A 112,552-nucleotide genomic window follows, 5' to 3' on the forward strand; every position below is an offset into this window, starting at 1 on the left:
AAAGTGCCGCTGAGCGAGGTAGACGGCGAGATGCGGCGCAAGGCCAAAACAGTCAATTTCGGCATCATCTACGGCATTTCGGCCTTCGGACTGGCCCAGCGCATCGGCATCGGCCGCAAGGAAGCCGTGGACATCATTGAGACCTATTTCGAGGAGTTTCCATCGGTGAAGCAGTACATGGATGAGAGCATCAACCGGGCCCGCGAGCTGGAGTATGCCGAAACCCTGCTCGGCCGCCGCCGTTACCTGCGCGACATCAATTCGCGCAACGCCACGCTCCGCGGCTACACTGAGCGCAACGCCATCAACGCGCCCATCCAGGGTACCGCGGCCGACATCATCAAGAAGGCCATGATCAACATCCACGAGTGGCTGGTGCAGGAGAAGCTCGGCACCCGCATGATTCTGCAGGTGCACGACGAACTCGTGTTCGATGCCCCACTGGAGGAAATAGACCTTATCACTCCTAAAATCAAGGAGCTGATGGCCACCGCTTTGCTTTTACCCCACGGCGTACCGTTGGAAGTGGAAGTGGGCGTGGGTGAGAACTGGCTGCAGGCGCACTAAAATCGCGAGAATGGCAAGCAAAAGCGCCCGCTTCTGTAGCTACAGAAGCGGGCGCTTTTGCTTGCCATTCTCGCAACTATTCGCCTACATAAGTCGTGCGGGTGGTAGTAGTTACTCCGCCGTCAGTATCCTCGCTAGTTAGCACAAGCTTATTCTCGCTCAACTCGCTGACATTAAACTCAATAGCCGCAATAAATACGGTAATGAGCAATTTTGAGTCATTAGAAGTCAATGCCCAATTACCAGCGAATTGCTGAGAGTCCGAAGGATCACACTTTGTCTTCCCTTCGTCGGCAATAAAGATACCATTAGCCATGAACTTGGCTAGATCATCTTTTGTGCAAGCCTCTTCACTGCTGAACACATCTGTTGTCTTGGAACCTACGGTTTCTGTCGAAGCTGTTATGCGCCAGCTTTTCGCCATGAGCAGTTCGCTCTTAGACTTGGGAGCTGGTTCGTCGTCCTTACTACAACCTGCGAATGCGAAACCGGCAGCTAATGCCAGCGTCAAAAGGGAAATGCGTTTCATGGGAAAATAAAAAAGGGTGATTGAGAACACAAATGATGGAAGGTTCAATTAGTTAACCCAGTAGGCGAATAATTATAGCCTTGTGTAGTTTACTGGAAGGCAACCGTACCAATTGCAAAAATAGTACAAGTATATCCGAACTGCAATTGCAGAAAGTGTATTCGCCAGAAAACTTTTTTTAGGGAAGACTAGCTTAATTTAATGTAGTAAAAAATGAGTATATCATTAACACCTCATCAATACACAGTAAACAATATTAAATTTTAACTATATCAACAATCATCTGCATCTACGTTCCCGATTATGCAATTTCACACCACCACCCTGCAAAACGTAGCTCGCGGGCTTCTTGGCACCTTTATGGTCGTGGCCGGCACTGGCCACCTCACGTTCCAGCGCCAGGCGTTTCAGGCCCAGGTACCCGATTTTGTACCGCTCGACAAAGACACGACCGTGCTGGCCTCGGGCATGGTGGAAATCGGGATGGGCCTGGGGCTGCTGCTGCTGAAGGGCCGTAACCGGGTACGCATGGGCCTGGGGCTGGGGCTATTCTACGCGGCCGTTTTTCCGGGCAACATCCACCAGTATACCCACCACCTGTCGGCTTTCGGCCTCGATACCGATGCCAAGCGCTTGGGCCGGCTGTTTTTTCAACCCGTACTGATTGGCTGGGCGCTTTGGAGTACGGGGGCGCTGAAGGTCCTGATGGAGCGATGGCCGCTCTAAACAGAACCTCGCCGCCAACCGTTTACGCTGCATGAATCCTTCTGAAACTGAATCTTCCTCCTTTGACGTGGCCATAATTGGGGCGGGGCCCGTGGGGCTGGCCTGCGCCCTGGAAGTGCAGCGCCGGGGCCTTTCGGCTGTGGTGCTCGATAAGGGCGCGCTGGTGAACTCGCTGGTGGGCTATCCGACCAACATGGAGTTCTTCTCGACGCCCGAGCTGCTCGAAATCGGGGGCCACCCCATGGCCACGCTGCACTACAAACCCCTGCGCGAAGACGCCCTCGACTACTACCGCCGCGTGGCCCAGACCGAAAACCTTACCCTGCGCCTCTACGAGCGGGTAACCGGGCTGGAAGGCGCGGAGGGCAACTTCACTGTGGTTACCGATAAGGCCCGGCTGCAGGCCCGGTTCGTTGTCGTCGCCACCGGCTTCTACGACCTGCCCAACTACCTCGATGTACCGGGCGAAGACTTACCCCATGTGTCGCACTACTACAAGGAGCCCTATGCCCATGTAGGCCAGGAAGTGGTCATTATCGGGGCCAAAAACTCGGCGGCCAAAGCGGCGCTGCAGCTGCTGCGGGCCGGCGCCCGCCCTACCCTGCTGGTGCGCGGCCCCGATATTCCCGAGTCCGTGAAATACTGGATTCGGCCCGACCTCGTCAACCGCATCAAAGAAGGTCGCATCGGGGCCCTGTTCAACAGCACCGCCACGCGCATCGTGCCCGGCGCCGTAGAGCTGGCCACGCCCGAAGGGCCGCGCACCTTGCCGGCCCAGTTCGTGTATGCTCTCACCGGCTACCATCCCGACTTCTCGTTTCTGGCGGCCCTGGGCATTACCTGCGGCACCGACGCGGCCCAGACGCCCGCGCACAACGCCGAAACGCTCGAAACCAACCGCCCGGGCCTATACCTGGCCGGTACCGTGTGCGGCGGCCGCAACACCAGCCGTTGGTTTATCGAAAACGGCCGCTACCATGCTCAGCTTATTGCTGCCCGTCTGGCTGGCGAGCCGGCCCCCGCCCTGCCCGCAGTGGTGCAGCCGGTAGTACTTTCCTAAGGCAGCAGCCCATCCGGCCACGCACAAAAAAGCCCGCCTCCCCGGTGCAGGGATGCGGGCTTTTGGCTGAAGCAGGAGCCTTAGGGCAGCAACAGCGCGTTGTACTCGTTGGGGTTCACCTGCGGAATAGTTGCGCCGTAGGTAGTGTTAATTACTCTGATGAACTCGTTGGCAATGAGGGCGTAGCCCCGCGAGGTAGGATGCACCCCGTCCAGCGAGAACAGGTTGCCGCGAATGAAGCCGGCGTTGTTGGCCGTAGCATTGATGGCAATACCACCCAAAGCCACCGAGCTGAAGAAGCCGTTCATATCAGCCAGGCCCAGCTTGTACTGGCGGGCTGTTTTGGCGATGATGGCGTTGAGTTGGTTCGTGCGGGTCTGGATGGCGGTAATTTCAGCCGCGTCGAGCACAAACTTGCTGGGCAATGGGTTGGCCGCTGTGGCGGAGTAGCCGATGCCTACGGGCAGCGGGCTGCCGGCGGAAGGGGTGCCAATCACCGCTGAAGCCGGCAGAATTAGTAGGTCGGTAGCAGTGGCTTCGCGCACGGTGCCGGTGCCGGTAACAATGTACAGGCTGGCGGCCGCAGCATTCGGGATATTAGGATTAGCCTTGATTCCGGCAATAATCGTGGGCACGGTAACGGCCGTGAAATAAGGCACGTTCGTTACGTTCGGAATATTGGCCACCACGCCCTGCACCGTCCCCGTTTTGCTCATGGTCCGCACAATGTTGCGGTAGCCCCGGCCGAAGCTGGTCGTATCGCTCAGCCCGCTGAAGGGATTGGTAGGCTCCACTACGGCCCCGTTGGTGGCGTACGTCAGCACATCGTTGTTGCCCAGCCAGCAGGTAAAGAACGTGGCGTTTTTACGGCCGATGAACGTAGTGTAGTCGGTTACGCCCCGGTCGGCGGCGGGCAGCAGACGCTGGTAGTAGTTGTTGATGGCACCGTAGGCCTGCGCCGCGCCGGCAATCTGCGGGATGGCGGATGCGGTGCGGTCGGCGCTCAGCACCGAAATGCCGGGTACACCCAGGTTGTTGGGCTGCGTGGTGTTGAAGGGCGTCAACTCGGAAGTGCCGGAAGGCAGCTTCTGACCCGTGAAGGCAAATTTGTAGTCGGCCGGGTTGTTGGTAATGGTGCGCGGGGCCGACTCGCCGGCCACCGTAGTAGTAACGCTCTGGCCAGGCGACAGAATGATGGGCGAGCCCAGCGTGTTAATACCGTAAAATTTCAGGTAGCCCGAGCCGTCCCGCTGCTCCGGGCCGAAAGTCGGAACCACAAACTCGCCGCCGCCGACCTTGGCGAACTGCTGCGCCAGAATAGCCGGATAGGAGGTTTCAATACCAAAGTTGGCCAAACCCCCACTCTGGAAGCCTGCCGTCAGCGAGTTGCCCACCGCTACGTAGCTGCTGAAGTCGGCAGTTCCTTTGTCGGCCCGCGGGGCCTCCAGGTCGGGCTGACAGGCGGCCAAACCCAGGAGAGCTGCTGCCGGCCAGTTCTTTTTGAGAAAAGTATTCATGAGAAGGATAGGTCGAAGGATTAGAAAGAGTAGTTCAGGCCAATGCCAGGTACCACAACGCTGGTTTTAAAGGTGCCGGCAACGCGGTCCGTAGTTCCGTTGTTGAGCAGTTCATTCTGCGTCTGAGTACGCTTTTTCAGGTTTACGAACTGGGTGCTCAAATCAACGCTGAACTTCTCCCCAAACTTGTAGGAAGCCCCCAACGTGCCGGTGATGCGGTCGGAGTCGGGAGTTTCAGGTGTCACAAAGCCGTCTTTTACCGGCGTGTTGTCGTAGGCGCCACCGGCCCGCACGGTCAGGCCACTGGTCAGCTGGTACTGGCCGCCCAGACGGAAAGTCAGGGCATCTTCATAATTGCGGATTGAAGAACTCGTCCGCGACCCATTGACGGGTTCGTTGAATTCAAAGGTCAGATTGCGGTAGTCGCTCCATTCCACAAAGTTCACGTCAAGGCCAATCGTCAGCTTCTCGTTTGGCATTACGCCGATACCGATGGTAGTAGTGGCGGGCAACGGCAGCGTGGCGGCGAATTTGGTGGCCTGGAAACCAGGCGCGGCCGTGGCCGAAAGGTTGCGGAACGTAACGTCGCCGGACTTCACCTGCGCGTCAATTTTAGAGCGGTAGCTGATGCCCAAGCTCAGCTTTTCGGAAGGCTTGAACAGCACGCCGGCGTTGAAACCAAATTTCCGCTCCGCTTTGCCGTCAAGTTCGATGCTGGCAAACTCGCCCGCAGCGTTCTGGCTCGGCACATCACGCTGCAGGTTCACCGAGCCGAGGGCCAGGTACATCAGGCCCGCACCAACGCTGAGCTTATCCGTAATGGCATAGCTGAAGGTTGGCTGCACGTAAATGGCCTTCAGGTCAATCTGCGTCAGGGCAAACCGGCCTTCCCAGCCCTGGGCGTACTCCAGCTTGTTGCCGAAGGGCGTGTATACGGCAATGCCCGCCCGGAACTTGCCTTCCTGGGGACCGAAACTGGCAAACAGGCTGAAGGGCGTAGTTGTATTGTTCTGCAATTCCCGCTGCATGCTGCCGTTCTCGGCCCGGAAGGCCTGGCGGGCAATAGTGGCGTTTGCGCCCAAATGCACGCCTCGCTCGCGCACCATGGCCAGGGCGCCGGGGTTGTAGAACATAGCAGCCTGATCAAGCGACAGGCCGACGCCGACGCCGCCCATGCCGTTGTTTTTGATGCCAGCCAGGGTTACCTGGTAGCCACCCGCCGAAACCGCGGTAGCCGAAAGCAGCGCACTTCCTGTCAGAAGTAGAGACTTAAATTTCATACAGATAATGAAAGGGTGAGAATTTGGGGCTTAGCGCTCCTAAATGTAAGCAAAAAGCCAACTTATAGTAGGCAAGCCGAACAAACTTGCACAAGACGCAAGTGCACTCCCAGGCCCGGAGGCCTAGTGTAAAGCGGAATCCCCGATTTCGCGGGAAACCAAATCGAGCTGCTGGCCGGCTACTAGCAGGTGCAGGCGCAGGTTTTGGCCGCTCACGGGCTCGCCCCGCCCGATGCGGCCCACGTTGGTGCCGTGCACCCCGCTGGCATCCATTACCGTCGCCACACCGTCGCCAAACACGGTGGCGTGGCGGCCACCACGCACGATGATGCCGGTTTCCTCGGCCAGGCCCAGGCCCAGGCAGGCGGGGTGGGCCAGCAGGGCGTGGGCCAGCCGCCCGAAGCGGCCGCGCTCGGCAAAGTGCTGGTCGATGAACAGGCGGGGCAGCAGGTTAAGGCCCGGCCCGGTTTTTATACCGCCCTTGCGCAAGGAGCGCCAGCCGTAGCCGTCGATAATCATCTGTTCGGGCAGGGCCGCAGCCCCGGCGCTGGTACCAGCCACCATAAAGTTTTCATCATCATAGAAGCGCTGGCGCAACTGGCGGGCGAATTCGGTGCCAGCTAGCAGCTCTAGTAGCCGCTCCTGGTCGCCGCCCGAGAAAAACACGAGGCCGGCCCGGGCCAGGCGGCGCAGCGTGGCGGGGGCGTCGGCGGGCTGGTGCTCACTGATGGGCAGGTGGCGGGCAGCGGGGCAGCCCAGCTCCCGAAACGACCGCTCGTAGGCCGCGCCGGTCATGGCCGCGTTGGTCCAGGAGGCGGCGGTTACAATTTCAACCGACGTTTCGGGCGTAGGCAGCAGCTCGCCGAGCAGGGCCAGCATGGCATCGTCGTCGCCGCCGCCAAGGGCGACGAGCGTGCCGAGAGGAAGAACGGCGGGCGGTTGGGGCATGGCAGAGCAGCAGGAGCGAGTTCAAAAGTACACCCCCTATTGGTTTCAGCAAGCTCAGCGGCTATTGCGTGGGGCATTCGGCAAGGCCAGTAAGTAGTACGGGGCAGGGCAGCAGGCAGTAGCACTACTGATTTGCCTGGCTTAGCGGGTATCGGTCAGCCGTAAAAAACACCATTTAGCGCAGCTTGCGGTAGTAAACTGCCAGTATGCTGTAGGGGCGGGGCTTAGCTGCGCTGTCCTGCGGGTGTCCCCGCCCGCCGTGCACACCGGTTCAACAATTCGTTCAACGGCACGGATGGCGGGCAGGGACACCCGCAGGACAGCGCAGCTAAGCCCCGCCCCTACAGCGCCCTCCGCAACCTGGATTATCTGTGCTATACTAAGCTTACCGGAGTATGCATGCTCTCTAACACCCTTTTATGGCGGGTTCGGCCTTGTGCACAAGCAGCCCCTGCAGCAGCCGGCCAGGCGACAGAAAGTTAGCCCTGGCAGAACCTATTGGCCCCGGAAAGCCGTACTTTTGCGCGCCGGTTCGGCCCAGTCACCAATAGCTTCTGCCTAGCGAAAAACTGCTTCTTCCCCATCAGTCCATGAATCAGCACCCGACCCTCGAACACATTACGTCCCTGATTCAGGAAGGCGAGTTTTTTAAACTCAAGGAAGCACTTAAGAACTTCGAGCCCGCCGAGGTGGTGGAGCTGCTGGAGGAAGAAGAAGAGCGGGAACAGCTCATTATCTTCCGGCTACTGCCGCTGCAGCTGGCCACCGAGGTGTTCGAATACCTCAGCCTCGACATTCAGAAGCACTTTCTGGCCAATCTCAGCCAGGACAAGATGTCCGACATCCTCAACGAGATGTCACCCGACGACCGGACTACGCTGCTCGAATATCTGCCCGATGATCTGGTGCGGGAGTTGATTCAGCGCCTCTCGGAGCCCGAGCGCAAGATTACGCTGGAGCTGCTGGGGTATCCGGAGTCGTCGGTGGGCCGATTGATGACGCCCGATTACATTGCTATCCGGGAGCACTGGACCGTGCAGCAGGTACTCGCTTACATTCGCCGCCACGGCGGGCAGTCGGAAACGCTCAACGTGCTGTACATAACCGACGAGCGGGGCCGGCTCATCGACGACGTGATTATCCGGGACCTGCTGCTGGCCGACCCTGAAACGCCGGTCAGCAAGCTGCTCGACCGTCGTTTCGTGTCGCTGAGCACCATGCAGGACCAGGAAGAGGCCATCGACGAGTTCCGGCGCAACGACCGGGTGGCGCTGCCGGTTATCAACAGCGAGGGTATCCTGTTCGGTATTGTAACGATTGACGACATCCTCAATATCCGCGAAGAAGAGGACACCGAAGACATTCAGAAGCTGGGGGGCTCGGAGGCCCTGGACGAACCGTACCTCGATATTTCCATCTTCCGGATGGTAAAAAAGCGCGGGGGCTGGCTCGTGATTCTGCTGCTGGGCGAGATGCTGACGACCTCGGCCATGCACCACTTCGAGGACGATTTGCAGAAGGCCGCCGTGCTGGCGCTGTTCATTCCGCTCATTATTTCGGCGGGCGGCAACGCCGGCTCGCAGGCTACTACGCTCATCATCCGGGCCCTGAGCCTGGGCGAGTTCCGGCTCTCCGACTGGTGGCTGATTATGCGGCGCGAGCTGCTGGCAGGTTTGATGCTGGGCGCCCTGCTGGGGGTAGTAGGTTCGTTGCGCATCATCCTGTGGGCCAAGTATATCAACCCCGGCTACTTTGGCCCCTACTGGTCGCTGATTGCCGTTACGGTGGGTGTGTCGCTGCTGTTTATTGTGTTGTGGGGGGCGCTGTCGGGGGCCATGCTGCCGCTGCTGCTCAAGCGCCTGGGCCTCGACCCCGCCACCTCTTCGGCCCCGTTCGTGGCCACGCTGGTCGACGTAACGGGCCTCATTATTTACTTCACGGTAGCAACTATGGTGCTGCGGGGCACGCTGCTGTAGGTTTTTTAAGCTGCTGGCTAACCTAAATTACTGGAACGCTGTAGGGGCGGGGCTTGTCCCCGCCCGCCGTTAAACGAGGCATTGCCGGGCCTTATGCACTCGTTCAGGGTGCTGTCCTAACGGCGGGCGGGGACAAGCCCCGCCCCTACAGCGTGCCGAAAGACCATTCCGCAACTTAGATTAATTAGCGGCTACCAGCTAATAACTCAAACCTCACTCTGCTATAAATTTTAGCCAACTTTCTTCTGCCTATTTTCGTTAGCAACGCTGAATCTCACTTAGCGTTACTATCATGAAAATTCCAGTTGAAAAAGGCCAGGAGAAAGGCTTCCTGTCCGACGGCCGCCACACGGTTGAAATCACCAATATCGAAGAAGGCAAAAGCGAAAACCAGGGTATCCCGTTCTTCGCCGCCCGCATGGAAAACGACGAGGGCTTCGTGCTTCAGCGCTTCTACCTCTCCGACGCTGGCCGCCCCGTCATCATGGGCCTGTATGATGTGGTCGGCATCGAGCCAAAAGCGGGTCAGGACCTTGACACCAAGCAGCTCATCGGCAAAAAGCTGTCGGTAGAAGTGGGCGACTACACCTACAACGACCCCAACTCGGGTAGTGAGCGGACGCTCCGCCAGGCCTCGCACTTCCAGCGGGTGTAGCTTTATAAGTATTGAGTATTGGGTAGTTGGTATCGAGTAAGCGGACGATTTCTTGTCTAACTACTCAGTACTAACTACCCGATACTCGTTTAAAAATCCACCCGGCCGCGGTTGGTCTTTTTGTCGCCGTGCTTTTTCTTGGACTCCAGGCGTTTGCGCACGGCCCCTTTGCCGGGCTTGGTGGGGCGGCGGGTTTTGGGGCGGTGCAGGGTTTTGACGAGCAACTGATGAAACTTAAGCAGCGCGGTTTCGCGGTTACGCAGCTGGCTGCGGTCTTCCTGGGCCGTTACCAACAGCTCACCCTCCTGGGTGAGGCGCGAGGCCAGTTTTTCGAGCAGCGTCTGCTTCTGCTCGTCGCTCAGCAGCTGCGAGTCGGCAATGCGGAAGCGCAGCTCCACGCGGCTCTCCACCTTGTTCACATTCTGCCCGCCCGGCCCGCTGCTACGGCTGGTCTGGAACTGGAGTTCGGGCAGGAAATCGGCGGCGGCAGGAAGCATGGGGGTGATTTGCGAGAACGTGAAGGTAAAGATACTGCCGACTCCAAGGCGGCACTTCGCCGCTTACCACAGCAGCCAGCCCAGTAACCCCAGGCGGACGGTCCAGGCCAGCGTGCGGGGCCAGTTGGTGCGCACCAGCCCATCGATGGCAATGTAGCTGTAGCCGTCGCGGGCCAGACGGTTGTGGAAGGGCACACTGAGCAGAAACGTACTGGCCCAAGCCACCAACACCAGGGCCAGCTGGCCCCAGCGGGCGGCCGTACCCAGGGCCGCGCCCTGCCAGGCCAGCCAGCCGGCCGCACCCAGCTCCAGCAGCATCGGTGCCATCACCACCCAGCTCATGCGGGCTGAATGCTCGCGGTGAAACCGGGCAAACTGTGCGGGCTCTACGCGCGCAAAACCGGGGTAATGCACAAGCTGCACCGTCCAGATAAGGCCGGTGAGGTAGGCGGTTAGGCCGAAGTTGAGCAGGAGCAGGTGGTTCACGTGTCGGGGTTTGTTGGTTGCTGGCTGTCTTTTCGCGCTCCAGGATTTATTGTTTTATTATCTGATCAGCTGATCGATACGCTCGTCTTTCCACCGGAAGCGCACAATGCACTACAATACGCCAACTGTCATACCGAGTGGCCTGGCCACAGGTTCTACCGGCCGGCTGCAGTTGGCTGGCCATAGTAGGAGTAAAAGCCTGATAGCTATGCTATGGCAGCTCTGGAATGCGTATTTTCCGGCCCTAGGCAACTGTAGGCGGCGGCCCCGCATCTGCCCCGTACGTCTCTCACCTTTCAAGCCCCACGCCATGAAACGCCTCCGTTTCCTGCTACCCGGTTTGCTGCTCGCGCTGCTACTGACTGCTTTCCACTCCTTCGCCGCCGACACCCGCGAAACCCGCACCGTTGCGCCCTTTACGGCCGTTAGCCTGGGCGGCTCCATGCAGGTGGTTTTCCGCCAGGGCAGCCCTCAGAAAGTGGAAGTGCAGGGCGACGCCGACGATTTGCCACGCCTGGAAACCGTAGTTGAAGACGGAAAGCTGCGCATCAATACTAAGCGTGAAAACGGGTTGTTCAGCTCCTACAACTTCAAAAGCAACGTCACAGTCTACGTCACTGCGCCCACCGTCACGGCCCTGAGCGTGGGTGGCTCGGGCAGCCTGCGGGCCGCCGAGCCCATCCGGGCCGGCAAGCTGCGGCTGGCCGTATCGGGTTCGGGCAGTTTGCAGCTGGCCAGCCTCACGGCAGAAACGCTCGACTCATCCGTATCGGGCTCGGGCAGTCTTAAAATAGGCGGCGGCAACGTAGCAAGTCAGCAAATTAGCATTAGTGGGTCAGGCGGCGTGCAGGCCGAGCTGCTGGCTACCAAAAGCTGTAATGCCCGCATTGCCGGGTCGGGCAGCTGCCGCGTGCAAACTTCTGAAACGCTCGATGCCCGCATTGCCGGCTCGGGCAGCGTGTACGTGCGCGGCAACCCTCGCGTAAACAGTTCGGTGGCTGGCAGCGGCCGGGTGCGCAAGCTGTAAGCAACCAAGAGCCACTGGTTGTGGAGGTCGGTGTAGGGGCGGGGCTTGTCCCCGCCCGCCGTTGGATTCGTGCGCACCGTCCGGTTGCCGAATCGTTGAACGGCGGGCGGGGGCAAGCCCCGCCCCTACACCGTGCCGATAACCACACCCCCTCAAAAGTCGAACAGCCCGCCGCCCTTGTTCTTCTCCTTCTTTCTGCTTCTGGATTTCTTCTGGTCTTTGCCGTCGAAGATGCCGCCCATAAAGCTGGTTTTTTCCTTGATGATAATGTAGCGCACCGAGAAAGCCGTAGGGAAGCGGGCCCAGTCGGCAGAGTTGATTTCGACAGTGGGCTTGAAGTCGACGCTGACGACGAGCGGCACGAAGGCTATTTTGTATTCGGCCCCGACAATAACGTCGAAGCCGCCGAACGTGCCGTCGTCTTTGTGGTGGCCGAGGTGGCCGCCCGCGCCCAGGTAGTAGTTGAGGCTGGGGCCCAGAATGCCGAAGTGCCGCTCGGCCAGCAGCGTGGCGCTGATTTCGCGCGAGCTGGCCAGCGCCAGTCCTTCGATGGTGGCTTTGGGCGCAAATTTCTGCTGCACCGTGAGGCCGTACTGGCCACCACCGATGCGCAGGCCGGCGGCGGTAATATATTTCTGGGCGTGGGCGGCCGATGGGGTCAGAAAAGCGGCGGCCGTGGTTAGCAGCAGGCCGGCCAGCAGCCCGGCGCGGGGCGCGGCCGGGCGGGCAAAAAGCGGAAAGGTCATAATCTTATAAAGCGGTAGTTGAACCCGGCGCAGGGCTGCGCGTTGAGGCAACCAAAGAGGTACAAAGTACGTCGGTAGGGCGCAATAACGTCGCGCTCTGTGCAAACCGCGTAACTTGCGGCCTTTATTTTTCGCCCGCCCCTACCGCTCCACTCACCCGTGTATATTCATCAGGTCGCGTCCTACCTGCCCGCCGACATCATCGATAATGCCCATTTCACTCGTCTCAACGGCCTTTCGAGCGAGTGGATAACCGAGCGAACCGGTATCCGGACGCGCCGTAAAGCGGCTCCGGGCGAAAACACCAACACGATGGCCGTGGAGGCCACCCGCCGGGTACTGGCCCAGACTCCCGATTTCGCGGCCACCGACGTTGACCTGATTGTGGCCGGCACCTACACGCCCCACGACACGATTTACACCGTGGCCCACGCCGTGCAGCGCGAAATCAACGTGTCGGATATTCCGGTGGTCAGCATTTCCTCGGCCTGCTCGTCGTTGCTGAATGCGCTGGAAATTGTGGAGGGCTACTTTGCCATGGGCAAGGCCCGCCGGGCGCTGGTTATCGTGAGTGAGCACAACACGGCCTACAACAACGAAGACGACACCGTAGCCGGCCACCTGTGGGGTGATGGCGCGGCGGCGCTGCTGGTTTCGCTGGACCGCCTTGCCCCCGCCGACCTGCGGGTGCGCGACATCCGCACCGGCGGGGCCGGCAATATCGGTAAGGCCGACGAGTCGGTGACGCTCAAGCCCGTGGAGCGCGGCATCGTAATGCCCTACGGCAAAGACGTGTTCATCCATGCCTGCACCTACATGACGCGGGTAACCCAGGAAATACTGGTTCGCAACAACGTGCCGGTAGAAGAGCTAACCTACCTGATTCCGCACCAGGCCAACCTGCGCATTACCAAAAACGTGCTGCAGCAGCTGGGCCTGCCCGATGAGCGCGCCGTGTCGAACATCCAGGACCTGGGCAATACCGGCTGCGCGGGCGCGGCCATTGCCCTGGGCAGCACCTGGCCCGATTTGCAGCCCGGCAATCAGGTAGTAGTTACCGTTTTCGGCGGCGGCTACTCCTACGGGGCCATGCTGCTGGAACGGTAAAGCTCGGCAGCCTTTCAAACCAGAACCCACCAGCGCCCCTGCCCCTACAGTGGCGTCAGGGGCGCTGGTGGGTTCTGGTGCGTTGGATTGGACCGCAGTCCGGCATCGTCGGCTTTTTTACCATAGGACTTACGCAAAGCGGCTGCAGCGCGAAGCTCCAGCTTTGCGCGTCGTTGCTGACGGCCAACCGACTCCGCTTAAAGATGGGCGAAGCTGGAGCTTTGCGCTACACGCTCACGACCGGCTTTTGCGTAAGTTCTATACCACTCACATGCCTCAACGCACTAGCAGGCGCGTGGTACCGCTTGGACCGTTCGAATCGGTCCAGCGAAGCAGGTAGAGGCCGGGGCGCAGGTCGGGGAGTGTGGCGGGCAGCAGGCTCAAGCCGGGGGCGTAATCGAGGCGGCGGCCGCCGTAGTAGCGTCCTAATGCATCATAGAAGCGTAGCGTAAGGGAGCCGGCGGCAGCTCCGGCGCCGTACTGCAGGCGCAGCGCCGGCCCGTTTCGGTCGAAAGGGTTGGGGAAAACGCTCAGTCCGGTTTGCGCGGTGGCGTCAGGGCTTGCCAACAACGGGCGGGCCGTATCGAGCGAGCCGTCGGGCCGCTTCAGCCGCAGGCGGTAGTAGCTCAGGCCGGGTAGCGGCTGCGGGTCGAGGGCGCGGTACGGTCCGGGGCCGGCGGCCACTTCGGCTACTAGCTGCCAACCAGCCGTGGTGTCGAGCGGGGCGCGTTCCAGCACGAAGCCGCTCAGGTAGCACTCGCCGCGAGTGGCCCACTGCACCTCAACACCGGTGGGGACGGGCATGGCCAACTGGCTTGCCAGCGGGGCAGGCAGCATGGCAGCGGGGCCACACACATCGGGCCGGAAGCTGCGGGTACGCAGCACATAACGGCCCCCGGCTATGTCGCTGGCCGGGGCCAGCGTGCGGCTGCGCTGCCCCCGCGCAATGGCGTAGTGCATCACGGCGCTGGGCATAATCAGGTGAGAAAGCTGCTGGGCGTGGCCCAGCTCGTGCACAGCCACCGACTCGAAGTCGAGCTGCGTGCCGGCCGGGTTGGCCGGGCCGAACTGCCAGGCAGCCGCATCGTCGTACTGCATATCAATCTCCTTCACGAAAAACGCCACGGTGCCATCGGGGCGGTAGCAGCCCTCGTAGTAGCTGGTGGTGCGGCCCAGCACGCCGGCCGGCAGCGGGCTATCGGTATCGAAGCCCACGGTATTTTCGCCGTCGGCGACTACTCCTGTGCCGGTGCGCGGCGGGCCCAGCTCCCAGTTGATACCGGTTTGGCAGCGCCAGCCAGCAAGCGCCCGTTGCCAGGCCGCCGCAGCCGCCGCGTTGGCAGCAAAGCCTGGTTCGAAGCGAAACGTGAGCCCGCCGGCCCCATTCTGGTCGCGGTGGGCGGGCACGGCGCGCTGGTCCGTGTTGGTATCGCGCACGTTGGTGGCGGCAAACTCGATGAGCACCGTTTGCCCACTCAGCACCGGCAGCTGGCCCGTTCCGGCGGGCGTTACGCGCACCGGGCCGGTACCGGCCGGGTGGCCGGTAGCACTCAGGGCCGGCACCCGCACCTGAATCCGGGTGTCGGCCCAGCTCACATAGTCGTCGTCGTTTACGCGGGTGAACGTGCCGCCACCATCATCGGCGTTGCGGAATTCCACGGTGCCCGCACCCCGGCTGCTACCGAACCCGCTGCCCGTAACAGTCAGCACCGCGCCCGTACCAGCCGACAGGCGCAGCGGTGCCACCCCACTGATAACCACCGCCTGCGGCCGGGCCGCGGCCGTTTGGCGGCGTTGCAGGCGGGCCGCCGCCAAGGTGGGGTTGGGCTGCACTTCGCGCGGTGCGGCGGCCACCGTAGCCACAGCCGCGGCCAAGCTGGCGTAGCTTCTAAACGGCTCGGCGGCCGTCAGGTCAATCAGATTGTAGCGGATGAAGCCCTGCTGGCTGCCGAACACCTGCCAACCCGCCTGCCCCGGCACAGCGGTGGGCTCCAGAAAGAAGACGCCCTGCTCGCCGGGCATCAGCTGCAGCGTGTTGGTAAGTACTTCGCGCCTCAGGCCCAACGCACCGCCTTCCGTAAACACCACCAGTACCGAGTCGGGCGCGCCCTTAAGCTGGCGGAATACCCGTAGTTGGTGACGGGTGTAGAGGCGGCCGTTAGCAGCCTGCAGGCCCTCACTGCTGACAACGGCCGCCTCCACAATGCGGCTGGCGCGAGCGGCCCGCAGTGCGGGGTCGAGGGGTTCGAGCAGGCAGTGCGTGGCAGAAACCGGAGTGCCGGGCGCTACAGTTTGAGCGGCCACCGGCAGCGGCAGAATTGGCAGGAGCAGCAGCAGGGATAGAGCAGAGTACTTCATGCAGCAATAAACGCGAAAAAGGGTCAGCTGGCTTGCAGCTAACGTACTGTATTTCGGCTGGTTTATGCCGGCTTTTCAGGCAGCCAGACCACTGCCCGCTGCTTATGTCTCTATCTTAACCCATGCAAACACTATACAAAAGTCAACCGTGCCCGGCTGCGCGAAGCCAAGCTGTTTTGATAGCGCCAAAGCGTGCCGGACCAGGCGCCGATACGCGCTAAAACAGGCTGCCCTGCACCGGCTGCGGAATTACCCGGGGCGGGTGCACGGCCATACCCGTCAGCTCGTGCAGGCGGCGCAGGAAGTGTTCGGCCCAGAGCGGGGAGTGTAGGATGTCTTTCTGGTGAATGAAGATGTAGGCCGTGTGCAGGCCCGCTTCGAGCCAGCTGGCTATGCGGGCGGCCCAGTCGTCGGCGCGACGGAAGTCGGAGTCGATGAGGCCGTGGCCGTTGAGGCGCACAAAGGCTGTGGGCGTAGTCAGGCGCTGATGCAGCGCGTCGCGGCGGCCGGCCACGTCGCTTATCACCAGCGGCTTACCCAGCGCTTCGAGCATGGCCGTTACGGTGGCCAGCAGGCCGGCATCGGAAAACCAGCCGGGGTGGCGCAGCTCTACGGCCAGGGGCACGAAGGCCGGAAAATCGAGCAGGTAGCGCTCCAGCCGCCGCAGATGCTCGGGCCCGAAAGTGGGCGGCAGCTGCAGAAACGCGTGGCCCAGCGTGGGCCCCAGCCCCTCCAGAGCGCGGCAGAAACTCGTCGTTAAGTCGTCGGCGTTGTACAGGGCCCGGTCGTGGCTGATGACTTGCGGAATTTTGGGGCAGAACCGGAACGACTCCGGCACCGCCTCGCGCCACTTGCGCACAGTGGGGGCATCGGGGATGCGGTAGTGGGTAGTGTTGAGCTCGATGCTGTTGAACTGCCGGGCGTAGTGGTGCAGGTAGTCGGCGTCTTTGATGCCCTGCGGGAAGTAGGAGCCCAGCCAGGCCTTATTGGTCCAGATGGGGCAGCCCACATACACGGCCGGTGGGGCGGGCTGCGCGGGCAGGGCCCGGGCCAGCACGGCGGCCGTTTCGGGGTGGTCGGCGGGCAGCCGGAAATCAACGTAGCGCAGGTCGGAAAGGCGGCCAAAATCCATTCCCGAAGGTAAGCACGAGTTGGCGGTTGTCGGTGCTAGTCGCCGGTTGCCAGTGAGGATGTGTCATGCAAAACGACCGGCTGCTACCCTTCTCCTCTTACCACAATTACCGGACATTTGCAACCACCCCGCCGGTTACTTTAGCTGCCGGAAGCCCAAATTTTCTCACCGGCGGATAGTCGCATTTTTAAGGGGGCTGTTACATCGTCTGAAAAGAGTACAAAAAGTGTATCAACTAAACACAAACGCTCATTTGGGCGCCACTATTCAAGTTACTTAAATACAACGTTTATAAAAATAGGTCAATTACAGACAAACGCGTGTACAGACACGTTTTAGCCTGCGAGTGGCACTTTGGCAGACGCTTCTAGATTTGTCGCACTCACCAACCGACTCCCGGATGAAAGTGCTCTACCGACGGTATGTATCAAGCTTGCTGCTAGTTGGCCTGATGGCCCTGTTGACGCTGCAACCGGCCACGGCCGGCACCGCCCGCCCAACGGACGACGAAAAAGCCGCCACTACCGCCAAAAAGAGCACCGTTCTGCGGGGCCGCGCCTCCTGGTACGGCCGCGAGTTCCAGGGCCGCCGCACCAGCAGCGGCGAGCGGTTCGACCGCAACCAGTACACCTGCGCCCACAAAACCCTGCCCTTCGGCACCCGTCTGCGCGTATCGAATCCTAAAACCGGTGAGGCAGTCGTGGTGCGCGTGTCCGACCGGGGCCCGTTCCGGCATCAGCGCATCCTCGATCTGGCCGAAGTAGCTGCCCGGCCGCTGGGCATCATCACGCACGGCGCCGTGTCGGTGGTGGCCGAAGTAGTGCCCGAAACTACGCCCCTGGGCCCCACCAACGCCCCCGACGACCTGCAGGCCCTGGCCGCCGACCCTATTGAAACGGCCGAGCTGCACACCAACATTGCCGCCGGCCACACCGAAGCCACCGACCTGGCCCTGAAGGCCGAGCCAACTGCTTCGTTCGTGGTGCAGGCCGGCACCTTTGGCGACGTACGCAATGCCCGCGCCGTCATGGATAAGATTCAGGGCCTGGAGCCGGCCATGTATATTACTACTATCACCGGCACTTCGGCCCAGGGTAAAACGCTTAACCGGGTAGTGGTGGGCCGCTTTGCCACGGCCGCCGAGGCCAACGCCCTGCGCCTGCGCCTGGCCCGCGCCGGCGTATCCGGCCTAGTGCGCCAAGCCGAAAATCTGTAGAAGCAGCCCTCTAACTGGTACCACCTACCAAAGCCCGTTGCGCCACTCTCCTACCCCAGGAAAGTGGCGCAACGGGCTTTCAGGCCTCTGAATAGGGCAATTTATGGTTTGTAGTGCCGTTATTCGCGCATCCATTCACTTCCTATCCTATAAAGCGTCGATGCGTAAATTTCTTTCCCTCCCACTCTTGCTGGGGGGACTCCTGGCCGGCAATGCCGCCCAGGCCCAAACCACCCAGGGCACCCGTGTACTCGGTTTGAGCGGGGGCGACTTCACGTTCCAGAGCAACGACTTTAGCAAGCGCTTCTCCGGAACAGTCATTCCGTCGGTGGGCGTGTTTGTGGCCGATAACCTGGCCGTAGGGGCCGCCCTGCAACTTGGCTACTCGAGTTTCCAGTTAAAATCCCTCTCAAATTTCCGGAACAACTCACTGGCTATTGGGCTGTTACCTTGGCTTCGCTATTACCTGCCTTCGGAAAGCCGGCACCGGTTATTTGGCGAGCTGAGCGCGGGTGGGGTGTACAACCGCAGTCGTGCTAGGGAAGATTCCTTTCCGAATGAGCGCATTAGTTCCGACATAAACTTTCTGGCCAAAGCCGGCCTGGGCTACTCCTACTTCATCACCCCGGCCGTGGGCCTGGAGGGCCTGCTCTCCTACCAACGCACCGGCGGTGACAGAAATACCTTCGGCGGCGGCGCGCTGGGCCTCAACCTGGGCTTCCGCATTTACTTGCCCACGAACTAACGGCAACAGTAGGCAGCAACGGCCCGTTGCAGCCCGCAACTTTCTGTAGCGGCCGTACCAAAGCCCCGGCAGGCCGGCACCGACCATAAACAGTTGGTGCCGGCCTACTGGGGCTTTGTGGCTTTTGGTGCACCAGGTTTGCTGCCGACAGGCCGGGCCTCTGGGGCAGTGGGCCACCGCGCAGCTCGTTCTGCCAACCGCAGGAGTACCCGGCATTTACTACCTTCCAGCTCCTCACAATCCGGATACTTTATGCTGCGTTGGCTGAAACCTACCCTGGCCCTGCTTGTGGCCGTTGTGCTGGCCTGGGTGCTGAACACCCCACAGGGCCAGGTGCCGCCGCTGGGCCGGTTGCTGAGTCCCTACAGCGGCTTCTGGCAGAACGGCGAAACCGCCGCCGATTTTCCCGCCCAGCAAACGCTACGCCTGCCCGGCCTGCACCAAACCGTGCGCGTGCGCTTCGATGACCGGCGCGTGCCCCACATCTTCGCCGACAACGACCACGACCTGTACTACGCCCAGGGCTACCTCACGGCCCGCGACCGGCTCTGGCAGATGGAGTTTATGACCCGCGTGGCGGCCGGCCGCATCTCGGAGGTTGTGGGCGAGCGGGCCCTGGAGTACGACCGGTTTCAGCGCCGCATGGGCCTGCCGTTTGGGGCCGAAAATTCGTTGCGCGAGATGCTAAAAAACGACACGACGCGGCTGGTGCTGGAGTCGTACGCGGCGGGCGTGAATGCCTACATCAGCCAGCTGACGCCTAAAACGTATCCGTTTGAATACAAACTGCTCGACTATGCGCCTGAGCCGTGGGCGCCAATCAAGTCGGCGCTGCTGCTCAAGCTGATGGCCTGGGACTTGAGCGGCCGCTCTGACGATTTGCGGCTGAGCAACATTTTGGGCAAATACGGCCCCGAGGTTACGCGCGACCTGTTTCCCAACTTCCCCTTCCGGGCCGACCCGGTGGTGCCCGATGGTGCGCCGCTCGATTTCCAGCCCCTGCCGGTGCCGCCCGCCTCGCCCGTACCGTTTGCCGCCGCCGTGTCGGGCCTGGTGCCCAGCCGCGAGCCCGACGCCGAGCTGGGCTCCAACAACTTTGCCTTGGCGGGCAGCCGCACCGCCTCGGGCCGGCCGCTGTTGGCCAACGACCCGCATCTGCAACTCAATCTGCCCAGCATCTGGTACCAGGTGCAGCTGCACGGGCCAACGCAGAATGTATACGGCGTGACCATTCCGGGCGCGCCGGCCGTCATCATCGGCTTCAATCAGGATGTGGCCTGGGGTGTCACCAACGTGGGCGGCGACGTGCTCGACTGGTATCAGCTGAAATTCAAGGACGCCAGTCGGCGCGAGTACTGGCACGCCGGGCGCTGGAAGCCAGTGCGCCGGGTGGTGGAACGAATAGCCGTGCGTGGCCGCCCCGACCGCCTCGACACCGTGCTCTACACCCACCACGGCCCGGTGGTGTACGACCAGAACGAGCCCGTTTTCAACCAGCAGACACCCGTGCGGCACGCCCTGCGCTGGACGGCCCACGAGGCTGCCGGGGCCAACGAGGTGCTGGCCTTCGTGAAGCTCAACCACGCCCGCAACTACCAGGACTACAACCGGGCCCTGCGCACGTACGCCTCGCCGGCCCAGAACTTCATCTTCGCCAGCCGCACCGGCGACGTAGCCATCCGGCCCAACGGCCGCTTCCCACTCAAGTATGCCGAGCAGGGCAAGTTCATCCTCGACGGCTCGGACCCGAAGCAAGACTGGCAGGGCTGGATTCCGATGAGCCAAACGCCACGCGTCCTCAACCCGGCCCGCGGTTACGTGTCGTCGGCCAACCAGCACTCGGCCGGCCCCGGCTACCCCTATTATCTGGGCTGGGATTATGCCCCCTGGGACCGGGCCCACCGCATCAACGAGCAATTGGCCCACATGCGCCGCGCCACCGCCGACACCTTGCGGGTGCTGCAGAACGACGATTTGGGATTGAATGCGCAACTGATGTTGCCCTGGATGCTTTTTACGCTAGAAGGCACCAAAGAAAGCAGTGACTGCTACAGCTACCCGCCCCCGCACTCGCCCGTATCTGCTGCCATGCGCGTGCTGGCCCGCTGGAAATTTCACTACACCGCCGACGCCGTAGGAGCTACCATTTTCGAGCTTTGGTACCAGCAGTTGACTAAAGCACTCTGGGAGGACAACTTCGGCAAGCAAGCCACCGGCCTGGAAATGCGCTACCCTTCCCGCGACCGGACCAACCAATTGCTGCTGTACCAATCGGGCGACTATTCGGACTGCTTCAAAAAGGCCAGCTTTTGGGTTGACGACCGCCGCACGGCGCAACGCGAAACCGTCCACGACCTGCTCACCACTTCGTTGCAATTTGCCATGGATTCACTGACCCGCAAGTTTGGTCCTCTGGGGCCCAAGTGGGCCTGGGCCCACCAGAAAAGCACCGACATCAACCACTTGGCCCAGCTACCCGGCTTCGGCCACCAAGACGTGTGGAGCGGCGGCAGCCCCGGCTCCGTGAATGCCACCGGCGCGCGTAACGGCCCCTCCTGGCGCATGGTCGTGGACCTGAGCACGCCGGTGCGGGCCTATGGCATCTTCCCGGGGGGCCAGAGCGGTAACCCCGCCTCCCGCTACTACGACGACATGCTGGAAAGCTGGCGCACCGGCCAACTCGATGAGCTGGTGTTTCTGCAAGCAGCCGACGAAAACCACCCCCGCCTGCAAGCCGCCTGGCGGCTGGAAAAGTAAGCCCGCCCGATTCTTATGAAATCATTTTTTATCCTCTTCCTGCTGATTTTTGTGCTCACCAGCCTGGCCCAGTTCTTCCTACCGTGGTGGGTGGTGCTGCCGCTGTGTCTGGGGCTGGCCGCGTGGCGCGGCGGTTCGGCCGGGGCCGCCTTTGGAGCCGGGCTGCTGGGCGTGGCGTGCAGCTGGTGGCTGCCCGCGGCTTGGCTCTCCCTCAACGGCGCAGGTTTGCTGGCCAGCCGGGTGGCTGCGCTGCTGCCGCTGGGTGGCAACTCCTGGCTGTTGGTGCTGCTATCGGGCCTGCTGGCCGGGCTGGTGGGCGGTCTGGCGGCGCTGGCCGGCGCGTGGCTCAAGGTGAGATAGTGAGGTAGTGAAATGGTGAGTGATGTTCGGGAGTACTGGCACAGGAGCCAGCCCCGGCGGGGCGGCATGTCGGTAGCGGCCACGCATCGATAAATAGAAAAAGCCCCAGCGGGGCGACACCAATCGTTGAGCCGGTGGTGTCGCCCCGCTGGGGCTTTGCTTATCTGCTTGGTTGATTTGCTACCGACATGCCGCCCCGCCGGGGCTGGCCCCTGTGCCAGGGACCCAAAACATCAACTCACCATTTCACTATCTCACTATCTCACCTTAGGTCATTTTACCTTTAAAACTGCGAGATGAAGGCGTAGGCCTGTAACGTGTAAATAGGCGCGGCCGTGAAGTGGGTGCCGCCCTGAATGGGGCGCAGCTCGACCTGGGTAGCGCCGCGGGCGCGCATGGCGTTGTAGGCGTCCTGCGAGTTGAAGAAGGGCACGTAGTCGTCGGCCGTGCCGTGGAACAGGGCCAGCGGGGCGCGGGGCTGCCAATCGTACACGTCGTTGGCGGTGAGCGTGGCCGTCAGGGCCGCATCGGAGCCTGTGAGTACGGCCTGGCGGAAGGCGGGCGCGAACAGCTCGGCGGCCTGCTCGGGCACGGCGCTGAACGGGTCGGTTTGCAGGCGGGTGGCGTAGGGCTGCTGGTAGTAGTAGCTGAGCGGACGGTTGAGCTGGTACACCCGGTCGTAGGTGCGTAGCACCCACACGTAGGTGCTCAGGAAATTCAGTGGCTCCGTCGAGTTCAAAATGTATTTGGCAAAGGCCGATTTGTGGTAGGCCCCGGCCCCCGGCGCGCTGGCCGTAACGGGCAGCGTGGTGGCGTACTTTTCCTCCAGCAGCTTGTGCAGCGCCATCGTGGCGTAGCCGCCCTCCGAGTAGCCCAGCAAAAAGTTTTTCTGGTTGACGCTGATTCTTTGCTGCTCGCAGAACTCGCGGGTGGCGCGGAGCATATCGGCCGAGGCCGAGGCCAGCGACGCGCCGTGCTCGTAGGGGTGCGGCAGGGCCTTGGATGCGCCGTAGCCGATGTAATCGGGGGCTGATACCACGTAGCCCGTAGCCGCCAGCACCGACACGGCCGACCATATTTCGCTGCGGGAGCTATAGTACGAGGGGGCCCGGTTTTCCTCATCGGGCTGCAGCGTGCCGTGCTGGTAGCTGATAACCGGCACCGCCGCCGGGGCCACCGGCACCAGCACCGCGCCCGAGGCCGTTACCGGCTGGCCGTCGGTGTTGCGGGTGGTGTAAGTGAGGCGATACACTTTGATGGGAAAACGGGCCAGTGCGCCTACCAATGGAATATCGGAAACCCGGGCCGCCAGCTGAGCGGTGGTAAACTCGCCAACCAGGGTGCTGCCCACCAGCACCGGCGCGGGCGGCGCTACCGGCGGCGGAGAAGTAGGCGGAGCTACAATGGTAGGTTCAGGCGAGTTGCTCTTGCAGCCGGCGGCGGCCCCAAGCGTCGTCAGCCACAGCAGCGCCACGGCCCAGCCGGATACAGGGAAACGGGGAAACAGCGTATTCAGCACAAAGAAGCGGTTTGGTTGTCAGTCGAAACCACCCAACGCAGTCTGTTCTCTGCCTGTTCCGGTGAAGGCTGGAGAAGCTGAGTTTATATTTCAGCCAAAATTTTAGTTTTACAACTAATCAATTAGTTGTATATTTGATTCTGTCGTACCACCGCCTAAATTCATCCCTCAAAAGCCCGCCCATGCCCGAACCTACCTTCCCCGAGTTAACCCGCGCTGAAGAGCAGGTGATGCAGGTGCTCTGGCAGCACGGCCCCGCCTTTGTGAAGGATGTGGTGCCAGCGCTGCCTGCACCGCGCCCGGCCGTTACCACGGTGTCTACCATCATCCGCATTCTGGAGCAGAAGGGCTTTGTGGGTCACGAGGCCTTCGGGCGCACCCACCGCTACCATGCCCTGGTGGCCCGCGACGAGTACCGACGCTTTTCGTTGGGCAAGCTACTGGGCGGCTACTTCGGCGGCTCGTTCAGCCGGCTGGTATCGTTTTTCGCTCAGGAAGAAAACCTTGATGCGGCCCAGTTGGAAGAGCTGCTGCGCCACGCCCAATCTGCCCCCGCCAACAACCCCGCCGATGCCTCCGACCCTGCTTCCGACGACGACGGCCGCCCTGCTTAGCTGGGGCCTGCAAAGCACGCTGCTGCTGGGTGCGGGTTGGCTGCTATACCGCTATGCGCTGCGGCAGGAGCGGTTTTTTGATTTCAACCGGCGCTTTTTGCTGCTGCTGCCCTGGGTGGCGCTACTGGTCCCGCCGCTGCTGGCGGCCACCGAGCCGGGCCGGTGGCTGAGCGGCTGGCTACCGGTGCCGGCGCCTGACAGCCTGCACCTGCTAAGTGGCGGCGTGCTACCGGCCATTACGGTGCGCGAGCCGAGCGGCGGGCCGCTGGTCGGACCACTGCCCTGGCTGCTGGGGCTGTACGGGGCCGGGGTGGCGCTGCTGCTGCTGCGCCTGGCGGGCCAACTGCTGCACCTGCACCGCAGCACCCGCCATTTTGCCCGCGAAGTCCGGCCCGATTGTGTGCTGGTTTGCACCGGTGGGCAGCGGCCCGTCAGCTCGTTTGGCCGCTTGATTTTTTGGGATGAAACCGCCCCGCTGACGCCCGCCGAGGCCCGGGCAGTGCTGGCGCACGAGTTGGCCCACGTGCGCGGCCGCCACACCCACGAGCGGCTGCTGCTGGAGGTGGCCCGGGCGCTACTCTGGCCGGTGCCGTTCGTGCACCTGCTACCCCCGGCGCTGGCTCAGCTGCACGAGTTTCTGGCCGATGCCGCCGCCGTGCAGGCCGCCGCTGATACGCCGGCCGCCGGCCACTTCACTGCCACACCGGCCGCCTATCCGGCCCTGCTGGCCCGGCTGGCGCTGGCGCAGTTCCGGCCCGATTTGCCCCTGGCGCACTCCTTCAATTCCTCTTTCACCTTAACCCGTATTCGTATGCTGACTACCTCTGCCCCTTTGCGCCGTTGGAAACGCTGGCTGCCGTTGCCCGTAGCAACCTTGGCGCTGGCGTTGGCAACATCATTCAGCGCGCTGGCTCAAGCCACTACGCAACCAGCGCCCCCTGCTCCGCCGGCCGTTTACACATTCGTAGACCAAATGCCCCAGTATGCGGGCGGCCAGGTTCAGTTGCTAACGGATATCGGCCAGCTCGTAAAATATCCGGCCGCAGCAACGGAGGCGAAGCTGGAAGGCCGCGTCATGATAAAATTCATCATCACTGCTGCCGGTAAAATTGAGGCGGCAGAGGTTTCCAAAGGCGTTGCGGCTACCCCTGCGCAGGCGCGGGCTGCGCGGCTGTTAAATGAGGTGGCGCTGAACGCCGTACGTAGTTTACCCGGAAAGTGGACGCCGGGTCGGCAGAATGGGGTACCGGTAGCCGTGCAGTACAACGTTCCCATCTCGTTTGCGCTGAACTGATTCCTGCCTGGTATTCAACATCTCCAAAACGCCGCCTGCACTGCTGTGGGCGGCGTTTCGGCTATAGGCTTGCCAATGCAAAGTTGGAATGAAGTTGAAAGTCAGCCGCAAAAGCCGCACCTTCGTGGTTCCATTCGCCTTCAATCCCCGTTGTTTTAGTGGCTTACCTCTCGACGCTTACCCGCCTCACGGCCCCTGCTCTGGCTGCCCTGGGCCTTGCCTTCTCACTTGCTGCGCTACCCGGCTGCGGCTCGCGCTCGGCCACCGACTCCGAAGCCGCTACCCTGGCCGCCGACTCGGTGCAGCAGCCCGCCGTGGTTGACTCGGCTGCCCTGCAGCGCCTGGCCATGCGCCGCGACTCGCTCAAGGCCGACTCGATTGTGAAAGTGAGCGGCCAGCTGCCGGGCGCCATTCTGCCGGGCAAGCGCATTGTGGCCTTCTATGGCAACATCCGGGCGAAGGGCATGGGCATTCTGGGCCGCGAGCCCAAGGAGCAGATGTTCCGCAAGCTGAAAAAGGTGCTGGGCGAGTGGCAGGCCGCCGACCCCAGCCGCCCCGTGCAAGGCGCGATTCACAACGTGACCATTACAACCCAGGGCACGCCCGGCAAAGACGGCAAGTGGCGCCTGATGAACTCCAAGGCTACCATTGAGGAGGTTATCAGCTGGGGCAAGGAGCACAACGTAATCGTGTTCCTCGATGTGCAGCCGGGCCACAGCACGCTGCAAGCCGAGCTGCCCAAGCTGGAGCAGTACCTCAAAGACCCCATGGTGCATTTGGGCATCGACCCCGAATTCTCGCTGGCCACCATGCCCGGCGTGCGCCCCAACCAGAAAATCGGCACCCTCGACGCCAAGGACATCAACTTCACCATCAATTTCCTGGCGCGCATCGTGAGCGAAAACAAGCTCCCGCCCAAGGTGCTGACGGTGCACCGCTTCACCCGGAAAATGGTGACCAATTACAAAAACATCAAGCTCGACCCGCGCGTGCAGGTGGTGATGCACATGGACGGCCACGGCAACCCCACGCTCAAAAAGGACTCCTACCAGCACTACATCGTGAACGAGCCTGTGCAGTACACCGGCTTCAAAATCTTCTACGAGTACGACGCCCGCCCCAAGCCCCACCACATCATGACGCCTTCGGAGGTTATTGCCCTCAAGCCTTCGCCGCTCTACATTCAGTACCAGTAAGCGGTAGATAAGCGAACCGGCGCGACGAAAGCCACCACGCAGCAGTGGTGCTCATCAGGCCCTCAACCACGATTCAAAGCAAACGCCCCTGACGTTGTTACGTTGGGGGCGTTTGCTTTCAGGAGCGGATCAGGTAGCGGTAGGGTTTCAGCACGGCAGCTCATCCGGGCGCGAGCTGGCAAATTCGCGCAATAGGTTTAGCAGCTCGTCGTCACCGGCCTCGGCGGGGGCGGCGGGCAGGAAGGTGGGCTCGTCGGGGTTGGCGTAGCCTATCAGCGAATGGAAAGCGGCCGAATCCAGCATTCGGAAACCCATAAACCACTCGCCGAACAGCCGCTGCCCGATGGGGCCGGCGGCCAGCTTGATTACGTTGCGGTGCCGCGAATCCTGCTCGATGACGGCGAATAGCGCTTCCACTTGCGGCTGCTCGCCTTCCAGCACTTGGATGATGTCGCCCTCGTTGCTGTGGAGCAGGATTCCGGTCAGGCCCAGCCGCTCATTATTGGCCCGCCACCACACCAGAAACTGCTGCAAATCGGCAGGACTGAAAGCTATGGTTGCAGTACTCGTATAAACCAGATGATACATGAGCGGGGTGCTAACTGCTTCTTCCAGTGCAGAAAGCAGGAAAATCCGTGGCCATTATCAAAGCGAAAGGTTACCTGGCGGCTGGAACGGGTGCAAATATATGTTTTTGCTGATGTTGATTCCATTCGGGCTTGCTCTGCGCCGCAAAAACTACCTCCAGCCCGGCAACAACTACCAGGGCCTGAACGCGGCCGGTAGTATGCACGTGCTTGCTGAAGTAGCGGAATACGGACCGGGGCCGAGGCAGAGGCCTGAATCAGGGCAATGGCAGAGGCATGTATGACGTACTACTTACCGGTAATGGTGCAGTACTGGGGGCGCCGGCAGCACACAACGCGTTTTGCCCGTACATTTAACCGCATGGCCACTCCCCCTTCCTCCACCCTCCTGTTAACCCGCGACCAGGTGCTTCGGGCCCTGCGCCAGCTGGACCAGAACGGCCCGCAGATGCCCCTGAGCACCGTATATGACCTCGTGTACCAGGGCCGGCGCTACGCTCCGCGGCAGGTGGCACAGCTGGCTTACCAGCTCGCCACCGGGCAACCCCAGGCAAAGTGGCCACTACGGGCGGGGGCACCCACCAACCAGGTGCTGGAGGCGCTGGATTTTACTATTGCTACCAAGCGCCCCAGCCTCGAAAACTCGCCACTGCTCGACGGCGACGTAACGGCCCAGCAGCAGGCGGAAGGCCTCTACACTGGCTCGCCCCGCGAAACTGCACCAGCCAAAAAAGCCCGCACCAAAACCGCTTCTGCAGACGCTGCCGCCGCTGCAGGAACCGGCGAAATGGTAGCCATCGAGCTGGCCGAAGCCCAGGAGCCCGCCACCGCCTATGAGCGGCCGACGCCGACGCCCTACACCCCGGAAATGGCGCGGGCTGAGCTATTTTTGACCGATGAGGAGCTGACGGCGGCGCAGGCAGCCTTGGCGCGGCGGCGCAACCTGCTGCTGCAGGGCCCGCCGGGTACGGGCAAAACGTATCTGGCGCGGCGGCTGGCCTGGCTGGCGCAGGGCAGCACCGATACGGCCCGCGTCGAGCTGGTGCAGTTCCACCCCAGCTACAGCTACGAGGATTTTGTGCAGGGTTTCCGGCCCGACAGCCAGGGCGGGTTCCGGCTGCGCGACGGGCTACTGGTGGAGTTTTGCCGCCGGGCTTCGCGGGAGCCGGAGCAGCCGTATTTTTTGCTGATTGACGAGTTGAACCGGGGCAACGTGGCCCGCATTTTCGGGGAGTTGCTGCTGCTGCTGGAGGCCGACAAGCGCGGCCCCGCCCACGCCGTGCGTCTGCCCTACGCCCCGGTCGGCAGCCCGCCCTTTTTCGTGCCCGAAAACGTGTTCGTTATTGGCACTATGAACTTGGCCGACCGCAGCCTGGCCCCGCTCGACTATGCGCTGCGCCGCCGCTTCGCCTTCGTGCAGTTGCGGCCCGAATTCGGCGAGCCGTTGCGGGCGCTGCTGGCGGCCCACGGCGTACCGGGTGCCCTCACCCAGCTGCTCACTACCCGCCTGCTCGACCTCAACCAAACCATTGCCGACGACCCCGAGCTGGGCCCTGATTTCTGCGTGGGCCACAGTTACTTCTGCCAGCCCCCCACCAACCCCGCCGAAGCCCCCGAGTGGCTGCGCCTGATTCTGGCGCAGGAAATCGGGCCGCTCCTGGATGACTACTGGCTCGACCAGCCGGCCAAGGCCACGCAGCAGAAAAAGAAGCTACTAGCCGGGCTGTAGTCAGTCTACGCTGTGGAGGTCGATGTAGGGGCGGGGCTTGCCCCCGCCCGCCTTTCGCGCCGCTTCAACGGTAATCGTGCAACGGTGGTCGTTCAACGGCGGGCGGGGGCAAGCCCCGCCCCTACATCGACCTCCGTACCTTGGGGTGGCTTTTCAGCTAAGCCCTGACTAATGATTCCCATTCAAAACCTGTACTACCTGCTGTGCTATGCCTGGAACCGGCTGCCCGAGCAGGCCGAGGTGCGGGCGGTGAGTGGGCAGGCGTTCGGGCGGCCGCTGCCGCTGCTGGCCCAAGTGCTGCTGAGCGGCACGCGCCGGCTGCTGGCCCGGGGCCTGCCGATGGCGTATACCGAGCGCGTGGCCGAATTGCCGGAACTGCGCGGCCGGGTGCTGCTCACGCCCACCCTGAGCCAGGATTTGCCGCGCCGGGGCCGGGCCGTGTGCGCGTTGGATGAGCTGAGCCCCGATGCGCCGCTGGCCGGGCTGCTGCGGGGCACGCTGCAGCAACTAAGCCGCAGCCGGGCACTGCACACCGAGCAGCGCCAGCAGATTCGGCTGGTGCTGCGGCGGTTTCCGGCGGCGGTAGTGGCCCGGCCGCTGGGGGCGGCCAGTTTGCGGGCCGCGCGGCGGCTGCGGCCGAGTGGGCTGGGCGGGTTTCTGCTGAATGTGTGTGAGCTGCTGCACCTGAGCGCGCTGCCCACACCCGACGCCGCCGGCCCGACCCGCTTTCGCGACTTCCGGCGTGATGAGGCGCTGATGGCCCGGCTGTTCGAGCAGTTCGTGCGCAACTTCTACCGGCTGGAGCAGCGGCAGTTTCGGGTAAGCTCGGAAACTATTGCCTGGCAGGCGGCGGCCGAAACGCCCGAGGCGCTGGCGCTGCTGCCAGCCATGATTACGGACACGAGCCTGGAAAGCCCGGCCCGCAAAATCATCCTCGACACCAAATACTACGCCGCCGCCCTCAAGCGCCACCACGACCAGGCCCGGCTGATTTCGCCCCACCTTTACCAGCTCTACGCCTACCTTCAAAACCAGCCCGCCCAGCCCGGCCAGGCCCTCGAAGGCATCCTGCTCTACCCCGCCGCCGCCCAGGCCGTGGATTTGCGCTACACGCTCGGCGGCCACCCCGTGCGCGTGGTCACCCTCGACCTGAACCAGCCCTGGGAGGGCATTGCGGCCGATTTACTGGCGCTGGTGGCGTAGGCGCGCGTTGTACGCGCCCTTCGGAGCAGTCAGCCAAAACGATGTGGCGGCCGTGACTTATCCCCGCCGGCGCATTGTTTTATCAAACCAAATGCAGCCCCGCTACGGGTTTTTTGTCTGTGGGTTGCAACAAATACAAGGAAGGCTGTACCTTCTTGCCGAATTCCTTTCTTTACTCACCCAAACCCGTACCGATTTGAAACGACGTGACTTTGTGGGCCTGACCGGCCTGGCTGCCGGCGCCCTGTGGCTGCCGGCCGTGCCGGGCTTCGGCGGCTCGCTCGTAGACCCCGCCCGCCTGCTGGAGCCGGGCCTCGATGTGGCCGTGAAAAAACGCCTGGCCGATGTGGCCCTGAACACGGCCAAATCGGCCGGCGCTACCTATGCCGATGTGCGCATTGGGCGCTACCTCAACCAAAGTGTGTTTACCCGCGAAAAGCAGGTGCAGAACATTGCCAGCGGCGAGAGTTTCGGGGCGGGCGTACGGGTGCTGGCCAACGGCACCTGGGGCTTTGCGGCCACCAACACGGTAACTGAGGCCGGCATTGCCAAGGCCGCCCAACTGGCCGTACAAATTGCCAAGGCCAACAGCAAAGTGCAGAAAGAGCCCGTGCAGCTGGCCGCCCAGAAAGGCCAAGGCGTGGTAAGCTGGAAGACGCCGATTCTGGTAAACGCCTTCGAGGTGCCGGTGAAAGACAAGGTGGACCTGCTGCTGGCCGCCAACGCTGCGGCCCTGAGCAACGGCGCTTCGTTCGTGAACTCGGTGCTGTTTCAGGTGAACGAGCAGAAATATTTTGCCTCCACCGACGGCTCCTACATCGACCAGGACATCCACCGCATCTGGCCCAACTTCTCGGTGACGGCCATCGACCGGGCCAGCGGCAAGTTCCGTTCGCGCGATGCGCTCAGCTCGCCCATGGGCCTGGGCTATGAATATTTGCAGCCCAAGGCAGCCGACAAGATTGCCGGCCCCGCCGGCACCGGCCTCATCGGCTACAAAAACAGCTTCGATATGCTGGCCGATGCTGCGCTGGCCGCCAAGCAGGCCAAGGAAAAACTCACGGCTAAATCGGTGACGGCCGGCAAGTACGACCTCGTGCTCGACCCCAACCACCTAGGCCTGACGATTCACGAAAGCGTGGGCCACCCCACCGAGCTCGACCGCGTGTTGGGCTACGAGGCCAACTACGCCGGCACCTCGTTTGCCACACTGGAATGGCGGGCTAAGGGCCAGCCCTACGGCTCGAAGCTGGTAAACATTGTGGCCGACAAGCTACAGCCCGGCTCGCTGGGCGCGGTAGGCTACGACGACGAAGGCGTACCGACCAAAGAGTGGAACATCATCGATCAGGGCAAGCTGGTGGACTACCAGAAAATCCGCGACCAGGCCCACATCGTCAACCAGAAGCAGTCGGACGGCTGCTGCTACGCCGACTCGTGGAGCACGGTGCAGTTCCAGCGCATGCCCAACATCAGCCTGAAGCCCGGCACCGGCAAGCTGAGCGTGGACGAGATGATCAGCAAAGTGGACAAGGGCATTTACATTGCCGGCCGCGGCTCGTTCTCCATCGACCAGCAGCGTTACAACTCGCAGTTCGGCGGCCAGGTATTCTACGCCATCGACAAGGGCAAGATATCGGGCATGCTCGAAGATGTGGCTTACCAGACCAATACGCTCGAGTTCTGGAATTCCTGCTCGGCCATCTGCGACGAGTCGGACTACCGCATGTTCGGCTCGTTCTTCGACGGCAAAGGCCAGCCCAGCCAGGTGTCGGCCGTGAGCCACGGCTCGGCCACCACGCGCTTCGACAACGTGAACGTGATTAACACCGCCCGGAAAATTTAAGCTGTTAGCTGTTAGCTGCTGGCTGTTAGCTTCCGTGCAGGAGGCTTGGTCAAAAGCTAATAGCTAATAGCCATCAGCTAACAGCTTAAAAAATCAACCAAATGGCCATCCTTTCTCAGACCGAAGCCCAGGCAATTCTTACCAAAGTACTCGGCTTCAGCAAAGCCGACGAGTGCGAAGCGACCCTTAGTGGGCAGTCGGGCGGCAACGTACGCTCGGCCCGCAACGCCATCAGCACCAGCGGCGGCATCGACAACGTGAGCCTGGCGGTGGAAGCCCGCTTCGGCAAACGCTCGGGCGTAGCCACCTGCAACCAGTTCGACGATGCCACGCTGCGCACCTGCGTAACACGGGCCGAAGAAATTGCCCGCCTCGCGCCCGAAAGCCCCGAGTCCATGCCCCTGCTTGGAGCCCAGAAATATCTGCCGGCTACCAACAGCTTCGCCAAAGCCACCGCCGCTATTACGCCCGACTATCGCGCCGAGCAGGTGGGTAACAGCATGGCCGTCAGCGCTGAGCGCAAGCTCAGCTCGGCCGCTTTCCTCAACGATTCGGCCGGCTTTATTGCCAAGCGCAACAGCAAGGGCCTGGAGGCCTACCAGCAGCAGTCGGGCCTGGAGTTTAGCGTAACTGTGCGCACGCCCGACGGCACCGGCTCGGGCTACGCCACGGCCGATTACAACGACGCGGCCAAGTTCGACGCCAAAACCCTTACCCGCATTGCCGCCGATAAAGCGGCCGGCTCGCGCAATGCCAAGGCCTTGGAGCCCGGCAAGTACACCGTGATTCTGGAGCCCGCCGCGCTGGTAGCCAACACCGATGCTTCGCTGCTGCAGGCCCTGATGAGCGCCCTCGATGCCCGTAACGCCGACGAAGGCCGCTCGTTCCTCAGCAAGAAGGGCGGCGGTAACCGCAAGGGCGAAAAGCTATTCGATGAGCGCGTTACCATCTACTCCGACCCCACCAACGCCGAGGTTCCCGACCTGCTTTTTTCGGGCGACGGCCGGCCGCAGCAGAAAACCACCTGGATTGAGAAAGGGGTGGTGAAGAACCTGTACACTTCGCGCTATTGGGCCCAGAAAGCCGGTATTCCTGATATTCCGCGCCCCGGCGGCTGGATTATGGAAGGCGGCACTCAGAGCGTGCAGGACCTGATCAAGAGCACGGCCAAGGGCATTTTGGTCACGCGCCTGTGGTATATCCGCCCCGTCGACCCACAGACGCTGCTGTATACCGGCCTGACCCGCGACGGTACGTTCTACATCGAAAACGGCCAGATCAAGTTTCCGGTGAAAAACTTCCGCTTCAACGAGAGCCCGATTATCATGCTCAATAACCTTGAAGCCATTGGCAAACCCGTGCGCGTGGGTGGCAACCTCGTGCCCCCGCTCAAAATCCGCGACTTCACCTTCACCAGCCTCTCCGACGCCGTCTAGCATCATAGATGGTACAGATGAAAAGGATAACGCAGATTCGTCCTGCTAGACGCGCCCTGTGCTGTCACCAGAACAATTCTGCGTTATCCTTTTCATCTGCAAAATCTGTGATTAAGAATCCTTTTTCATCTGCATCATCTGCACCATCTGTGATTTATGAAACGACGTGATTTTGTAGGCCTGACCGGCCTGGCTGCCAGTGCCTTATGGCTGCCCGCTATTCCGGGTTTTGCCGGCGACATGGTAGACCCGCTGCGCCTGCTGGAGCCGGGCCTGGATGTGGCCGCCAAAAAGCGCCTGGCCGATGTGGCCCTGAATACGGCCAAATCGGCCGGTGCCTCTTATGCCGATGTGCGCATCGGGCGCTACCTTAACCAAGGTGTGTTCACCCGCGAAAAGCAGGTGCAGAACATCGTCAGCTCCGAAAGTTTTGGGGCGGGCGTGCGCGTAATTGCCAACGGCACCTGGGGTTTTTCGGCCACCAACACGGTAACCGAGGCCGGCATTGCCAAGGCCACGCTGCTGGCCGTGCAGATTGCCAAGGCCAACAGCAAGGTGCAGAAGGAACAGGTGCAGCTGGCCCCGCAGAAGGGATTTGGTGAGGTGTCGTGGAAGGCCCCCATCAAGGTAAATGCATTCGAAGTACCCATCAAGGACAAGGTAGATCTGCTGCTGGCTACCAACGCCGCGGCCCTGAGCAACGGCGCCTCGTTCGTGAACTCGGTGCTGTTTCAGGTGAATGAGCAGAAGTACTTTGCCTCCACCGACGGCTCCTACATCGACCAGGACATCCACCGCATTTTCCCCACGTTTGGCGTAACGGTGGTCGACCGCGCCTCGGGCAAATTCCGCTCGCGCTCGGCCCTGAGCGCCCCCATGGGCCTGGGCTACGAGTACCTGCAGCCCAAAGCCGCCGATAAAATTGCCGGCCCCCAGGGTTCCGACGTAATCGGTTACCGCAACAGCTACGACATGCTGGAGGATGCCGCCCGCGCCGCCAAGCAGGCCAAGCAGAAGCTCACGGCCAAATCGGTGACGGCCGGCAAGTACGACCTCGTGCTCGACCCGCACCACCTGGGCCTGACTATTCACGAATCGGTGGGGCACCCACTGGAACTGGACCGTGTGCTGGGCTACGAGGCCAACTTTGCCGGCACCAGTTTCGCTACGATGGAATGGAAAGCCAAGGGCCAGCCCTATGGCTCGAAGCTGGTAAACATTGTGGCCGATAAACGGCAGCCCGGCTCGCTGGGCGCCGTGGGCTGGGATGATGAGGGCGTGCCAACCAAGGAGTGGATGCTCATCAACGAAGGCAAGCTGGTGGACTACCAGAAAATCCGCGACCAGGCCCACATTGTGGGGCAGAAGGAGTCGGATGGCTGCTGCTACTCGCAGTCGTGGCAGGATGTGCAGTTCCAGCGCATGCCTAACGTCAGCCTCAAGCCGAGCACCAGCAAAATGAGTGTCGATGAGATGGTGAGCAAGGTGGATAAGGGTATTTACATTGCCGGCAACGGCTCGTTCTCCATCGACCAGCAGCGTTACAACTCGCAGTTCGGCGGCCAGGTATTTTATGCCATCGAGAAGGGCAAAATCACGGAGATGCTCGAAGACGTGGCCTACCAGACCAACACGCTCGAGTTCTGGAACTCCTGCGCCGGTTCCTGCGACCAGTCGGATTACCGGCTCGCGGGCTTCTTCAACGATGGCAAGGGCCAGCCCAGCCAGAGCTCGGCCGTAAGCCACGGCTCGGCCACCACGCGCTTCAACAACGTGAACGTCATCAACGTCGCCCGGAAAATTTAATGTGAAGAATGTGCGAAATGTGAAAATGTGGGTCAACCGCGCCCTTCTGCATTCCGCACATTGCCCCACATTTTCACATTTTTCACATTAGAGAAATCATGGCTATCCTTTCCAAAGACGAAGCCCAGGCCATTCTGAAAAAGGTGCTGGGTTTCAGTAAAGCCGATGAGTGCCAGGCCAGCCTGAGCGGGCGCACCACCGGCAACGTGCGCTACGCCCGCAACTCGGTGAGCACCGCCGGCGCCACCGACAACGTGAGCCTGGCCGTGGAAGCGCGTTTCGGCAAACGCTCGGGCGTGGCCACCTGCAACGAGTTCGACGATGCCACGCTGAAGCGCTGCGTGCAGCGGGCCGAAGAAATTGCCCGCCTCGCGCCCGAAGACGCCGAGTATATGCCCCTGCTCGGACCTCAGCAGTACCTCACGCCCAAGGCCTACGCCGCCAGCACCGCCGCCATCAGCCCCGATTTCCGGGCCCAGGCGGCCGGCGACAGTATTGCGCTGTGTACGGCCAAGGGCCTGACGGCCGCCGGGTACCTCGAAGATGGCGCCTACTTCCAGGCCCTGCGCAACAACAAAGGCCTCGAAGCCTATCAGCAGAGCACCAACGTCGATTTCAGCATTACGGTGCGCACGCCCGACGGCACCGGCTCGGGCTACGCCACAGCCGATTACACCGACGCCAGTAAGTTCAACGCCAAAAACCTGACCCAGCTGGCCGCCGACAAGGCCGCCGGCTCGCGCAACGCCCGGGCGCTGGAGCCCGGCAAGTACACCGTGATTCTGGAGCCCGCCGCGCTGGCTTCGGATGAGGGCCTGCTTAACAACCTCATGTACAGCCTGGGGGCCCGTGAAGCCGACGAAGGCCGCTCGTTCCTCAGCAAAAAAGGCGGCGGCAACAAGGTGGGCGAAAAGCTATTTGATGAGCGCATCACCATCTACTCCGACCCGCTGAATGCCGAGGTACCCAGCGGCGTGTTCGACGGTGAAGGGCTGCCGGTAAAGCGCATGACCTGGATTGATAAGGGGAAGGTTTCCAACCTCTACTACTCGCGCTACTGGGGCCAGAAAAGCGGCAAGCCCGCCACGGCTTTCCCCGGCAACTGGATTATGGAAGGCGGCACTCAGAGCGTGCAGGACCTGATCAAGAGCACGGCCAAGGGCATTCTGGTCACGCGCCTGTGGTACATCCGCGACGTGGATCCGCAGACGCTGCTGTATACCGGCCTGACCCGCGACGGTACGTTCTACATCGAAAACGGCCAGATAAAGTTTCCGGTGAAAAACTTCCGCTTCAACGAGTCGCCGGTTATCATGCTCAACAACGTGGAGGCCATCGGCCGCCCGGTGCGTATCGGCGGCAACCTGGTGCCCCCACTGAAGATTCGGGATTTCACCTTCACCAGCCTCTCTGACGCGGTGTAGGGCAAAACCGCACCGCTCACGCATGTGAGTAAGGGCCCATCCGGCAATTGGCCGGGTGGGCCTTTTGCTGCCGCCGGCCCCGAAAAGGCTGCTGGCAGTGCAACCCCGGGGGGCCGCGCTGCTTCCTTTACCAACAGTCGCCTCATGGCGCTCTTACCCCATCTTATGCCTGCTGCTGCCTTTACCTTCGTGCGCCTCAAGTATCAGTCTGGCGACTGGGATGCGGTGGATGAACGGATGCCGGCCAACCTGCTGCACTCACTGGTGCAGTACACCAAAGTGCCGGTAGCTCCCAAGGAAAAAGTAGTAGCGCTGGATTCGCAGGAGTTGTTCCGCTACCCGTTCTGCTACCTCTCGGGCCACCGGCTGGTGCAGTTTACGGCCGCCGAAAAAAAGATTTTCGAGCAGTACGTGCGTGGCGGCGGCTTCGTGTTTGTTGATGACTGCAACCACGACATCGACGGGCTGTTTGCGCGTTCGTTCGAGGAGCAGATGCGCGTCTGTTTCGGGGCCGGGGCGCTGAAGAAGCTGCCGAAGTCGCACCCGGTTTACTCGCAGTTCTTCCCCTTTCCCGACGGCCCGCCCAACACCGGCTTCGAACTCAACGGCTGGGGCGACGACCTGGTGCACGACTACCTCAAAGGCATCGAAATAGATGGCCGCCTGCGGGTGCTATACTCCAACAAAGACTACGGCTGCGAGTGGGACTACGACTTCCGCAACAAGCGCTTCCTAGCCGAAGACAACACCAAATTCGGCGTCAACATCATCCTCTACGCCCTCACGGCCTGACGGCAGCCGCTCTCTGCTACCGCTTCCCCTATCACCCCAGACTCTAAGCTTCCCCAGCCTCCAAAATGACCGAACAAGACGTACACCGCCTGCTGGCGAAAATTCCGCTGCTTAAGGCCGAAATCGGGAAAGTAATTGTGGGGCAGCAGCAGGTGCTGGAAGAAGTGCTGGTAGCCCTGCTAGCTGGTGGCCACGCGCTGCTCGAAGGCGTGCCGGGCCTGGCCAAAACCCTGCTCGTGCGCACGCTGGCCCAGGCTACCGATTTGCCCTTCCGCCGCATCCAGTTCACGCCCGACCTGATGCCGACTGATATTCTGGGCACCGAGATTCTGGAAGAAGACCATGGCACCGGCCACCGCTCGTTCAAGTTCAACCCTGGTCCCATTTTCGCCAGCTTAGTGCTGGCCGACGAAATCAACCGGACGCCGCCCAAAACCCAGGCCGCGCTGCTGGAGGCCATGCAGGAAGGCCACGTCACCTACGCCGGCCAGGAGCACGCCCTGCCCAAGCCGTTCTTTCTGCTGGCCACCCAAAACCCGATTGAGCAAAGCGGCACCTACCCTCTACCCGAGGCCCAGCTCGACCGGTTTCTGCTCTACGTGCGCATCGGCTACCCCACCGAGCAGGAGGAGCTGGCCGTGCTGACGGGCACCACCGGCACCGCCCGCCCCGAAGTACAGCCCATCCTCAGCGGCGACGACGTGCGCCAGCTGCAGCTCCTGACCCGCCAGGTGAGCATCAGTGAGGAGCTGGTGCAGCTAGTGAACCGGCTGGTGCGCGCCACTCGCCCGGCTACTTCACAGGTCAAGTTCATTCAGGATTACGGCCGCTGGGGCGCCGGCCCCCGCGCTGGCCAAGCCCTGATATTGTGCGCCAAAGCCCGCGCCCTACTGCAGGGCCGCTTCGCCGCTACTTCGGAGGATATCAAGGCCTTGGCCCCGGCTGTGCTGCGCCACCGCATCTTGCTCAACTTCAACGCCGAAGCCGAGGGTCTGACGACGGAAGATGCCGTAATGGCGCTGCTGGGAGCTGTTTCGTGAGAATTTAGAGCATTAAGTTGGGGAAAGGCTGTCATCCTGCGCGGAGCGAAGGACCTTATAACAATAGAGTGCTTCTTCCCAGCAACTCGTACAAACATGAGAAGGTCCTTCGCTCCGCGCAGGATGACAGCCTTTCCCCGGATTTACTGCTCGCCAAAAACTGCCTGCTATGCTCACGCCTGAACATCTGCACGCCCTGCACAACCTACCGCTGGCAGCCCGCCAAGCGGCCGAAGGGCTGCTGCATGGTGCCCACCTGAGCCGGCGCAAGGGCGCGGGCATGGAGTTCAGCCAGTACCGCCCCTACCAGCCCGGCGACGATTTGCGCCGCCTCGACTGGCGCCTGGCCGCCCGCTCCGACCGTTACTATCTGCGCGAATCGGAGGTGGATACCAGCCTGATGGTGCACCTCGTGCTCGATGCCACGGCCAGCATGAACCACCGCGACGACAACGGCTTGAGCAAGCTCGAATATGGCCGCCTGCTGTGCGCCGCATTGGCCTACGTGGCCACCCAGCAGGGCGACGCGGTGGCCCTGACCGTGCTGCACCCCGGCGGCCTGCGCCACCTGCCCGCCCGCGCCGATGCCCGCCAACTGCCTCGCCTCTACCACGCCCTAGCCACCGCCAACGCCACCGGCCAGTTTCCTGATACGGCCACGCTCGCGCCCCTCACCGCCCGCCGTCAGCCCGCCCTTACCATTTGCGTAACCGATTGGTACGAGGAAAACGGCGAGGTCGAACAGTTGCTGACGCGGCTGCGGGCGGCCTCGGGCGAAGTGCTGGTGCTGCACCTGATGGCCCGCAACGAGCTGGAATTCACGTTTCGCGGGGCCGTAACGTTCGAGGACCTCGAAACCGGCCAGCAGCTGCAGCTCGATGCCGGCCAGCAGCGCCAGGTGTGGCAGCAGCAGCTGCAGCCCTGGCTGCAGGCCACCGCCCGCCGCGCCCGCACCCTCGGCTTCGACTACCAGCTGCTGAGCACCGCCGAACCCCTCACCGACGCGCTCCGCGAGTTTTTGCGCCGTCGCGCCCGGGGAACGTAGCGGCGCAATAACCTGCCGCAACTACCGCTACCGTTTAGCGTCTGTATTTTCGCGTTTTCCACTTACTGACAATTTTTGAAGCGGTAGCCTGAAGCGTGTAGCTTGCGGCTTGCCACTTGTAGCGCCCATCCTTTTGCCGCCGATTTTCTTCCCTAACGCTGCCGCTGGTTGGCTGGCCCTGCTGGGGCTGGCGGTGCCGCTGGCTATTTACCTCTGGAACCGCCGGCCGGGCCGGGTGGTGCGGGTGGGCAGCGTGCGGTGGCTCGAAGCAGCCGCCAACCAGCGCCTGCGCAACATAAAACCCGAGCAGCTGCTGCTTTTTTTGCTGCGGGCCACCATGCTCGGGCTGCTGGCGCTGGCCGTGGCCGAGCCGCTGCAACTGCTGCCGGTACCGCCCGCCCGCGGGCAGGTGCTGCTGGCTCCCGGCGTAAACACCGAAGCCCTGGCCCCGGTACGCCCCTTGCTCGACTCGCTGCGGCAGCGCGGCTACCAGCTGCGGCAGCTCTCCGACAGCCGCTCCGTGAGTGCAGTGCGGCCCTGGGCGGTGCTGGGCCTCGGCGACACCACGGCTCAAACTCCGGGCCGCCTTGCTACCGACTCCGTTTTGGTGGCCGCGCCCAACCTCTGGAACACTGTGCAGCTGGCCGCCGATTCGCTGCCCGGCCGGCCGTTGGTGGTGGTTGCGCCGCTGAGTGTGGCTTCGTTCCAGGGTACCCGCCCGGCGCTGCCCGCCTCTGTGCGCTGGCTGCCGCTGCCCCCCTCCGACTCCAGCCGCTGGCCCGTAGCCGCCTGGCAGCCGCATCCCGACAGCCTGGTGGTGCTGATGGCTAACGGCTCCGAGTCGGCGGTGGCGTACCAGCAGGTGCGCGTACGGCGGCCGGCAGCCGGCCAGCTTATTGGGGGCAATTGGAACGGGGCTGAAATCAGGCTGGCAAGCCCCAAAGAGCTACTGGTAACCGAAAACGGCCGCCACCGCACGATGCCACTGCTGCACCGGGCGGCGCGCTGGCACCTGAGCCACGACGCCGCCCACGCTGCCTCGGCCTGGGTGCTGACGGCCGCCCTGCGGGCCGTGGCCCCTACCCTACCGCTTCGGCCCCGGCTCGTAGTTTCCACCTCCGAAACGGTGCCCACCGACTCGCTCGACTGGCTTTTCTGGCTGCGCGACGCCCCGCTGCCCGCCCGCTGGGCCACCGACGCCTCGGTGCGCGTCTGGCAGGAGGCTGATTCAGATACCAAGTCCTTCGCTACCGAATTCCAACCCGCAACCAGCGCTGCTCCCAGCACTATTGCACGTCTTGATACTACCTCCAGCCCGGGAGCCGTGCCCGTATGGACTACCGCCGCCGGCCGGCCGCTGCTGAGCTGGCAGCCCCCCGGCCGCTACCGCCTGCACTCCCGCCTCGATGCCGCCTGGAGTTCCCTGGCCGACAGCCCGGAACTGCCCGCGCTGCTGCTGCCGCTGCTGCAGCCCACTGCTCCGCCCGCCTTCCAGCCCGATTCGCGCCAACTGCCCCTGAGCCAAGTGCGCGGGCCGGTAGCGGCGGTGGTCGATGGCACAGAGCCAACGGCTCCACGCCGCGAGCTGGCTCCCTGGCTGGTGCTGGCCGCAGGCCTGCTGTTTGTGCTGGAACGGCTGCTGGCCGCCCGGCGCAACCGTGCTGCACCAGTTGGCACACGTTCCTCCGAGTCATCATCCACCCAACGCCAGCCCGCATGAGTTCCGCCGTTGCCTCCGTTGCTACCCAAGCACCTGCCTGCGCCGGGCTGGTGCGGGCTGCCGGCCACAGCCGGGCCCGCCGCCGCACGCTGGCCTTGTTGCTACCCGCCCTGGCCGCCGCCGTACTGCTACTGACAGTAGCTGCGGCCTGGCCCCGCATGGGCTATGCTGTGGCTGGCGTATCGTTGGCACTGCTTGGGCTGGCCGGCTGGGCGCTCTGGCTCATCTGGCACGAGCCGGCCGCGGCTACGGCCCGCCGCCTCAACCAGCAGCACCCCAGTCTGGAAGACAGTGCCGCGCTGCTGCTGCACCCTACTACCGACCTAAACCTGCTGGAGCAACTGCAGCAGCAGCGGCTTCGGGAGCGGCTGCCAAACTTGGCCGCTGCCGGCCCGCTGCTGTCCGTAGATTTCCGGCCGGCGCTGGGCGGCGCGGGGGCACTGCTGCTGCTGGCGGCGCTGGTGTGGTGGCAGCGGCCCGGCGCGGCAGTGGCTACGGCCGCAAGTGGCGCGCCCGTGGCGCTGCGGTTTCAGGAGGTACCGGCCCAACCCGCCGCGGCTCCGCGCATCATAGAAACCCGGCTGCGGGTGCAGCCTCCGGCCTACACGCGCCAGGCGGGGTTTACGCCCGAATCCGGCTCGTTTCGGTGCCCGGCTGGCAGCCGCGTGCGTTGGCAGGTGCGCCTGAGCCGCCCCTCGAAAACGCCGCCGGTGCTGGAGCTGGGCAGCCGCAAGCTGCCGCTGCAGCCAGTACCGGGTGATTCGCTGGCTTTCAGTCGGGAAGAAACGCTGACGGCTTCGGCGCTGTACCGGCTGCGGCTGGGCGGGCAGGTTTCCGATGATTATTCAGTTGAAGTAGTGGCCGATCAGGCCCCAATTATTCGTCTCATTCGGCCCAAAGCCTATACGCTGGTGGAATTTGGCCAACCGCCACGGGTGGCCATCGAGGCCCAGCTGAAGGACGATTATGGCCTGAGCCGCGCCCGCTTGGTAGCCACCGTGGCCCAGGGCCAGGGCGAGGCCGTGAAATTTACGGAAGTGGTAACCGAGCTGAGCGCCGGCCTGGGCAGCCAGCCCGGCACCGCCACACTGCGCCCGGTGCTCAACCTGCGGGCGCTGGGCCTGACCTACGGTGACGAGGTGTATTTCTACCTGCAGGCCTGGGACAACCGCCAGCAGCTCACCCGCTCCGACACCTATCTGGTGCAGTGGGAAGATACGACGGTGCAGACCAGTACACTTGATGCCTCATTGGGCGTGAATACGGCTCCGGCCTATTTCCGCAGCCAGCGCCAGATTATCATCGATACCGAAAAGCTGCTGGCCGAGCAAAGCAAGTTGCCCGCCGCCACGGTGCAGGAGCGCGCCAACAGCATAGGCGTAGACCAAAAGCTGCTGCGCATGCGCTACGGCAAGTTTCTGGGCGAAGAAACCGACGAAAGCATCGGCGGGGCCACCCGCCCCGATGCGCAGGACAAGGCGACCAAGCCCGCCGACCCGCCCGGCATGGGCTCGGTGGTAGCCGAAGACCACACTACCCCCGAACCAGCTGCTGCCGAGAAAGAGGAGGAGCACCACGAAAACGACGGCCACGACCACAGTGCCGGCCTGCCGGCGCGGGCTGGACAGTCGGCCGCCGAGGCCCGCACCGCCGAGCTGATGGAGCCCTACATGCACCGCCACGACGACTCAGAAACGGCCGATTTTCTGGAGCCTGCTGTGAAGGCCAAGTTGCAGGCCGTGCTGGCCCAGATGTGGGAGGCGGAGCTGCGGCTGCGCACCGGAAGGCTCCGCGAAGCCCTGCCCTTCGAGTACCGCGCCCTGCGCCTGTTGAAGCAGGTACAGCAGCAAACCCGGGCCTACGTGAAAAAGGCCGGTTTTACGCCCCCGCCCATGCCCGAAGCCACCACCCGCCTCACCGGCGACCTAGACGGTGCCGCCGCGCCGCGCCGCCAGCGTCAGCTCGATGCGCCGCCCCGGCAGCCCACTTTGCGGGCCGCCCTCACCACCGTGCAACAGCTGCGCGCCCCGGGCCGCTCTCCGGCCGGGGCCGCCACCGCGCTGGAACAGGCGGGCCCCGAGCTTGCACGGGCTGCCCTGCAAACGCCCGGCCGCTACTTGGCCGCCTTGCGCCATTTGCGCGAAGCAACAGCAGCCCTCCGCGCCGGCCAGCCGGTTAACAAGGCCAGCTTATTGCCGCTGGAACGCGCCTTTACCGATTTGCTGCCAGTACCTGCCCCGACCCCAACGGCCCGCCCCGCTCCCAACAGCGGACTTACCCGCCGCTATTTCGATTTGTTGAACTGACGTAGCACGAACCGCAGAACGGCAAAGCCAGGCTCCCGCTTCATACAATAGCAGTTCAACGTCCTCCTAAGCACTACTTGCTAAGCTCTACGCACTAAAAAATGCTTTACCTGCTCCCCCTGTTGCTGGCTGTGTTGCTTACCGTACTGGCTTGGCGCCGGGCCGATACGCGACGGCGGGGGCTGCGCGTGGCGGCTGGGCTGCTGGCCGCGGCCGGACTGGCCCTAGCCGCCCTGCCGCCCACCCGCAGCCGGCCGGCCACTGCCCCGGGAGCCACCACGGCCGTACTGCTCACGCCCGGCTACTCGCCCGACACGTTGGCCGCGCTGCTGGCCCGCTTTGGCCCGGGCACGCCGCTGTGGCGCTTCGCCCCCGAGCAAATAAACCCCGCCCCCGATACGCCCACCTTTCGCAACACCAGCGCCATCCGGGCTAAGCTGCCAGGCCTGCGCCGCCTACACGTGCTGGGGCAAGGCCTGCCCGCCGCCGATGTACCCGCCCTGGCCGGCCTCGCGCTGACAGCCCACGCCGACGCGCCGCTGGCCGGCTTCCGGCAGGCAGTTTGGGAGGCGCGGCCCACCCTGGGCGAAACCTGGACGGTGAGCGGCTCGTTTGCGGCCTCCCAAGCCGGGCCGGTGTGGCTACGGCTGCACGCGGCCGGCACCGTGCGCGACTCGGTAAAACTGCCGAAAGGGTCAGGCAGCTTCCGGTTGCGTTTTACGCCACGGATGGCGGGTCGGGCAGTGTATGCGCTGGAAGCCCGCAGCAACAACCAGCCCCTGTCGCGCGAGCCGGTTCCGGTAGAGGTACTCGCCGCCGAGCCACTGCGGGTGCTACTGCTGTCCGCCACGCCGTCGTTTGAGCTGCGGTTTCTGAAAAACTATCTGGCTGGCCGCCAGTACGCGGTGGCGCTGCGCAATGGCCTGAGCCGGGGCCTCACCCAAACCGAGTTTCTGAATCTACCCAACCCACCGGCCCTGGGCAACCTCACGCCCGCCCTGCTCGGTCGTTTTGATGTAGTTGTGACCGATGCGGCCACCCTAGCCAGCCTCAGCGGAGCCGAAACCACGGCGTTGCGCGTGGCCATTGCCAATGGCACGGCCGGCCTGCTGCTGCTGGCCGATGCGGCCACGCTGCCCCGCCAGCTGCCCGGTGGCGCGGTGTTCGGGCTGCAGGCCCGGCCGGCCGCTGCGGCCGCCATGGCCCAACAGCTGCGCTGGTCCCAAGCTCCGGCCAGTGCCACGGCGCTGGTACCGGCCACATTGCGGTCTGCCGAAGGCCTGCGGCCCCTCGTCAGCCTCAGCGCGGGCGGGGCGGCAGTAGCAGCGGGTCGACGGCTGGGGCTGGGCACAGTGGCCGTGAGTACGCTAACCGAAACATTTCCGTGGCAGCTGAGCGGGCAGGCAGCCGTGTATGAGGCGTACTGGAGCCACCTGCTGGGGGCCACTCGCCCGCCCCGGCCCGCCGCGCTTAGCATTGCGCCGCTCAGCCACTGGCCCCGGCCCAACGCGCCACTAACATTGCGCACCACCGGCGCGGCTACCGGCCCGCTGGTCGTTACCGGCCCCAATGGCACGACCGTATCTGTTGCCCGCCGCCCCGATGCCCAGGTACCCGAGTGGAGCACTGCCCCCTACTGGCCCGCTGCAACCGGCTGGCATAAGGCCCAGATTGGCGCAGCGCAGCAGTGGTTTTACGTGTACGCTCCTGGCCAATGGCAGGGCCCCGAGCAGCCGGAGTGGCAGCTGGCTGCTGCACAGATGGCAACAACAGTTGCCGCCGCGGCAATGGAGGCGAGCATAAGCGCGGGCGGTGCGGCTGGGCGCGAAACCTGGCCCCGCTGGTGGGGGTATGTGCTGGTGGTAGCAGGCGCGGGCCTGCTCTGGCTGGAAGAGAAGCTATAGCGCAAGCCACAGTACTTGGCTGGCAATCAGCCAACTAGAGTAAATCCATACCGATTCCTGCCAGTAGGCCGTATCTTACGGCCTACTTCATCCAAAAAACAGCCCGGGCCCCGCACTTGCGGAACCCGGGCTGTTATTGGCAAACCGGCAAAGCCGGCCGGCACTTACTACTTCACTTCCTCGGTGGTCGTGGTAGTGGTGGTAGCCTCGGTGGTGGCCTCCGTGGTAGCAGGAGCAGCTTCTGGAGCTACTTCGGTCGTCGTTGCCGTCGAATCCATAGTCGTCGTGGTGGCGTCCATGGTGGTCGTTTCGGTAGCGGTGGTCGTTTCAACAGCCTTCTGCTCGCACGAAGTGAGGGCGGCGGCGAAAACGGCTACCAGGGCCGAAGCTTTCAGGAAATTTTTCATGTTGGGGGTTGGTTGGAAATAGTATGATCCGAAAAACGCGGTTCATCCGTAAATCGGCCAATGGTAACCCACTACCGAAAAATAATTTTTCAGTGGGTTACCCAACCTCTGCCCACGTATTAAGAAACAAAGCGAATGGGTAAGGGACAACCTTCCTACACCGACGAGGAGTTTGTGGCGGCCATCCGCCGCGACGACGACCGGGCGCTGGCCCAGCTCTATCGGCTACACTTTCCGATGATTTCGCACTACGTGCTGCAAAACAGCGGCACCGACGACGAAGCCAAGGATGTGTACCAGGAGGGCGTAATGGTATTTTATGAGAAGGTCCGCGACGGCTCCCTGGAGCTCAGCTGCCAGATCAAAACCTACCTCTACGCCGTGTGCCGCCGCCTGTGGCTCAAGCGACTCGCCGAGAAAACCCGTTTCGGCGGCCGCCTCGACGACCACGAGCCGTTCCTGGAAACCGGCGCCGAAGCCGACTTGGAGCGGGCCGAGGAAAAGGAACGGCAACTGGGCACTATGGCGCAGTCGCTCGACCTGATCGGGGAGCCCTGCCGCTCGCTGCTCGAAGGCTTTTACCTGCTCGACAAGTCGATGCAGCAATTAACGGACGAGTTTGGCTACACCAACGCCGACAATGCCAAAAATCAGAAATACAAATGTCTGGTACGCCTGAAAAAGCTCTTTTTCAATCAGTACCAGGAATCTAATTAGTGCTTATTTGGTAGAACGTCATTCAGAGCGCAGCGAAGAATCTCGCCTACTGACGTTGCGGCAGGATTTTAACGAGTTCACGCGAGATTCTTCGCTGCGCTCTGAATGACGTTCTACCAAATAACCATTAACCACGAGGCTCTTAGCTGTACATAATGAAAACCGAAGCCGACTATTACGCCTTATTTGAAGCCTACCGCGCTGGCGGACTGGCAGATGCGGACCGAACGACCCTGGAGCACCGCTTGGCCGCCGACCCCGCGCTGGCCCAGCGCCTGCAGGAATTTGAGGAGCTGACCGGTACGCTAACCGCCTACGGACGGCGCCAGGCGCTACGCCAGCGTCTGGCGGCTATCCATGCCGATATGGTGGCCGAGCAAGCGCCTCGCCTCGATCTGGCCAAAGTGGCCGAGCAGGACGAGCGGGGCGAGCAGTTTGCCTCCGGGCAGGCTCCGCGGCCCATGCTGCGTATTTCGCGCACCGAGCAGAAGCTGCGCGCCTTCTGGCAGGGCCACCGCGCCACCATGATGGTGGCCGCCGCCGTGGCTGTGCTGGCCGTGTTCACTACACTGCTGGGCTTGGAAATGTACCGCACCTCGCAGCAAAGCACCTCCTCGCGCAACGGCTACACCATGTTGCGCCGCGAAGTGGAGCGTATCAAGCGCGACCAGCGTAGCATGAACCGCGCTATTACCCAGATAGATGCGGCCGCGCCCGCCGAGCGCCTTAACCCCGGCAAGTTCAGCGGCACAGGCTTTGCCCTGACGGCCGACGGCTACCTTGTAACCAGCTACCACGTTATTCAGGGGGCCGACTCGCTGCTGATTGAAAACCGCGCCCGTCAGCGCTTCCGGGCCGAGCCGGTGTTTACAGATGTGGCCCACGACCTGGCCATTCTGCAGATTACCGACAAAGACTTTACCGGATTCGGCCGCCTGCCCTACGCTTTCAAGCGGGGCCAGTCGGAGCTGGGCGAGAAGGTGTATACCCTTGGTTACCCCCGCGAAGACCTGGTTTTCAACGATGGCTCGCTGAGCGCCCGTTCGGGCTTTGAGGGCGACACGGGCTTTTACCAGGTGAGCATTCCGGTGAACCCAGGCAACTCGGGCGGCCCACTGCTTGATGACCGTGGCAACCTGATTGGCGTAGTAAGCGGCCGGCAAATGGACGTGCAGAGCGCTGCCTTCGCCACCAAATCGTCGTACCTGATGCGCTTGGTAGACTCGCTGAGTGCCGCTGGTGCGGGCAAGCCCTATAACCTGCCGCGCTATAACCAACTCGGTGGCACCACTCGCCCCCAGCAAATCCGCAAGCTCCAGGACTATGTGTTCGTGGTGAAAGTATACGAATAAGCGACGGGCAACCAGCAAACCATATTAGCCCTACTGCTTCAGCGGTAGGGCTTTTTTGTGCATTTGATTGAATTCGAACCCAGGTTAACTTATTGTCATTCAAAACTTTACATCATGCCATTTAGTCTAATCAGTTGCGCCACAGCAAAACAGCCTTATGCGTTGTAGCTGGAGCTGCTAAGAAATATAGAGGCTGGTTATGCTTTGTCTGTCAAGTATTTAACCGACTTACTAACGACACCTTACCCCGCTATTCCCGTCTCACCAGTCTGCCCGTCCTTTAAACTGCCGCATATTCCTCGGCCGCCAACAATTACCGCACGATCTGAGCGCCCCGGCAGACGGAGCCTGTTACTGCAGGGCATAGGCAAGCATGTGCAGCAACTAGCCTCCCGGCCGTGGAGCGGAGCCGTAGTCCTGACAAGCCCGTCCGTGGCAGTTTCTTTGCAAAACCAGGTATCAAAATTGGCTGATGTGCGTACAGCTTCGAAGGCAGCCCGCTTGGGCAGTCCTGGACTTTTTTTACCGCTGATTCTGCCTTTTTACTATGAGCAACCAACTCTCCACCGAAGTAGAAAAAATTCTACCCGAAGACATCATCAACGCGCTGCAAAGCGGCTACCGGGTGTTCCGCGGCGAGCAGGAGCATTTCGATGATATGGTAAAGCATGGCAGCTCGCTGCTACGCAAAATCTCGCAGCGTTTCACGCCTGTTCAGATTATTGTGGGCATTGCGGTGCTGGCCAGCGTGGCCGTGGTGGCCGTATCGAAAACGGCTGAGGCCCTTGAAGATAACGATACTCAATAACCAGCCCCGCTTATATCAGAACCAGAGCCTCTTCCCGATGGGAGGAGGCTTTTTTTATACAGCCCGTTTAATAATATACTTTTATCAATAATATTTTATCCATATACTTGCACAAGTAATATAAATACTTGCTTAGAATCCAGACAAAGCAAGTGCCTGCCTGGGTTGATTTAGCTGCCGATAACTCAGTATTCCTGCTGATAGACTTCCTGCCTTATGAAAACCGTTGTGTCGTTGTTCCTGCTGGCCGGAGTTATTGCGCTGGCAACTCCCGCCCACGCGCAGCAGTCAGCTGCCCGCCCTACGGCTAACGGTAGCCTCAAGCCCGCAAACGAACAACCAGCCAGCACTGCCCGGGCTGCCACTGCCAGCGTAGCCGAACGCAAGCTTACCTGGCAGCAGCGGCGCGCTATACGCAGAAAGAAGCTCACGCCTTATGCCGAGGCCATGCTGCACAACGAGCTGCTGCGCGAGGAACCAACCAAAAAAACCGAAACCAGCCTGTTTTAGCGCCGCAGTTTAGCGGCTTCGTGCCAGGTAAGCCTCGCGGGCTTCGCGCAGCAGGCGCAACAGGGTGGCCCGCTGGCGCAGCAGTGTTTCCATGGTTGGGCGTTGGCTGCCGAACAAGCGCAACGTTCGTAGCCGTTGGCGCCGCTCCTGCAGGGTGCCGGCGTAACCAAGCGCATAAAAGCCCGATATCGGCAGGCTCAGAAAATACAGGAGCGTCCAGCGCCAGTCCTGCGTGAAGTGATGCACCAGCGCCGTCTGGCCCAGGTAGAAAACGGTGAACGTAATCATGCCCACCGTCAGCATAATAGGGGCCACGAATTCGGCTTCGCTGGTAGCCCGGCGCGCCACCCACGACGGGATGATGTAGGGCAGATAGTTGTTCAACAGCCCGTAAACGTACACCGGCAGGCCCAGCAGCAGGCGCCCCGATGCCAGCAGGGCCCGGCGGGCACGGGTGCTGGCCGCGCCGCGGGCCGCTAGCGCATCGTCGGTGAGGCCCAGTTGGGTTAGCTGCTGCAGGTAGGCGTGCAGGCGCTGGCGCAGTTCGGCCAGGCGTTCCGGCTCGTGCTGCCCAAAGTAGCGGCTGGCCTTCAGCAGCGTGCGGCTGAGCTGAAAGTTGTCGTAGAGCGTTTCTTCGTCGTCCTGAATCAGGTGCTGACCAAAGGTGCGCTCCACTTGGGTTATCAGCTCGTCCTCCTCATCGGAAACCGTGATAACGAGCCGCCGCTCCAGCCGGGTGCGGATTTCGGCGGTGAGGGCCTCGGCTGCCGCTTCGGGGTCCTGGCGGTACTGCGCGGCGTAATCGGCCACCAAAATGGGTTCGGCCGGGTTGATGAACACATCGGAGCGGAAGCGCTGGGGGTCGAAGTAGTTGATGCCAAAGGGCAGAATACGGAGGCCCAGCTGAAAATCATGGCGGGCTTCGGCCCCGAGGGCAATGCGGGCGGCGCCGGTTTTGAGAGGCCGCAGCCGCCGCTCCGACACACTGGTGCCTTCGGGAAAAATCATGATGGTGCCGCCACGGTCGAAGTAATCGTAGCAGCGCCCAAAGGCTTTTTCGTTCTGGGCTTCGAGCTGCGCCGGCGTAAGCGTTTCGGCTCCGGTTTCGAGGTCTTGGCGGCGGTAGATGGGAATGGAGTTGCCCGACTCCATGATGGCGCGCAGAATCGGGTTTTGAAAAAACGTGCTCTTGGCCAGAAACGCAATGGGCTGACGGCGGTTGACGGCGGCCACCAGTGGGTCCATGAGGGTGTTGGGGTGGTTGCTGGCAATGAGCAGCGGCCCCGGCCCCTGCAGCCGCCCGCGGTTGCGCACTTCGAGGCGACGGAAAAAAACGCGCAACGCCACCTGCACCAGGGGCTTCATGACATTGTAGAAAAGCATGGCTACAAGAAAGGTAGATTTTTGACGGAAACCGGCAGGTGGTTCCGGGCGCTAGATGCTAACTGCCGCGCCGCCGGCCAAACCACAATTCGCCAGATTCAGACTTTTTGCCGGACGCCGGTGCAGGTTTGCGACGGGTCGCGCATCTTTACGCCTTATGAACCGCCCGCTGCTGCTTTTTCTGCTGCTTTTGTTGCTGAGTGCCGGCGGTCTGCTGCGCCCGGTGGCTACCTACGGCCAGACGGTAGTTCCCGATACGCTCGAAGCCGAGCCGGCCCCTGCCCCCGCTCCTACCCAGGCCGCCACGCTGCGGCAGGCCCGGCAACTGGTGCTGGAGCGCCGCTACAACAGCGCCTGGCAGCTGCTGTCCCGCCTCGACCCACGCAACACCGACCCGGCCGTGGTTATCGAAAAGGCCGATCTGGCCCTGCGCTATTACACCAACACCGACCAGCTCCGGCGCTTTGCCTTCCGCGACCTGAAGCTGCTCGACCTGGCCCCCGACAGCCTGCGCCAACTGGGCCTCGACAGCCTGCGCTACCGCTTTGCGGTGCGGCAGGTGCTGGAGCGGCTGCAGCGCCGCTACCCCGCCAACTACCGCCTCTCGCGGGCCTTGGGCGACTATTATTATACCGTACAGCAGTGCGACTGCGCCGAAGCAGGTATTGGCGAAGACGAGGTGTTTCTGCGCACCATCACCGAGTATCAACAGGCCCATGCCCACGGCCAGGGCGACTACCTTTCGTACTTTGCACTAGGCTATGCCTACCAGCGCCTGGGGCGTTTCCAGGCCAGCCTAGCACCGTTTGAACGCTCGTTGAAGCTGCGCCCGCGCAACCCTACGGTGCATCTGAACATGGCCTTTGTACTGCTGGAGCTGCGCGAGCTGGAGCAGGCCCGCAAGCAGGCCCAACTGGCGCAGCAATTCTTCCCCGATGCCCACCGCAAAGAGGACGCTGGCTTTCTGCTGAAGGAAATAGAAGAACGTATCCGGCAGACGGCCCCCGAAGCCCCCGCTGCGCCGGCTCCTGCCCTTGCCCCCGACACCATCCGGGCTGCCCCGCCCACCGAGGTCCTGAAGCCTACCGCCGCTGATGCGGCTGCAGGCGAGCCCGCGCCGGACAAGCCGGAGGCCGAGCCCCAGAATACGGAGCCTCAAGAAGCCGAACCCAAGTCAGCCCACCCCCAACAGACGGAGCCAGCGCAAAGCAGCAACCCCTCGTTGAAGGGCAACGGCCCGAAAAAACCGACTTCCGGAAAGCCCGCTACACCGGCTGCTCCAGCTCAAAAGGCCGATACCGGCAAGGGTACCGCCCCGAAGCAGCCAACCAAGCAGCCGAAGCCCGGCCAGCCAGCAAAAGAGGCCGTGAAGCAGTAACCGGGCCTGCGGCGAGCTGCTGGCAGAACCTGCCGGACCTACCCCGCATGAATGCACAGGCGGAAAGAATTGGTTATGGTCATGCTGAGCGTAGCCGAAGCATCTCTACCGCAGTAGTATATGATTACTATTACGGTAGAGATGCTTCGGCTACGCTCAGCATGACGTTTTTTTCTATTGGCTATCCTGGCGCTACTTTACTTGTTCATCACGCTGTTCTGGCGGTTGATGGATTCGAGGTGCACGGCGTCGAAATACTGGCGGATAAAGTCGGCAGTGAGGCCCAACTGGTCGCCTTTGCGCAGGGCGCGCTCCAGGATTTCGTTCCAGCGCCGCGCCTGCAGAATCGTGATGTTGTTTTCTTTTTTGTAGTGGCCAATGCTTTCCGACACCTGCATGCGGCGGCCCAGCAGGTGCAGAATCTCGTCGTCGAGCTGGTCGATTTGAGTGCGTAGCCGGGCCAGCTTGTCCAGGAATTCCGGCTCGGTGGAGGTGTGCTGGCGCCAGGTAAGCGAGTCGAGTAGCTCGGCCAGCCGCTGGGGTGTCACCTGCTGCTTGGCGTCGCTCCAGGCGTTGTCGGGGTCGATGTGCGATTCGAGCATCAGGCCGTCGAAGTCGAGGTCGATGGACTGCTGGGCCACGGCGGCCAGGCCGGTGCGGTTGCCACAGATGTGGCTGGGGTCGCAGATGAGGGGCAAACTGGGCAGGCGTCGCCGTATTTCGATGGGCAGATGCCACATGGGCGCGTTGCGGTACTCGGTGTTGCCGTAGCTGGCAAAGCCCCGATGAATCAGGCCGATATCGGCTATGCCGGCCTGGGCCAGCCGCTCTACTGCGCCCAGCCACAGCTCCAGGTCGGGGTGCACCGGGTTCTTTACGAATACCGGCACCTTCACGCCCCGCAGCGCATCGGCCAGCGCCTGCACCGAAAACGGGTTGACTGTGGTGCGGGCCCCAATCCAGAGCACGTCTACGTCGTAGGCCAGCGCATCTTCTACATGCTGAGGCGTAGCTACTTCTACGGTGGTGGGCAAGCCCGTGAGCTGGCGCGCCTGCCGCAGCCAGGGCAGGCCCGTTTTGCCGATGCCCTCGAACATGCCCGGCTTGGTGCGCGGCTTCCAGATACCGGCCCGCAACATATCCACCCGGCCGGTAGCGGCCAGCTGAGTGCAGGTTTCGAGCAGCTGCTGCTCGGTTTCGGCCGAGCAGGGCCCGGAAATAATGAGCGGTTTTTTGCCGGGAAACTGCGTGGTAACGGCGGCCTGGGCGGCGGTAGAAGCGTGGGGCATTGCGGGGCAGGTACGGAAACGGTAGCGGCGGGCAAGATAGCGCATGGCCGCACGCCCTGTACTACCATCGGGCGGGGCCTGCGGTTTTGTCATCTGCGCGGGCAAGGCTGAATGCACGGGGGAGCTTTCAGCTGAGAAATTCAGCTTTCACCCCGTTGCATATTGTATTTCAGATATTTGCCTGAGGGTTTCTGGCATTGGCTGGTGCGCGAAACTGGAGGCCTGCCGAAACTGGCACGGTTTTGCCAAATGGCCCTGTATGCCGGCCGCCCTTTGTTCTGCGCCGGCCCGTCTTCTTCCTTCCGAAACCAACTCAACTATGCGTACCAACCAACTCCTTGCCCGCCTCGGCGCCGCCGCCCTGCTCGTTTCCGGTTTTGCTACCGCTTCTCAGGCGCAGGTGCGCCGCGCCCCGGCCCCTTCCTATAGCTCCTCCTCGGCCACCGATGGCGTGAAGTTCGGCGTGCGGGCCGGCCTGAACGTGGCCGACCTCTCGGGCGACGCGGTGAATTCGTTTACCGACCTGACCGACCTGGCCAACGGCGCCGTTAATAAAGAAATGAAGCCGGGTTTCTATGCCGGCCTGTACGCCACGCTGCCGCTGGGGCCGCGTTTCGCTATTGAGCCCGGCCTGGGCTACTCCGAGAAGGGCACCAGACTGAGGGGCACTATCCCATTCGAGCAGTTTAAATTCATCAACGCCAAACTCGACGGCACGGCCCGCCTGGCCTACCTCGATATTCCGGTGCTGGCCAAGGCCTACCTCACCGACGGGCTGTATGTGTATGCCGGCCCGCAGGCCTCGGTGCTGCTCTCGGGTAAGGCCCGCGTGAAGGCCAGCGCCTTCGGCTTCTCGGCTTACCAGAACGATTTTGACGTGAAAGACCAGCTGCGCAGCGTAGATTTCGCCGTGGTGGGCGGCCTGGGCTATCAGTTCCAGAACGGCTTCGGCCTGAGCGCCGGCTACGATTACGGCCTGTCTTCGCTCGACAAAAACAACAACTTCGACGCTCAGAACCGCGTCATCAAAGCTTCGCTGAACTACTCGTTCTAGCGCGGCAGAAAGGCAGTAACGCGAACTACAACGTTCGCGTTACTGCCTTTTTGAATAATAAACCGAAGGCGGCCCGGCGGCGTGGGTGACACAGGAGCTGCAACTCGCTGCGCCCGCCGCCTGTGAGTGAGGTGGACCGCCTTCGGAAATGGGGTCGGAGTCGCCGGAGCCAATTATTAGGAGCTTGCAGGCGGCAACTCGGCTAGCTGCTGTAAGCAGGAGTACCGGTGTGCTGCATTACGTTGCACGCTAACGGCCCGAACCCACTATTTATTTCAATGACTCCCGCAAGCCGGGAAGCCGGGAAGTCGGGAAGCCGTTTGGGCTGACTGCCGTGCCACCGGTTTTCAGCGGGCACCCACTACCGGGGCCGGCTGCAGGCCTTCGGCCAGGCGCACGAGGCGCACCAGCTCGGCGCGGTAGCCTTCGGGGTCGAAGCGGCGGGCGCCGTCGGCGAGGCGGGCGGTAGCGGCGTAGGTGGCGCTGCCGCGGTGCTCGCTCTGGCGCAGCAGCAGGCCAAACTGGGCCACGGCGGCGGCAAAGCGCAGGTTCTCGCTGGCCTCGGCCAGGGGCCGGGCCACGCCCGTGAGCGGCAGCGCCAACAGGCGGCTTGTGGTGCCGCGCGGCTCCTTGTAGCGCAGCTTCACCGTTAGCAGCTCGGCCGAGGCCAGCGCCGGAGCTGTGGCCGGGGCGGGCTGGTATTTGAGCGCATCGACGGTGGCCGGCGCGCCTACGGGCACGATTTCGTAGAGGGCCGTAACGGTGTGGCCCGAGCCCAGCTCGCCGGCGTCTTTGCGGTCGTTGTTGAAGTCTTCGGCGGCCAGCAGGCGGTTTTCGTAGCCTACGAGGCGGTACTCGCGCACCCGGGCCGGGTTGAACTCGACCTGCAGCTTCACATCCTGGGCCAGCGTGAACAGGGTGCCACCGAACTGGCTGACGAGCACCCGACGGGCTTCATCGAGGTTGTCGAGGTAAGCGTAGTTGCCGTTGCCCTTGTCGGCCAACAGCTCCATCTTTTTATCCTGATAATTGCCGCGGCCCACGCCCAGCACCGTCAGGAACACGCCCGACTCGCGCTGCTGCACGATAAGGCGCTCCATAGCCTGGTCGCTTTGCTCGCCCACGTTGAAGTCGCCATCGGAGCAGATGATGACGCGGTTGTTGCCCTGCTGGTTGAAGTTCTGGCGGGCCACATCGTAGGCCAGGCGCAGGCCCGCGCCGCCGGCCGTGCTGCCGCCCGCGCTCAGGTTGTTGATGGCTCGCAGAATGGTGGCTTTTTCGGAGCCGGCGGTGGGCGGCAGCACCGTGCCGGCGGCCCCGGCGTACACCACCAGCGCCACTTTATCCTGGGGGCGCAGCTGCTGGACCAGCAGTTTCAGGCCCTGCTGCACCAGCCCGAGCCGGTCGGGGCCCTGCATGGAGCCCGACACATCGACCAGAAACACGAGGTTGGCAGGCGGGAGCTTGTCGGTAGCAACTTTGCGGGCCTGCAGGGCCACCTGCACCAGTTGGTGCTGCGGGTTCCAGGGGCACTGGGCTTGCTCGGTGATGATGCGGAACGGCTCGGCGGCCGTGGCGGCGGGCTGGGGGTAGTCGTACTGGAAGTAGTTGAGCATTTCCTCGACTCGCACCGCCTCGGGCGGCGGCAGCTGGCCCTGCTGCAGAAAGCGGCGCACGTTGCTGTAGCTGGCCGCATCCACATCAATGCTGAAAGTACTCAGGGGCTCTTTTTGGGCCGAGCGGAACCCGTTCTCGGCCACGCTGGCGTAGGTGTCGCCTGCGCCGGGCTCGGGCTGCGGGAAGTAGGGCGCGGCGGATACCGCGCCGTAGGACTGGTCGGCGGTATGGCGGCTTCGTTTGACCTTGGCCGCGCCCCGGATGCTGACACCTGCTACCCGGCCCTGAAGCCCGTAGCCCGTTACCACCACTTCATTGAGAGCTTTCGAATCAGCACTCAATCCCACATCCACCACCCGCTGGGCAGCCAGCTCTACTTCTTTCGACACGAAGCCAATCGAGCTAAACACCAGCACTTTGCCCGATTGCGGCACTTCAATCCGGTAGCTGCCATCGGCCTGGGTGCTGACGCCGATGGAAGTGCCTTTGACGAGCACTGTGACGCCGGGCAGGCCCTGGCCGGTGGAGCGGTCGGTTACGCGGCCGGTAACGGTGTAGGTGGCCAAAGCCACGGCGGCGGCCGGGGTCGGGCTAGTTTGGGCGGCAGCAGGGCAAGCGGCTAGCAGCCCGGCCGCCAGCGCGAGATAAAGGAAACGGTGCATCAGCAGAAAGAATAGAAGGTGGAACCATAGCGAACCGGCCGGGTTCTGGGTAGCTGATGCACAGCCGGCATGGATTCCACACGGAGTTAAAAAAAAGCTGAAAGCTGAACGTCATTCAGAGCGAAGCGAAGAATCTCGCGTGCCTCGTTGAACAACGGCCATTGCCACGTCAGCACGCGAGCTTCTTCGCTTCGCTCTGAATGACGTTCAGCTTTCGACTCCCTGCAAGTGCAGTACCTTTACCTCACTTATGTCCTCACTGCTCACCGATTCGCTTAATTTCCTGTCGAAAGCCACCCCGCGCCGTCTCTGGAACGGGGCCCAGGTAGTGGGGGGCTACCTGCTGAGCAAGGCCACCGGCAAGGCCCGGCACTGGGGGTTGCCGGTGGCGCTCAGCTTCGAGCCCACCACCAGCTGCAACCTGCGCTGCCCCGAGTGCCCCAGCGGCCTGCGCTCCTTCACTCGGCCCACCGGCATGCTGCCCGACGAGCTGTTCCGCAAAACCATTGATGAGGTAGCCTCGCGGCTCTGGTACCTGATTTTCTACTTCCAGGGTGAGCCCTACCTGCACCCCAACTTCCTCGATCTGGTGAAGTACGCGGCCGGCAAGGGCATTTACACGGCCACCAGCACCAACGCCCACTACCTCAACGACCACAACGCCCGCCGCACTGTGGAAAGCGGCCTCGACCGGCTCATTATCTCCCTCGACGGTACCACCCAGGAGGTGTACCAGCAGTACCGCGTAGGAGGCAAAATTGACAAAGTGCTGGAGGGCACCCGCAACGTGGTGAAGTGGCGCAAGGAGCTGAAATTGAGCACCCCGCGCATTGTGTTTCAGTTTCTGGTGGTGCGCCCCAACGAGCACCAGCTGGACGAGGCCCGCACGCTGGCCCGCGAGCTGGGCGTGGATGACGTGTGGTTTAAAACGGCCCAGATTTACGACCACCACAACGGCTCGCCCCTTATCCCGACCATCGACTACTACTCGCGCTACGAAAACCAGGGCGACGGCACCTGGAGCCTCAAAAACAAGCTGCTCAACCACTGCTGGAAGATGTGGCACTCGTGCGTGATAACCTGGGACGGCCTCGTGGTGCCCTGCTGCTTCGACAAGGACGCCGAATACCGCCTCGGCGACCTGCAGACCCAGACGTTCCGCCAGCTCTGGCACGGCCCCAAGTACCGGCAGTTTCGCGCCTCGCTGCTCAAAGGCCGCGACCAGATTGAGATGTGCCGCAACTGCTCGGAAGGCACGAAGGTATGGGGCTAGAAAACGCGTATAATTTTGCGCTCGGTAGCCCGGCAGCGGCTTGCGGTTTGCTTTGAATATTACCCCCTATCCATGTTTGGAATAACAGATTTTCAACGGGCCTTCGAGCTTATTTCGGATAAGCTGGCGCGCTGGGTGCAGGCCGTGCTGTTGCTGCTGCCCAACCTGCTCATCGCCATCCTTATTCTGGCGGTTACCTACTTCGTCGCCAAGCTGGTTCACCGCGTTGTGGAGCGGCTGCTGACCCGGGTTTCGCCCAGCATAACCCTCAATCAGCTCATTGCCACCATTGTGCACGTGGCCGTGCTGCTGATTGGCCTGTTTTTCACGCTCGAAGTATTGCAGCTCGACAAAACGGTAACCTCGCTGCTGGCCGGTGTTGGTATCATTGGCCTGGCGCTGGGTTTTGCCTTCCAGGATATTGCGGCCAACTTTATCAGCGGCATTCTCATTGCCGTGCAGCGGCCGTTTACCGTAGGCGACGTTATCCAGACGGAAACCTATTTTGGCACTATTGAGCGCATCAATCTGCGTACCCTCGACCTACGCCAGGTAACGGGCGAGCTGGTACGCGTACCCAACCGCAAGGTGTTCGAAAGCTCGGTTATCAACTTCACCGAAACCACGCAGCGCCGGGTCGATGTAGCCTGTGGCGTCAGCTACGACGCCAACCTGGAGCAGGTGCAGGCCGTGGTGCTGGAGTGCATGCACGGCTTTCCGGGCATGCTCACGCAACGGCCGCTGGAGGTAATGTTCACCGAGTTTGCCGAAAGCTCCATCAATTTCACCCTCCGTTTCTGGATTCCGTACCGCCGCCAGACCGATTACGTGAGTGCCAAAAGCGAGGCCATGATGCGCATCAAGCGCGCTTTCGACAAGGCCGACATTTCCATTCCGTTTCCCATTCGCACCCTCGACATCTCGCCCGAGCTACTCGACAAGCTTAGCCAGGCAGTGGGCCGCAGGCCTGACCCTGAGTCTGGGCCGCCGCAGCAGCTACCCGAATAGCAGAGCCTTAAAAACCGTTATTCCGACCTTCTGCCTGATAAGCGAAAGGTCGGAATAACGGATGGGGTTAACCAGATGCCGGAGCGGCTATTTGTGGTTCTTGTCGAGGTTTTTGCCCAGGTCTTCCACTGTTTTCAGGAACTCGTCTACGCTGGTGTCGCCGTAGGTGCCGAAGGCCGTAGCAATGGTGCCTTTTACGCCGTCGGTGGTTTCGATGGCGTAGAGAATCGACATGTCGTCGGGGTTGCTTTCGCCCTCGAAGCGGTAAAAATCCACGATAGTTACTTCTTCGGGCATATAGCCACGGGCCTTATTATCGTCGCTGAGCGGGTAGAGCTTGCCGTCGGCTACGCGAAAGTCGGCCGTGAAACCGTCGGCGTTCAGCTTGCTTTCTACATTCACGAGGCTACGTTCTTTTTCGTTGTCTTGCATGACCAGGGGATTAGGTGTCGGGGGAGGGGAGCGTACAGGAAAGGTATAGCGGGGGCGACTAACTAGGCTGCCCCCGCACCGGGCTATACGTAGCCGATACGGGGGCAGGTTATACCAAAACGCCGAAAAGCAGGCCCGGCCTTAGCCAGCCGCTTTCTGCCGTTGCTGGGCCCGGTCAATGGTACGCTGCATCTGGTCCACATCGAAGCCCGAGCAGGCGCTGCCGCAGCCCTTGGCGCAACCGCTCTGGCGCTTATCGAAAGCCCGCCAGAAGATGCGCCCTACGTAAAATGCCGCCCCCGCAAAGAGCAGCGCGATGATGAGATATTGTAGCCACATGGTGGTTGGTGCTTAATGCTTCGTTGTCAGTGCTTAGTGAAAAGACGTCATGCTACCCAGCACGCTGTAGGGGCGGGGCTTGTCCCCGCCCGCCGTTAAACGGCATCAGTGGGATGGTGCGAACGGCGGGCGGGGGCAAGCCCCGCCCTACACCGACCTCCTTGGGAAGAGGCCAGTTCTTACCTAACCGCCAAGCGTGCTTCCCTGTTCCCGCCGCCACACCTGCCCAATCAACTCCTGCATTTCGCCGTGCACGAGGCCGTTGCTGGCGACAACCTCGCGGCCGAACAGCGGGTCGCCGTCCTGCAGAAATTCGGTAACGCGCCCCCCGGCCTCGCGCACCAGCAAAATACCGGCCGCCACATCATACGAGTTGAGGTTGAACTCGAAGAAGCCCTCGAAACGGCCGGCGGCCACGTAGGCCAGGTCGGCGGCGGCCGAGCCTACGCGCCGCACGCCGTGCGAGCCGCGCATGAACGCGCCGAGCACCTTCAGGTAGTCGTCCATCAGGCCGAAATCGGTGTAGGGAAAGCCCGTGGCGATGAGCGAAGAGTTGAGGTCGGGCACGTCGGAAACGTGGATGGGCTGCTCGTTGCAGAACGCTCCGCCACCCTTGGCCGCCCGGAAACACTCGTCGCGCACCACCTCGTACACCACGCCGGCCACCAGTTCCTGCCCCCGAATCAGGCCCACACTCACGCAGTACACCGGCAGGCCGTGCACGAAGTTGGTGGTGCCATCGAGCGGGTCGATTATCCAGTTGAACTCCTCGGCCCGTTCGGCACCCTCAGTGCCTTCTTCGGTGATGAAACCGGCCTCGGGCAGCACCTCGCGCAGGCCTGCTACCAGCAGCTTCTCGGTCTCTTTATCCACGTACGAAACCAGGTCGTGGACGCCTTTGCTCTCGATGTGGCTGCGGTTGAACGTGGCCGACTCCTGCCGGATAAACTGCCCCGCATAGCGCGTTACCGCCGCTAGCTGAAAGCTGATTTGGTTATAATCCATAAAGATTGATGCGTTTTGAATGTAGCGCGAAGCTCCCTGGAGCTTCGCGCTACATTCATCGGTTGCTTACGCGGCCTGCCCTACCCGCCTGCGCCCCAGCACGGACGCCGCAACGGTGGCCAGCAGCAACAGCACCGCCAGTACCTGGCAGGCGGGGCCAATCAGCTCGCCGTGGCGGACGTAGAAGGTGAGCTCGGTGTTGAGGTGTACGGTGCCGCGCAATGCGGCCTGCACCCACCAACCCGATTGCTGCGTGATTTCACCCTTCTGGTTGATGAAGCCCGAAATGCCGGTGTTGGCCGAGCGGGCCACGTCGCGGCGGGTTTCGATGGCCCGGAGCGTGGCGTACTGCAGGTGCTGCTTATGCCCCGGCGAGTCGGACCACCAACCATCGTTGGTGATGATGCCGATGAGCGTGGCCCCCTTGGTCACGTAATCGGCCACAAAGTCGCCGTACACCGATTCGTAGCAGATGACGGGTGCCACCCGCAACGCGGGCGCGGCGGCCGCTTCAAACACGGCGCGCTCGGGCTGCGAGCCAAGTCCGCCGGCCGAGCCGCCGAGGTCAATTACAAACATCGACAGCCAGGGCGGCACGCCTTCCACGCCCGGCACGAGGCGGCTTTTGTGGTAGAACGCGGCCGGGTCGGTGGCCCGGCCCAGGTGCAGGGCCGCATTGAACAGGTCGTAGTAGCCTAAGTCGTCGCGGAAGCGGGCTGTGGCGCTGGCCCGGGATTTATCGGGGCCGTACTGGCCCACGGTGGTCAGGCCGGTTACCAGGTCGAGGCCGGGATGCGTGGCCAGCCACTGCCGCAGCTGCCCGATGCGGGGGTAGGTTTCGATGTTGCTTTCGAAATACGTTTCATCGAGGCTGGTTTCGGGCCAGAGCACAAGCCGGGTCTGGGGCGTCAGCTGTTGCTCGGTCAGGGCTATCATCCGCGCCAGCTGCTGGTCGTAGGGCACAAAGTTGGGCGAGCCCGCAAACTTCTCCAGAAACGGGTCGAGGTTGGGCTGCACCACTACCACCTCGGCTGCCGGGCCTTTCTCCTGGTAGTTGCTGCCGATGTAGTTCGACAGCAGCCCAGGCAGCAAAACCGCCAGAAAGGGCACTACGAGCAAGCGTTGACGCGCCACCCGGCTCAGATCCGGCCCAGCGGCCCGCCATTTGCTGATCGAATAAAAAACCAGCAGGTTTACGGCCCAGATCCAGAGCGAGCCACCCAGAAAACCAGTGTACTCGTACCACTGCACCAGCGAGTTGGCCGTGGCGAAGCCGTTGCCGAGCGTAAGCCAGGGCCAGGTGAGAAACCAGTGCAGATGCAGCTGCTCGAAGGCAATCCAGTAGATGGGCAGCGAGAGGTAGCCCAGCGTGGGGCCAAACCGCTTTTTGGTGTGGTAGAAGGCTGCCAGCGCCGCGCTCATCATCAGGGCATTGCACACAACGGCCGCAATGCCGCCGCCCAGCGTGCTGAAGCTCACCCAGTAGGTAGTAAACAGGTTCCAGAGCACCAGCGTGAGGTAGCCGTAGCGCCAAATCTTCCAGCCGCTGGCCCCTTGCGCGCTCAGGCGCTGCTCCAGCAGCAGGTAGGGCACCCAGGCCACCAGCAGCAGCAAGGCCAGCGGGGCCGGGTTCACCGGCCAGCCGGCCCACAGCAGCCCGGCGCTCAGCAGCGCCAGCAGGCTTGGCAGCCAGTAGTTCAGGCCTTTGGCGGGCGTTACGGCGGGCTGCGGCAGAGTGATATTATTCGGCATCATCGTCGTCAGTCTGGTCGTCGTCGTACTTTTTGTAGCGGTCGGCTTTGGCGGCACGCTCGTGGGGGCGGCCCTGCACTACCAGCACAATTTCGCCTTTGATGGCCGGGCGGGCGGCGAAGTTTTGGGCCAGCTCGGCCAGCGGGGCCGTTACGGTTTCCTCGAACAGCTTGGTCAGCTCGCGGCTCACCGAAGCGGGCCGCTCGGGACCCAGCACCTCGGCCAACTGCTCCAGCGTCTTCACAATCCGGTGCGGCGACTCGTAGAAAATCATGGTGCGGGTTTCGGGCACCAACTCCTGCAGGCGCGTCTGGCGGCCCTTTTTCACCGGCAGAAACCCCTCGAACGTAAACCGCTCGGCCCCGAAACCCGACTTGAGCAACGCCGGCACCAGCGCCGTAGCGCCCGGCAAACATTCCACCTTAAAGCCCCGGGCCAGGCACTCGCGCACCAATAAAAACCCCGGGTCGGAGATGCCTGGCGTGCCGGCGTCGGACACCAGGGCCATGGTTTCGCCCTTGGCCAGCCGCTCCAGCAGCCGCGGCACCTGCTGGTGCTCGTTGTGCAGGTGGTAGCTGAGCATGGGCTTTTTCAGCTCCAGATGCTGCAGCAGCCGCCCGCTGGTGCGGGTATCCTCGGCCAGCACCAAATCTACCTCGCCCAGTATGCGGATGGCCCGCAGGGTGATATCCTCCAGGTTGCCAATGGGCGTGGGCACGAGGTAGAGCAGCGTAGGTTCCGACATAGCCACAAAGGTACCGGTTAGTGGTTGGTTGTCGGTTGTCAGTTGTCAGTTGCTCGTTGTTAGGGCGAATGATGTTCACCCTAACAACGAGCAACTGACAACGAGCAACTGACAACTAAACGGCTTCTACCCCGCCGTACTCGGCGGCCAGCAGGTCGATGGCGGCGGCCAGTTGCCGGTCTTTGTCGGTGATGGTGTTGCCCGCGTCGTGGGTGCGCAGGCGGAAGCTGACGGTGTTGTACTCGTTGCTCCACCAAGGGTGATGATTCTGGAACTCGGCCTCCTCAGCCACGTCGCTCATGAAGCTGAAGGCCACTTTAAAGTCTTTGAAACGGAAGGTGTTGCAGAGGGCATTGTCTTGTTCGGTCCACATGGCGGGTTGGGGTTTGGAAGGAAGAAGAGGAGGACAGGGCAGACCCAAAGCTAAACCCAAACCCGCAAACCACAGTACACTTTACCAAACGCCCACCTATCCACCTCAACTCGAAACAACTATGGCCACCGACCCCAACGACCGCCCCGTGCGCGTCATCAACGACGATACTTCGCAGCAGGAAATGGAAGCCGGCCACATTGTGCCCGGTGCCGACCCGCCCAAGAACGAGGACGCCCGCGGCGGCTTTGGCAACCGCGAGGGTAAGCAGGGCTACGGCACCGACAGCTCCGACGGCATTACGGCCGTGTCGATGAACCAGAACGAAGACAAGGTTGCCCCGCCGCACGATAACATGCGCACCACCGAGGAGGGCCGCCCCGACCGCCCAAACCAGGATATGCCCGCCGAGCGACACCTCACCCAGCAGCCCCGCCGCCCCGTCGATGAGCTCGACGGCGACGATGCCCGCCGTGGCCCCGACGAGATGGAAGACCCCGATTCGCGCGTGGGCATGGGCCAGATGGAGGCTAACCCACCATCCAACGCCAGGCTCGCCAGCCAGGGCACCAACGCCGACCTCACTGACCCCGACGCCAAAGACACGGCCATCGACCAGTAGGCTTTGTTTTAAGCTGTTAGCTGATAGCCATTAGCTGATAGCTTTGGACAGAACACAAGAAGCTAATAGCCAGCAGCTATCAGCCAATAGCTAACCATAAACATCTTTATTATGTCTACTAAAAGCAACCAACAGTCGCCGGAAAATAGTGGCGACCCCGCAGGCCAGGGCCAGCGCAAAGCCGACCCAAACAGCAAGCCCCTCGCCACCGGCGACGGCCAAAAGGACCTTGCCGATGAGTATACCGAGGATGGGTTGGATGAAATTCCGCCTCATCTCGCCAACAACCCCAACCGCAACTACGACAAGCCCGATATCGACAAGCCGGCCTACAGCTAAGCGTTGCCGCAAGCCGACCATTTAAACGAGCACCCATGCAGATGGGTGCTCGTTTGGCATAGGGTGGTTTTGGGTACCATAGCGGTTTCGCGCCGCCCTGTCAGCTTGTTCCATCACCAGCCATTGCCTACCATTCAGCCTCGGCCAACGGCCAATAACCCCCAGTTAACCACCTGACACATGGCCCGCTATGCCTTCACCGATATTCATGGCTGCCTGCTGACGTTGCGCGCGCTGCTGGCGCGGCTGCCGCTCTGCCCCGCCGACGAGCTGTATTTCTTGGGCGACTACGTGAACAAAGGCCCCGACAGCCGTGGAGTGCTCGACTACCTGATGGCTTTGCCCGACCAGGGCTACCGGGTAGTGTGCCTGCGCGGCAACCACGACCAGGAACTGCTCGATGCCGCCGAGGGCCGTGCCGAACAAGCCTGGCTCAGCACTACCGAGCGCGCTCTGACGCTGCACAGCTTTGGCATTTCCGACCCGCAGCAGTTGCCCCTGCCCTACCTGCGCTGGCTCCGCGACCTGCCCCACCAACTCGATATTCCCGGCTGGACACTGGTACACGCCGGCTACGACTTTCGCCTGTCCGCCGCCGCGATGCGCCGCGACTGGCCCACCATGCTCAATACGAAAGCCTTTGTGTTTGATGCCTCGCGCCTGCAGGGCCGGCAGCTGCTACACGGCCACGTACCTACGCCCCATGCCGAGGTGCAGCGCCGACTGGCCCACGCTCCGGGCGCCATTTGCCTCGATACTGGCTGCGTGTACCGCCACAACCCCGAGCTGCGCCACCTGGCTGCCTTCAACCTCGACACCCACGAACTGACGCTGCAGCCCAACATCGAGCCCGACTACCCGATTGCGAAACGCTAGAATCAGATGCAGGGAGGACAGTATCGCCTACCCTACTCCTGCTCCTTCAGCACATCGGAGCGCAGCACGCGGCGGGCGGCGGCCTGGTAAGGGTTGCGCGGGTCGTTCGACACGGCGCGCAGGGTGTTGCGGGCGGCTGTGGTTTGCTGGTTGCGCCAGTAAGCCATGCCCAGATGGTAGCGGGCCCGGCCCGCCAGCGGCGAGCTGGCCTGCGTGGCCACCCGCCTCAGAAACGGCTGGGCCGCCTGAATCTGCTCGGGGTCGTTTTGGCTCAGCAGGAAGATGCCATTGTAATAAGTAAGTGTATCCTGGCCGATGGCGTTGGTCGGAATGCGTTGCAGTACCTGTAGCGCCGGCTGATACTGCTCTTCGCGGAAGAGGCGCATGGCTTCCGCCAACAACGGCCGCTGGGCTTCCTGCACCACCGAATCGGACAGGGCGGTTTCGGGCTGATAGTAGCGGTTCCAGCTATTGGCGGCCGAGGGCGTAACGGGCCGCCACAGCAGCCACAAACCCAGTAGCATCAGCAGCAAGCCGCCCGCCAGCACGCCCCAGCGGCGCTGCTGCTCGCGCTGCCGCCGCCGCACCCGCGAAAGGGCCAGCTGGCGCTGGTCGAGGCGCTGGTCGAGGGCCAGCAGGCGCTGGTACAGGGTTTCGTGGCCCGCCACCCAACGCAGGTCGGCCGTTAGCTGCTCGTACTGCTGGTAGGCCTGGTAGAGGGCCGGGTCGGTTTCGAGCCGGGCTTCAAAAGCCTCCTGCTCAGCGGCGCTCAGCTGGCCGTCGGCAAAGCGTTCCAGCTCTTCCAGGTAAGGGCGCAGGTCGGGAGCAGGCAGGGGCATAAAGGCAGAAAATGGCAGCGGGCAGATAAATGGAAGGCGGAGCGCGCCGGAGCTAAGCTACGCAGAAGCGCAATGCAACGATACTACACAGTGGCGCGCAGGCGCAGCTCGTACAGCTTGCGCAGGCAGGCCGCCTTCTGCATCCGGGCTACGTTGGCGTTGGCGAAACCCATTTTGCCAGCCATTTTCTCGAAGTGGTAACCCCGGAAATAAAAATACATCAGCATCTTCTGGCAGTCGAGGCCCAGGGTGCGGAACAGGGCCAGCAGGTGCTGCCGGCGGCCGTTTTCGTGGGCCGGGAGCCGGGCGGTGGTGCGGGCGGCGCGCACCTGTTCGTCGGCCAGGCCATACACGTAGGCACGCACATCATCGGGCACCTTGGTCAGGCGGCCATCGGCTACCTGGTCGTAGAACTCGACCAGTACGGTGCGCAGCAGCTCGTGGGCAGCGGGCGGATCCAGCTGGTGCTGGCGCCGGGCCCAGCGAGCAAACAGCGTCCGGTTCTGCTCGTAGAACTGCACCAGAAACGACTGGTTGCCCACGCGAAGGCTCGTCAGGACTTCGGCAAGTTGCTGGGGTGTATCCATAAGAAGGGCAAGATAACGGGAATGGAGGAATGAGTACGTGAACTGTTATTCTCTCCTTTACCCCAGTCACTCATTCACCGCTTCGCCTTACCTTTGAAGATATGGAAACTCAAGCCCGCATTCTCGCCCCCGATACCGCCGTTTTCGACCTCATCAAGCAGGAGAAAGCCCGGCAAACCCACGGAATTGAACTCATTGCCTCCGAAAACTATGTTTCGGAGCAGGTGATGCGGGCCCAGGGCTCCATCCTGACCAACAAATACGCCGAGGGCCTGCCCGGCAAGCGTTACTACGGCGGCTGCGAAGTGGTCGACCAGATTGAGCAACTGGCCATTGATAGGGCCAAGGAGCTGTTTGGGGCCGAGTGGGTGAACGTGCAGCCGCACTCGGGCGCGCAGGCCAACGCCGCCGTGATGCTGGCCATTCTCAACCCCGGCGACAAAATTCTGGGCTTCGACCTGAGCCACGGCGGCCACCTCACACACGGCTCGCCGGTGAACTTCTCGGGCAAGCTGTATCAGCCTTCCTTTTATGGGGTCGAGAAGGAAACCGGCCTCATCGACTTTCAGAAAGTAAAGGAAACTGCCCGCCGCGAAAAGCCCAAGCTCATCATCTGCGGGGCCTCGGCCTACTCGCGCGACTGGGACTACCAGGCCCTGCGCGAAGCCGCCGACGAGGTAGGCGCGCTGCTGCTGGCCGATATTTCGCACCCTTCGGGCCTGATTGCCAAGGGTTTGCTTAACAACCCGTTCCAGCACTGCCACATCGTAACCACCACCACCCACAAAACCCTGCGCGGCCCCCGCGGCGGCCTGATTATGATGGGTCGCGACTTTGAAAACCCCTTCGGGCTGAAGACGCCCAAGGGCGAAACCCGCATGATGTCGGCGCTGCTCGACTCGGGCGTGTTCCCGGGCACCCAGGGCGGGCCGCTGGAGCACGTTATCGGGGCCAAGGCTGTGGCGTTTGGCGAGGCCCTTACTGACACCTATGCCGACTACACCCGCCAGGTAATTGCCAATGCCCAGGCGCTGGCCGGCGCGTTTGTGGAGCGCGGCTACGAGCTGATTTCAGGCGGCACCGACAACCACCTGATGCTGATTGACCTGCGCAGCAAGGGCCTGACCGGCAAGCTGGCCGAAAACACGCTTGTAAAGGCCGACATCACCATCAATAAAAACATGGTGCCTTTCGACGATAAGTCGCCCTTCGTAACGTCGGGTATGCGCATCGGCTCGGCGGCCGTTACCACCCGCGGCCTCACCGAGCCCGATATGGTGCGCATCGTAGAGTTTATCGACGAGGCCCTAACCCACAACGCCGACGACGCCCACTTGGCCAAAGTGCGCGGCGAAATAAACGAATGGATGCAGCAGTATCCGCTCTTCGCCTAAAGATTACAGGCCAATAAGTCTGAAAGTACGTAAGCCGCGTATCTAGGGCTTGCTGAACCGGGCAGCCGGCAGTGGCAGGAAAGCAACTTCCTGCCACTGCCGGCACTCTTTCTGGCCTCCAACTTTCTACCGTATACTTCACCTTCACTAAGTGTCTGCAACTCAACCCGTGCTGGGCAATCAGCAGGAAATGTCGTTTATCGACCACCTGGAGGCGCTGCGCTGGCACGTTATCCGGGCGGCCATTGCCGTGGTGGTATTTGCCCTCGGAGCCTTTTTCTCCAAGGACTTCCTCTTCCACGACCTGATGCTGGGCCCCTCGCGGTCCGATTTCTGGACTTACCGTATGTCGTGCAAGCTGGCAGCCCTGCTGGGTGCGCCGGGTTTGTGCATCGATAAAATCGGGTTCGTTATCCAGAACCGCGAGATGAGCGGGCAGCTGACCATGCACATCAGCACGAGCTTTATCGTGGGCCTGGTGCTGGGCTTTCCGTACCTGTTCTGGGAGCTGTGGCGCTTCATCGAGCCGGGGCTGTACCCGCACGAGCGGCAGAACTCACGCGGGGCGGTATTCTTCGTGTCGTTGCTCTTTATTGCCGGCCTGCTGTTCGGCTACTACATTGCCGCGCCCATGAGCATCCAGTTTCTGGCCGGCTACGTGGTCGATGCCAGCATCGAGAACCAGATTGACATGCAGAGCTACCTGAGCACGCTCACGACCATGAGCCTGTCGTGCGCCTTTGTGTTCGAGCTGCCGATGATTGTGTTCTTTTTGGCCAAAGCCGGCCTGATTACGCCCGAAATCATGCGCGTGTACCGCAAGCACGCCATTGTGGTGGTACTGGTTATTGCGGCCATCATCACGCCGCCCGAAGTCACCTCGCAAATCATTGTTACCATCCCCATCATCCTGCTCTACGAGCTGAGCATCAATATTGCCCGCATCGTAACGCGCAACCGCACCGCCTCCCTTAACGCCCAGCTGGCCGAGAATCAGGGAGTAGCGGAGTAAACAGCCACAAGCTTTCAGCTACAAGCCGCAAGCCCGTTCAGAAAGCTTGCGGCTTGTAGCTGAAAGCTTGCAACTCAATAAAACATTACCCCATGAAACTAGCCATCGGCTCCGACCACGCAGGCTTCGACTACAAGCAGATGCTGTTGCAGTGGCTGCGCGACAACGGCTACGAGGTGCAGGACTTCGGTACCCACTCGGCCGACTCGGTAGACTACCCCGACTATGTGCATCCGCTGGCCACGGCCGTGGAAGGCGGGGAGTTTGCGCTGGGTTTGCTGCTGTGTGGCTCAGCCAATGGCGTCTGCATCACGGCCAATAAGCACCAGGGCATCCGGGCGGCCATTGCCTGGGAGCCCGAGCTGGCCGCGCTGGCCCGGCAGCACAACAATGCCAATGTGCTGTGCATTCCGGCCCGTTTTGTGAGCGAAGAAGCCGCCCGCGCCATTACCAGCCAGTTTCTCAACACTGCCTTTGAAGGCGGCCGCCACCAAAACCGGGTGGATAAAATTGCGTGTTAGCAACAAGATATATCCTGATGGGGGATGAAACGAGAGGTTTAGGTAACCTCTCGTTTCATCCCCCATCAGCATTTTTACTATCACAGCCGCTGCTATAGCCGCTCGAAATGGGTGGTGGTAGCCTGCAGCCCGGCAGGCGTACAAAGGCCCCGCACGTAGGGCTCAAAAATATTGCGGTACACCAGCGCCAGATTCGACTCATCGGGCGGAAATATCTCCTCGTTCAGTACCAGACTGAACTGCGCCAGAATGATGTGGGCGACCAGGCGGGCATCGAGGTGGGAGCGGAACTGGCCCTGGTTGATGCCGCCCTGTAGAAAACGCACCAGCAGCGCGCCCATGTAGTCGCGCAGGTGCTCAGAAATGAGCTGCCACGACAGCGGATAGTGCGTCCGCATGATGTGGTAATCGTAGTGCGGAGCCTGGCGCAGCTCGTTGAGGCTGTAGCGAAGCAGACCCACCAAACACTCGGCAGGTGTATCGAGGTTGGCAAACAACTCGGTATGCTCCTGGCGCTGACGGGCCAAATTGTGCCTGGTTACGGCGCACAGCAGCATTTCCTTCGAGCCAAAGGCCTCCCGAAACTCGGCAGGGGTACAGTCGAGCTCGGCAGCCAACTGGTCCTCGTGGGGCAGGCGTACCCCTACCTCGCGGAATAGTGTGGCGGCGCGGTCTATCATCTGTTGGCGTACAAGCTGCTCCATAGCAATGGGTAAGTAAAAGCGCGTCTACGCATGCGTCTGGGCCTCTTTTCCTCAGAGCAGCATACCCAAACCAAAGAAAAACAGCAGCTGTATGAGGTACACAAACGGCGCCAGCGCATTGTGCTTACTGAACTCGACCCGGTTGAAGTAAACCTGAAAAATAAGGCTCACCACAAACCAGCCCTTGAAATTCAGCAGCGGAATAACATCGTACTGCCAGGTCCAGAAATCATAGCGCACGGCCACCGGCTCGATACAAATATCAAGCCCAACCATCAGCAGCGCCGCCGCAATGGCTCGCACAAAGCCCGGCACCGGCAGGTAGGTGGCCAGCACCCCGGCCGAGTAGGTGACAATCACCCAGTTCACGCCAATGAGCAGTGGCACATCCAGCCACTTGATGCCCAGCGAGGCGCCATACGCGTAGTTGCCAAACAGCAGGCCCGTGCGGGTGCCCACCACCTCCACAAAGAAGCCCATGAAGGCAATAACGGCGCAGAAACTCCAGAAGGCGGCCGTGCGCCGGGGCTGAAAAGCCAGCAGCAGCCCCAGCGTGAGTAGCAGCGTGAGGGGCATGAAGCGCAGGAAAAGCTCCTCATATCCGGAAAAGGCCAGCCCCACGAAACCCGTAACATGGAACAGCAGCAGGATGCCCTGGGCCCAGCGCAGCCGCCGTTGCTGCCGCTCGGCGCGGCCGGCGGCCACTGGAGCTACCGCCGTAGGGTGTTGGGTATATTCGGGCATGGGGTTGAATCAGAAGCGAAAAATTAGAATTTAAAAATGAGCCGGTAGCTATCCATCCGTTGCAGGCAGAGAAGGGATTAGACAGTCATTTTCTAATTTCTCACTTTTCATTTTTAATTAAGTCGGAAACGATACTAGCCGAGAGCAGGCAGAGCGGAATGCCGCCGCCGGGATGCACCGAGCCGCCGCAAAAGTACAGCCCTTTCAGCCGCCGCGAAAAATTGGGGTGGCGCAGAAACGCCGCCAGCGTGTTATTACTGGAGCTGCCGTACAAAGCCCCCCCAAACGAGGAGGTGCGGGCCGCAATGCCCGGCGGGTCCCAGACGTGCTCGGCCCGGATGAGCGGCCCGATATCGGTACCCAGCGCCTGGCTTACCCGGCGCAGCACGGCCGCGCGGGTCTGGGCCACCAGCGCGGGCCAGTCCTGCCCCTGGTCGTGGGGTACGTTCACCATCACAAACCAGTTTTCGTGGCCTTCGGGCGCATCGGTGGGCGTGTGGCCGCTCGTGATGTTGACGTACACCGTGGGGTCGGGGCTGATGGTTTGCTGCTGAAAAATGGCTTCGAACTCGCGCTTGTAGTCTTCGGAGAAGAAGATGTTATGCACGCCCAACTCGGGAAAGCGCCGGGCCACGCCCCAGTAAAAAATAAGCGCCGACGATGACCGGGGCTGACTGAGCGTGCGCTCGGGCGCGGGCTGGGTGGGCAGCAGGTGGCGGTAAGTGGGCACCACATCCATATTGCTCACCACCTGCCCAAACGGGTACGTATTCTGGTCGGTGCGCAGGCCGGTTACGCGGTCATTTTCGGTGGTTATTTCGCGTACCGGCTCGTTGTAGCGAAACTCCACGCCCAGCTCCTGGGCCAGCCGCACGAGGCTTTGAGCAATGGCATAGATGCCCCCCTCGGGGTAAAATGCCCCAATGCCATGCTCCAGGTGCGGAATCATGCTGAGCGTGGCGGGGGCCTGGTAGGGGTCGGAGCCGTTGTAGGTGGCAAACCGGTCGAAGAGCTGCACCAGCCGCGGGTCGTCGGGGAAGGCGGCCTCGTGGCGCTGGTGCATGGTGCTGGTGAGGCCCAGCTGGGGCAGCACGGCCAGCGCCTTCAGCACTTCGGGACTGAGGTAGGTGCCGGCCTTGTGCAGGCTTTTCTGCAGAAACGTACCTGCCGTGGCGTCGTAGGCCCGGCCGCTGCGCGCCAAAAAGGCACGCACGTCGGCGGCCGGAGTGCCCAGCTTGGCTTCCACTTCGTGGGCAAATTTGCCCGCATCGGCCCAGGCCGTAACCCGGGTGCCGTCGGCGAAGAAGTACTCGGTAATCGGGTCGAGGCGCTGGTAGCGGAAGTAGTCTTCGGGCCGGCGGCCGGCCAGCTTAAACAGCTCATCCACAAGGTGCGGCAGCGTGAACAGCGAAGGTCCCCCGTCGAAGCGGTAGCCGCCGGGCAGTTCCAGCTGGTGCATCTTGCCGCCGAAGCTCTCCTGGGCCTCGAACACCACCACCCGGTGGCCCTGCACCGCCAGGCGCACCGCCGTAGCAATGCCACCGATGCCGGCCCCGATAATGGCAGTTGTTTGCATGTTGTTTTGAGCTGTTAGCTGGTAGGGGCGGGGCTTGTCCCCGCCCGCCATTAAACGGTTTGGTAATGGGTCGTTAAACAAAGCCAAACGGAACCGTTGAGCGGCGGGCGGGGACAAGCCCCGCCCCTACCTGTTCAACATAGTTCTTCCCAAACCCCTACTCCACAGCCAGCACCAGCCCTTTCAGGTAGGCGCCTTCGGGATGGAAGAGGCTTACGGGGTGGTCGGCGGGCTGAGTGAGGCGGTGCAGGATGCGGGCGGGGCGGCCGGCCTCGATGGCAGCGGCCAGCACTGCGCCCTCGAACAGCTCGGGCGACACCACCTGCGAGCAACTGAAGGTGAACAGCAATCCGCCGGGCGCAATCTGGCTGATGCCAGCCGCGTTGAGGCGCTTGTAGCCCATCAGGGCGTTGTGGCGGGCCGAAAGATGCTTGGCAAAGGCGGGCGGGTCGAGCACGATGAGGTCGTACTTTTCGTCGCGGTGCTGCTTCATAAAGCTGAACACGTCTTCGGCGAAGGCCTCATGCTTGTGAGCCAGGCCGGTGAGCTCGGCGTTGCGCTCGGTCAGCTCAATGGCCCGCTTGCTGCTGTCGACGGAATGCACCAACTCGGCGCCGGCCTGCAGGGCGTAGGAGCTGAAGCCGCCGGTGTAGCAAAACGTGTTGAGTACCCGGCGACCGGGCGCGTAGCGGGCCAGCAGGCTGCGGTTGTCGCGCTGGTCGATGAAGAACCCGGTTTTCTGGCCCGTTTCCCAGTCCACGGCAAACGGGTGGCCGTTTTCGTGCACGATGTGCTCCTGGCCGCTGCTTTCGCCCAGTAGGTAGCCATTTTGCGCGCCCGGCGCGGCCTTGGCGGGTACGGTTTCGGCGCTTTTATCATAAATGGCCCGCAGTCCCGGAATCACGGCCTGCAACGCCGCGGCAATCAGCGGGCGCGATTGGTACATGCCCGCGCTATGGGTTTGCACCACGGCCGTGTCGCCATACACGTCGATAATAAGGCCGGGCACGCCGTCGCCCTCGGCGTGGGTGAGGCGGTAGACGTCGGTATTGCCGGTGCCGGTGAGGCCCAGGCCCTGGCGCAGCTGGTAGGCGTTTCGTAGGCGGTTTTCCCAGAACGCGGCGTCGGGCAGCTGCGCATCGGGGCCGAAATCGAGCAGGCGCACGGCAATGGAGCCGGGCGCATAGTGGCCCACGCCCAGCACCTCGCCGTTGGCGGCGCGCACCGTTACGGGCGTGCCCTCAGTTACCTCGCCTTCCATCCGGCCAATGGCCCCCGAAAATACCCACGGGTGGCGGCGGCGCAAGGATTGGTCTTTTCCGGGTTTGAGCGTAACGGTGGCCATATTTCTGAGCTGTGAGCTATCAGCGGCTAGCTGTTAGCTTTCGTGTAAGAATTGAATTGGTGTTTCTTCAAAAGAACTGCGCAACGGGTGGCCGGCAAGCTTTCCTATCGAAACGAAAGCGCAAAGGTACGCCCGCCCACGCCGCCACTCCTACCGAAACGGGTCGATGTAGGCCACCAGCACCGCCAGCGCCGACAGGCCCAGCAGCACGGCCCACACCGGGCCACCCCAAATCAGCAGGCCAATCAGCGAAATCGGCCCAACTACCAGCCCCAGCACCCCCAGTACCGTGGTACCCAACCCTACTTCAGCCACGGCCTGTACGCCATCGGTGGTGCCTGCGCGGCGCCTTACCGGCTGCAATGCGGCCCCATAAGCTAACCTACCCATCTGCGGTAGCCGCTTCGCCAAGTGTTTCGGGGGCACCGGGCTCCTATGGGCGGGCGCCCGCCGTACCAAACGGACAGCAACGGATGGCCGGGCGACGGGGGCCTCAACCTTTGCGGCGGCCGGTACGGGCGCTACGGCGGGCGGCGGCTGGGTGGCCGCCGTTGGGCGGGGCGCGTGGGCTACTGCCGGGCCGGGCCGGAACTGGTAGGCCGACTGGCCGCTACGACAGCCGCCGGCCGCGGCCAGCAGGCCGACTGCAGCGCAGCAGGAGATGAGAAAACGGCGGGCAGAAGCAGCAGAAGAAGGCATAGGTGTCGGGCTGAGGGGCGGCAAGATACGCGGACCGTTGGGCCCTATACGGCAAGCTGCCCACCCGCGCTGCCCGGCAGCCGCCAACGCCACCGTTATTCGGCGGCAGGCACCCCGAACCAACGCCGGTAAATGGGCCGGCGCCAGGCAAACTGCGCCCACACGGCCGGCCATAGCAGCCGGTCGAGCAGAGGCGAGGCAGTGCGGTATTCCAGATCTTCCACGATGTAGGTGCCGCCGCCGGGCGCTGGCTGCATCAGGTGCCTGTGCTGCCAGTAGCGTAGCGGCGCGGGCAACTGGTCGCCCTCATCCACGAAGTAGTAGGTGCCATTGGCCGTGATGCCGTTATCGGTAATGAGCGAAGTCCAGCCCTGGCGCAGCGGGCCGGCACCCAGCTCCAGGTGCACCTCGTCGCCGCGCCGGCAACCATCGAAGCGCAGCAGCTTAAACGGCGGAATCGGCGGAGCCAGGGCCAGAAACAACTCGCGGGTGAAACCCTCCCAGACGTCGGCGGGCGCGGCGGCTACATGGGTACGCAGGTATACGTTCATAACAGCCTAACCTGATGATTGGGACGCGGGTTTTGGTTGTTTGGCGCGGCTACATTTCCAGCTTCAGGCCCAGGGCCAGCGTGGCAATATCGGTGAGCGAGAGAGCCCGACGATTGAGGTAGTAGCTAACGCCGTACAGGTCGTTGGTGGCCAGCTCGTAGTAGGCCGTGAGGCGGCGGGCGCGGCCGTTAGCGGCATCGGGCAGCGCGTAGCTCAGGCTGCTGCCCAGTACCGGCCCCACGCGCACAGTGCGCGACCACCAGTAGTAATCGTCGGGGTATTGGCCCTCTTTGCCGGCGTTGCGCAGCCCAAAGGTGTAGCTGCCATAAGCGCCCACGGCCAGCGGCGTGAGAGCCAGCCCGGAGCCACCCAGCGGCAGCTGCCAGGGAGCAAATTTCACCTTAACAGTGGCAATAGTGAGAGCCGTACCCGCATGCCGGGCCGGCACATAGCCCACCAGCGCATCGAGGTCGAGGCGACGACGGGCGAAGCTCAGGCCGCCGCCCAGGCTCAGCATACCCACCCCGCCGCCGGTTTGCAGCAGCAGGTGGCGCGGCTGATAGTGAGCCACCCCCGGTCGGGCCGGCCGTGCAATGTTTGGAGTAGCCGGCACCACGGCCACCGCCACCGAATCGGCAGAAGCGGTAGGGCCGCTAAGATCAGGGGTGGTTGGTGGAGCGGCTAAAAGCGCCGCCAATAGGAAGGTCGGGGCCATCAGAAAGACACTTGTTTGAGCCGGAACTGCTTGTCGCCAAACACCGTCACGATGAGGTACTTTCGCTTCTCGAAATCGTAGGAGTTAACGTAGGTAACGCCGTCGTTGAACGGCTGGCCCACGCTGTAATCGTGGCGGTGGCCGTTCATTTCGAATACCAGACTGGACGTTTCGCGCAGGGTTCCGGCGTAGGCGTCGCGCAGGTTCGGGTCGAAATCACCATCCTGGGGAGGTACGTGGCTGATGACCACCGAGCGGCTGGCCCCGTTCAGGTCGGCCAGCTGGCCGCGCAGCCAGGGCACGTCGGGCACCCGGCCATTGAAGTTGTACTCGCGGCTGTTCGTGTCAATCAGCACAAATTTTGTGTCGGCGTACACAAAGGAGTAGTTCAGAGGGCCAAATATTTCCTGGTAGGCCTCGCGGCCGTTGGCAACGTGGTCGTGGTTGCCGATGACGGTCAGGTAAGGCATTTTCAGCTTGCGCAGCTCGTTGTCTATCCAGCGCATTTCGCGGCCCAGCCCGAAGTCGGATATGTCGCCGCTAATCAGCATAAACTGCACACCGGGCTGCTGATTGACACTGCGCACCAAGTCCTGGGCATCATCGTAGAACCGCTGCGAGTCGCCGCTAAACACGAAGCGCAGCGTGTCGCCGGGGGGCAGGGGCGCAGCAATCAGGCGGGCCAGGTTTTTGGCCGTCAGGTCTTTCTGGTCGGCGCGGGCGCGGTGGTCGTTGGGGCTGAATTCCACCAGTTCGCAGGCGCTCAGGCCGGCGGCCAGGGCCCCAACGAATGCGTTCCGCAGAAAGGAGGAAGAGAAAAAAGGAAACATGCTGGTTGGTTGATACGCATCCCGGGCCGCAAAACGACAACCGTTGCACGACGGGCGGAGTTGTATACCCTTTACAGCACCTCTTTGTTAAGCTCCAAACCTGTATCAGACCTGGTAAACCGATGTTCAGACTGTCTCGTTTCCGGCATAAAGCCTCATTGCACCCAATTGGCCGTGCAAAACCAAAGCCCCGGATAGGCTGAAGAAAAGTTGAGTTTCTGTTATTTTTTCCTGCCGCTCTGTGCTGGTTCGCTGGTGCATACGGCTGGCGGCACCAGCAACAGCCCAGTTCCTGACAGATCAAGCCGTTTGCTGCCAAACCTTTTAGCTTTGTGCTGCATTTATTAGTTTTCTTCCTTCTGATTTTTATTGCCGGATATGGCCAAGATAAAAACCCTGTATTTCTGCCAGAACTGCGGCGCGCAGTCGGCCAAATGGATTGGCCGCTGCCCCAGCTGCGGCGAGTGGAACACGTATGTGGAGGAGGTAGTTACGAAAACCGACCCCAACACGGCGGCCAACGCCTGGAAAGCGTCCTCGTCGGTGGGTGGCACCTCCAAAACGGCCAAACCCAAGCCGCTGGGCGAAATTATTTTTGAGGAAGAGTCGCGCCTCGATACGCACGACGACGAGCTGAACCGGGTACTGGGCGGCGGGCTGGTGCCCGGCTCGCTGGTGCTCATCGGCGGCGAGCCAGGCATCGGCAAAAGCACGCTCATGCTCCAGATTGCCATGCAGCTCAACGGCCTGCGGGTGCTGTACGTGAGTGGCGAGGAAAGCGAGCAGCAGATCAAGATGCGGGCCGAGCGCCTGGGCCGCCAGCAGCCGGGCCTGTACATCCTCACCGAAACCAACACTCAGAACATCTTCCGCCAGATCGACCAGCTCCAGCCCAACGTGGTGGTGGTCGACTCCATCCAGACGCTGCACAGCTCCCTGGTCGAGTCGGGCGCGGGCTCGGTGAGCCAGGTGCGCGAGTGTACCGCCGAGCTGCTCAAGTACGCCAAGGATACCGGCGTGCCGGTGCTGCTCATCGGCCATATTACTAAGGATGGCTCCATTGCCGGCCCCAAAATTCTGGAGCACATGGTGGATACCGTACTGCAGTTTGAGGGCGACCGGCACCTGACTTACCGCATTCTGCGCACGGTAAAAAACCGCTTTGGCTCAACTTCCGAATTGGGCATTTACGAGATGCAGGGCGCCGGGCTGCGGCAGGTAAGCAACCCCAGCGAAATCCTGCTCAGCCAGCGCAGCGAAATCCTGAGCGGGCTGGCCATTGGGGCTACGCTGGAGGGCAACCGGCCACTGCTGGTGGAGGTGCAGGCCCTGGTAACGCCGGCCACCTATGGCACTCCGCAGCGCTCGGCCACCGGCTTCGATGGCAAGCGCCTGCAAATGCTGCTGGCCGTGCTGGAGAAGCGCAGCGGCCTGCGCCTAGGCCAGCACGACGTGTTTTTGAACATTGCCGGCGGCCTGCGCCTCGAAGACCCGGCCTTGGACTTAGCCGTGTGCGCGGCCGTAGTCAGCTCGCTGAATGATGTACCCATCCGGGGCGAAATATGCCTAGCTTCGGAGGTAGGCCTGAGCGGAGAAATAAGGGCCGTGAGCCGCCTCGACCAGCGGCTGGGCGAGGCCGAAAAATTGGGTTTTGCGGAAATGTACATTTCGCAGTTCAATGCCAAGGGCCTCGATTTAGCCCGCTACGGTATTCGGGTGCATCCGGCGGGCCGGCTTGATGAGGTACTGACGGGCTTGTTTGGCTGACCCGGCCCCATAGCGCGTCTGTCGGCTGCAGCTAAACCAACTACAACACGGTTATAAAAATCCTATATTTTCCGGAGTCGGTACCGCTCAAAATCGAACACGTACAAAACTTTGGCTGTTTTGCCTGACCCGGCAAAAAAACTACTCTGTGCTGTTGGCCGTTGTGGTTTATTCCAACGTATCTTCGATTTTGAAATTGACTTTTACCGCGACCCATCCGCTTCTCTATCAGGAGTGGGCCACCGGTAGCCAGCCTCTTGTTTTCGCCCGATGACGCATCGTTTTTCGCTTCTTCCGATTACCGTTTGGGCCGCCCTGTTGCTGGTACCATTCTTTGGGCAGGCCCAGGGCACCGTGGTGCTCACAGGCAAGGTAAGTGGCCGCCTCAGCAGTGATACGGTAGCAGTATCGGTGCGCGAAAACCCGCTGGAGGCCCAGGAGCAAATCACGTACGCCCGCGTTGATAGCAAGGGCGAATTTCGGCTGGCCCTACCCGTACAGGGCCCCACCCGCGCCGAGCTGGTGTACGCCGATGATGTAACGGAGCTGTTTGTGGAGCCCGGCAACCAGCTCGACGTACGCTTCAAGAGCAACGACCTGGCAGGCACTGTTCGCTATAAAGGCCGCGGAGCCGAGGCCAATGCCTTTCTGGCCGAGATGGAAGCCAAATTCGTGGAAAACGAAGGTTTCCAGGTACTGCCCGACAACATCATGTTTTATGAGGTGCCGTTCCTGGAGTTTCTGGACTACCGCCGCAAGGAGGAGTTGAAATTCCTGGAGGCTAACGCCGACGGCCTCAGCCAGGCGTTTAAAGACTTCGTACAGGCCCGCATTACCTACAGCTATGCCAACGACCGGCTCACGTTTCAGGACCTGCGCGAGCAGGTGGTAGCCACCGAGGGCCGACTGAAGATGTCGCCTACTTACTACGACTTTCTCAACGATAAAAGCCTGATTGAGAATGCCTCGGCCAGCCGCAACGGCCTGTACCAGGAGTTTCTGCTCAATTACATTCACCACCTAGCTACCAGCAGCGGCAAGCAGCGCACCGACCCCGATTTCTACCAGAAGTGCTACGAGCTGGCCAGCCAGCGACTCAGCGGCTCCATCAAGCCCATCGTGCTGGGCCGCATCCTCAAGGAGTCGTTCCGCTTTGGCCACATCAAGCAGTCGGCGGCTATGCTGGATGAGTACCGCGCCGTAGACCCGAAAAACCAGTATTATCCGGTGCTGAAAGCCGATTTCGAGCTCCATAAAGAATTCGCCATCGGTGCCCCGGCGCCCAATTTCCGGCTGGTTTCGACCACCGGCGATACGACCAGCCTGCGGCAGTTTGCGGGCAAGCTGGTGTACCTCAACTTCTGGCGCACCACCAGCGGCCTGGCCCTGCGCGACCTGCCGTACGCCGCCGACCTGGCCAAGCGTTTCGAGGGCAAGAACATTGTGTTTCTGAACGTGGCGCTTGACGAGAATGAGGGTGCCTGGAAGCAGCTGGTTCTTACCAAGAAACTGCCGGGCACGCACGTGCGGGCCGGTGGAGGCCTGCGCTCGGCCGTGGCCCGCTCCTACGGCGTGCAGGATGTGCCCACGTATTTCCTGCTGGCCGAAGACGGCACCTTCCTCAACACCCGCCCCAAACGCCTGAGCAGCCGCGCGGCCGTCGACGAAATCAAGGAGTCGTTTGGCAAGGCGAACACCTACAGCAGCACGCTGGAAAAAAAGTAGCTGGGGTTAGTACGGAGTAGCGAGTAGCGAGAAGTGAGACGCTCGTGCAGGCACCCTGGAAAGCAGGGAAGTCGGCACGAGCGTCTCACTTCTCGCTACTCACTACTCCGTACTAACTTCTACGCTCCGGCCCCTATCTTCCCGCCATGTTCTTCCGCCGCCGCCCTGCGCCTGCTGCCGTTGTGCCGCCCACCGATGCGGTGCTGCTGGCGCGCTACCGTGCCTCGGGCGACGTGCACGATGTGGGGATGCTATACGAGCGGCACATGGTGGCCGTACTGGCGGTAGCGCGCCGTTATCTGCCCAGCGAGGCCGATGCGCAGGATGCCGTGATGCAGCTGTTCGAGCAGTTGGTGGAGAAGCTACGGCGGCATGAGGTAGAGAACTTTCCGGCCTGGCTGCACGCCACGGCCCGCAACCACTGCCTGATGCAGCTACGGGCCCGGCTGCGGGCCGGCCCCGCGGCCGGCGGGGCGCTGGTGGTACACTTTCCCGATGCCGCCGGTATGGAATTGGCCGCTGCCCGGCATCAGCAAGACGCAGCCGACGAGGCGACCGACGCCGAGGAGCACGAACAGCAACTGCAGCGCCTCGAAAGCACCCTCGCCGAGCTGCCCCCCGATCAGCGCCAATGCCTGGAGCTGTTTTACCTCGAAAAGAAAAGCTACCGCGAAGTGGCCGCCCTTACCGGCCTCGACCTGAAGGCCGTAAAAAGCCACCTCCAGAACGGCAAGCGTAACCTGCGCCGCCACCTGCAAGCCGCCCCCGATGCCTCGTCCTAATCACCCTACGCCCGTCCCCCACTCCGCCCGGCACCTGCCGACGGAGTTGCTGCGCCGGTACGTGGCTGGCGAGCTAAGCGGCTCCGAAGAGCACGCCGTGGAGGCCCACACCCTCGAATGCCAGCAGTGCGCCGAGGTACTCGAAGGCCTGGAAATGCAGCCCGCCGCCGTTACCGATGCCAGCCTGGCCCATTTGCGCCAGCGGCTGCACACCCGCGTGGTTGAACTGGCTGGGGAGGCCCCCACCGAAACCGTAGTGCGCCCCCTGTGGTGGCGGCCCCTGGCAGCGGCAGCAGCGCTGTTGCTAGTGCTGGGCACCGTGGCCTGGCTGGTACTGCGCCCGGCCGTCCGGCCCGAAATGGCTGTGCATTTGCCTCAAACTGCAGTAAAACCCCGCGGTAGTATGGCCCCGGCAGTTGCTTCTACTGAACCGGCAGTTAGCGTGGCTGCGGCCCCCGAGGTAGCAGTTGTGCTGCCACCTACCCGGCCACCCCGGCCAGCGTTGGCAACTGTACCGGCAATCAAATCGGCGGCCCGTACAAAGCCCGCCCAGGCAACTGCGGCTACGGCTACGCCTGAAGCAGCCGATGTAGCCAACCCTCCGAATACCGCGGCCATTTCGGCTGCGGTAGCTGCCGCCGCCCCTCCAGACACCGCGGCACTGGCGTCGTATGCGGCCGCCCGGAGCCGGACGGCTTCCGCCGGCCAGCTGGCTGCCAACGCCCGCACTGCGGAGCCACCCCAAAAAGCCCAAGCTTTTCGGGCCGCAGCTTCGGTGGCGCACCCAGGGCGCACGGTGCAGGGCCGCATTGTGGATACGGCCGGCCAGCCCCTGCCAGGCGCAACGGTGCTGGTGCCCGGCACTACTACGGGAACGAGTACGAATGCCGACGGTAAGTTTGCCCTGACAGTGCCGCCCGGCAACCGGCAGCTGGCTGTCAGTTCCATTGGCTACACCACCCAGACGCGCTTTCTGCAGCCCACCGACTCGACCCTGACCCTGGCGCTGGCCCCCGACACCAAACAGCTTAGCGAGGTAGTGGTGGTGCGGCGCGAACCACCGCCCGGCCTGCCCAGCCTGGGGCCACTGCCAGCCGGCGGCTACCCTGCCTTTCAGCAATACCTACGCGACAGCCTCAACTACCCCGAAAAAGCCCGCGACCGGAAACTGGAGGGTACTGTACGGCTGCAATTTGTGGTAGGTACCGACGGCCGGTTGTCCGACATCAAAATTGTGCGCCGCCTCTCGCCCGAGTGCGACGCGGAGGCCGTGCGGCTGCTGAAAGAAGGACCTCTTTGGTTTCCGGGAGCCCAGAACGGCCGCCGCACAGCCCGTAAAGTTGAAATCAACGTGCCCTTTTCGTTGGAGAAGTAGCCCCTTAGAAGTCAAAGAGAAAAAGTAAANNTTACTTTTTCTCTTTGACTTCCCTAAAAAACTACCCGCTGTAGCCGCCGCCGCTTTCGGGGGCGGTGGCGCTGCCGCCGGCTTTGTCGGGCGTGGGCAGGTCGGGCTCGGTTTTTACCTGCACGTTGCTGTAGTCGGGGGCGCCGTTGCCCTCGGTGGGCACGGGCGTGCCTTCGTCAGAGCCGGAGTCGGAAGTGCCGGAGTCGGAAGCACTGCCGCTGGGGCGGTCTTTGGGAGCCTCCTTGTTTTCGGTGTGCGGCGGCGTAATGGCCGACGGCTGGTTGGTGGTCGGCTGGTGGCCGGGCGTGGCCAGAGCGTCGGATTCGTCTTCGAAAGTCTTTTTCATGGGATGAGGTACTGCTGAATAGAGTAGAAACGCCGGAGCCAGACTGGTCCCGTGTCAGGAGGTTCTACGAGGATGAGGCGCGGGTGGCCGGTTCTTTTTTTATAGGCTTCCACTGGCCTGGCAGGCGCACGAAGGGCATTTTTGGGCGACTCGCGCCGGGCTGTGTACTTTTGCCCCAGGGCTTTCCCTCATGTATCACCTTTCTATTGCTGATTATGACCCAGTTCCGCCAGGAAAAAGACACGATGGGCACCGTGCAGGTACCAGCCGACGCCTACTACGGCGCCCAGACCCAGCGCAGCATCGACAACTTCCAGATTGCCCAGGACATCAACCGGATGCCCAAGGAAATTATCCGCGCCTTTGCTTACCTCAAAAAAGCCGCCGCCCTCACCAACCAGGAAGCCGGTATCCTCGACGCCGATAAAGCTGCCCTGATTGGCCGCGTGGCCGACGAAATCCTCGAAGGCAAGCTCGACGACCAGTTTCCGCTGGTGGTGTGGCAAACCGGCTCGGGTACCCAGAGCAATATGAACGTGAACGAGGTAATTGCCTACCGCGGCCACGTGCTGCAGGGCGGCAGCCTCGCCGACGAGAAGAAGTTTCTGGCCCCCAACGACGACGTAAACAAGAGCCAGAGCAGCAACGACACCTTCCCGACGGCCATGCACATTGCGGCCTACAAAATGCTGCTGGAAATCACCATCCCCGGCATCGAGAAGCTGCGCGACACGCTGCGCGCCAAAAGCGAGGAGTTCATGCAGGTGGTAAAAATCGGCCGCACGCACCTGATGGACGCCACCCCGCTCACCGTAGGCCAGGAGTTTTCGGGCTACGTAAGCCAGCTCGACCACGGCCTGCGCGCCATCAAAAACACGCTGGCCCACCTGAGCGAGCTGGCCCTGGGCGGCACGGCCGTCGGCACCGGCATCAACACGCCCGCCGGCTACTCCGAAAACGTGGCCCGCCACATTGCCCAGCTCACGGGCCTGCCCTTCATCACGGCCGAAAACAAGTTTGAGGCTCTAGCTGCCCACGACGCCATTCTGGAGTCGCACGGCGCGCTGAAAACAGTGGCCGCTTCGCTGATGAAAATCGGCAATGACATCCGGCTGCTGGCTTCGGGCCCGCGCGCCGGCATCGGCGAGCTGTACATCCCCGACAACGAGCCCGGCTCCAGCATCATGCCCGGCAAGGTGAACCCCACCCAGTGCGAGGCCCTGACGATGGTAGCGGCCCAGGTAATGGGCAACGATGTGGCTATCAATATCGGCGGCATGAACGGCCATTTCGAACTGAACGTGTTCAAGCCGATGATGATTTACAACTTCCTGCACTCGGCCCGCCTGATTGGCGACGCCTGCGTGAGCTTCAACGATAAGTGCGCCGTGGGCATCGAGCCGCTCAAGGCTAACATTAAGAAGCACGTAGACAGCAGCCTGATGCTGGTAACGGCCCTCAACCCGCACATCGGCTACTACAAAGCCGCCGAAATTGCCCAGACGGCCCACAAAAACGGCTCGACCCTGAAAGAAACCGCCATCCAGCTCGGCTACATCACAGCCGAAGATTTTGATGCCTGGATGAAGCCCGAGGAGATGGTAGGCATGTAGAAACGCAGGCGGTGGAGGTCGGTGTAGGGACGGGGCTTGTCCCCGCCCGCCGTTGAACGATTACTAAACCAAAGTTGCAAAAAACTATGTAGGGGCGGGGCTTGTCCCCCCCCGCCGTTGAACGATTAAAGTTGAACGATTCCCGTTGCAACGGCGCGAACGGCGGGGGACAAGCCCCGCCCCTACACCGACCTCCACAGCCCAAGCTGACCGGCGTTTCAGTTGTCCGGCCCAAAGCCGCCGCCCCACATGGGGTGGCGGCTTTCGTTTTTGCCCCCATCGTCGCGTTATCCGTAAATTGCTGCTATGGATTTCACGCACGACATTATTCTGGAAAACGAGCGGGTGCAACTCCGCCCCCTGGCAACGACTGACTACGAGTCGCTGCTGTCGGTAGCCGCCGACCCCGAGCTATGGGCCTATACCCTCACCCGCGCCGACGATGCCATTGGGCTGGCCGCCTACATTGCCCAGGCCCTCGACGGCCGCGAGCGGGGCCTGCGCTACCCGCTGCTCATTATTGATAAACAAACCGGGCTGGCGGCCGGCAGCACCAGCTTTTACAACGTCAGTGCCGAGGAAGCGCGCATCAGCATTGGGTACACTTGGCTGGGCACCGAGTTTCAGCGCACCGGCCTGAACCGGGCCTGCAAGTACCTCTTGCTGCGTTACGCCTTCGATGTGCTGGGCTGCGAGCGGGTAGAGCTGGAAACCGACGCCCGCAACACCAAGTCGCGCGAGGCGATGCGCCGGCTGGGGGCCACCGAGGAAGGCACCCTGCGCAGCCACCGCTACACCCAGGGCGGTGTGCGGCGTGACACGGTCATTTTCAGCGTCATCCGCCCCGACTGGGACGAGCTGCGGGCCCGCGTGTTCCGCCAGACCGATGACGACCGTACCTAAGCTGCCGCCGCCCGCCGCCGGCTCCGGGCGCCCCACAGTGCTGCAGCGGCGAGCAGCCAGCTTCGGCCACGCGGTGCGGGGCGTGGGGGCAGCCCTGCGCACCGAGGTGCACCTGTGGTTTCATGCTGCCGCCACAGCTGTTGTGCTGGGGTTGGGGCTGTACTGCGGGCTGGCGCGCTGGGAGTGGGCGGCCGTGGCCCTGAGTGTGGGTGCGGTGTGGTGCGCCGAGCTGCTGAACACGGCTATTGAGGCCTTCGTCGACTTGGTGTCGCCGGAGTACCACCCGCTGGCGGGCCGCGCCAAGGACGTAGCCGCCGGCGCCGTGCTGGCAATGGCCCTGGCCGCGCTGGTGGTAGGTATGCTGGTGTTCGGGCCGTATTTTTTTTAGGCGTTAGCAAGGACGGTCATTCAGAGCATGCTGCGCCTTCCGGATTCCAGTTCCGGCCAACGAACTACGGCGGGGCTTCGTACCATGGCTGGGACGCGCGGCGGCTTACCGGCAGTTGCTGGCAAGGGCCGTTTTTCCGCCGCCCACTGCCTGTATGCGAACCTCTTTTCTGCTGACGGCCGGCCTGGCGGCGGTCCTGTTTACCACTACCACGGCCTGCCAGCGCGGCGTAGCCCTCACCACGCCCACCGATCCACCGCAGTCGGGCAACGCCAACGGCGTATCGACGCCCGCGCCCACCAGCGCCAACACCATTGAGCCCTCGCCCAACCCCGAGCCGGCCTTCAGCACGGCCAAGCGCCCGGCCTGGCTCGAAGACAAGATCAAGGCGCACTTTGAAGCCAAAAAGGCCAACCCGCCCATTCAGGTATACAGCTACCAATACAAGGGCGCCACAGTGTATTTCGAAACGGCCGGCTGCTGCGACCAGTTCAGCAACCTGTATGCCGCCGATGGCAAGCTACTCTGCCACCCCGACGGTGGCCTGACGGGCAAGGGCGACGGACAATGCCCCGACTTTACCAAGGCCCGCACCGAGGAGCAGCTCGTGTGGAAAGACCCGCGGTAACTTTCCGTAGCGCCACAACCGGCAACAGGTGAAGCGGGATGCTGTAGTTTTGTGTCCTCCCCACTTTTATCTACTCCGTGCGGCCGGGTTGCAACTTCCCCGGCTTCCATCACACTTCCAGCAACATGATTAATACCATCGAAAAGCTCGGCGCCTACAACGTGTGGGCCAACGAAACGCTGCTTGCCCACCTCGACAGCCTGGTGGCCCAGGGCGCTACGCTGCCGGCCGGTGGCATGCGCATCTACAGCCACGCCCTCAACGCTCAGTCTATCTGGCTGGCGCGCCTTACCAATACAGCCAGCCCCGTAAAAGTGTGGCAGGAGCACGACCTGGCCGGCCTGCACCACTGGCACGAGCAGACCTCGGAACGTTTCCATCAGTACACCCAGCAGGCCGACGAAACCGAACTGAACCGCCTTATCACGTACACCAACTCGGCCGGCGACGGTTTCACGAGTCAGGTTTCCGATATCCTGACGCACATGCCCATCCACGGCAACTACCACCGAGGCCAGGTGGCCAAAGAGCTACGCGCCGCCGGCTTAGAGCCTATCAATACCGATTTTATCACCTACTGCCGCGAGCTGTCGGCGAAGGCGGCCGCCGCCGATGTGCCCACCCTGTAGCCCAGCCCGAGCGGCCCACGTACAGGTGGCAGCAAGCAAACGCAAAACCCTTTCGGGCGGCTCGGACAGCCAACCGAAAGGGTTTTACGTTTGTTAGGCAAAACCTCCGTAGCAGTTGCTACGCTCCTGTTTCCACTCCTCGTCCCTTCCCTCCCATGCCCAACCCTCCTACTCCGGCCCAGCCGCCCGTGCTTAGCGCCGAACGCCTTGCCGCCGCCTACACCTATGCTCAGTACCGCCAGCTGATTGATGAGCTGATGGCCAAGGACCAGACCACCGGCGAAACCCAGTCGCCCGAGCTGACGGCTTACGCCAAGCTCAACATCCAGCGCATGCAGCGTCTCGATAAGAAAGCGGAATTGCTGCCCGAGCTGCAGCAGGCGCTGGAAGCCCTGGAGCGCAATTATGCCTGGCTGATTATCACGGAAGGCTGGTGCGGCGACGCGGCTCAGATTGTACCCGTACTCGAAAAAATGGCGCAGACCAGCAACGGCCGCATTAGCACATACTACTTGCTACGCGATGAAAACCTGGACCTGATGGATCAGTACCTCACCAACGGCGGCCGCGCCATCCCGAAGCTGCTGGTGCTGCACCCCGATACCCGCACCGAAGTAACCAACTGGGGACCGCGCCCTGCCGAGGCCCAGGACCTAGTTCTGGAGTTGAAGGCAGCCGGCGTCGACCACGACCAAATGGCCGAGAAAGTCCACGGCTGGTACGCCCACAATAAAACCCAGGCCATCCAGCACGAACTCCTGACGCTGGTGCGTGGGCTATAGGTGAGATGGTGAGTTGACGTTCGAGATGCCTGATTGCGCCACTTGCGCAGGTAGGGCCGTTTGAACGTCATCTTACCAGTTTATCTTACCGCAACCGGTCCATACTGCGAACCAGCCGCTCGTCGCGCCGGATGAAGCGGCTGGCCAGCAGATTGAGTATCAGGGCCAGTGTGGGCAGGTAGAACCCGGCCTCGAACGTACCGATGAGCTTGATATTGAGCAGTTGCTCGCCCTGGCTGGAGTAGTAGAAGTTGGCGGCAATGGTGCCCACAATCAGTAGGAAGTTGACCATGCCCAGCTTGAGCTGATTGAAGCGGTTGCGGAACTGGAAGATGGAAAACAACGCCACGGCCGCCGACGCCAAGGCCAATGCTGCAATGGCCCAAGTATTGGTAGCGCCGAGCGTGCTGCCACCCGGCGCGGCACTCGTGAAACTGAGCGTAAAGGCCGTTAGCAGCGCCGTTCCCTGGCTGGCGGGGTCGGTTTTAGTCCAGATGGGTACCACCAGTACGCTAAGCATGGACAGGGCCAGCAGTAGCAGAAATACGCTTTGGATTCTTTGTATCATCTTTGTGGATTGACTTTTCGGCTGACTAAAAACGCCCCTGCGGGACGACAAAAGTAGCCAACTGCTACCAGAAAAACAGGAATCATCTCTATGCCTACCGCCTATATCGTGGACGCTGTCCGCACTCCCATTGGCAAATTCGGCGGCGCGCTCAGCAGCGTCCGCCCCGACGATATGGCCGCCCACGTTTTGCGTGAACTGCTCCGCCGCAACCCCACCCTCGACCCCAGCGCCATTGAAGATGTGATTCTGGGCGCTGCCAACCAGGCGGGCGAAGACAACCGCAACGTGGCCCGCATGGCCGCGCTGCTGGCCGGCCTGCCCGTTACGGTGCCCGGCAATACCGTCAACCGTCTGTGCGCCTCGGGCCTGCAAAGCATTATGGATGCCTCGCGCGCCATCCGGGCCGGCGAGGGCGACGTGTACCTGGCCGGCGGCACCGAAAGCATGACCCGCGCCCCCTTCGTGATGGCCAAGTCGACGACGGCCTTCGACCGCGACTTTACGGCCCACGATACCACGCTGGGCTGGCGCTTCGTCAACCCCAAGCTCTCAAAGCTGCACCACCCCTACGCCATGGGCGAAACGGCCGAGAACGTAGCCCGCCAGTACAACGTGAGCCGCGCCGACCAGGACCAGTTCGCCTTCGACTCGCAGCGCAAGTACCAGCGCGCCTTCGAGAAGGGTCGTTTCCGCCGCGAAATCGTGCCCGTATTCATTCCGAACCCGAAAGGGCATGCGGCCCTCTTCGATCAGGATGAGCACCCGCGCCTTTCTACCCTCGAAAAGCTGGCCACCTTGCGGCCTGCCTTCCAGGTAGATGGCAGCGTAACGGCCGGCAACTCGGCCGGCATCAACGACGGGGCCGCTGCCCTGCTGATGGTGAGCGAGGAAGCCCTGAAAAAGTACGACCTCAAGCCTATGGCCCGGGTAGTGGCCTCGGCCGTTACCGGCGTCGACCCCGCCTACATGGGCATCGGGCCCATATCGGCCACCCGCAAGGTGCTGGAGCGCGCCGGCCTCAGCATCGACGACATCGACCTGTTCGAGCTTAACGAAGCCTTTGCCGCCCAGGCCCTGGCCTCCATGCGCGAACTGGGCATTGACCCCGCCAAGGTGAATGTAAATGGCGGCTCCATTGCCATCGGTCACCCGTTGGGGGCCAGCGGCACCCGCATAACGGCCACGCTGCTACACGAAATGCAACGCCGCGAAAACATCCGCTACGGCCTGGCTACCATGTGCGTGGGCGTTGGCCAGGGCGCGGCCATCATTTACGAGAAGCTGTAGAAGGCCTGTAGCGCGAGCCGCAGGCCAGCAACGCTAAGCTCCGGCTTTGTTTCGCTGGCCTGCGGTTCGCGTTACAGCTTATATTCCCCCTCAAATATGCCCGACCCGCTGCTGAACCCGACGCTAGAGCTGCCCGGAGTACTTAAGACCCGGCTGCGTCCCTGGACGTTTGCCGACGCGCCGGCCCTAGTACGCCATGCCAACGACGAGCGGGTGGCCCGCCACATGCGCGACACGTTTCCGTACCCGTACTCGGCCAGCGACGCAGAATTCTTTCTGTGCCTAGTAGCTGACAGCGCCCGCGACCTGTTTCTGGCTATTGAGGTGGATGGCGAGCCGGTGGGCAGCGTGGGGGTCCACTTCAAAACCGATGTGCGCCGCCAGTCGGCTGAAATCGGTTACTGGCTCGCTCCCACTCATTGGGGTAAGGGCTTGGCCACGGCCGTCGTACGCAGCACCTCGGCCTACGTGCTGGCCAATTTTGAGGTCTGCCGGCTTTACGCGGTAGTATTTGCCAACAACCCTGCTTCGGCGCGGGTGCTCGAAAAGGCCGGCTACGAGTTCGAAGGCCGCCTGCGCCGCAACGTCATCAAGAACGATGAGGTGCTGGATTCGCTGCTATTCGCCCAAGTAGTCTAAGTTTTGAGTTGTTAGCTTCCGACCGAACAACAATCTCACAAAAAAAGCTGACAACCGTCAGCTAATAGCTACCAACTCAAAACATGCGTTATTTTCTGCACCTGGCCTACGACGGCACCGAGTACCACGGCTGGCAGATTCAGCCGGGCGTGGCTACGGTGCAGCAGGAGCTGGACCGTTGCCTGAGCCAGGTGCTGCGCCAGCCGGTGTACTGCCTAGGCAGCGGCCGCACCGACTCGGGCGTGCACGCCAGCCACCAGGTAGCGCATTTCGATGCCGATGTGCCCGAGAGCCTCGATTTGCCTACGCTGCTCTACCGCCTCAACCGGGCGCTACCCACCGGCATCCGGGGCCAGGTGCTGCACCCGGTGCCCTCCGACGCCCACGCCCGCTTCGCGGCCCGTGCCCGCACCTACGAGTACCACGTGCGCCTCATCCCCGACCCGTTCGCCACCCGTTTCAGTCTCTACCTCGACCGCGCCCCCGACCTGGAAGCCATGAACGAGGCGGCCGCCATGCTGGTCGGCACCCACGATTTCACCAGCTTTTCGAAAGTAAAAGGGGCCGAAAAGCACTACAACTGCACCTGTTTCGAGGCCGGCTGGCACCTGGAGCCGGGCGGGCTGGTGTTCCGCATCCGGGCCAACCGCTTTGTGCGCGGCATGGTGCGGCTGGTGGTGGGCACGCTGCTGAGCGTGGGCCGGGGCAAGCTGAGTCCGGCCGAGTTCGGGGCTATTTTTCGCAGCCTGAGCCGGGTGCATGCCAGCGGCGCGGCCCTGGCCGGCGGCCTGTTCCTGTGTCGCGTCGAGTACCCGGCTGAGCTGGTGGATGAGGCGCTATTGCCAACGGGGTTGCCGTATTTCAAAGGTCAGTAGAGTGATATTTGGTGCGCGTGCCCCTAATATCCAGATTACACCACCTCAAACGTTTCTTCTATGAATTGGGAGCAGTTAGCTAGAAGTATTTATTATCGCGATGGTTCGTGAACGGTTAGACCTTTCTGGGTATCTAGCCGTATGCCCTATTATGCAACCTTACTCGCTTGATTTACGCACCCGGGTGGCCGCCGCCTGCCGCGAACCGAAAGCTCGCCAGACGCAGGTCGCCCAACGCTTCGGCGTGAGCCGCTCGTTCGTGCGCGACCTGTTACGACGTGAGCGGGAAACCGGCTTACTGGCTCCTAAACCCGCTAGCGGGGGGCCTGCGCGCCTACTCTCGGCCGACGACCAGGCCTGGCTCGTGGCCTACGTGGGCCAGCACGCCGACGCCACGCTGAGCGAACTGGGCGCCGCCTGGCAGGCCCACTCGGGCCGGTCTGTCTGTCAAACCTGCATCTGGGACGTGCTCAATGAGCACGCGCTGCGTCGTAAAAAAAAGTCTGCACGCCACGGAACGTGACACGCCCCGCGTGCGCACGGCCCGCGCCGCGCATGTGGCTAGCGTCTGTACCCGTCCCGACGTGGCCCGCTTCCACTTCCTGGATGAAACGGCTCTTCGCCTGGATTATAGCCGCCGCTACGCCCGGGCTCCGGGTGGGCAGCGGGTGGGGGGAGGCGTTCCATTGAATCGGGGCAAAGCCCTGACGTTGATCGGGGCCCTGTCAGTGAAGGGCTTAGGGGCGGTGCAGGTGCTCGATGGGGCGCTTACCCAGCACCGCTTTGCCTGGTATGTCACCCACTGCCTGGCCCCGACGCTGCGGCGGGGCGATGTGCTGGTGCTCGATAACGCATCGGCCCATAAACTTAGTGGGGTAAAACAGTGGCTGGCCGGGCGGGGCGTGGAACTGCTGTTTCTGCCGCCCTACTCGCCCGACTTCACCCCCGTCGAGCAGGCTTGGAGCAAGCTCAAAACCAAGCTACGGGCGGCACAGGCCCGCACCCGCGAGGCGTTAATCGACGCGCTGCAAGAGGCCGTCAGCTGGATTACCAGCGCTGATGCGCTCGGGTGGTTCAACCACTGCGGCTATCACGTCGCACAAGCGTAAAGATGGGCTAGATGTTCACGAAACCGCTATATTATCGCGATGGTTCGTTACGGGATATTTTCATTTTTAATACAAGCCGAGATGATTGGGCTAAATGGGCCGAACTAGTAAATTCAGAATATTCGGTAGAATACAAGTATTACGATACCGATAAAACAGAAACTGCAATTGATATAGCCAATGTTTTTGCTGTGTGGGACGGTCTTTCTGAGCAATATGCACGTGCATCAATCAATGTCGGCGGCTGTATTGTGAACTGCTTTTTCTTTGTAGAAAATGAGTTGGACAATGATATAGCGCCAAAGGAAATTCACAGCATCGAGGAGCATAACGCGCTTATGCATTATTTGCTGCAGGTGTCTGCCCTATTGCAAAAGCCCGTTGTTCTCACGCCAGAATTAACCCCGGAAGAAATTTTGTTGATAGCCATTAATGGGCAGATACAATACCCCAAGGTGAGCCCGTAAGATTCTTCATTCCTCCTCTATAGCGATTTCGCGAACAGTTTATCCCATCATTGGGCGGGTTGGGTATGATAGCCGCAATGGTCAAACCAGTTGCGCGCATCCTGGCTCGTAATCCAGCTGATGGCCTGCTGCACGGCGTGCTCGAGCGCCTCGCGGGTACGGGCCTGAGCGGCGCGCAGCTTGGTTTTGAGCTTGCTCCAGGCCTGCTCGACAGGGCTGAAATCAGGCGAGTAGGGAGGCAAAAAAACCACTTCCACACCCCACTCGGCCAACCAGTCGACCACGCCAGGCAGTTTGTGCACCGATAAGTTGTCCAGCACCAGCACATCGCCCCGCCGCAACGTAGGGGCCAGACACTCGGTCACGTACCAGGCAAAATTCACGTAGTTCAGGCCGCCCTCCAGCAGTTGCACCGCCCCCAGGCCCCGCACCGACAACGCCCCGATCAGCGTCAACGAGCGGCCCCTGGTCAGCGGCACGGGCTGGCCCACGCGCTGTCCGCCTTTCGCCCGGGCATAGTGGCGGCAATAGTCCAGGCGCAGGCCCGTCTCGTCGAGAAAATGGAAGCGGGCCACATCGGGCCGTGTACAAACGGTTTCAACGTGTTCGGCCCGCGCCGCGCGCACGCGCTCGGTGTCGCGCTCGGTGGCGTGCTTACTTTTTTTTTCGGCGTAAGCCGTGCTCGTTGAGCACGTTCCAGATGCTGGTCTGGCCCACCGGGCGGCCAAACTCGGCCTGCCAGGCGGCGTTCAACTCGGCCAGCGTGGCATCGGCGTGTTGGCCTACGTAGGCTACGAGCCAGGCCTGCTCGGCGGGCGAAATGAGGCGGGCCGGGCCACCGCTGGCCGGCTTGGGGGCCAATGAGCCGGTGACCCGCTGCTGGTGGCGCAACTTTTTAATGAACGAGACACTCACGCCGAAGCGCTCAGCGACCTGCTGCTGGCGCGAGCCGGGCTGCGCACAAGCGGCGGCCACGCGGGTGCGTAAATCAAGTGAGTAAGGTTGCATATCTTACCCTACGCAAAGCAGCAGAAAAGGATAAGCTGTCCGTGAAACCGCTATAGGCGCATCATAATCCTAATAACGTTCACTTCCAACTCCTGGCTTCTAACTTCTAGCTCCTTCTTGGAGTTACCTTTGCATTCCCGTAGAAACCACGAATGGAGCAAGCTAAACCCGCCACCAAAACCGGCAACGTATTCGATTGGCAGGTACTGCGCCGCCTGATGAAATATGTGCGCCCGTATCGGCGCGTCTTTTATTTCCTGATTTTCCTCACCGTTGCCACGGCCGCGTTGGGCACGCTGCGCCCCTTCCTGATTCAGCAGATGGTGGATGTGAGCATCGAGCAGGGCGACTTGTCGGGCCTGAACCAGATGTTCGGGCTGCTGCTGGTGCTGCTGGTGGGCCACGCCGTTGTTAGCTACCTGCAAACCTACTTTGGCGGCTGGCTGGGCCAGTACATCGTGCGCGACATCCGCGTCGACCTCTACCAGCACATCCTCGACCTGCGCCTCAAGTTCTTCGACCGCACCCCCATCGGCCAGCTCGTGACGCGCAATATCTCCGACGTCGAAACCCTGTCGGACGTGTTCAGCGAGGGGCTGGCGGCCATGATTGGTGATATTTTGCAGCTCGTGTTCATCGTGAGCTTCATGTTTTACATCGACTGGCGGCTCACGCTCATCAGCCTGTCGGTGATTCCGCCGCTGCTGTTCAGTACCTACGTGTTCAAGGAGAAAATCAAGACCTCGTTTCAGGAGGTACGCACGGCCGTTTCCAGCCTCAACTCATTTGTGCAGGAACACCTGACGGGCATGAACGTGGTGCAGATTTTCAACAACGAAGCCCGCGAGCAGCGCAAGTTCGAGGCCATCAATCAGGAACACACCCGCGCCAATATCCGCTCGGTGCTTTACTACAGCATCTACTTCCCGGTGGCCGAAGTGCTGGCCGCCGCCGGCGTGGGCCTGCTGGTGTGGTATGCCGCCCAGGGCCAGATTGAAGGCACGATTTCCAAGGGCGCGCTCATCGCCTTCATCATGTACAACGCTCTGTTCTTCAGGCCCATCCGCCAGATTGCCGACCGGTTTAACACCCTGCAGCTGGGCCTGGTGAGCACCGAGCGCCTGCTCAAGCTGCTCGACAGCAAGGAGCTGATGGCCGACAACGGCACCTACACGCCCGAGCAGCTGCGCGGCGACGTGCAGTTCGAGCACGTCTGGTTTGCCTACAACGACGAGGACTGGGTGCTGCGCGACGTGAACTTTGATATAAAAGCGGGCCAGACCTACGCCTTCGTGGGGGCCACTGGGGCCGGCAAAACCAGCATCATCAACCTGCTGAGCCGCTTTTACGAAATCAACAAAGGCACCATCAACATCGATGGCCACGACCTGCGCGACTACGACCTCAAGGACCTGCGCCGCCACATCGGCGTGGTACTCCAAGATGTGTTTCTGTTCGCTGGCACCATTCGCGACAACATCACGCTGGGCAAAACCGACATCACCGACGCCCAAATCTGGGAGGCCGCCGACCTGGTGGGCGCCCGCCGCTTCATCGAGCGGCTGCCCGGCGCCCTCGATTACGCCGTGATGGAGCGCGGCGCTACGCTCTCGGTGGGCCAGCGCCAGCTTATCAGCTTCGTGCGGGCCATGGTGTACCAGCCGCGCATCATCATTCTCGATGAAGCCACGTCGTCGGTCGATTCGGAGACGGAGGAGCTGATTCAGCAGGCCATCGAGAAGCTGATGCAGGGCCGCACCAGCCTCGTTATTGCTCACCGCCTGAGTACCATTCAGAAAGCCGACCAGATTATCGTGCTCGACAAGGGCGAAATCAAGGAATCGGGCACCCATGAGGAGTTGCTGCGCCACCAGGGTTTTTACGCCAACCTCTACCAGATGCAGTACGCGTAGGTTTGAGCCGAAAAGAACGTCATGCAGAGCGCAGCGAAGCATCTCGCGTGCTGACGTTGCAACAGTAATTCTGACGTCAGCACGCGAGATGCTTCGCTGCGCTCTGCATGACGTTCTTTTTGACAGCATTTTCTTTCCCCCTTCTATGAATCGAATTTTCCTTGCCCTAGCTTTGCTGCTGATTGTTGGCTTTTCGGCCGTGTACTGGCAGATGGGCGGCTTCAAGGCCGCTACCGTTACGCTCGAAACCACTACCCAGCCCTATTTTGTGGCCGGCCGCTACTACGCCGGCCCGGCCAACGACGAGGCGTTTGGCGACCTGACCCGCGAAGCCTACAACGTGCGCAAATCGGGCAAGCTGCGCGGCGACTTCGGCAACATCTTCTACAACAGCCCCGAAAGCACCCGCGACTCGGCCCGCGTGTTCGTGGGCGTGCTCGTGGCCGACACCACCAGCCAGCCGCTTCCCAAGGGCTATACCTACCGCACCTTCGCCGCCGGCCAGCGCGTGCTGCACGCCCGCATTCAGGCCAGCTACCTCGTGGCCCCCGGCAAGCTCTACTCCGGCATTACGGCCGCCGCCGAAGCGCAGAAGCTGGCATTGGCTCACGTTTACCTAGAGCGTTTCCCCGACCAGGGCGAGCCGGAGGTTTTCGCGGTGGTGAGGTAGGTTTTGTAATCCCTAAACGTCAAACGGCCCTCCTGAAGCTTTCGGGAGGGCCGTTTGGTTTTTGGCAGATTGTGCAGAACTAGTCGCGGCCCAGGTAGAGCGAGATGCCCAAATTCAGGTCGTCAAGGCCGAAGCCGAAGTCCAAGTTACTACTGGTGTTTTTTTGCGGGCTGCTACTGTTACCCGCAGTATAACGGAAGGTTGACCGATTATAGGAGGCACCGCGGATAGCCAATTCTAGCCCTATTTTGCTGGTCGGGAAGAAGACCAGTCCAGGTGCTAGGCTGGCAGATAAACCTTCGCTCCGGCCGGGCTTCGTGTAACCCGAGTTTGTGTAAAGGAGGGTAGAATAATATGTGTTTTGGTAGCTGGCACCCAACTGCCCATACATAGCCACTTTCTCTCCCAAGAACTTGTAATAGCGCCCGAATAAACCGCCACTAAGCGTCCGGTTCTTTTCCTCAAACCGCACGCTAACCAATCCTGTTGGATCACGAAACCGAGCTTCGTGCTTCCTGTTGATGAATATTCCGCCAGTTAATCCTACCACCACATTATCTGTCACAAAATATCCAGCGCTCGGTGCAAAGCTGAATTTGTCCTCTACTATCTTCTCCGGTTGGTTGGTATAAAATGAGTTAACGGACTCTGATTTTCTTGAGTAGCTAATGGATCCGGTAAGCAGCTTGTTGCCAGCCGAAATCTGGGCTTGGGCGGATAGGATGCCGGCGCTTAGGAGTAGCGTGGCAAAGATGGTCTTCTTCATAAGGTGGGAAAGAATAAAAGATGGGCGAAAGTAAGCGTTTGCCAACTGGCAGACGACACGTCAATGCCCTTTCGTAATCCAATGGTATAGCTATAAGCCTATCTATTTTCGCGGGCTCAAACTCCCACTAATATTCAATTTCCCCAAACGCCAAACTGCCCGCCGAACCAAAGTTCAGCGGGCAGCTTGAAAGAGAGGGTACTATAGGGTCGGGGTGGCAGGATTCGAACCTGCGGCCTCCTGCTCCCAAAGCAGGCGCGATACCGGGCTACGCTACACCCCGAAAAAAAGCCTCCGGGTGGGGTTCCCGGAGGCCTTAATCGAAAAACATTCGTCAGTCGGAGTGGCAGGATTCGAACCTACGACCTCCAGCACCCCATGCTGGCGCGATACCAGGCTACGCTACACCCCGATGAATGATGAGGCAAATGTACGCCACCCAAACGGTAAAACGCAAGCAACCGCACGGTTTTTCTTGCGCCTCGACGGGCATTTTCGCCATTAGGCTGTCTTATGCAACTGTTTGCGTGCCGGTTGTCTCTTGCTAAAAAAGCCGGGGCCACCAAAAAAACTGATTTGGCGCGCTTCTTGTCCGGCAGTAGCAGCTTACTTTTAGGTCGGCAAAACCAGTAGCAGGGGTGTTCATCGTATCTTCCCTGCCCAGATTGAACCTCGTTTTTCAGCATCTATATGAAAATCTCTACTTTCCTGGTTTGCCTGCTGGCGTTGCTGGCGGTTGGCACCTTGGCACAGGCACAGGCCCCGGCCGCTACCACCGTAGCCGCAACCCCACCATCCCTGATTACTAGTACCACGGAAGCGCCAGCAGCGCATAACGAGGCGCTGAAGCTGCGGCTCGACCTCAACCCCGTCACCAACGCCCTAACCGTGCGCACCGACGCCACCGGCCCTACTCGCATCGAGGTCAACGGCACCGACGGCCGCCCCGTCATCACCCGCGACGTGCTGCTGGCCGGCGAGTCAGCGGTAGTGCTCAGCGTAGCCAATCTACCCCGCGGCGCCTACATCGTAAAATGCATAGCCGGCGAGCGGCGCGGCATGAAACGCGTGATGCTGGGACAGTAGGTGAGGAATTAGGAATTAAGAATNNATTCTTAATTCCTAATTCCTAATTCCTAATTCTTAATTACTCACCTACGCTTCCTCGCTCTGGAGTTGCCGCTCGTAGAGGGCGCGGTAGAGGCCCTGCTCGTCGCGCATGAGGACTTCGTGGGTGCCGTGCTGCACAATCTGGCCGTCGTCGAGCACCAGAATTTCGTCGGCCAGCTTTACCGAGCTCACGCGGTGACTGATGATGAGGCTGGTGCGGTTGTGCATGATGCGCTGCAGGGCCCCCAGAATGGCGTTTTCGGTGTCGGTGTCTACGGCCGAAAGGGCGTCGTCCAGAATGAGGATTTTGGGCTCCTTTACTAGGGCGCGGGCAATACTCACACGCTGCTTCTGCCCGCCCGAAAGCGTGATGCCCCGCTCGCCAAGCTTGGTATCGAAACCCTGCGGGAAGTCGATAATGTTGGTATACACGTTGGCATCCTTGGCGGCCTGCAGCATGCGGGACTCGTCGGGAGCATCGAGGCCGAAGTTGATGTTGTTGCGGATGGAATCGGAGAACAGGAATACGTCCTGCGGTACGTAGCCGATCTGGCTTCGGAGCGACGTGAGGGCCAGGTCCCGCACATCCACGCCATCGACGCTGATGCTGCCCTCCGTTACATCATACAGGCGCGAGAGTAGGGCCGCCACGGTGCTTTTGCCCGAGCCGGTATTGCCGATAACGGCCAGCGTCTGGCCCGGCCGGATGCGGAACGACACGTCGCGCAGGGCCTGAATGCCGGTATCGGGATAAGTGAAGGAGACATGGTCGAAGTTGATGTCGCCCTTGATGTCGAGCTCGATATGCTGGCGCGAGACGATGTCGGTCTTCTGGTCCATGAACTCGTTGATGCGGGCCTGCGAGGCCTCGGCCCGCTGCACCAGCGAGGAAGTCCAGCCCAAGGCCGTAACGGGCCAGGTGAGCAGGTTCACGTAAATCAGGAACTCGGCAATGCTGCCGGTGGTAATGGTGCCCCGAATCACCTCCTGGCCGCCCACCCACACGGTAATAATCGTGCTCAGGCCCACCAGAAACAGAATCAGCGGGAAAAACAGCGAGTTGACGAAGTTGAGGCTCAGCGACTTCTCCTTGTACTCGTTGGAAGCCGCCGTGAACTGCCGGTGCGAATCCTGCTCGCGCACAAATGACTTGATGACCCGAATGCCCGAAAAGGCTTCCTGCACAAACGTCGTCATGCCCGACAACGAACGTTGGATTTCGTCGGACTTCCGCTGGATGATGTTGTTGACGTAGAAAATACTCACGCTGAGTACCGGCAATGGCAGCAGCGTGTAAAGGGTCAGCTTCACATTCACCATGAGCATGAGCGGCACAATCAGCACAAACAGCAGTACGAGCTGCATAAAGTACATGATGGCCGGCCCGATGTACATGCGCACCCGGCCTACGTCCTCGGAAATGCGCGACATCAGGTCGCCGGTGCTGTGGCGGCGGTAGAAGCTCAGCGGCAGGCTCTGGTAGTGCTGGTAGATTTCGTTTTTCTGGTCGTTTTCCACCAGCCTGCTCATCACAATCAGCGTCTGGCGCATGAAGAACAGGAAGATGCCCCGTAACAGCGCCATCAGCAAAATCAGGAGCGCATACAACAGCACGTTGCGCCCGAACAACTCATAAACCTGCGTTTGGGCCCGGGTGCCGCCGTAGAGGTGGTACAAGTCAATTCCTTCGCCCACCAGATCGAAGGCGTAGCGCACAATCTGAGCCGGAAAAATGGCCAGCAGCGTGCTCAGGGCCACGAACAGCACGCCCCCGAGGAAGTGCCATTTATAGCGTAGCAGGTATTTATTGGTAGCGGAAAGTGCGGGCACCAGCGAAAAGTTGGGAGGTGGTATAGCGTAGGAAAGTAGAAAGTTATAAACGGCGCAAAGGGTTTCCTCGGCTCATTTTATGGCTTACAAAAGCACCCGTCGAAATATTGCCGCTGACTGGTTCGTATCGCTCGGAACCGAATGAACAACAACAGCAACGCCGAGGCACAACATTTTGCGTCTGTACTTTCTCTCCTTCCAAACTCCCGTAAAACGGCGTACTTTTGCACCCGAATTGCGGGGGCATCGGGCCGAAGCCGCGCGGGACGTTCATTGAGCGGAGGGAGAACAGCCAAAGGCCGTTCCACATCGTTTAACGACTGCCGAGCGTTGGCGGCGGGCCGCTACCACCGCGAAGGTACGCCAATCCTCCCCTTCCCACCCACCCATTTTCCACCTCCCCCACGTTATGGTTGAAACGCAAGTAGTAACCGAGGCCTCCGTTTTCGGCCAGATTGCCGAGTTCCAGCACGAGCAGGTAGTGTACTGCCACGACCACGAAACCGGCCTGAAAGCCATCATCGGCATCCACAACACCGTGCTCGGCCCCGCCCTGGGCGGTACCCGCATGTGGCACTACGCCTCCGACGCCGAAGCCCTGAACGACGTACTGCGCCTGAGCCGCGGCATGACCTACAAAGCGGCCATTTCGGGCCTGAACCTGGGTGGTGGCAAAGCCGTCATCATCGGCGACGCCGCTACCATGAAAACCGAGGCGCTGCTTCGCAAATTCGGCCGCTTCGTGCAGAACCTCAACGGCAAGTACATCACGGCCGAAGATGTAAACATGACCACCCGCGACATGGAGTTCATCCGCATGGAAACCAAGCACGTGTCGGGCCTGCCCGAGAGCATGGGCGGCTCCGGCGACCCGTCGCCCGTAACCGCTTATGGTACCTATATGGGCATGAAAGCCGCCGCCAAGCGCGCCTTCGGTTCCGACTCGCTGGCCGGCAAGCGTATTGCCGTGCAGGGCATGGGCCACGTGGGTACCTACCTGCTGGAATATCTGCAGAAAGAAGGCGCGCAGCTGATCGTGAGCGACTACTACGAAGACCGGGCCCTCGATGCGGCCAACCGCTTCGGCGCCCAAATGGTCGGCCTCAACGACATCTATGACCAGGACGTGGATATCTACTCGCCCTGCGCGCTGGGTGCCACGCTCAACTCCGACACCATTCCGCGCCTGAAGTGCCAGGTGGTGGCCGGCTGCGCCAACAACCAACTGGCCGATGAGAACCTGCACGGCCCCGAGCTGGTGAAGCGCGGTATCGTGTACGCTCCCGACTTCCTCATCAATGCTGGTGGTCTCATCAATGTGTACTCGGAAGTAGTGGGTGGCAACCGCGAGGCGGCCCTCATCCAGACCGAGAAAATCTACGACATCACTACCCAGGTGCTGGCTAAGGCCGAGCAGGAAGGCAGCCACCCGCAGGCCGCCGCTACCCGCCAGGCCGAGGAGCGCATCGCCGCCATCGGCAAGGTAAAATCTACTTACTAATTGAGTTGTCAGTTGGTAGTTGTCAGTTGTCAGGTCGCTCAATGACTGACAACTGACAACTACCCGCTCACAACTACCAACCCAACCCAATGCTCAACCGTCGCACGCTCCGCATCAAGGTCATGCAGGCCCTGTACGCCTACCATCAGGCCGTCGGGTCCGATTATTCTTTGGCTCTTGAGCGGATTGCGGAAGCCTTCGTGCCCGACCTGACGGCGGCTGAAGCCCCCGACCGCAAGCGGCTGCAAGGCCAGCGTAAAATGGCCGAGGTTATCTTCAAGGAGTGGCACAAATCGGGTGAAACCCCGGAGCCGACCGACGATGCCGACGTGAATGAGGCGGTGAACGACGCCATCAAGTTCTACAAGCTGGCGGTGTCTAAGGATAAAACCTACTATGCCGGCCAACTCGTGAGCGGGGCGGAAGCCATTCACGACCAATACCTACACCTGCTCAATATTCCGGAGGTGCTGCTGCAGATACTGGAGCAGGAACGCGGGCGCGACTCGCGGCGGCTGACGGCCTCGCCGGAGCCGCTGCTGGACACCACCCGGCTCTCGGAAAACCAAGCCATTGCCAAGCTCATGGAAAACCTGCAGCTGCAGGACCTGACCATTCGGCGCAACCAGAAGTGGCACGGCCAGCCCGAGCTGGACGCACTGCGGGCAGCCTGGCGCAACGAGATAAAGCAGGACCCCGAGGTGCTGAGCTACCTGGCTGCCCCGGCCGGCAACTACGCCGAAGACCAGGAAATGCTCAAGCACCTCTACAAGGAGTTTGTGTTTAAGGGCACGGCCCTGCCCGAGTACATTGAGGAGGATGACCAGAACTGGGAGGAAAACCGCTCAGTAGTGAAGAACCTGGTTATCAAGACGGTGAAGATGCTCGACGAGGCAGCCGACGAAAACTTGGTGCTCATGTCGCTGTCGGCTAACTGGACCGAGGACAAGGAGTTTGCCGAAAGCCTCTACCAGCAGACGCTGGCCGACGACGCGCAGTACGAGCAGCTTATTGCCGACTCGTCGCAGAACTGGGACGTAGACCGCGTGGCCCTGACGGACAAGATTCTGCTGAAAATGGCGCTTTGCGAGATGCATCTGTTCCGGGCCATTCCGGTAAAGGTTACCATCAACGAGTACATCGAAATCAGCAAGAACTACAGCACGCCGAAAAGCAAGCAGTTCGTCAACGGCATCCTCGACAAGCTGGCCCAGGACCTGACGGCCAGCGGCGCCATCCGCAAGTCGGGCCGGGGTTTGCTGGACAATCAGTAGGCAAAAACACTCGTTGTCTGACCATGTAGCTTTGTGCGCTACCCGCTCGGCATAACGTGCCTCCAACTACTGGCTGCCGGTTTGCGTACGCAGGTTTACTATCCTGTCCCAACTCTCACCTCCCTATATTCACTTTTCCCGTTATGAGCAGCAAAACCACCACTGGTATTCTGTGCTTTGCCGGCGGCGCCCTCACGGGAGCCGTGGTTGGCCTGTTGTACGCCCCCGAAAAGGGCCGCGAAACGCGTAGCTGGCTCAGCTACCAACTCGAGAAGTACCGCGAAACGCTGGCCGACCTCACCGAAAATCTTGTAACTAGCCGCTCCGACCAAGGGCCTAGCTCGGCCAAAAGCGAGGGCCAGCGCGTCATTCAGGATGCCAAGAGCAAAGCCGAGCAGTTGCTGGGCGACGTCGACCAGCTCATCGACCAGATAAACTCGCGCAAAACACTGTAAGCAACTCCGCTGCGCTGGGCAGCCGGCGTACTATTGCGGGTGCTTTCTGCTTTTTTTGCTGATTATATTCAGAAAAGTGCCGGAGAACTGACGCAACTGTCGGGACTTCGGCACTTTTCGTTGCCCGCTCCGCTTCGGTATCGGTACCTTTACGGAAACGTTCCCGGTCCTGCTCCCCCGAGCGGCCGGGTCGCCCTTCAAACCATCAACTCTTCTACATAATGCAGCGCATCACCCTTATCCCCGGCGACGGTATTGGTCCCGAAATCACGAAAGCAGTAATCGATATTTTTGCCGCCGCCGAGGTTCCGGTGCAGTGGGAGGAGCAGAACGCGGGCCAGACCACCTTCGATGCTTCGGGTGAGCTGATTCCGCAGGCCCTGCTCGATTCGCTGGAGCAAAACCGGGTGGCCCTCAAAGGCCCTATCACTACGCCCGTGGGCAAAGGGTTTCGCAGCATCAACGTAACGCTGCGCCAGAAGTACAATCTCTACCAGAACGTACGCCCGTCTAAAACCACGCCCGGTATAGCCTCGCGCTACGCCGACTCAGGCATCGACCTGGTGCTGTTCCGCGAGAACACCGAGGGCCTGTACTCGGGCCTCGAAATGTACGACGAGCACAACGGCATTGCCGACTCGATAGCCCGCAACACGGTGGTGGGCGCGCGCCGCATTTGCCGCGCAGCCTTTGCCTATGCCGCCAAGCACGGCCGCAAAAAAGTAACCATGGCCCACAAAGCCAACATTCTGAAAGTAGCGGGCAAAGTGATGCTCGACGCGGCCCAGGAAGCAGCTCGCGAGTTTCCGCAGATTCAGTACGAGGAGAAAATTATCGACAACATGTGCATGCAGCTGGTGATGCGGCCCGAGCAGTTCGATGTAATTGTAACCACCAACCTGTTCGGCGACATCCTCTCCGACCTGTGCGCCGGCCTGGTAGGTGGCCTGGGCGTGGTAGCCGGTGCCAATATCGGCGACGATATGGCCATTTTTGAGGCCGTCCACGGTTCGGCCCCCGACATTGCCGGCCAGGGCAAGGCCAACCCCACGGCCCTGCTGCGCTCGGCCCTGATGATGCTCCACCACATCGGCGAGCATGCCAAAGCCGACCAGATTGAGAAGGCCCTGCACCTGACACTCCAGGACAAAAGCAAATGCACCGGCGACCTGGGCGGTTCGGCTTCTACCAGCGAGTTTGCGCAGGCCATTATTGGTAACCTGGGAAAGTAGGCGGTGGCCTGATTCCAGTCCTTACTGCAACTCAAGCTTACTTATATTTGTCTTTTGGAAGTCCTATACCGGCTTCTCATCTTGACTTTCAGTTCCCTATGAAACGTACACTGCTTTCTTCTTTGCTGCTTTCCAGCGCGCTGCTGCTGGGCGCCTGCAACAACAACTCCAGCGAAGTAGGCACCGAAGGCATGAATGCCGCCGCCGCCGATGCCAACGCCGCTACGGCTGCTCCGCTTATCGACAACCCCAATGTGAGCTCAGAAACCGAAGCGCCCAACCCCAACGCACCGGTCATGACCTTCGCCAAAGTTGACCACGACTTCGGTGACATCCAGCCGAACGCGGTAGTAAAGACTACCTTCGAGTTCACCAACACGGGTAAGTCGCCGCTTATTATTGAAAACGCGACGGCCGCCTGCGGTTGCACTACCCCCAATTGGACCAAGGAGCCTATTGCGCCCGGCGGGAAGGGCACGATTGACGTGCAGTTTGACGCCCACGGCAAAACCGGGATGCAGAACAAGGAGGTGGCCATTCAGGCTAATACCCAGCCCAGCATCAACAAAGTGGTTATCAAAACCAACATCCTGCCCGACGGCCAAAACGGCCCCTACCGGCAGTAAGCCAACGGCGGGGAGCAGGCAGTAATGCTTGCTTCCCTACTGTTGCCAACGATGCCTCTCTCTCGCTGAAACTCCCGCTTATGTTCGCTTCTCTTTTGCTGCAAGCCCCCGCCGCCGGTGCCGGAGGCCTCATCCAGTACCTGCCCCTGGTGGCCATGGCCGGGGTGGTGTATTTTTTCATGATCCGGCCCCAGCAGAAGCGTGCGGCTACCGCCAAAAACTTCCGCGCCAGCCTGGCTAAGGGTGCCCATGTGGTAACTATTGGCGGCCTGCACGGCAAAATTGTAGACCTGAGCGAAGAATCGGTGACGGTGGAAGTGGATAAGGCCGTGCGCCTGCGCTTCGACCGCTCGGCCATTGCCCGCGAGGTAGCCAGTAAAACCACCGCAACGGCCGAATAGCAGCTGCGGCAAAGCACCAATCCGGCGCTTGTAGTATCTTGTGGATTCCGGAATTCCGGCTTCGGGCGCAACCGGAGGCCGGAATTTTGGTTTTGGCAGCAGTTGCTGCCGCGTATTTCACTCCTTTTTCAGTTGATTCCCTGTGTCGTCTGCCCGCCCCAGTATTCGTCTGCTTCGCTGGTTCGTGAGCCCGTTTTTCGGGCAGGAGCGAAGCTATTGGCGGGCCGTGTTGGCATGCTTTCTGGTGGCCAGCACCTTCTGGCTGCTCAACGCGCTCAACAAAACCTACACCACCCGCATCAGCTATCCGCTGGTGTGTCGCTACGACGGGGCCCGTTTTGTGCCGGTGCAGCCGCTGCCCCACGAAGTGGCCGTGAACGTAACCGGCCGGGGCTGGAAGCTGCTGCGGGGCCAGTTGCCGCTGGAGGTGCGCCCCGCCGAAATAGTGCTGCGCGACCCCTCTACCCGTTACCTCACGGCCGGCAGCCTGCGCCCTGCCCTGCAGCAGGCCATGGACGGGCTGCAACTTAATTACCTGGTTTCCGATACGCTATGGGTTGACCTCGACCGGCTGGTAAGCCGCCGCCTGCCGCTGGCCCTGAGCCCCGCTACCGATGGGGCCGCGCTGCCCTACGAAGCCCGCTTCAAGCCCGACACCGTTACCTTCACCGGCCCTGCCAGCAAAGTCAACTCCCTGCCCGACCCCTACCCCGTACACCTGCCCCAGGCTCCGGCCGGCTCTACCCAGGGCGACGTGCAGGTACCCATTGGCGGCCCCGACCAGGTGCAGTCGGATGTAACCGATGTGCGCGTGCGCCTCGTGCGCCGGCCTGTGGTAACCATACCCGTGGATGTAGTGCCCGAACTGCTTGATGCACCCGCCGGCCGCAGCTTCCGCCTTACGCCGGCCACGGTACGGGTGCGGCTGCAGTTCTTCCCCGAAGACACCGCGGCTTTCCGGCCCGACCAGTTGCGGGTGCAGCTGCATTACGGCCAGTTCGCCAGCCCCACCGACTCGGTGATGCGCCCCTTCCTGTCGCGCAAGCCGCCCCAGGTACGCGGCTATCTGGTATTAACGCGCGGCGTACGGCTACAGAGCAAATAGCGCACAGCTAGCTGCCAGCAGGTGAAATACAAAAAGCGTTTTCTGCAAACGACAAAGCCCTGCAGGGTAGCACTGGTCGAAAAGCGGCCAATGCTACCCTGCGGGGCCTTATATAGCTTATAGCACTCACTTTTATTCAGTTACGTATAGACAAGCTTTCATGCGGCTGCCTCAAGTATGAAGGCCGGATGTTGTCTTCCGGCTACTGCTACGCTCAGCTAAAAAAGGGCTGTTTAGGTCTGGTTGGCGGCTTCGCCTGCTTATTGGCAGGAGCGAGATTCAAGGGGCTACCTAAAACACTGCTGTTATCGTGGTTTCGAGTCCCACAATGCGAACAGGTGTTCTCGAAGTACGTATTTTCCCGGGCGCAGTAGGGGCATTTCATATAAGCACTGATTACGGCCAACAAAGCCGGATTTCACTTTGCGCTGCACCTCTAGAACTTCCTTATGGCGTTGGAGCAGGCGACGATAAAGGAGGTTGTAGCGCTTCCTCTTATTTGCTGAGCACAAAATTCTATTGCTATCCGCATATCCGCAAAGGCCAAAAAATTCTTTTTCTTTCAGTTTCACTTCGGTTTTATCACCCTCTGCTGCTTCCGTGCCCCGCCTAACCCCACCCGTTCATACTGCTTTGCAGGCCGCCGTAGCTACTCGCTTCGGGCAGCCGTTACGCTACCCCAGCCACTGCGACGCCCTGGAAGAGGAACTGCGCCAAGCACCAGCCACGGGCGGGCGGCGGTTGAGCCCCAGCACGCTGCGCCGGTTCTTCGGCTTGGTTAACAAGGAGGGTGGCTACCACCTGCACACGCTTGATACGCTGGCGCGCTACGCCGGGCACGCCGATTTTGCAGCCTTCGGCCAGGCGTTGCGCCAGCAGGCGGAAGCCGAAGCCAGCCAGCTGGCCGATATTCCGGAGCTGCTGACCATGCAGCAGCTGGCGTATCCCGAGCGGCTGTTGCTGGGCTATTTCCTGGGCCGTATTACGCGGCCGGCCATACCTACCGGCCCGGCGCCCGCGCTGGCCCTGCGGCTGGCGGCCCACCCGGCCGGGCAGGAGTTCTACGTCGAATCGTTTGTGGATCTGGCTTACCTGAACGGAGCATATGGGCAAGTGCTGGGCGAGTACCTGCAGCATAAAGCCATGCCCGAGGCCCAGCTGTTTGGGCATTGCACGCTGTTTTTGGGCGAATTTCTGGCCCAGGACGAGCCGGCCTGGCAACGACGACTGGTGCACCTGCTGGCCCTGCCGGTGCCGGCCAACTGCCACGCGTTTCCGCACGGCCGCCGGGCTTTTGCCGAGGTAGTAGCCGCCCACCACGCGGCCCCGCACCACCCGCTCCCGGCGGCGCTACTCAGCCGGCTGCAGCAGCAGGCTACCATGCACGCCGCCCATTCGGTGGCGGCCCCGGCCGCTTTGCCCGCCTTCTACAACCTGTTCCCGGCCGGGTTCCATTTCCTGGTAGCCGAAGCGCTTTTTCTGACCGGCCAATACGCGGTGCTGGCAGATTGGGTGGCGGCTACCTGGGCCGAAATTCCGGCAGTAGCGACGCTCGAAAACAACGTGTACACCGAGCTACTGTACGCTTTCGAGGCAGTAGCCGCCCACCGTACGGGCCGGCTAGTAAACCGTCCTACCCGGCTCAGGGGGCTGTTTATGCTCGACACCCACGGCTGGCTGCTCGACTATTACCAGGTACACCTGTGGCTGGTGGAGCTGCATTTTGCTGCCGGCGTGCCCGAGCAGCAGGAACTGCGCAGCTATATAGATACTTTTGCCCTGCGGCACCGGATGCCCTTTTTCGGGCAACTGGCCGGGGGCATTCCGCCGGCCGCGCCATTGTAGCAACCAACCCAATGCTTAAAATTGGAATTACGGGCGGTATTGGCTCGGGCAAGAGTATAGTGGGCCGGCTGTTTACCGTGCTCGGCGTGCCCCTCTACGACTCCGACAGCCGGGCCAAGCAGGTAATGGCCCACAACCCCGAGCTGCGCCAAGAACTAACCGACGCCTTCGGCCCCGAAACCTTCGACGCCGCCGGCCGCCTCGACCGCGCTTACCTGGCGCGCATAGCCTTCCCCGACCCGGTGCAGCTGGCCCGCCTCAATGCCCTGGTACACCCCCATGTAGGCCGCGACTTTGCCGATTGGGCCGCAGCCCGCCATAGCGAGGGCCACGCTTACGTTCTCAAAGAGGCCGCCTTGCTCTACGAATCAGGCGCTTACAAGCAGCTCGACCGCATCATCACCGTTTTTGCACCCCAGGCGCTGCGCCAGCAGCGGGTGTTGCACCGCGACCCGCACCGCACCGCCCAGGATGTGCTCACCATCATCGGCAAGCAGCTGAGCGAGGAGGAAAAGCTGGCCCGCGCCGACTACGTAATCCGCAACGACGACGAACACCTCCTCATCCCGCAGGTGCTGCAGCTAGATGCGGAGCTGAGGGCACTTTCGGATTAAGATTTTGTCATTCAGAGCACAGCGAAGAATCTCGCGTGCTAACGTTAGGGTAAGTAACTCAACGTTAGCACGCGAGATTCTTCGCTGTGCTCTGAATGACAGGACCCTTACCCTGATACGTTCTTTAACTTTGCTGACTACCGAATAATCGGGCTGCGCTCGAACGGCCGTTCACGGTCGAAGAGGTAGCGGTAGGTAACATGGGTTTTGTAGATGCGGGCACCGATGGAGCGCGTAATGGCCAGCATGCGGGGGTTAAAGTCGCCAATCCAGTTCATCTCGATTTCGCGGTAGCCGGTGCGCATAAACTCGGCGCGGGCATGCACCATCAGGGCGCTTTCGATGCCTTTGCCCTGCCAATCGGGCACCACCCCGAAGATGACGCCGAACAGTTTTTTGTCGCGCCGCTGCATGTACTGGCGCTTTTCCCAGAGAAAGCGCAGCTTGGCCAGCAGCCCAAACCGGCGGCTGACCTGCTTGAAAATCTGGTTTAGCTCGGGCAGGCTCACGAAAAATGCAATCGGCTCGTCGTTGTGGTAGGCAAACCAAAGCAGGCGCTCATCGAGCACGGGCTGCATTTGCTTCACCAGTTCGCGGGCCTTGTCGAGGCTCATGGGGTTGATGCCGCTGTGGTTGGCCCAGGCCAAGTTGTACACATGGTGGAAATCGTGGGCCAGCTTCTCGGTGTCGCGCTTGTTGGCGTGCCGGAACTGAAAAACCGGGTACTGTTGCGCGTAGGTATCAAAGGCCCGCGAAAACGTGGCGTGTAGCGGCATATCCACGTCGCGGTAGCAGGTATACTGCCGGAAAAACAGCTCGAAGCCGTACTGCTCGAACAGCTGCTGGTAGTAGGGCTGATGGTAGAACATGCCGTAGTTGGGCTCGGTAAAACCCTCCGTCAGCAGCCCCCAGAACCGGTCCCGCTCCCCGAAATTAATGGGCCCGTCCATGGCCGTCATGCCCCGGGCGGCCAGCCAGTGCCGGGCGGCCTCAAACAGCTCGTTGGCCGCCGCCTGGTCGTCCTCGCACTCAAAAAAGCCCATACCCCCCACCGGCAGCGTGGGGTCGGCTTGCTCGGCGTCGCGGTTGATGAAGGCCGCCACCCGCCCTACCACCGTACCGGCCGCATTGGTCAACACCCACCGGATGGCCTCGCCCCGAGCAAACAGGGCATTTTTGGCCGAGTCGAACACAGCCTCCACATCCGGGTCGAGGGGCGAAATCCAGTTGGGCTGATTTTGGTAGAGCCGGGCTGGCAAATCGAGAAACTGGCGAACGAGAGCAGGGCTATTGACTTCGAAGAGCGGCATATTTTCAGAATAATAGCCAGCAGTTGGCAGCTGTTGGCTGAGGAGTAGATTGGCTTCAAAGGAAACAGGTATTGGCCAATATCGGTGGTTACCGACCACCAACCGGCCAGATTCAGGCGTTCCAAAGCACTGCTGGCAAGCTCAGGGCTGATAGAGCACTGATAGAATCGTCAGGCCATCGGCTTCTACATGGTGCACTTCCTGGCCCCGGCCGGTTGGCAGCAAACCAGGCCAGGCGCGGTAGCCGAAAAAGTAGTAGCGGCCGGGACCGGGTTCGTCCAGCACACGAATCCGCTGTTGGTCGATAGGGCTGAGCCAGACTAAGTTGTTGAGTAGTGGTTGCTCCTCGGCAGCGGCCACCAAGATGGGGCCGGTAGGCTGGTGGCGCACCAGGTACTCCAGCCCCTGCCGATATGCCAGCCCCCAGTAGTCGCGCTCAAAAGTGCCCGCCACTTGCTGGCTGGTTAGAAAGCTAAAATACACCTGCTGATGCGGATGCATGCGCACCATACGCACCGCCGTAAGTCCCATTTCGAACCCCGCCAGCAGCCCCAGCCCCAGTAGCAATGGCCGGGCCCATTGGTGGCCGCGCCCCCACTCCCACAACTGCTCACCTCCCGATACAGCCAGCAGCAGCAAGGCCGGATACGTGAAATACAGGTGCCGCCATCCGTCGTAAATAACTGATTTCATACTAATTACTAGTACAAAGGGCAGTAACAGCCAGCCGCACAGCAGCAAATCGAGGCGGCCATTGAAAGTCCGTAACTCCTTCAGCGGCCGGCGCACCAACCAAAGGGCTACCAGCACCAACCCCACCAAGGCGGCCACCCAGTATGCCACCGGCGTGGTAATCAGCAGCCAAACGGGCGCGTAGTGCCATGGCAGGTGCTGGGCCTGCTCCAGCTTTCCCCAGTACAAGACGTTGCCCTGCCAGGGAAAATGGCTCATCCGCTGGAAAGCCAACAGCAGCCGGGGTAGTGGGCTGGCCCACAGATAGGGCCAGCCCCCTACCCCGGCTGTAGCCGCTGCCACCAGGTATATTCCTACCACGGCTCCTAAACGGCGGAGTTGGCCGGCAGATGTAGTGGGCAGCCAGCTTACCAGCAACAACAGCCCCAAGGTGAAAGGAACCAGCAGCAGGCCCAACAGCCGGACATCGATGGCAGCAGCCGTGGCTAGGCCGTGTAGTAGGGCGCGGCCAAGGGTAGGGCGCTGCACCAGCCGAGCCAGCGTAAACATGCCCAAAGTGAACACCGCCAGGAATAGCAGGTCTTTGGCGTTGTAAAACGACTCGGCAAACAACCGGGGCGAAAGCACAAACAGCACTACAGGCAACAGCGCCAGCCACGGTCGGTGCAGCCGGAGCCGGGCCAGCCCATAGAGTGCCCCTAGTCCCCCTAAAACCAACAAAAACGTGAAACTATGGCGTATCAGATAGTAATTCCTGTCGACCTGCTCGCCAACCAAGCCCAGACCATACCGGGCAACCAGGGTCATTGGAAGCTCAAACAACACGCCATGGTCACTGTCGCGGTACTGCTCGATCGGGTAAGGCTTATGGCCAAGCACCAGGTCGGCCACGTAGCGCAGGCTTACCAAGCCGTTGCGCTGGTCAGTCGGCTCATCCCACGACACGCCATAGTCGGCCACCAGCAGCATACCCAGGGCCAGCAGCGCCAAAAACAGCCATTTGGCCAATTTTTGGCCGCCCTGGGGCAATGGCAGCTTATGCGGGGCAGAAGTGGTTTCTGATCGGGACATGCGGCACAAAAAAGCCTGAAACCGGACTAAAACAAAAAAGGACTGCCGATACCGGCAGTCCTTTTACTGTGTGGGAGATACTGGGTTCGAACCAGTGACCCTCTGCTTGTAAGGCAGATGCTCTGAACCAGCTGAGCTAATCTCCCGATGGGTGAGCGTACTATAAAAATGGTGGGAGATACTGGGTTCGAACCAGTGACCCTCTGCTTGTAAGGCAGATGCTCTGAACCAGCTGAGCTAATCTCCCGATGGGCGTTTCCCGTTGTTTGGGATGGCAAAGATGGGGGCTCATTTCTGAAAACGCAACACTTTCCCCCATCTTTGGGCGAAGAAATTTACTGACCCGGTCTAGTTCCGCGGGGAACCCCTTGCCAGTCAGAAATTTCGCTTATAAAAAATAGAGGGCCACTGGTGGGTAGAATGCTGAAAATTGTGGGGCTGACGCTGCTAAGCCTGCTGCTGGCAGCCGGCCTGGGCCTATGGCTGGGCCAAGACTGGCTGATTGGCCGCTTTGTGGCGGCCCTCAACCAGCATCTAGCCGTGCCGGTGCGTGCCAGCCGCCTCGATGTGTCGGTGCTCGACCAGTTTCCGCGCCTCTCCATTA

Annotated in this window: 108 protein-coding genes and 4 tRNA genes (2 of these 112 cut by a window edge); 69 read left to right on the forward strand and 43 right to left on the reverse strand. The window is 61.7% G+C overall.

Annotation, left to right across the window (positions count from 1 at the left end; all coding sequences use genetic code 11):
• Positions 1-567, forward strand: partial view of a DNA polymerase I gene (gene polA, locus J7E24_RS01330; RefSeq protein ID WP_215134336.1) — the 3' end only. The gene continues 2,325 nt to the left of window position 1, outside the view; 567 of the gene's 2,892 nt are visible here — the last part of the coding sequence; its start codon lies off the left edge, out of view; it ends in the stop codon at positions 565-567.
• A gap of 76 nt (positions 568-643) precedes the next feature.
• Here polA and J7E24_RS01335 read toward each other — a convergent pair whose 3' ends face one another.
• Positions 644-1,096 carry a lipocalin family protein gene (locus tag J7E24_RS01335; protein WP_215134338.1) on the reverse strand — a complete coding sequence of 151 codons (453 nt, stop codon included), beginning with the start codon at positions 1,094-1,096 and terminating at the stop codon, positions 644-646.
• A 303-nt stretch (positions 1,097-1,399) separates the two neighbouring features.
• Between J7E24_RS01335 and J7E24_RS01340 the strand changes: the two genes are divergently transcribed.
• Together J7E24_RS01340 and J7E24_RS01345 are read left to right on the forward strand one after the other, a co-directional pair.
• Entirely contained in the window at positions 1,400-1,822 is a 423-nt protein-coding gene (locus J7E24_RS01340; RefSeq protein WP_215134340.1) for a hypothetical protein, read from the forward strand.
• A gap of 31 nt (positions 1,823-1,853) precedes the next feature.
• The gene (locus J7E24_RS01345) at positions 1,854-2,882 is read left to right on the forward strand and encodes a YpdA family putative bacillithiol disulfide reductase (protein ID WP_215134342.1); all 1,029 of its coding nucleotides are present in this window, start codon (positions 1,854-1,856) and stop codon (positions 2,880-2,882) included.
• Between the two features lie 80 nt (positions 2,883-2,962).
• Here J7E24_RS01345 and J7E24_RS01350 read toward each other — a convergent pair whose 3' ends face one another.
• The 3 genes from J7E24_RS01350 to J7E24_RS01360 all read right to left on the reverse strand — a co-directional run bounded on the left by J7E24_RS01350 (position 2,963) and on the right by J7E24_RS01360 (position 6,627).
• Entirely contained in the window at positions 2,963-4,399 is a 1,437-nt protein-coding gene (locus J7E24_RS01350; RefSeq protein WP_215134344.1) for an SGNH/GDSL hydrolase family protein, read from the reverse strand.
• A 20-nt stretch (positions 4,400-4,419) separates the two neighbouring features.
• Positions 4,420-5,679: an OmpP1/FadL family transporter gene (locus tag J7E24_RS01355; protein ID WP_215134346.1), complete on the reverse strand. Its 1,260-nt coding sequence runs from the start codon at positions 5,677-5,679 to the stop codon at positions 4,420-4,422.
• 123 nt (positions 5,680-5,802) lie between these two features.
• A complete protein-coding gene (locus tag J7E24_RS01360; protein ID WP_215134348.1) occupies positions 5,803-6,627 on the reverse strand; it encodes a cyanophycinase in 825 nt (274 codons plus the stop codon).
• Between the two features lie 590 nt (positions 6,628-7,217).
• On the opposite strand from J7E24_RS01360, the gene mgtE reads away from it, so the two are divergent.
• The gene (gene mgtE / locus J7E24_RS01365) at positions 7,218-8,603 is read left to right on the forward strand and encodes a magnesium transporter (protein ID WP_215134350.1); all 1,386 of its coding nucleotides are present in this window, start codon (positions 7,218-7,220) and stop codon (positions 8,601-8,603) included.
• A 292-nt stretch (positions 8,604-8,895) separates the two neighbouring features.
• On the forward strand, positions 8,896-9,258 hold the full coding sequence (locus tag J7E24_RS01370) for a hypothetical protein (protein WP_215134352.1): 363 nt from the start codon (positions 8,896-8,898) through the stop codon (positions 9,256-9,258).
• A gap of 89 nt (positions 9,259-9,347) precedes the next feature.
• Here J7E24_RS01370 and arfB read toward each other — a convergent pair whose 3' ends face one another.
• Both arfB and J7E24_RS01380 read right to left on the reverse strand, forming a co-directional pair.
• Positions 9,348-9,755 (reverse strand): alternative ribosome rescue aminoacyl-tRNA hydrolase ArfB, encoded by a 408-nt coding sequence (gene arfB, locus J7E24_RS01375; protein ID WP_215134354.1) that lies wholly within the window; start codon positions 9,753-9,755, stop codon positions 9,348-9,350.
• A gap of 63 nt (positions 9,756-9,818) precedes the next feature.
• Positions 9,819-10,241, reverse strand: a complete 423-nt coding sequence (locus J7E24_RS01380) for a hypothetical protein (protein WP_215134356.1) — start codon at positions 10,239-10,241, stop codon at positions 9,819-9,821.
• Between the two features lie 310 nt (positions 10,242-10,551).
• On the opposite strand from J7E24_RS01380, the gene J7E24_RS01385 reads away from it, so the two are divergent.
• A complete protein-coding gene (locus J7E24_RS01385; protein WP_215134358.1) occupies positions 10,552-11,268 on the forward strand; it encodes a head GIN domain-containing protein in 717 nt (238 codons plus the stop codon).
• Between the two features lie 152 nt (positions 11,269-11,420).
• Here J7E24_RS01385 and J7E24_RS01390 read toward each other — a convergent pair whose 3' ends face one another.
• The gene (locus J7E24_RS01390) at positions 11,421-12,014 is read right to left on the reverse strand and encodes a hypothetical protein (RefSeq protein WP_215134360.1); all 594 of its coding nucleotides are present in this window, start codon (positions 12,012-12,014) and stop codon (positions 11,421-11,423) included.
• Between the two features lie 159 nt (positions 12,015-12,173).
• Here J7E24_RS01390 and J7E24_RS01395 point away from each other — a divergent pair, with 159 nt between their 5' ends.
• Entirely contained in the window at positions 12,174-13,121 is a 948-nt protein-coding gene (locus tag J7E24_RS01395; RefSeq protein WP_215134362.1) for a 3-oxoacyl-ACP synthase III family protein, read from the forward strand.
• Positions 13,122-13,397: 276 nt separating this feature from the next.
• Here J7E24_RS01395 and J7E24_RS01400 read toward each other — a convergent pair whose 3' ends face one another.
• Both J7E24_RS01400 and J7E24_RS01405 read right to left on the reverse strand, forming a co-directional pair.
• Complete coding sequence (locus J7E24_RS01400; protein WP_215134364.1) at positions 13,398-15,479, reverse strand: matrixin family metalloprotease; 2,082 nt, start codon at positions 15,477-15,479, stop codon at positions 13,398-13,400.
• Positions 15,480-15,696: 217 nt separating this feature from the next.
• A complete protein-coding gene (locus J7E24_RS01405; protein WP_215134366.1) occupies positions 15,697-16,611 on the reverse strand; it encodes a DUF72 domain-containing protein in 915 nt (304 codons plus the stop codon).
• Positions 16,612-17,011: 400 nt separating this feature from the next.
• Here J7E24_RS01405 and J7E24_RS01410 point away from each other — a divergent pair, with 400 nt between their 5' ends.
• The 4 genes from J7E24_RS01410 (at position 17,012) to J7E24_RS01425 (ending at position 21,689) form a co-directional block, all read left to right on the forward strand.
• The gene (locus J7E24_RS01410) at positions 17,012-17,827 is read left to right on the forward strand and encodes a septal ring lytic transglycosylase RlpA family protein (protein ID WP_215134368.1); all 816 of its coding nucleotides are present in this window, start codon (positions 17,012-17,014) and stop codon (positions 17,825-17,827) included.
• A 187-nt stretch (positions 17,828-18,014) separates the two neighbouring features.
• Positions 18,015-18,572: an acyloxyacyl hydrolase gene (locus J7E24_RS01415; protein WP_215134370.1), complete on the forward strand. Its 558-nt coding sequence runs from the start codon at positions 18,015-18,017 to the stop codon at positions 18,570-18,572.
• A gap of 252 nt (positions 18,573-18,824) precedes the next feature.
• Positions 18,825-21,329 (forward strand): penicillin acylase family protein, encoded by a 2,505-nt coding sequence (locus tag J7E24_RS01420; protein ID WP_215134372.1) that lies wholly within the window; start codon positions 18,825-18,827, stop codon positions 21,327-21,329.
• A 15-nt stretch (positions 21,330-21,344) separates the two neighbouring features.
• Positions 21,345-21,689 (forward strand): hypothetical protein, encoded by a 345-nt coding sequence (locus J7E24_RS01425; protein ID WP_215134374.1) that lies wholly within the window; start codon positions 21,345-21,347, stop codon positions 21,687-21,689.
• A 283-nt stretch (positions 21,690-21,972) separates the two neighbouring features.
• On the opposite strand, the gene J7E24_RS01430 is transcribed toward J7E24_RS01425, so the two are convergent.
• Positions 21,973-23,208 (reverse strand): alpha/beta hydrolase family protein, encoded by a 1,236-nt coding sequence (locus J7E24_RS01430; RefSeq protein ID WP_215134376.1) that lies wholly within the window; start codon positions 23,206-23,208, stop codon positions 21,973-21,975.
• 182 nt (positions 23,209-23,390) lie between these two features.
• On the opposite strand from J7E24_RS01430, the gene J7E24_RS01435 reads away from it, so the two are divergent.
• The 3 genes from J7E24_RS01435 to J7E24_RS01445 all read left to right on the forward strand — a co-directional run bounded on the left by J7E24_RS01435 (position 23,391) and on the right by J7E24_RS01445 (position 26,312).
• A complete protein-coding gene (locus tag J7E24_RS01435; protein WP_215134378.1) occupies positions 23,391-23,822 on the forward strand; it encodes a BlaI/MecI/CopY family transcriptional regulator in 432 nt (143 codons plus the stop codon).
• Entirely contained in the window at positions 23,779-25,116 is a 1,338-nt protein-coding gene (locus J7E24_RS01440) for a TonB family protein (protein ID WP_215134380.1), read from the forward strand. The genes J7E24_RS01435 and J7E24_RS01440 overlap by 44 nt, the downstream gene beginning before the upstream one ends.
• A gap of 158 nt (positions 25,117-25,274) precedes the next feature.
• Positions 25,275-26,312 (forward strand): hypothetical protein, encoded by a 1,038-nt coding sequence (locus J7E24_RS01445; RefSeq protein WP_215134383.1) that lies wholly within the window; start codon positions 25,275-25,277, stop codon positions 26,310-26,312.
• A gap of 147 nt (positions 26,313-26,459) precedes the next feature.
• Here J7E24_RS01445 and J7E24_RS01450 read toward each other — a convergent pair whose 3' ends face one another.
• The gene (locus tag J7E24_RS01450; protein WP_215134385.1) at positions 26,460-26,900 is read right to left on the reverse strand and encodes a BLUF domain-containing protein; all 441 of its coding nucleotides are present in this window, start codon (positions 26,898-26,900) and stop codon (positions 26,460-26,462) included.
• Between the two features lie 360 nt (positions 26,901-27,260).
• Here J7E24_RS01450 and J7E24_RS01455 point away from each other — a divergent pair, with 360 nt between their 5' ends.
• The 12 genes from J7E24_RS01455 to J7E24_RS01510 all read left to right on the forward strand — a co-directional run bounded on the left by J7E24_RS01455 (position 27,261) and on the right by J7E24_RS01510 (position 45,150).
• Positions 27,261-28,628 carry an McrB family protein gene (locus tag J7E24_RS01455; RefSeq protein ID WP_215134387.1) on the forward strand — a complete coding sequence of 456 codons (1,368 nt, stop codon included), beginning with the start codon at positions 27,261-27,263 and terminating at the stop codon, positions 28,626-28,628.
• Positions 28,629-28,799: 171 nt separating this feature from the next.
• Positions 28,800-29,831 carry a 5-methylcytosine restriction system specificity protein McrC gene (locus J7E24_RS01460; protein ID WP_215134389.1) on the forward strand — a complete coding sequence of 344 codons (1,032 nt, stop codon included), beginning with the start codon at positions 28,800-28,802 and terminating at the stop codon, positions 29,829-29,831.
• A gap of 196 nt (positions 29,832-30,027) precedes the next feature.
• Positions 30,028-31,677 (forward strand): TldD/PmbA family protein, encoded by a 1,650-nt coding sequence (locus J7E24_RS01465; RefSeq protein ID WP_215134390.1) that lies wholly within the window; start codon positions 30,028-30,030, stop codon positions 31,675-31,677.
• A gap of 101 nt (positions 31,678-31,778) precedes the next feature.
• Complete coding sequence (locus tag J7E24_RS01470) at positions 31,779-33,113, forward strand: TldD/PmbA family protein (protein ID WP_215134392.1); 1,335 nt, start codon at positions 31,779-31,781, stop codon at positions 33,111-33,113.
• 156 nt (positions 33,114-33,269) lie between these two features.
• Positions 33,270-34,919 carry a TldD/PmbA family protein gene (locus J7E24_RS01475; RefSeq protein WP_215134394.1) on the forward strand — a complete coding sequence of 550 codons (1,650 nt, stop codon included), beginning with the start codon at positions 33,270-33,272 and terminating at the stop codon, positions 34,917-34,919.
• A 98-nt stretch (positions 34,920-35,017) separates the two neighbouring features.
• Complete coding sequence (locus tag J7E24_RS01480; RefSeq protein WP_215134396.1) at positions 35,018-36,343, forward strand: TldD/PmbA family protein; 1,326 nt, start codon at positions 35,018-35,020, stop codon at positions 36,341-36,343.
• A 165-nt stretch (positions 36,344-36,508) separates the two neighbouring features.
• The gene (locus J7E24_RS01485) at positions 36,509-37,135 is read left to right on the forward strand and encodes a DUF4159 domain-containing protein (protein ID WP_215134398.1); all 627 of its coding nucleotides are present in this window, start codon (positions 36,509-36,511) and stop codon (positions 37,133-37,135) included.
• Positions 37,136-37,200: 65 nt separating this feature from the next.
• Positions 37,201-38,175, forward strand: a complete 975-nt coding sequence (locus tag J7E24_RS01490) for an AAA family ATPase (protein ID WP_215134400.1) — start codon at positions 37,201-37,203, stop codon at positions 38,173-38,175.
• Between the two features lie 169 nt (positions 38,176-38,344).
• On the forward strand, positions 38,345-39,220 hold the full coding sequence (locus tag J7E24_RS01495) for a DUF58 domain-containing protein (protein WP_215134401.1): 876 nt from the start codon (positions 38,345-38,347) through the stop codon (positions 39,218-39,220).
• 133 nt (positions 39,221-39,353) lie between these two features.
• The gene (locus J7E24_RS01500) at positions 39,354-40,940 is read left to right on the forward strand and encodes a BatA domain-containing protein (RefSeq protein ID WP_215134403.1); all 1,587 of its coding nucleotides are present in this window, start codon (positions 39,354-39,356) and stop codon (positions 40,938-40,940) included.
• Positions 40,937-43,246, forward strand: coding sequence for a DUF4175 domain-containing protein (locus J7E24_RS01505; protein ID WP_215134405.1), 2,310 nt, complete (start codon positions 40,937-40,939; stop codon positions 43,244-43,246). The genes J7E24_RS01500 and J7E24_RS01505 overlap by 4 nt, the downstream gene beginning before the upstream one ends.
• 101 nt (positions 43,247-43,347) lie before the next feature.
• Positions 43,348-45,150, forward strand: a complete 1,803-nt coding sequence (locus J7E24_RS01510; RefSeq protein WP_215134406.1) for a hypothetical protein — start codon at positions 43,348-43,350, stop codon at positions 45,148-45,150.
• Positions 45,151-45,317: 167 nt separating this feature from the next.
• Here the strand turns inward: J7E24_RS01510 and J7E24_RS01515 are convergent, their stop codons facing one another.
• Positions 45,318-45,557: a hypothetical protein gene (locus J7E24_RS01515; RefSeq protein ID WP_215134408.1), complete on the reverse strand. Its 240-nt coding sequence runs from the start codon at positions 45,555-45,557 to the stop codon at positions 45,318-45,320.
• A gap of 135 nt (positions 45,558-45,692) precedes the next feature.
• Between J7E24_RS01515 and J7E24_RS01520 the strand changes: the two genes are divergently transcribed.
• The 4 genes from J7E24_RS01520 (at position 45,693) to J7E24_RS01535 (ending at position 48,944) form a co-directional block, all read left to right on the forward strand.
• Positions 45,693-46,274 carry an RNA polymerase sigma factor gene (locus J7E24_RS01520; RefSeq protein WP_176907851.1) on the forward strand — a complete coding sequence of 194 codons (582 nt, stop codon included), beginning with the start codon at positions 45,693-45,695 and terminating at the stop codon, positions 46,272-46,274.
• 155 nt (positions 46,275-46,429) lie between these two features.
• Positions 46,430-47,626 carry a serine protease gene (locus J7E24_RS01525; RefSeq protein ID WP_215134410.1) on the forward strand — a complete coding sequence of 399 codons (1,197 nt, stop codon included), beginning with the start codon at positions 46,430-46,432 and terminating at the stop codon, positions 47,624-47,626.
• Between the two features lie 547 nt (positions 47,627-48,173).
• On the forward strand, positions 48,174-48,434 hold the full coding sequence (locus J7E24_RS01530; protein ID WP_215134412.1) for a hypothetical protein: 261 nt from the start codon (positions 48,174-48,176) through the stop codon (positions 48,432-48,434).
• A 216-nt stretch (positions 48,435-48,650) separates the two neighbouring features.
• Positions 48,651-48,944, forward strand: coding sequence for a hypothetical protein (locus J7E24_RS01535; RefSeq protein ID WP_215134414.1), 294 nt, complete (start codon positions 48,651-48,653; stop codon positions 48,942-48,944).
• A 9-nt stretch (positions 48,945-48,953) separates the two neighbouring features.
• On the opposite strand, the gene J7E24_RS01540 is transcribed toward J7E24_RS01535, so the two are convergent.
• Positions 48,954-50,327 (reverse strand): lysophospholipid acyltransferase family protein, encoded by a 1,374-nt coding sequence (locus J7E24_RS01540; protein ID WP_215134416.1) that lies wholly within the window; start codon positions 50,325-50,327, stop codon positions 48,954-48,956.
• A gap of 157 nt (positions 50,328-50,484) precedes the next feature.
• Here J7E24_RS01540 and J7E24_RS01545 point away from each other — a divergent pair, with 157 nt between their 5' ends.
• A complete protein-coding gene (locus J7E24_RS01545) occupies positions 50,485-51,705 on the forward strand; it encodes a tetratricopeptide repeat protein (protein ID WP_215134418.1) in 1,221 nt (406 codons plus the stop codon).
• Between the two features lie 197 nt (positions 51,706-51,902).
• Here J7E24_RS01545 and J7E24_RS01550 read toward each other — a convergent pair whose 3' ends face one another.
• Positions 51,903-52,994 (reverse strand): chorismate mutase, encoded by a 1,092-nt coding sequence (locus J7E24_RS01550; RefSeq protein ID WP_215134420.1) that lies wholly within the window; start codon positions 52,992-52,994, stop codon positions 51,903-51,905.
• Positions 52,995-53,313: 319 nt separating this feature from the next.
• Between J7E24_RS01550 and J7E24_RS01555 the strand changes: the two genes are divergently transcribed.
• Positions 53,314-54,048: a porin family protein gene (locus J7E24_RS01555; protein ID WP_215134422.1), complete on the forward strand. Its 735-nt coding sequence runs from the start codon at positions 53,314-53,316 to the stop codon at positions 54,046-54,048.
• A gap of 347 nt (positions 54,049-54,395) precedes the next feature.
• On the opposite strand, the gene J7E24_RS01560 is transcribed toward J7E24_RS01555, so the two are convergent.
• Complete coding sequence (locus J7E24_RS01560) at positions 54,396-56,327, reverse strand: vWA domain-containing protein (RefSeq protein WP_215134424.1); 1,932 nt, start codon at positions 56,325-56,327, stop codon at positions 54,396-54,398.
• 250 nt (positions 56,328-56,577) lie between these two features.
• On the opposite strand from J7E24_RS01560, the gene J7E24_RS01565 reads away from it, so the two are divergent.
• Both J7E24_RS01565 and J7E24_RS01570 read left to right on the forward strand, forming a co-directional pair.
• Positions 56,578-57,600, forward strand: coding sequence for an SPASM domain-containing protein (locus J7E24_RS01565; RefSeq protein WP_215134426.1), 1,023 nt, complete (start codon positions 56,578-56,580; stop codon positions 57,598-57,600).
• Between the two features lie 72 nt (positions 57,601-57,672).
• On the forward strand, positions 57,673-58,608 hold the full coding sequence (locus tag J7E24_RS01570; RefSeq protein WP_215134428.1) for a mechanosensitive ion channel family protein: 936 nt from the start codon (positions 57,673-57,675) through the stop codon (positions 58,606-58,608).
• Between the two features lie 87 nt (positions 58,609-58,695).
• Here the strand turns inward: J7E24_RS01570 and J7E24_RS01575 are convergent, their stop codons facing one another.
• From J7E24_RS01575 to J7E24_RS01600, 6 genes are all read right to left on the reverse strand, one after another.
• Positions 58,696-59,040, reverse strand: coding sequence for a hypothetical protein (locus J7E24_RS01575; protein ID WP_215134430.1), 345 nt, complete (start codon positions 59,038-59,040; stop codon positions 58,696-58,698).
• A 141-nt stretch (positions 59,041-59,181) separates the two neighbouring features.
• Complete coding sequence (locus tag J7E24_RS01580; protein ID WP_215134432.1) at positions 59,182-59,379, reverse strand: FeoB-associated Cys-rich membrane protein; 198 nt, start codon at positions 59,377-59,379, stop codon at positions 59,182-59,184.
• 183 nt (positions 59,380-59,562) lie between these two features.
• Positions 59,563-60,384 (reverse strand): inositol monophosphatase family protein, encoded by an 822-nt coding sequence (locus J7E24_RS01585; protein ID WP_215134434.1) that lies wholly within the window; start codon positions 60,382-60,384, stop codon positions 59,563-59,565.
• Between the two features lie 66 nt (positions 60,385-60,450).
• Positions 60,451-62,139: an apolipoprotein N-acyltransferase gene (lnt, locus tag J7E24_RS01590; protein ID WP_251046960.1), complete on the reverse strand. Its 1,689-nt coding sequence runs from the start codon at positions 62,137-62,139 to the stop codon at positions 60,451-60,453.
• Complete coding sequence (rsmI, locus tag J7E24_RS01595) at positions 62,126-62,881, reverse strand: 16S rRNA (cytidine(1402)-2'-O)-methyltransferase (RefSeq protein WP_215134436.1); 756 nt, start codon at positions 62,879-62,881, stop codon at positions 62,126-62,128. The genes lnt and rsmI overlap by 14 nt, the downstream gene beginning before the upstream one ends.
• Before the next feature lie 115 nt (positions 62,882-62,996).
• Positions 62,997-63,254 carry a 4a-hydroxytetrahydrobiopterin dehydratase gene (locus J7E24_RS01600; protein WP_215134438.1) on the reverse strand — a complete coding sequence of 86 codons (258 nt, stop codon included), beginning with the start codon at positions 63,252-63,254 and terminating at the stop codon, positions 62,997-62,999.
• Between the two features lie 121 nt (positions 63,255-63,375).
• Here J7E24_RS01600 and J7E24_RS01605 point away from each other — a divergent pair, with 121 nt between their 5' ends.
• From J7E24_RS01605 to J7E24_RS01615, 3 genes are all read left to right on the forward strand, one after another.
• The gene (locus tag J7E24_RS01605) at positions 63,376-63,876 is read left to right on the forward strand and encodes a hypothetical protein (protein ID WP_215134440.1); all 501 of its coding nucleotides are present in this window, start codon (positions 63,376-63,378) and stop codon (positions 63,874-63,876) included.
• A gap of 111 nt (positions 63,877-63,987) precedes the next feature.
• Positions 63,988-64,215, forward strand: coding sequence for a hypothetical protein (locus tag J7E24_RS01610; RefSeq protein WP_215134442.1), 228 nt, complete (start codon positions 63,988-63,990; stop codon positions 64,213-64,215).
• A gap of 180 nt (positions 64,216-64,395) precedes the next feature.
• Positions 64,396-65,091, forward strand: a complete 696-nt coding sequence (locus tag J7E24_RS01615; protein ID WP_215134444.1) for a metallophosphoesterase family protein — start codon at positions 64,396-64,398, stop codon at positions 65,089-65,091.
• A gap of 32 nt (positions 65,092-65,123) precedes the next feature.
• Here J7E24_RS01615 and J7E24_RS01620 read toward each other — a convergent pair whose 3' ends face one another.
• Positions 65,124-65,930: a hypothetical protein gene (locus tag J7E24_RS01620; protein WP_215134446.1), complete on the reverse strand. Its 807-nt coding sequence runs from the start codon at positions 65,928-65,930 to the stop codon at positions 65,124-65,126.
• An 83-nt stretch (positions 65,931-66,013) separates the two neighbouring features.
• Positions 66,014-66,517: a hypothetical protein gene (locus J7E24_RS01625; RefSeq protein WP_215134448.1), complete on the reverse strand. Its 504-nt coding sequence runs from the start codon at positions 66,515-66,517 to the stop codon at positions 66,014-66,016.
• 101 nt (positions 66,518-66,618) lie between these two features.
• On the opposite strand from J7E24_RS01625, the gene glyA reads away from it, so the two are divergent.
• The 3 genes from glyA to rpiB all read left to right on the forward strand — a co-directional run bounded on the left by glyA (position 66,619) and on the right by rpiB (position 69,444).
• Positions 66,619-67,911 carry a serine hydroxymethyltransferase gene (gene glyA, locus J7E24_RS01630; protein WP_215134451.1) on the forward strand — a complete coding sequence of 431 codons (1,293 nt, stop codon included), beginning with the start codon at positions 66,619-66,621 and terminating at the stop codon, positions 67,909-67,911.
• 151 nt (positions 67,912-68,062) lie between these two features.
• Complete coding sequence (gene tatC, locus J7E24_RS01635) at positions 68,063-68,923, forward strand: twin-arginine translocase subunit TatC (protein ID WP_317195606.1); 861 nt, start codon at positions 68,063-68,065, stop codon at positions 68,921-68,923.
• A gap of 92 nt (positions 68,924-69,015) precedes the next feature.
• The gene (gene rpiB, locus J7E24_RS01640) at positions 69,016-69,444 is read left to right on the forward strand and encodes a ribose 5-phosphate isomerase B (protein WP_215134453.1); all 429 of its coding nucleotides are present in this window, start codon (positions 69,016-69,018) and stop codon (positions 69,442-69,444) included.
• Between the two features lie 92 nt (positions 69,445-69,536).
• Here the strand turns inward: rpiB and J7E24_RS01645 are convergent, their stop codons facing one another.
• The 8 genes from J7E24_RS01645 to J7E24_RS01680 form a co-directional block, all read right to left on the reverse strand.
• On the reverse strand, positions 69,537-70,148 hold the full coding sequence (locus J7E24_RS01645) for a TetR/AcrR family transcriptional regulator (RefSeq protein ID WP_215134455.1): 612 nt from the start codon (positions 70,146-70,148) through the stop codon (positions 69,537-69,539).
• Positions 70,149-70,199: 51 nt separating this feature from the next.
• Complete coding sequence (locus J7E24_RS01650) at positions 70,200-70,892, reverse strand: carotenoid biosynthesis protein (RefSeq protein ID WP_215134457.1); 693 nt, start codon at positions 70,890-70,892, stop codon at positions 70,200-70,202.
• Positions 70,893-70,992: 100 nt separating this feature from the next.
• Positions 70,993-72,468 (reverse strand): 1-hydroxycarotenoid 3,4-desaturase CrtD, encoded by a 1,476-nt coding sequence (crtD, locus tag J7E24_RS01655; protein WP_215134459.1) that lies wholly within the window; start codon positions 72,466-72,468, stop codon positions 70,993-70,995.
• Between the two features lie 157 nt (positions 72,469-72,625).
• On the reverse strand, positions 72,626-73,813 hold the full coding sequence (locus J7E24_RS01660; protein ID WP_215134461.1) for a class I SAM-dependent rRNA methyltransferase: 1,188 nt from the start codon (positions 73,811-73,813) through the stop codon (positions 72,626-72,628).
• A gap of 150 nt (positions 73,814-73,963) precedes the next feature.
• Positions 73,964-74,512 carry a hypothetical protein gene (locus J7E24_RS01665; RefSeq protein ID WP_215134463.1) on the reverse strand — a complete coding sequence of 183 codons (549 nt, stop codon included), beginning with the start codon at positions 74,510-74,512 and terminating at the stop codon, positions 73,964-73,966.
• 95 nt (positions 74,513-74,607) lie between these two features.
• Complete coding sequence (locus J7E24_RS01670; RefSeq protein ID WP_215134465.1) at positions 74,608-75,063, reverse strand: SRPBCC family protein; 456 nt, start codon at positions 75,061-75,063, stop codon at positions 74,608-74,610.
• Between the two features lie 49 nt (positions 75,064-75,112).
• On the reverse strand, positions 75,113-75,778 hold the full coding sequence (locus J7E24_RS01675; protein WP_215134467.1) for a hypothetical protein: 666 nt from the start codon (positions 75,776-75,778) through the stop codon (positions 75,113-75,115).
• A complete protein-coding gene (locus J7E24_RS01680) occupies positions 75,778-76,608 on the reverse strand; it encodes a metallophosphoesterase family protein (protein WP_215134469.1) in 831 nt (276 codons plus the stop codon). The genes J7E24_RS01675 and J7E24_RS01680 overlap by 1 nt, the downstream gene beginning before the upstream one ends.
• Before the next feature lie 378 nt (positions 76,609-76,986).
• On the opposite strand from J7E24_RS01680, the gene radA reads away from it, so the two are divergent.
• The 4 genes from radA (at position 76,987) to J7E24_RS01700 (ending at position 82,257) form a co-directional block, all read left to right on the forward strand.
• Complete coding sequence (gene radA, locus J7E24_RS01685; RefSeq protein ID WP_215134471.1) at positions 76,987-78,375, forward strand: DNA repair protein RadA; 1,389 nt, start codon at positions 76,987-76,989, stop codon at positions 78,373-78,375.
• Positions 78,376-78,645: 270 nt separating this feature from the next.
• Entirely contained in the window at positions 78,646-80,100 is a 1,455-nt protein-coding gene (locus J7E24_RS01690) for a TlpA family protein disulfide reductase (RefSeq protein ID WP_215134473.1), read from the forward strand.
• Positions 80,101-80,246: 146 nt separating this feature from the next.
• Positions 80,247-80,882 (forward strand): RNA polymerase sigma factor, encoded by a 636-nt coding sequence (locus J7E24_RS01695; protein WP_215134475.1) that lies wholly within the window; start codon positions 80,247-80,249, stop codon positions 80,880-80,882.
• Entirely contained in the window at positions 80,869-82,257 is a 1,389-nt protein-coding gene (locus J7E24_RS01700; protein WP_215134477.1) for a TonB family protein, read from the forward strand. The genes J7E24_RS01695 and J7E24_RS01700 overlap by 14 nt, the downstream gene beginning before the upstream one ends.
• A gap of 61 nt (positions 82,258-82,318) precedes the next feature.
• Here the strand turns inward: J7E24_RS01700 and J7E24_RS01705 are convergent, their stop codons facing one another.
• Entirely contained in the window at positions 82,319-82,633 is a 315-nt protein-coding gene (locus tag J7E24_RS01705; protein ID WP_215134479.1) for a hypothetical protein, read from the reverse strand.
• Positions 82,634-82,848: 215 nt separating this feature from the next.
• On the opposite strand from J7E24_RS01705, the gene fumC reads away from it, so the two are divergent.
• From fumC to J7E24_RS01735, 6 genes are all read left to right on the forward strand, one after another.
• Complete coding sequence (gene fumC / locus J7E24_RS01710; protein WP_215134481.1) at positions 82,849-84,246, forward strand: class II fumarate hydratase; 1,398 nt, start codon at positions 82,849-82,851, stop codon at positions 84,244-84,246.
• 306 nt (positions 84,247-84,552) lie between these two features.
• Complete coding sequence (locus J7E24_RS01715; protein ID WP_215134483.1) at positions 84,553-85,149, forward strand: GNAT family N-acetyltransferase; 597 nt, start codon at positions 84,553-84,555, stop codon at positions 85,147-85,149.
• Positions 85,133-85,537, forward strand: coding sequence for a diacylglycerol kinase family protein (locus J7E24_RS01720; RefSeq protein ID WP_215134485.1), 405 nt, complete (start codon positions 85,133-85,135; stop codon positions 85,535-85,537). The genes J7E24_RS01715 and J7E24_RS01720 overlap by 17 nt, the downstream gene beginning before the upstream one ends.
• A 154-nt stretch (positions 85,538-85,691) precedes the next feature.
• Complete coding sequence (locus J7E24_RS17510) at positions 85,692-86,165, forward strand: DUF6970 domain-containing protein (RefSeq protein WP_251046961.1); 474 nt, start codon at positions 85,692-85,694, stop codon at positions 86,163-86,165.
• A 125-nt stretch (positions 86,166-86,290) separates the two neighbouring features.
• The gene (locus tag J7E24_RS01730; RefSeq protein WP_215134487.1) at positions 86,291-86,794 is read left to right on the forward strand and encodes a DinB family protein; all 504 of its coding nucleotides are present in this window, start codon (positions 86,291-86,293) and stop codon (positions 86,792-86,794) included.
• A gap of 155 nt (positions 86,795-86,949) precedes the next feature.
• Positions 86,950-87,576: a thioredoxin family protein gene (locus J7E24_RS01735; protein WP_215134489.1), complete on the forward strand. Its 627-nt coding sequence runs from the start codon at positions 86,950-86,952 to the stop codon at positions 87,574-87,576.
• Positions 87,577-87,661: 85 nt separating this feature from the next.
• Here the strand turns inward: J7E24_RS01735 and J7E24_RS01740 are convergent, their stop codons facing one another.
• The gene (locus tag J7E24_RS01740) at positions 87,662-88,144 is read right to left on the reverse strand and encodes a DUF4293 domain-containing protein (protein ID WP_215134491.1); all 483 of its coding nucleotides are present in this window, start codon (positions 88,142-88,144) and stop codon (positions 87,662-87,664) included.
• Positions 88,145-88,234: 90 nt separating this feature from the next.
• On the opposite strand from J7E24_RS01740, the gene J7E24_RS01745 reads away from it, so the two are divergent.
• The 6 genes from J7E24_RS01745 (at position 88,235) to J7E24_RS01770 (ending at position 92,524) form a co-directional block, all read left to right on the forward strand.
• Positions 88,235-89,434 carry a thiolase family protein gene (locus tag J7E24_RS01745; RefSeq protein ID WP_215134493.1) on the forward strand — a complete coding sequence of 400 codons (1,200 nt, stop codon included), beginning with the start codon at positions 88,235-88,237 and terminating at the stop codon, positions 89,432-89,434.
• Between the two features lie 96 nt (positions 89,435-89,530).
• Positions 89,531-90,073, forward strand: coding sequence for a GNAT family N-acetyltransferase (locus J7E24_RS01750; protein WP_215134495.1), 543 nt, complete (start codon positions 89,531-89,533; stop codon positions 90,071-90,073).
• A gap of 83 nt (positions 90,074-90,156) precedes the next feature.
• A complete protein-coding gene (truA, locus tag J7E24_RS01755) occupies positions 90,157-90,948 on the forward strand; it encodes a tRNA pseudouridine(38-40) synthase TruA (RefSeq protein WP_215134497.1) in 792 nt (263 codons plus the stop codon).
• A 151-nt stretch (positions 90,949-91,099) separates the two neighbouring features.
• Positions 91,100-91,471 (forward strand): helix-turn-helix domain-containing protein, encoded by a 372-nt coding sequence (locus tag J7E24_RS01760; RefSeq protein ID WP_215134499.1) that lies wholly within the window; start codon positions 91,100-91,102, stop codon positions 91,469-91,471.
• Positions 91,422-92,057, forward strand: coding sequence for an IS630 family transposase (locus J7E24_RS01765; protein WP_215134501.1), 636 nt, complete (start codon positions 91,422-91,424; stop codon positions 92,055-92,057). Before J7E24_RS01760 ends, J7E24_RS01765 begins: the two co-directional genes overlap by 50 nt.
• 11 nt (positions 92,058-92,068) lie before the next feature.
• Entirely contained in the window at positions 92,069-92,524 is a 456-nt protein-coding gene (locus tag J7E24_RS01770) for a hypothetical protein (protein ID WP_215134503.1), read from the forward strand.
• Positions 92,525-92,571: 47 nt separating this feature from the next.
• Here the strand turns inward: J7E24_RS01770 and J7E24_RS01775 are convergent, their stop codons facing one another.
• Together J7E24_RS01775 and J7E24_RS01780 are read right to left on the reverse strand one after the other, a co-directional pair.
• Positions 92,572-93,150: an IS630 family transposase gene (locus J7E24_RS01775; protein ID WP_317195607.1), complete on the reverse strand. Its 579-nt coding sequence runs from the start codon at positions 93,148-93,150 to the stop codon at positions 92,572-92,574.
• A gap of 28 nt (positions 93,151-93,178) precedes the next feature.
• On the reverse strand, positions 93,179-93,532 hold the full coding sequence (locus J7E24_RS01780; RefSeq protein WP_251046962.1) for a helix-turn-helix domain-containing protein: 354 nt from the start codon (positions 93,530-93,532) through the stop codon (positions 93,179-93,181).
• A gap of 152 nt (positions 93,533-93,684) precedes the next feature.
• Between J7E24_RS01780 and J7E24_RS01785 the strand changes: the two genes are divergently transcribed.
• Together J7E24_RS01785 and J7E24_RS01790 are read left to right on the forward strand one after the other, a co-directional pair.
• On the forward strand, positions 93,685-95,445 hold the full coding sequence (locus tag J7E24_RS01785) for an ABC transporter ATP-binding protein (RefSeq protein ID WP_215134507.1): 1,761 nt from the start codon (positions 93,685-93,687) through the stop codon (positions 95,443-95,445).
• Positions 95,446-95,590: 145 nt separating this feature from the next.
• Entirely contained in the window at positions 95,591-96,115 is a 525-nt protein-coding gene (locus tag J7E24_RS01790; RefSeq protein ID WP_215134509.1) for a hypothetical protein, read from the forward strand.
• Positions 96,116-96,194: 79 nt separating this feature from the next.
• Here J7E24_RS01790 and J7E24_RS01795 read toward each other — a convergent pair whose 3' ends face one another.
• The 3 genes from J7E24_RS01795 to J7E24_RS01805 all read right to left on the reverse strand — a co-directional run bounded on the left by J7E24_RS01795 (position 96,195) and on the right by J7E24_RS01805 (position 97,293).
• Positions 96,195-96,881, reverse strand: a complete 687-nt coding sequence (locus J7E24_RS01795) for a hypothetical protein (RefSeq protein WP_215134510.1) — start codon at positions 96,879-96,881, stop codon at positions 96,195-96,197.
• 209 nt (positions 96,882-97,090) lie between these two features.
• Positions 97,091-97,164 (reverse strand) — tRNA-Pro (locus tag J7E24_RS01800).
• 55 nt (positions 97,165-97,219) lie between these two features.
• Positions 97,220-97,293 (reverse strand) — tRNA-Pro (locus J7E24_RS01805).
• A 278-nt stretch (positions 97,294-97,571) separates the two neighbouring features.
• Here J7E24_RS01805 and J7E24_RS01810 point away from each other — a divergent pair.
• Complete coding sequence (locus tag J7E24_RS01810) at positions 97,572-97,967, forward strand: T9SS type A sorting domain-containing protein (protein WP_215134512.1); 396 nt, start codon at positions 97,572-97,574, stop codon at positions 97,965-97,967.
• Positions 97,968-98,036: 69 nt separating this feature from the next.
• On the opposite strand, the gene J7E24_RS01815 is transcribed toward J7E24_RS01810, so the two are convergent.
• Entirely contained in the window at positions 98,037-99,821 is a 1,785-nt protein-coding gene (locus J7E24_RS01815) for an ABC transporter ATP-binding protein (RefSeq protein WP_215134514.1), read from the reverse strand.
• A 409-nt stretch (positions 99,822-100,230) separates the two neighbouring features.
• On the opposite strand from J7E24_RS01815, the gene J7E24_RS01820 reads away from it, so the two are divergent.
• The 9 genes from J7E24_RS01820 to coaE all read left to right on the forward strand — a co-directional run bounded on the left by J7E24_RS01820 (position 100,231) and on the right by coaE (position 108,874).
• Positions 100,231-101,322, forward strand: coding sequence for a Glu/Leu/Phe/Val dehydrogenase (locus tag J7E24_RS01820; protein ID WP_176909110.1), 1,092 nt, complete (start codon positions 100,231-100,233; stop codon positions 101,320-101,322).
• Between the two features lie 89 nt (positions 101,323-101,411).
• A complete protein-coding gene (gene nusB, locus J7E24_RS01825) occupies positions 101,412-102,596 on the forward strand; it encodes a transcription antitermination factor NusB (RefSeq protein ID WP_215134517.1) in 1,185 nt (394 codons plus the stop codon).
• A 143-nt stretch (positions 102,597-102,739) separates the two neighbouring features.
• The gene (locus J7E24_RS01830; RefSeq protein ID WP_116941769.1) at positions 102,740-103,051 is read left to right on the forward strand and encodes a YtxH domain-containing protein; all 312 of its coding nucleotides are present in this window, start codon (positions 102,740-102,742) and stop codon (positions 103,049-103,051) included.
• Positions 103,052-103,272: 221 nt separating this feature from the next.
• The gene (locus tag J7E24_RS01835; protein ID WP_215134519.1) at positions 103,273-104,283 is read left to right on the forward strand and encodes an isocitrate/isopropylmalate dehydrogenase family protein; all 1,011 of its coding nucleotides are present in this window, start codon (positions 103,273-103,275) and stop codon (positions 104,281-104,283) included.
• Positions 104,284-104,381: 98 nt separating this feature from the next.
• On the forward strand, positions 104,382-104,909 hold the full coding sequence (locus J7E24_RS01840; protein WP_215134521.1) for a DUF1573 domain-containing protein: 528 nt from the start codon (positions 104,382-104,384) through the stop codon (positions 104,907-104,909).
• A gap of 80 nt (positions 104,910-104,989) precedes the next feature.
• On the forward strand, positions 104,990-105,310 hold the full coding sequence (gene yajC, locus J7E24_RS01845) for a preprotein translocase subunit YajC (RefSeq protein ID WP_215134523.1): 321 nt from the start codon (positions 104,990-104,992) through the stop codon (positions 105,308-105,310).
• Positions 105,311-105,452: 142 nt separating this feature from the next.
• Entirely contained in the window at positions 105,453-106,415 is a 963-nt protein-coding gene (locus J7E24_RS01850; protein WP_215134525.1) for a hypothetical protein, read from the forward strand.
• A 600-nt stretch (positions 106,416-107,015) separates the two neighbouring features.
• Positions 107,016-108,260 (forward strand): hypothetical protein, encoded by a 1,245-nt coding sequence (locus J7E24_RS01855; protein WP_215134527.1) that lies wholly within the window; start codon positions 107,016-107,018, stop codon positions 108,258-108,260.
• 11 nt (positions 108,261-108,271) lie between these two features.
• Positions 108,272-108,874 (forward strand): dephospho-CoA kinase, encoded by a 603-nt coding sequence (gene coaE / locus J7E24_RS01860; RefSeq protein ID WP_215134528.1) that lies wholly within the window; start codon positions 108,272-108,274, stop codon positions 108,872-108,874.
• Positions 108,875-109,011: 137 nt separating this feature from the next.
• Here coaE and J7E24_RS01865 read toward each other — a convergent pair whose 3' ends face one another.
• From J7E24_RS01865 to J7E24_RS01880, 4 genes are all read right to left on the reverse strand, one after another.
• A complete protein-coding gene (locus J7E24_RS01865) occupies positions 109,012-110,184 on the reverse strand; it encodes a hypothetical protein (RefSeq protein WP_215134529.1) in 1,173 nt (390 codons plus the stop codon).
• Positions 110,185-110,325: 141 nt separating this feature from the next.
• Positions 110,326-111,948, reverse strand: a complete 1,623-nt coding sequence (locus J7E24_RS01870; protein WP_215134531.1) for an ArnT family glycosyltransferase — start codon at positions 111,946-111,948, stop codon at positions 110,326-110,328.
• A 71-nt stretch (positions 111,949-112,019) separates the two neighbouring features.
• A tRNA-Val gene (locus J7E24_RS01875) sits at positions 112,020-112,094 on the reverse strand.
• Positions 112,095-112,117: 23 nt separating this feature from the next.
• Positions 112,118-112,195, reverse strand: a tRNA-Val gene (locus tag J7E24_RS01880).
• A 173-nt stretch (positions 112,196-112,368) separates the two neighbouring features.
• Between J7E24_RS01880 and J7E24_RS01885 the strand changes: the two genes are divergently transcribed.
• Positions 112,369-112,552, forward strand: the 5' end (the start) of a protein-coding gene (locus J7E24_RS01885) for an AsmA-like C-terminal region-containing protein (protein ID WP_215134533.1). It continues 2,315 nt past the right edge of the window; only the first 184 of its 2,499 coding nucleotides appear in the window; the start codon lies at positions 112,369-112,371; its stop codon lies off the right edge, out of view.

The sequence above is a fragment of the Hymenobacter sp. ISL-91 genome, from assembly GCF_018613725.1.
Lineage (GTDB): Bacteria > Bacteroidota > Bacteroidia > Cytophagales > Hymenobacteraceae > Hymenobacter.

Bases quoted from the DNA above. Each gene is read 5' to 3' on its own strand.
- yajC (WP_215134523.1), top strand. From the start codon at position 104,990: ATGTTCGCTTCTCTTTTGCTGCAAGCCCCCGCCGCCGGTGCCGGAGGC.
- J7E24_RS17510 (WP_251046961.1), top strand. From the start codon at position 85,692: ATGCGAACCTCTTTTCTGCTGACGGCCGGCCTGGCGGCGGTCCTGTTT.
- J7E24_RS01360 (WP_215134348.1), bottom strand. From the start codon at position 6,627: ATGCCCCAACCGCCCGCCGTTCTTCCTCTCGGCACGCTCGTCGCCCTT.
- nusB (WP_215134517.1), top strand. From the start codon at position 101,412: ATGCTCAACCGTCGCACGCTCCGCATCAAGGTCATGCAGGCCCTGTAC.
- J7E24_RS01550 (WP_215134420.1), bottom strand. From the start codon at position 52,994: ATGCCCCACGCTTCTACCGCCGCCCAGGCCGCCGTTACCACGCAGTTT.
- J7E24_RS01835 (WP_215134519.1), top strand. From the start codon at position 103,273: ATGCAGCGCATCACCCTTATCCCCGGCGACGGTATTGGTCCCGAAATC.
- J7E24_RS01510 (WP_215134406.1), top strand. From the start codon at position 43,348: ATGCTTTACCTGCTCCCCCTGTTGCTGGCTGTGTTGCTTACCGTACTG.
- J7E24_RS01555 (WP_215134422.1), top strand. From the start codon at position 53,314: ATGCGTACCAACCAACTCCTTGCCCGCCTCGGCGCCGCCGCCCTGCTC.
- J7E24_RS01780 (WP_251046962.1), bottom strand. From the start codon at position 93,532: ATGCAACCTTACTCACTTGATTTACGCACCCGCGTGGCCGCCGCTTGT.
- J7E24_RS01560 (WP_215134424.1), bottom strand. From the start codon at position 56,327: ATGCACCGTTTCCTTTATCTCGCGCTGGCGGCCGGGCTGCTAGCCGCT.
- J7E24_RS01385 (WP_215134358.1), top strand. From the start codon at position 10,552: ATGAAACGCCTCCGTTTCCTGCTACCCGGTTTGCTGCTCGCGCTGCTA.
- glyA (WP_215134451.1), top strand. From the start codon at position 66,619: ATGGAAACTCAAGCCCGCATTCTCGCCCCCGATACCGCCGTTTTCGAC.
- J7E24_RS01535 (WP_215134414.1), top strand. From the start codon at position 48,651: ATGAAAACCGTTGTGTCGTTGTTCCTGCTGGCCGGAGTTATTGCGCTG.
- J7E24_RS01790 (WP_215134509.1), top strand. From the start codon at position 95,591: ATGAATCGAATTTTCCTTGCCCTAGCTTTGCTGCTGATTGTTGGCTTT.
- rsmI (WP_215134436.1), bottom strand. From the start codon at position 62,881: ATGTCGGAACCTACGCTGCTCTACCTCGTGCCCACGCCCATTGGCAAC.
- J7E24_RS01530 (WP_215134412.1), top strand. From the start codon at position 48,174: ATGAGCAACCAACTCTCCACCGAAGTAGAAAAAATTCTACCCGAAGAC.
- J7E24_RS01565 (WP_215134426.1), top strand. From the start codon at position 56,578: ATGTCCTCACTGCTCACCGATTCGCTTAATTTCCTGTCGAAAGCCACC.
- J7E24_RS01610 (WP_215134442.1), top strand. From the start codon at position 63,988: ATGTCTACTAAAAGCAACCAACAGTCGCCGGAAAATAGTGGCGACCCC.
- J7E24_RS01350 (WP_215134344.1), bottom strand. From the start codon at position 4,399: ATGAATACTTTTCTCAAAAAGAACTGGCCGGCAGCAGCTCTCCTGGGT.
- J7E24_RS01575 (WP_215134430.1), bottom strand. From the start codon at position 59,040: ATGCAAGACAACGAAAAAGAACGTAGCCTCGTGAATGTAGAAAGCAAG.
- J7E24_RS01660 (WP_215134461.1), bottom strand. From the start codon at position 73,813: ATGGCCACCGTTACGCTCAAACCCGGAAAAGACCAATCCTTGCGCCGC.
- J7E24_RS01735 (WP_215134489.1), top strand. From the start codon at position 86,950: ATGCCCAACCCTCCTACTCCGGCCCAGCCGCCCGTGCTTAGCGCCGAA.
- J7E24_RS01745 (WP_215134493.1), top strand. From the start codon at position 88,235: ATGCCTACCGCCTATATCGTGGACGCTGTCCGCACTCCCATTGGCAAA.
- crtD (WP_215134459.1), bottom strand. From the start codon at position 72,468: ATGCAAACAACTGCCATTATCGGGGCCGGCATCGGTGGCATTGCTACG.
- J7E24_RS01600 (WP_215134438.1), bottom strand. From the start codon at position 63,254: ATGTGGACCGAACAAGACAATGCCCTCTGCAACACCTTCCGTTTCAAA.
- arfB (WP_215134354.1), bottom strand. From the start codon at position 9,755: ATGCTTCCTGCCGCCGCCGATTTCCTGCCCGAACTCCAGTTCCAGACC.
- J7E24_RS01475 (WP_215134394.1), top strand. From the start codon at position 33,270: ATGAAACGACGTGATTTTGTAGGCCTGACCGGCCTGGCTGCCAGTGCC.
- J7E24_RS01495 (WP_215134401.1), top strand. From the start codon at position 38,345: ATGCTCACGCCTGAACATCTGCACGCCCTGCACAACCTACCGCTGGCA.
- J7E24_RS01765 (WP_215134501.1), top strand. From the start codon at position 91,422: ATGAGCACGCGCTGCGTCGTAAAAAAAAGTCTGCACGCCACGGAACGT.
- J7E24_RS01485 (WP_215134398.1), top strand. From the start codon at position 36,509: ATGCCTGCTGCTGCCTTTACCTTCGTGCGCCTCAAGTATCAGTCTGGC.
- J7E24_RS01570 (WP_215134428.1), top strand. From the start codon at position 57,673: ATGTTTGGAATAACAGATTTTCAACGGGCCTTCGAGCTTATTTCGGAT.
- J7E24_RS01715 (WP_215134483.1), top strand. From the start codon at position 84,553: ATGGATTTCACGCACGACATTATTCTGGAAAACGAGCGGGTGCAACTC.
- J7E24_RS01840 (WP_215134521.1), top strand. From the start codon at position 104,382: ATGAAACGTACACTGCTTTCTTCTTTGCTGCTTTCCAGCGCGCTGCTG.
- rpiB (WP_215134453.1), top strand. From the start codon at position 69,016: ATGAAACTAGCCATCGGCTCCGACCACGCAGGCTTCGACTACAAGCAG.
- J7E24_RS01785 (WP_215134507.1), top strand. From the start codon at position 93,685: ATGGAGCAAGCTAAACCCGCCACCAAAACCGGCAACGTATTCGATTGG.
- mgtE (WP_215134350.1), top strand. From the start codon at position 7,218: ATGAATCAGCACCCGACCCTCGAACACATTACGTCCCTGATTCAGGAA.
- J7E24_RS01490 (WP_215134400.1), top strand. From the start codon at position 37,201: ATGACCGAACAAGACGTACACCGCCTGCTGGCGAAAATTCCGCTGCTT.
- J7E24_RS01705 (WP_215134479.1), bottom strand. From the start codon at position 82,633: ATGAAAAAGACTTTCGAAGACGAATCCGACGCTCTGGCCACGCCCGGC.
- J7E24_RS01700 (WP_215134477.1), top strand. From the start codon at position 80,869: ATGCCTCGTCCTAATCACCCTACGCCCGTCCCCCACTCCGCCCGGCAC.
- J7E24_RS01870 (WP_215134531.1), bottom strand. From the start codon at position 111,948: ATGTCCCGATCAGAAACCACTTCTGCCCCGCATAAGCTGCCATTGCCC.
- J7E24_RS01410 (WP_215134368.1), top strand. From the start codon at position 17,012: ATGAAAGTGCTCTACCGACGGTATGTATCAAGCTTGCTGCTAGTTGGC.
- J7E24_RS01435 (WP_215134378.1), top strand. From the start codon at position 23,391: ATGCCCGAACCTACCTTCCCCGAGTTAACCCGCGCTGAAGAGCAGGTG.
- J7E24_RS01340 (WP_215134340.1), top strand. From the start codon at position 1,400: ATGCAATTTCACACCACCACCCTGCAAAACGTAGCTCGCGGGCTTCTT.
- J7E24_RS01675 (WP_215134467.1), bottom strand. From the start codon at position 75,778: ATGGCCCCGACCTTCCTATTGGCGGCGCTTTTAGCCGCTCCACCAACC.
- J7E24_RS01770 (WP_215134503.1), top strand. From the start codon at position 92,069: ATGTTCACGAAACCGCTATATTATCGCGATGGTTCGTTACGGGATATT.
- J7E24_RS01810 (WP_215134512.1), top strand. From the start codon at position 97,572: ATGAAAATCTCTACTTTCCTGGTTTGCCTGCTGGCGTTGCTGGCGGTT.
- J7E24_RS01455 (WP_215134387.1), top strand. From the start codon at position 27,261: ATGGCCACTCCCCCTTCCTCCACCCTCCTGTTAACCCGCGACCAGGTG.
- J7E24_RS01480 (WP_215134396.1), top strand. From the start codon at position 35,018: ATGGCTATCCTTTCCAAAGACGAAGCCCAGGCCATTCTGAAAAAGGTG.
- J7E24_RS01515 (WP_215134408.1), bottom strand. From the start codon at position 45,557: ATGAAAAATTTCCTGAAAGCTTCGGCCCTGGTAGCCGTTTTCGCCGCC.
- J7E24_RS01460 (WP_215134389.1), top strand. From the start codon at position 28,800: ATGATTCCCATTCAAAACCTGTACTACCTGCTGTGCTATGCCTGGAAC.
- J7E24_RS01405 (WP_215134366.1), bottom strand. From the start codon at position 16,611: ATGGATTTTGGCCGCCTTTCCGACCTGCGCTACGTTGATTTCCGGCTG.
- J7E24_RS01830 (WP_116941769.1), top strand. From the start codon at position 102,740: ATGAGCAGCAAAACCACCACTGGTATTCTGTGCTTTGCCGGCGGCGCC.
- J7E24_RS01650 (WP_215134457.1), bottom strand. From the start codon at position 70,892: ATGCCCGAATATACCCAACACCCTACGGCGGTAGCTCCAGTGGCCGCC.
- J7E24_RS01760 (WP_215134499.1), top strand. From the start codon at position 91,100: ATGCAACCTTACTCGCTTGATTTACGCACCCGGGTGGCCGCCGCCTGC.
- J7E24_RS01730 (WP_215134487.1), top strand. From the start codon at position 86,291: ATGATTAATACCATCGAAAAGCTCGGCGCCTACAACGTGTGGGCCAAC.
- J7E24_RS01690 (WP_215134473.1), top strand. From the start codon at position 78,646: ATGACGCATCGTTTTTCGCTTCTTCCGATTACCGTTTGGGCCGCCCTG.
- truA (WP_215134497.1), top strand. From the start codon at position 90,157: ATGCGTTATTTTCTGCACCTGGCCTACGACGGCACCGAGTACCACGGC.
- J7E24_RS01720 (WP_215134485.1), top strand. From the start codon at position 85,133: ATGACGACCGTACCTAAGCTGCCGCCGCCCGCCGCCGGCTCCGGGCGC.
- J7E24_RS01665 (WP_215134463.1), bottom strand. From the start codon at position 74,512: ATGCCTTCTTCTGCTGCTTCTGCCCGCCGTTTTCTCATCTCCTGCTGC.
- J7E24_RS01355 (WP_215134346.1), bottom strand. From the start codon at position 5,679: ATGAAATTTAAGTCTCTACTTCTGACAGGAAGTGCGCTGCTTTCGGCT.
- J7E24_RS01370 (WP_215134352.1), top strand. From the start codon at position 8,896: ATGAAAATTCCAGTTGAAAAAGGCCAGGAGAAAGGCTTCCTGTCCGAC.
- J7E24_RS01820 (WP_176909110.1), top strand. From the start codon at position 100,231: ATGGTTGAAACGCAAGTAGTAACCGAGGCCTCCGTTTTCGGCCAGATT.
- J7E24_RS01605 (WP_215134440.1), top strand. From the start codon at position 63,376: ATGGCCACCGACCCCAACGACCGCCCCGTGCGCGTCATCAACGACGAT.
- J7E24_RS01750 (WP_215134495.1), top strand. From the start codon at position 89,531: ATGCCCGACCCGCTGCTGAACCCGACGCTAGAGCTGCCCGGAGTACTT.
- lnt (WP_251046960.1), bottom strand. From the start codon at position 62,139: ATGATGCCGAATAATATCACTCTGCCGCAGCCCGCCGTAACGCCCGCC.
- J7E24_RS01470 (WP_215134392.1), top strand. From the start codon at position 31,779: ATGGCCATCCTTTCTCAGACCGAAGCCCAGGCAATTCTTACCAAAGTA.
- J7E24_RS01335 (WP_215134338.1), bottom strand. From the start codon at position 1,096: ATGAAACGCATTTCCCTTTTGACGCTGGCATTAGCTGCCGGTTTCGCA.
- J7E24_RS01580 (WP_215134432.1), bottom strand. From the start codon at position 59,379: ATGTGGCTACAATATCTCATCATCGCGCTGCTCTTTGCGGGGGCGGCA.
- J7E24_RS01390 (WP_215134360.1), bottom strand. From the start codon at position 12,014: ATGACCTTTCCGCTTTTTGCCCGCCCGGCCGCGCCCCGCGCCGGGCTG.
- J7E24_RS01680 (WP_215134469.1), bottom strand. From the start codon at position 76,608: ATGTTTCCTTTTTTCTCTTCCTCCTTTCTGCGGAACGCATTCGTTGGG.
- radA (WP_215134471.1), top strand. From the start codon at position 76,987: ATGGCCAAGATAAAAACCCTGTATTTCTGCCAGAACTGCGGCGCGCAG.
- J7E24_RS01865 (WP_215134529.1), bottom strand. From the start codon at position 110,184: ATGCCGCTCTTCGAAGTCAATAGCCCTGCTCTCGTTCGCCAGTTTCTC.
- J7E24_RS01545 (WP_215134418.1), top strand. From the start codon at position 50,485: ATGAACCGCCCGCTGCTGCTTTTTCTGCTGCTTTTGTTGCTGAGTGCC.
- J7E24_RS01520 (WP_176907851.1), top strand. From the start codon at position 45,693: ATGGGTAAGGGACAACCTTCCTACACCGACGAGGAGTTTGTGGCGGCC.
- J7E24_RS01450 (WP_215134385.1), bottom strand. From the start codon at position 26,900: ATGTATCATCTGGTTTATACGAGTACTGCAACCATAGCTTTCAGTCCT.
- J7E24_RS01615 (WP_215134444.1), top strand. From the start codon at position 64,396: ATGGCCCGCTATGCCTTCACCGATATTCATGGCTGCCTGCTGACGTTG.
- coaE (WP_215134528.1), top strand. From the start codon at position 108,272: ATGCTTAAAATTGGAATTACGGGCGGTATTGGCTCGGGCAAGAGTATA.
- J7E24_RS01620 (WP_215134446.1), bottom strand. From the start codon at position 65,930: ATGCCCCTGCCTGCTCCCGACCTGCGCCCTTACCTGGAAGAGCTGGAA.
- J7E24_RS01670 (WP_215134465.1), bottom strand. From the start codon at position 75,063: ATGAACGTATACCTGCGTACCCATGTAGCCGCCGCGCCCGCCGACGTC.
- J7E24_RS01625 (WP_215134448.1), bottom strand. From the start codon at position 66,517: ATGGATACACCCCAGCAACTTGCCGAAGTCCTGACGAGCCTTCGCGTG.
- J7E24_RS01740 (WP_215134491.1), bottom strand. From the start codon at position 88,144: ATGATACAAAGAATCCAAAGCGTATTTCTGCTACTGCTGGCCCTGTCC.
- J7E24_RS01440 (WP_215134380.1), top strand. From the start codon at position 23,779: ATGCCTCCGACCCTGCTTCCGACGACGACGGCCGCCCTGCTTAGCTGG.
- J7E24_RS01585 (WP_215134434.1), bottom strand. From the start codon at position 60,384: ATGGATTATAACCAAATCAGCTTTCAGCTAGCGGCGGTAACGCGCTAT.
- J7E24_RS01345 (WP_215134342.1), top strand. From the start codon at position 1,854: ATGAATCCTTCTGAAACTGAATCTTCCTCCTTTGACGTGGCCATAATT.
- J7E24_RS01695 (WP_215134475.1), top strand. From the start codon at position 80,247: ATGTTCTTCCGCCGCCGCCCTGCGCCTGCTGCCGTTGTGCCGCCCACC.
- J7E24_RS01795 (WP_215134510.1), bottom strand. From the start codon at position 96,881: ATGAAGAAGACCATCTTTGCCACGCTACTCCTAAGCGCCGGCATCCTA.
- fumC (WP_215134481.1), top strand. From the start codon at position 82,849: ATGACCCAGTTCCGCCAGGAAAAAGACACGATGGGCACCGTGCAGGTA.
- J7E24_RS01525 (WP_215134410.1), top strand. From the start codon at position 46,430: ATGAAAACCGAAGCCGACTATTACGCCTTATTTGAAGCCTACCGCGCT.
- J7E24_RS01505 (WP_215134405.1), top strand. From the start codon at position 40,937: ATGAGTTCCGCCGTTGCCTCCGTTGCTACCCAAGCACCTGCCTGCGCC.
- J7E24_RS01420 (WP_215134372.1), top strand. From the start codon at position 18,825: ATGCTGCGTTGGCTGAAACCTACCCTGGCCCTGCTTGTGGCCGTTGTG.
- J7E24_RS01425 (WP_215134374.1), top strand. From the start codon at position 21,345: ATGAAATCATTTTTTATCCTCTTCCTGCTGATTTTTGTGCTCACCAGC.
- J7E24_RS01645 (WP_215134455.1), bottom strand. From the start codon at position 70,148: ATGGAGCAGCTTGTACGCCAACAGATGATAGACCGCGCCGCCACACTA.
- J7E24_RS01540 (WP_215134416.1), bottom strand. From the start codon at position 50,327: ATGCTTTTCTACAATGTCATGAAGCCCCTGGTGCAGGTGGCGTTGCGC.
- J7E24_RS01400 (WP_215134364.1), bottom strand. From the start codon at position 15,479: ATGAAGTACTCTGCTCTATCCCTGCTGCTGCTCCTGCCAATTCTGCCG.